The following is a 113,121-nucleotide window of genomic DNA, read 5'->3' as shown; positions in this document are numbered from 1 at the left end:
GAGTATCGTTGTTCAGGGCAAACAGGCCTTGAACCGCGTGCCCTGACCTCAGGCCAGCTGGTCTTTCACCATCGGGCCAACGGCGCCAAAATCCATCTGGCCGGTATACTTGCCCTTCAGCACCGCCATAACCTTGCCCATGTCGCGGATGCTGGTCGCCCCTGCCTCGGCCACGGCAGCGGCAATGGCAGCGGCAACCTCGGAAGCATCCAGCTGCTTGGGCAGGAATTCCGAAATTACCTTGACCTCGGCCAGTTCCTTTTCCGCCAGTTCCAGCCGACCGCCCTCTTCATAGGCGCGCGCGCTTTCCTGGCGCTGCTTCACCATCTTGCCCAGAATGGCGAGGATGGCCGCATCATCGACCTCGCCGCCCTCTTCACGCAGCGCAATCTCGCGGTCCTTGATCGCAGCGTTGATCAGGCGCAGCGTGGAAAGGCGATCCGCCTCCTTGGCCTTCATCGCCTCTTTCAGCGCGGTCTGCAATTGGTCACGCATCGTCATGGTGATCCTGTCCCCTCGGATGTAAGGGGTCATATTACCCGCTCACGCCCTGTAACACAATGGGGCGACAGGCAGCTAACATATTGACAAATAAGGGCAAGATAATTGAGGATTCTGCACCTGCAAAACCCTTGACCCCCCTGCCCGCTGCCCGTAGGTTCCGCCCGTTTACCCGGAGAGTCGCCATGCAAAGCCAGAACGCCCCCACCGCCTGCCTTGTCCTCGCAGACGGCACGATTTTCTACGGCAAGGGCTTCGGTGCAACCGGCGATACCGTGGCAGAGCTGGTCTTCAACACCTCGATGACCGGCTATCAGGAAATCATGACCGATCCCTCTTATGCGGGGCAGATCGTCACCTTCACCTTCCCCCATATCGGCAATACCGGCGTCACCCCCGAGGATGACGAAACCGGCGCGCCGGTCGCCGCCGGCATGGTGGTGAAATGGGATCCGACCGCGCCGTCGAACTGGCGTGCGACGCAGAACCTGCAAGACTGGATGAAGGCCAAAGGCCGCATCGGCATCGGCGGGATCGACACCCGTCGCCTGACCCGCGCGATCCGCCAGCAGGGCGCGCCGCATGTCGCGCTGTCCTTCAACCCCGAAGGCAAGTTCGACATCGAGGCGCTCATTGCCAAGGCGCGCGGCTGGCAGGGGCTTGTCGGCCTCGATCTGGCCAAGGACGTGACCTGCGCCCAATCCTATGCCTGGGACGAGCAACGCTGGGCCTGGCCCGAAGGCTATACCCGTCGCGAAGGCCCGGGCTTCAAGGTCGTGGCGGTGGATTACGGCGCCAAGCGCAATATCCTGCGCTGCCTTGCCTCCAGCGGCTGCGAAGTGATCGTGCTGCCCGCAACCGCCACAGCCGAAGAGGTGCTGGCGCATAATCCCGAAGGCGTGTTCCTGTCGAACGGCCCCGGCGATCCGGCGGCGACCGGCACTTATGCCGTGCCGATGATCCAGGATGTGCTGAAGCGCGATCTGCCGATCTTCGGCATCTGCCTTGGCCATCAGATGCTGGCGCTGGCGCTTGGCGCGCAAACCGTGAAGATGGGCCATGGCCACCACGGCGCGAACCACCCGGTCAAGGATGTGACCACCGGCAAGGTCGAGATCACCTCGATGAACCATGGGTTCACTGTCGATGCGCAGACCCTGCCCGAAGGGGTGATCGAGACCCATGTCTCGCTGTTTGACGGCACCAATTGCGGCATCGCGCTGGCCGACAAGCCGGTCTTCTCGGTGCAGCACCACCCCGAGGCCAGCCCCGGCCCGCAGGACAGCTTCTATCTGTTCGAGAAATTCGCCGAGGCCATGCGCGCCCGCCGCGCCGCCTGATCTGCGATCGTTTCGGATCAAGCCGCGCCCGGATTCCCGGCGCGGCTTAATCATTTGTTAACCCCGCTCTTGCAGGCTCGGTCGGGTTGATCCCCAGCCGGGCCTTGTTCGATGCACCTTGCCCCCCTGCCTCAGCCCGCTGCCGCGATGACCGCCGAAAGGTGCGGGCCGGTGCGGCAGGTCGAAACGGGCAGTATGGCAGGCAATTGCGAGCGCCTCGGGATCTCATTGCTACGCGAAGGGGTGATCGCACCCGAAGATCTGATGCAGGCGCTGACCCTGCGCGCCCGGCATGGCGGACGGCTGGCCGATATCCTGCTGTCGCGCGGGCTGATCGGCGAGGCGCGGCTATTGCAACAGGTCAGCCGCCATTGGGGGATCGAACTTGCCGATCTGGACCGCCTGCCCTCCGATCCGCGTCTGATTGATGTCTGGGGGGCAAAGGCCTGTCTGCGCGACGGGCTGCTGCCCTGGCGGCGGCTTGGCGATCTGACGGTGATCGCGACCCCCCATCCCGAGGCGTTCGCGCGCCACCGCCCTGCCCTGATCCAGCGTTTTGGCCGCGTTGCCATGGCGCTGACCACGGCGGACCGGCTGGAGGCCGAGATGCTGCATCAGCGCGGGCGGCAACTGGATCAGGCGGCACTGACGACGGTGACCGAGGGTGAAAGCTGCCGCAACTGGGGCGGCCGCGCGCAACTGTTCTGGATCCGCGCCGGGGCGGCCCTGATCATCGCCTGGGCGCTGATCGCGCCGGTCACGCTGATCTGGGTGCTCAGTCTCTGGGCCCTGGTCACCCTCGCTGCCGCCACGGCCCTGAAAACAGCCGCAATCCTTGCCATGCTGCGCCACCCGGCCAAAGCCGCACCGCTGCCGCCTGACGGGGCGGATATCCTGCCCACCGTCTCGGTCATGGTGGCGCTGTATAATGAGGGCGACATTGCCGGGCGGCTGGTGCAGCGGCTGTCAAAGCTCGATTACCCGCGCGAGCTTCTCGATATCCTGCTGGTGGTGGAGGAAGTCGATCAGGTGACGCGCGCCGCGCTGCGCCGGGCCGATCTGCCGAACTGGATGCGGGTCGTGGTGGTGCCGGACGGGGTGATCCGCACCAAGCCGCGCGCGCTGAACCACGCGCTTGGCCAGTGTCGCGGCACGATTATCGGCGTCTATGATGCCGAGGATGCGCCGGAGCCCGACCAGATCCGCAAGGTCGCCGCGCGCTTTGCGGTCTGCGATCCGCGCACCGCCTGCCTACAGGGGATGCTGGACTTCTACAACCCCGGCACCAACTGGCTCAGCCGCTGTTTCACCATGGAATATGCCAGCTGGTTCCGCATTTTCCTGCCCGGCATCGCGCGCCTTGGCCTCGCCGTGCCTTTGGGCGGCACCACCCTGTTCTTCCGCCGCGCCGCATTGGAGGATCTGGGGGCCTGGGACGCCTTCAACGTGACCGAAGACGCCGATCTTGGGATGCGACTGGCGCGCCATGGCTACCGGACAGAGCTGATCGCGACCACAACCTTTGAAGAGGCGAATTGCCGGGTGATCCCATGGGTCAAGCAGCGCTCGCGCTGGCTCAAGGGCTATATGATGACCTATGCCGTTCATATGCGGCAGCCGCGCCTCTTGCTGCGGCAACTGGGCTGGCGGCAGTTCCTGGGGTTTCAGGCGCTGTTCCTGTCATCGATCTCGCAATATATGCTGACGCCGGTGCTGTGGTCGTTCTGGATCGTGCCGCTGGGCCTGTCGCATCCGGTCGTGAATGCGTTGCCCGAACCGATGTATCAATTGATTGTCGGGGTTTTCCTGCTGACCGAAGCGCTGATGATCGCGGTCACACTGGTCGCGATGCGCCTGACGCCCAACCGCATGGGCTGGGGTTGGGCGCTGCTTTTGCACTTTTACTTCCCGCTTGGCGCGCTGTCTTCCTACAAGGCGGCGTGGGAACTGGTTCACAAGCCCTTCTGGTGGGACAAGACCAGCCATGGCCATTTCGATACGGCAGAGGCGGAGGTCTAAGGGGCCAACCGCGCCTCGGCCATGCCGATATACCACGCGGCCCCGAAGGGGAGCGCCGCATCGTTGAAGTCATACTCCGGATGATGCAACGCCGCGCTGTCGCCATTGCCGGTGAAGATATAGGCGCCGGGGCGGGCATTCAGCATGAAGCTGAAATCCTCGGCCCACATCTGCGGTACCGTCTCGGCATCGACCGGACCTGCGGCCACCCTGCGCGCGACATCAGCCGCGTAACCCGTCTGGGCCAAGGCATTCACCGTCACCGGATAGCCGCGCCTGTAGTCCAGCATCCCGGTCGCACCAAAGGCCTGCGCGGTGCCGGTGACGAGATCGTTCAGCCGGCGCTCCACCCGGTCCTGCACCGCCGGATCAAGACTGCGCACGGTGCCGCGCATCTTCACCACCTGCGGGATGACATTATGCGCGGTGGAATCGCCCGACATGGTGCAGATCGACAGCACCGCCTGTGCCATAGGGTCTGTGTTGCGGCTGATGATGCTTTGCGCGGCCACAACGATATGGGCCGCCACCAGCATCGTATCGACGCCGTCCTGCGGGCGCGCCGCATGGCCGCCCTTGCCGGTCACCGTGATCTCGAACTGATCCGCCGCTGCCATCATAGCGCCGGGCCGGATGCAGAACTGCCCCACCGGCAGGCCCGGCATATTATGCATCCCATAGACCTCCTGGATGGCGAAGCGGTCCATCAACCCATCCTGCACCATCTCGCGTCCGCCGCCGCCACCCTCTTCGGCGGGTTGGAAGATCACGACCACGGTCCCGTCGAAATCACGGGTTGCGGCAAGATACTTGGCAGCCGCCAGCAACATGGACATATGCCCGTCATGACCGCAGGCATGCATCTTGCCCGGCACCGTCGAGGTATATTCGCGCCCGGTTCGTTCCATGATCGGCAGCGCATCCATATCGGCGCGCAAGCCGATCACCCGGCCCGGACTTTGGCCCGAACTTTGGCCCGAGGCCTGGCGCGCGCCCTGGATCACCCCGACCACGCCGCTGCGCCCGATGCCCTCGACCACCGAGTCGCAACCAAAGCTGCGCAGCAACTGCGCCACCCGCCCGGCGGTGCGCGGCAGATCGAACAGTAATTCGGGATGGCGGTGAAAATCCTGTCGCCAGCCGATGATTTCGGGCAGCCAGTCGGTCAACCATGCGGTTGGGCGGTCAAAGGCGGTCATGGACGGATCCGGGGTTCAGGGTCAAAGCGAGGGGCCGGGGGTCAGGGTCGAGCCATCGGTAAAGCGCGACAGGCGAAAGCGCGACAGATCATGCCCCGGGTCGCGCCCAAGTGTCAGATCGGCCACCACACGGCCAATGCCCGGCCCGATGCCAAAACCATGGCCACACATCCCGGTCGCGATCACAAGGCCCGGCAACGCGGCTGCGCGGTCAATCACCGGCACGATATCGGGCATGGTGTCGATCATCCCCGCCCATGTGGCGCGCGGGATCACCGGACCGATGCCGGGAAAGGTTTTCTCAAACGCCGCCTGCATCCGCGCCAGCAATTTGTCCGATGGCGCGGGGTTCAGCACGCGGATCGCCTCGAAGGGGGACGGACGATCCGCCTGCCATTTGCGCGGCGTCATCCAGCCATCGGGATAGTGCCTCGGGGCCATTGGCTGAAACTGCGTGCTGCGAAAATCCCGTTTCAGCACAGGCAGATAGGGAATGAAGCTGCGAAAGGCGTCCGGCCCGATATAGAAATCATGCCCCGATCCCGCCGCCAGCGTATAGCCGCCATCGGCGCGGCGGCGGAAGGCGATCTCGGGGTCGGCGGCGGCACCGGCGAACACCTCTGGCATGGCTTCGGTCGCCATCACCGTGGCCCGCACCGACAGCTGCGGGAAATGGACGCCATGCGCCTGCGCCAGCAGCCGCGACCACGCGCCCCCCGCCAGCACGACCTGATCGCAGGCAATCCGGCCCTGTTCGGTGATCACGCCGGCGATGCGCCCAGCCGCCGTATCCAGCGCCCGCACCGCACAGCTCTCGATCAGAACCGCGCCGCGCCGCACGGCCCCTTCGGCCATGCGCGGCACGGCAAGCCATGGCTCTGCCCGCGCATCCGACGGAGTGAACAAAGCACCGGGCCAGCGACGCGACGCGCCGCTGATCTGCCCGGCCACCGCCCCTGCCCCCAGCATCTTGCTGTCGACGCCGTAACCCTGCGCCTCAAGCCGCCAGGCCTCGAACCCGGCCAGCTCGGCCTCTGACCCCGCCAGATACATCACCCCGGTCCGGCGAAAGCCGATATCCTCCCCCAGTTCCGGCACGATGGCACGCCAGATCCGCAGCGATTCCATCATGATCGGGAGTTCACCGAAATCGCGGCCCTGTTGGCGGATCCAGCCCCAGTTGCGGCTGGATTGCTCGCCCGCGATGCGGCCCTTTTCGCAGAGCACCACGCGCGCGCCGCGTTCGGCCAGATGCCAGGCCGTCATCACGCCGATGATGCCGCCGCCGATCACGACCACATCGGCGGATTTGGGCAAGGCGGGGGCAAAGCGGACCGGCGTTGCCTCGGAAATCGGGAAGGCCATCATCGCCGCAGATCCTCCACCAATGCCTGCATGAAGCGCCAACCGGCCTCGAACTGGTCCAGCGTCAGATACTCGTCCGGTTGATGCGCCTGCGCGATATCGCCCGGGCCACAGACCACCGCCGAATAACCGGCAATCTGGAACTGCCCGGCCTCGGTGCCGTAGCTCACGACCGAGGTCGCATTGTCGCCGGTCAGCCGCCGCACCAGCGCCTCGGCCGCACCCGCCTGTTCGGGCACAAGGGGCGGCACGAAGAACATATCCTCCAGCGTGATCCCGGTTTCGGGGCGCACCGCCTGCATCCCAGCCTCGATCCGCGCGGCCTCGGCCCGCAGACGGGCCAGCCAATCCTGCGGATCTTCGCCAGGCACCACCCGGAAGGCGAGGCCAAAGGTGCAATCCTTCGCGGTGATATTCTCGGCCGTGCCGCCCTGAATGGTGCCGACATGGGCGGTGGTCCATGGCGGATCGAACAGCGCAGCCAGCGCGGTGACCGGGGCCGCGCGGTTTTCCGCATTCACCCGGTTGACCCAATCGATCAGCCGCGCGCCCTCAAGGATCGCGCTGACGCCGGTATGCAGGATCGAGGAATGCACCTCATGGCCGCGCATATGCACGCGCAGGCCCCGGCTGCCCTTGTGGCCATTCACCATCCGCATCATCGAAGGCTCGCCGACCACCACGGCACTGGCGCGCGGCAGGCCCGCTTTCATCGCGGCGATCATGGCAGGCGCGCCGAGACAGCCCAGTTCCTCATCATAGGACAGCGCGATCTGCAGTGGTCGCGTGATGCCGGCCTCCAGCGCCAAAGGCACCGCGGCAAGCGCCAGCGCGTCAAATCCCTTCATGTCGCAGACACCGCGCCCGTAAAGGCGGCCATCGCGTTCGGTCACGGTCCAGGGATCAAGGCTCCAGTCCTGGCCATCGACCGGCACGACATCGGTGTGGCCTGACAGCACCACCCCGCCTTCGACCTGCGGTCCGATATGGGCGTAAAGCGCGGCCTTGCTGCCATCAGAATTATAGACCCGCTGCGCGGCAATACCCCAGCCCGCCAGATAATCCTCCACCCATTCAACCAGCGCCAGGTTGCTGTCGCGGCTGACCGTCGGAAAGCTGATCAGCTTTTCAAGGATCTGGCGGGGGGAAAGACGCTGGGGCATGATCGGGCTTGGCATCCGGTTTTGTGATCAAATCAATCGGAACCTGAACCCGCCTTCCGCAAAGTGCAAGCCTGTTCCGGCCAAGAATGCATCATCTTGCGGTCAGTGATCGCAAAGCCGCTTGCTCCAGCGGTCGAATTGGCTAACACTTAGGGGTCTGGATCCGAACCGGACCGCAACCTGCCCCTGAAGGGCCAACAAGAACAGAGACTTGGGGGTAAATGCCAATGCCCGTAGGGGCAATGCCCAACCATGATATCCGGCATCAGAGGACCGTGTTCCACAAGCCCGATGGCACCAAGCCCGCCATCCATCTTATCAGTTTCCATCCGCCTATCGGTGATCGCCCTGGCCTTGTGACCGCATATGGTTCCGTGACGCCTGTCATCCCGTTTCCGCCGCGTGACGATATGTCCGCGCGGCCTGTGCCCTGCCATGTAAACGATTTCATGAAAATCGGCGGATGGCCGGAGGCGGGCCGCAGCGGCAAACCCTGCACATATCGCGAAGGCCTGTCTCGCCAGACAGCCTGCCCCGCCTTGCCCTTCACCGCAGCCACGCATGCCCATGCGGTGCAATTCCTTTCAGGACGGGACGACCGGCCGCAGCGCCTGCGGCATCCGCCTGACCTGCCACAAGACAAGGAGTGATCCGACCATGTCTGCCAAATCGATCCTGCCCATGCTTTTGCGCGGCACAGCCGCAGCCCTGATCCTTGCCCCGACCGCCTTCGTTCCCGCAGCCCATGCCGCGCGCGGCAGCGATGGCGAATTGCGCCTGCTGTTCAATCAGGCGGTCTCCACGCTGAACGTCTATCTTTCCTCCGGCACAAAGGACATCACCGCGGCCTCGCTGGTGCTGGAGCCGCTGGCGGCCTATGATCCCGATGGTCAACTGGTGCCCCGCCTTGCGGCAGAAATCCCCAGTCAGAAGAATGGCGGCATCGCCACCGATCTGACCAGTATCACCTGGAAGCTGAAACCGGGGGTGCAATGGTCCGATGGCACGCCCCTCACATCCGAGGATGTGAAATTCACCTATGACTATTGCCGCAACCCGGAAACCGGCTGCGCCCATGCGGCAAAGCTGGACGGCGTCATCGCGGTGGAAACCCCGGATCCGCAGACGGTGACCTTCCGCTTTGCGGCCCCGATGCCCTACCCGTTCCAGCCCTTTACCGGCGCAACCGGCCCGGTGCTGCAAAAGGCGCAATTCGCGGCCTGTCTTGGCAAGCTGGCCGCGACCTGCACCGCGCAAAACGCGTCGCCCATTGGCACCGGCCCCTTCATGGTCACCGATTTCAAGGTGAATGACGTGGTGACCATGGCAGCCAACCCGCTCTATCGCGAGGCCGAGAAGCCCGCCTTTGCCACCGCGACCATCAAGGGCGGCGGTGACGCGCTGTCTTCCGCCTCGGCGGTGCTGGAGACGGGCGAGTTTGACTATGCCTGGAACACCCTGATCAACCCCGAGCAGCAATTGCAGATGGAGGCGGGGGGCAAGGGTCGTTTCGTCAGCGCCTTTGGCGCGTTGGTGGAGCGGATCGAGGTCAACCTGACCGACCCTGCCGCGACCCTGCCGGAAGGCGAGCGGTCCACGGTCAAGCACCCCCATCCGATCCTCAGCGATGTGCGGGTGCGCAAGGCGCTGTCCCTGGCGATTGCCCGCGATGTGCTGGTGGAGATCGGCTATGGCGCGGCAGGCAAGCCCACCTGCAACATGGTGGCAGGCCCGCCACATTATGTATCGGACAATACCGCCTGCCTGCACCAAGATCTGCCCGCCGCGCGCGCCCTGCTGGAAGCGGCGGGCTGGCAGGATACCGATGGCGATGGCATCCGCGAAAAGGACGGGCGCAAGCTCTCATTCCTGTTCCAGACCACGGTGAACCCGGTGCGGCAGGACTTTCAGGCCCTCATCAAAGGTTGGTGGAACGATATCGGGGTCGAGGTAGACCTGAAGGCGATCGATGGCAGCGTGTTCTTCAGTGGTGATGCCGGATCGCCCGACACAAATGAGAAATTCTACGCCGATTTCGAGATGTATGCGAACGAGTTCGACGGCACCGATCCGCAAGCCTATCTGGCGGCGCGCAGTTGCGACAAGATTCCCGCGCCGGACCGTCAGTGGCAGGGTGAGAATATCGGGCGCTTCTGCGACCCGGCCTATGATGCGATGGTGGCGGAGCTGGCCAAGACTGCGAACATGGCCGAACGGGCGCAGCTTGTGAAAGCCCTGAATGACCGGCTGACAGCAGGCGATCAGGTGGTGATCCCATTGATCCATCGCGGCCGCTTCTCCGCCATTTCCAACACCCTGGGCGGTGTTGCACTTTCGGCCTGGGACAGCGAATTGTGGAATGTGGCAGACTGGCACCGTCTGCCCCGATAGATTCCAGGCGCGCCCGCATGTCGCGGACGCGCCCTTCTCCTCTGATACCCGGCCATGCTCAGTTTCCTTTTGCGGCGCCTGCTTTTTGCGATCCCGACGCTGGCGCTGATTTCGGCGCTGGTCTTCTTCATGATCGATCTTGCGCCGGGCAGCCCGATGTCGGAGATCCCGCTGACCGTGCCACCCGAGGTGCGGGCGCAGATCCTTGCCGCGATGGGGGCGGACCAGCCTGCGCCGCTGCGCTATTTTCTATGGGTGCGGCAGATCGTCTGGTCAGAGCCGCTGCACGGGTTGGATGCCGCCCTTGGCACCAGCCTTGCCGGGGATGCGCCCCGGATGATCTCATGGCAATCCAAGGTGCCGGTCTTCGGCCTGATTGCCGAACGTCTGCCGCAAACCCTGACGGTGATCGGCGGCGGCTATCTGCTGGGCGTTCTGCTGGCGCTGCCCTTGGGGATGCGCGCAGCAGCGCGGCGCGGCGGCATTTTCGATCATGTCACAACCTTCCTTTCCGCGCTGGTGATCGCCATGCCCGGCTTCCTCATCGCGCAGGTGCTGATCCTGGTCTTCGCGGTAAAGCTGGGCTGGTTCCCCTCGGTCTATGACACAAATCTGCAGGTCCGTGACGGTGCCGGTCTTTACCGCATGGTGATGCAGATGGCGCTGCCGGTCATTGTATTGGCGTTGTTCAACTGCGCCGAAATCGGCCGCTATACCCGCGCGGCGGTGCTGGAACAGCTGGGCCAGGATTACACCCGCACCGCCCGCGCCAAGGGCCTGACCGACGGCCGCGTGTTGCGCGTCCATGTGCTGCGCAATGCCATGGCCCCGGTTGTCACCATCGTGGCGCTTGGCCTGCCTGCCATCTTTGGCGGTGCCATGGTGATCGAGCAGATCTTCCGCATCAACGGCATCGGGGCTGCGCTGATCGGTGCCATCCAGGTGGGAGACCTGCCGGTGATCCAGACCATCACCTTCCTTTACGCCGTGCTGATCGTGCTGAGCAACCTGCTCGCCGATCTGCTTTATGCCGTATTGGACCCGAGGGTCGTTCATGGCTGACCGCATCGTCGCAAACGGCCTTTGGCCGCGGTTCCGCCGCCAGGCTGCGGCGATGACGGCGCTCATGGTGCTGGCGCTGCTCATTTTGCTGGTGATCTGCGGCCCGTTGATCTGGCGGATTGATCCGCATTTCATCGACAGCGATCCGGTGCGGATGATCGGCCTGCGCAATCAGGCACCAAGCCTTGCGCATCCGCTCGGCACCGATCAATTGGGGCGCGACATGCTGGCGCGGTTGATGCTGGGCGGGCAGGTCTCGCTGGCGGTCGGGTTGGTCGCCATGCTGGTGGCGCTTGGCATCGGCACCGGGATCGGGTTGCTGGCGGGTTACTTCCGCCGCCTTGACGGCTGGCTGATGCGGCTGACCGATATCTTCCTGTCGCTGCCGGTTCTGCCCCTGATGCTGGTCATGATGTTCCTGTTCCGTGACGCGCTCGGGCGCTGGATCGGCCCCGGCGCGGGCAGTTTCGCGCTGATCGTGCTGGCCATTGGGCTGACGGGCTGGATGCCCGCAGCGCGTCTGGTCCGGGCCGAAGTGCTGTCGCTGCGCGAGCGTGACTTCATCCGCGCCGCCCGGGCCATCGGTGCCCCCGCCCCGCGCATCCTGCGCCACCACATCCTGCCCAATGTCTGGGCCCCGGTGCTGGTCGCGGCCAGCCTCGGCATATCCTCGGCGATCCTGACCGAAAGCATGTTGAGCTTTCTGGGCTTTGGCTTCCCCCCCGATATGCCGACATGGGGCCGCCTGCTGCATGAGGGTGTGGGGGCCATGCGCAGCCATCCCGACCGGCTGGTCTGGCCCGGTCTTGCGCTGACACTGACCCTGCTCTGCGTCACCTATATCGGCGAAGGCCTGCGCCGCGCGCTTGACCCGCGCCAGCACTGAGCCGCGGCATTTTCTGCCCCAAAATATCCCGCGGAGGGGCGCGAAGCCCCGCTGCCACCTCTCAACTCAGTGCATCGCCTTCCGAATGCGCCGGATCATCCACCAGACAGCGCCGATCACCGGCAAGACCAGCATCGCGGTCAGCATCTCTTTCGACAGCCCCGCCGCCTTCCCAAAGGGATAGGCCGCATAGCCGGCAAGGCTTACGGCATAATAGCTGATCGCCACCACCGACAGCCCCTCGACCGTGTGTTGCAAGCGCAACTGCAGATCGGCGCGGCGGTCCATGCTTTCCAGCAGACGCTGATTCTGCGCGCTACGTTCCACATCCACCCTTGTGCGCAGCAATTCCGCGGCCCGCGCGGCACGTTCTGCCATGGTGCGCAGCCGCGCCTCGGTGGATTTCACCGTGCGCATCGCCGGATCAAAGCGGCGCATCATGAACTCGCCAAAGGTCTGGCGCCCCGCCACCCGTTCCTCGCGCAAAACCGCGATACGCTGGTTCACGATGGCCTCATAGGCCGCCGTCGCGCCAAAGCGGAAGGAATAGCGCACGGCAAGGCTTTCCAGCTCGGCCGAGATGTCCAGCAGATCCTCCAGCAAGCCCTCAGCCGAATGCGCGCGGGTATCCAGCCCCGCCACCAGCGCCGACAACCGCGGGTCCAGCGCATTGAGGCGCGCCGAAAGCTCACGCGCCCGCGTCAGCCCCAGCATGGCCATGGCGCGATAGGTCTCGATCTCGCAAAGACGCTGGACGATACGGCCCATCCGCCGCTCGCCCACATCATCGCGCACGAAGACGGCAAAGCGCATGTGACCTGCCGCATCGATGCGGAAATCACCCGCAACAATTGCCGCCCCATCCACCACCGACGCCACGGCCAGGCTTTCGGCCACGAACCAGTCATCGATCCGCTTCAGCATGTCGGCGGCATCTGCAGGCATGGGCTCGACACGGATCAACAGCGACACCAGCCTCCGCCCCGGTGCATCAGCCAGCCATTCGGTGGGCAATGCCTCTGCCTCAGCCGGATCAAAGGGTCGGGCCGAGACGCCGGGCGAAAAGGCAGAATAGGTCACAAATTCCGTATGGCTTTCCCATTTCAGCTCCGCCCGCCCGATCGGGCCGGAAAAATGCGTGGCCCCCGGCTGCGGATGGGCAGATCCATAGCGGTCCAGCAGCGCCAGCAAATGGTTCCGATCGGCGATGCGGTCGCGGTTATGCGCCTCCAGCGGTTCCTTCACCGCGACATAGACCGCGCTGCACGGTGCCCATAGCACCGGAAAAGGGCGTGCGTGCAATTCATTCACCAGCGCGTAACGCTGGTCGTGATCGGGGATTTCAAGTGCCATGGTTTTTTCCGTGTCGCGCAGCAATCTTGCGCCATAAAAAAGCGAAGCCCCCGGCGGCATCACGGAAAAAACGCCCGGCAGGGGGGTATGCCGGGGCATACTTGTTTTTCTGTCACAACCCCACCCCGCAACCTGCAGGCGGTCATCGTTTCGGGGGCATCACAGGCAGAGGCCCCGGCTTTCACCGGGGCCACCATCGCATTATCGACGCAGGATCGTCACTCGATCATCGGCAGAAGCTGATCGATGCTCTTCTTCGCATCGCCATAGAACATCCGCGTATTCTCTTTGTAGAACAGCGGGTTCTCGATGCCCGAATAGCCGGTGCCCTGTCCGCGCTTGCTGACAAAAACCTGCTTGGCCTTCCAGCATTCCAAGACCGGCATCCCGGCGATGGGGCTGTTGGGGTCTTCCTGCGCGGCCGGGTTCACAATGTCATTGGAGCCAATGACGATGGCCACATCGGTCTCGGGGAAGTCCTCGTTGATCTCGTCCATTTCCAGCACGATATCGTAAGGCACCTTCGCCTCGGCCAAGAGCACGTTCATATGCCCGGGCAGACGGCCCGCCACCGGGTGAATGGCAAAGCGCACATTCTTGCCCTTGGCGCGCAGTTTGCGGGTCAGTTCGCTGACCGATTGCTGCGCCTGCGCCACCGCCATGCCGTAACCCGGAATGATGATGATGCTGTCGGCGTCGTTCAGCGCCGCCGCCACCCCATCGGCGTCGATCGCGATCTGCTCGCCCGTGACTTCCATCGCCGGGCCCGTGGTGCCGCCGAAGCCGCCCAGGATCACCGATACGAAGCTGCGGTTCATCGCCTTGCACATGATATAGCTCAGGATCGCGCCCGAAGAGCCCACCAGCGCACCGACCACAATCAGCAGGTCATTCGACAGCGAGAAGCCGATGGCCGCGGCCGCCCAGCCGGAATAGCTGTTCAGCATCGATACCACGACCGGCATGTCGGCACCGCCAATGCCCATGATCAGGTGATAGCCGATGAACAGCGCAGCCAGCGTCATCACCAGAAGCGCCAGCGTGGAACCCGACTGCAGATAGACCACCAGCAGCGCCAGCGAAATCAGCGCGGCACCCGCATTCAGCACATGGCCGCCCGGCAGCTTCTTGGCCTTGCCATCGACCTTGCCCGCCAGCTTGCCAAAGGCAATGACGGACCCGGTAAAGGTCACAGCCCCGATGAAGACACCCAGGAAGGTCTCCACCCGTAGGATCGCGATCTCCACCCCGGACTTATGCGCCACCACGGCGGCAAAGCCGTCAAGGGCGGCGCGTGCCGTCTCGTCCATCCCGGCCACGCGGACCAGTTCGATATGAGTGTTGAAGCCGATAAAGACCGCCGCAAGGCCGACAAGGCTGTGCATCGCCGCCACAAGCTGCGGCATCTCGGTCATCTGGACACGCTGCGCCACCACCCAGCCGATGGCACCACCGACGGCCACCATGACAAGGCTGATCAGCCAGTTGCCCGCGCCGGGGCCGTAAAGCGTGGCCGCCACCGCCAGCGCCATGCCGACAATGCCATACCACACCGCGCGCTTGGCGCTTTCCTGCCCCGACAGCCCGCCCAGCGACTGGATGAAGAGGACAGCCGCGACCACATAGGCCGCCGTCGTGAATCCGTATTCCATTGCTCGCGCCCTCCCTTACGACTTCTGGAACATGGCGAGCATCCGCCGGGTGACCATGAAGCCCCCGAAGATGTTGATCCCGGCCATGAAGACCGAAAGCGCCGCCAGAATGACCACCAGCCAATTGCCAGAGCCGATCTGCATCAGCGCGCCAAGGATGATGATCGAGGAGATCGCATTGGTCACCGCCATCAGCGGCGTGTGCAGGCTGTGCGAGACGTTCCAGATCACCTGGACGCCGACATAGACCGACAGCACGAACACGATGAAATGCGACATGAAGCTGGCCGGGGCGTAAAGGCCCGCCAGCAGGATCAGCGCGCCGCCGATGACCAGCATCCCCACCTGATTGCGGGTCTGGGCCTTGAAGGCGGCAACCTCTTTCGCGCGCTTTTCCTCAGGGGTCAGTTCCTTGACCTTTTCCTTCGGCTTTTGCGCGGCAATCGCCGCGATCTTCGGCGGCGGCGGCGGATAGGTGATCTCATGCGCCTTGGTGACGGTGGCACCACGGATCACGTCATCTTCCATGTTATGGTCGATGACGCCGTCTTTCTTCGGCGTGAGGTCGGTCAGCATATGCCGGATATTGGTGGCATAAAGCGTCGAGGCCTGCGCGGCCATGCGCGAGGGGAAATCGGTGTAACCGACGATGGTCACACCGTTCTCCGTCACGATCTTCTGGTCCGGCACCGTCAGGTCACAGTTGCCGCCGCGTTCGGCGGCAAGGTCCACGATGACCGAGCCGGGCTTCATCATCTGGACCATATCCTCGGTCCAGAGCTTCGGCGCGGGCCGGCCCGGGATCAGGGCGGTGGTGATGACGATATCCATCTCCGGCGCCAGTTCGCGGAACTTCTTCAGCTGCGCTTCACGGAACTCGGGGCTCGAGGGGGCGGCATAGCCACCCGTCGCCGCGCCATCGGTCTGGGCTTCAGAGAAATCGAGATAGACGAATTCAGCGCCCATCGATTCGATCTGTTCGGCCACTTCGGGACGCACGTCGAACGCATAGGTGATGGCGCCAAGGCTGGTCGAGGTGCCGATGGCGGCAAGACCCGCCACGCCTGCGCCCACGATCAGCACCTTTGCCGGGGGCACCTTGCCCGCCGCCGTCACCTGCCCGGTGAAGAAGCGGCCAAAGTTGTTGCCCGCCTCGATCACCGCGCGGTAGCCCGCGATATTGGCCATCGAGGACAGCGCATCCATCTTCTGGGCGCGCGAGATGCGCGGCACCATATCCATGGCGACCACGGTCGCGCCACGGGCCTTGGCCTGTTCCAGCAGTTCGGCATTCTGGGCAGGCCAGAAGAAGCTGATCAGAGTCTGGCCCTCGCGCAGCAGATCGACCTCCGCAGGCTCCGGCCCGCGCACCTTGACGACCACATCAGCCGCATCGAACACCGCCTTGGCCGTGGGCAGCACCTCGACCCCGGCCTTTTCATAGGCCGCGTCCGAGAACCCCGCCTTCGCGCCCGCGCCGCTTTCCACGACGCAAGTGTGACCAAGTTTCACCAGCTGCAGGGCCGAATCCGGCGTCAACGCGACCCGGTTCTCCCCCTCAAATATCTCTCTCGGTGCCCCGATCTTCACGGCTTCTCCCCCGTTCTGTGGCGCCTTGCGACGCGACCTCTTCCTGACTCGCTGCCGAGCGCGCAATTTTGTTTAGCCAGCGCGCAAGAAAATTTCAAAACCTGATTTCTGCTTTGCGGCAAGATTGCCGCAAAGCCTGTCTCAGTTTCGCGATGCTTTCGGCGATTCTCATGCCGGATGGCGGGCAAGGTCGCCGATGGCGCGCCAAATCGCGCCCTGCCCCGCCTATCAGGCAGGGCCCCGGCGCAATGGCCGTTCTGGGCAAAGGGGCGAAGCGTCATCCGATTCTCCGCGATTGCAGCCCGGCGCGCGCATATGGCAGATATCTGGCCCCGCACGTCTCGGGGTTGAGAATCTGTCGCATACGACCTGCAGGCGGTCGCCTCTGCACATATCAGCCCTGCGCCTTGACGCAAGGGCAACCGCCCCCCGTGCGCGCATGCCGGATGACATGGTGCTTGAAACCGCCGCGCGGCCCTGTTCCAATGCGCGCGGATCGGGCAGAGACCCGACCGGAGGAGGATATATGACGACCGATTTTGCTGTGACCCGTGCGCTGTTCGACCTGCCCGAAGGGGTGATTTATCTCGATGGCAATTCGCTGGGGCCCATGCCCAAGGCCGCGGCTGCCCGCGTGGCGCGCACCGTCACCGAGGAATGGGGGCAGATGCTCATCACCGGCTGGAACAAGGCCGGCTGGATGGAGCTGCCCTCCAAGATCGGGGATCGCATCGGCCGGCTGATCGGTGCGGAAAAGGGCAGTGTCGTGATGGGCGATACGCTGTCGATCAAGGTCTATCAGGCGCTGGCATCTGCCTTCGAGATGAACCCGACCCGCAAGGTTGTGCTGTCGGACACCGGCAACTTCCCCTCGGACCTTTACATCGCGCAGGGACTGTGCCGGACCCTGGGGCCGGATTACCAGCTGAAGACCGTGGCACCGGAAGACGTCATGGCGGCGCTGGATGACAGCGTGGCGGTGATGATGATCACCGAGGTCGATTACCGCACCGGCCGGCGTCATGACATGGCCGCGCTGACCAAGCGCGCGCATGAGGTGGGCGCGATTGCGATCTGGGATCTGGCGCATAGCGCGGGCGCGGTGCCGGTCGAGGTGGCCAAGGGTGGTGCCGATTTTGCGGTGGGTTGCAGCTACAAATACTTGAATTCCGGCCCCGGCGGCCCGGCCTTCATCTATGTCGCACCGCGCCATGCCGATATTGCGCGCCCGGCCCTTTCCGGCTGGCTGGGCCACGAAGCCCCCTTTGCCTTCGATCTCGATTATCGCCCCGGCAACGGGGTGGAGCGGATGCGCGTGGGCACGCCCCCGGTGATCCAGCTTGCGGCGCTGGAGGCCTCGCTCGATATCTGGGACAAGGTCGAGATGGCCGATATCCGCGCCGCATCGCTGGCGCTGACCGATCAGTTCATCGCCGGGGTGGAGGCCGCCTGCCCGGACCTCGACCTTGCAACCCCGCGCGATCATGCCAGCCGCGGCAGTCAGGTCAGCTTTCGCCACCCCGAGGGTTACGCCATCATGCAGGCCCTGATCGCGCGCGGTGTGATCGGTGATTTCCGCGCCCCCGACATCCTGCGTTTTGGCTTTACGCCGCTGTTCATCAATGCCGAGGACGTGGCGCAATCCATTGCGATCATTGCCGAGGTGATGGACCAGCGCCTGTGGGACCGCCCCGAATACAAGACCCGGGCCCGCGTGACCTGATGCAACCGGGGCACGCGATTTTTCGTCGAAAAATCGTTGCAGGATCTCTCGTCGAGAGGTCCTGCCCGCCGCTTTGCCGCCCCGCCGCATGGGTCTGTCTGTGGCGCAAGATGGGCAATTCTTCGGTGTTGAACCGGCGGGACGCGGCCTGAGGGCCGCCAATCCCCCTTTCAACATATCGGAGACATTCCATGACCCGACCTGATCCCGCCAAAGATGGCGCGCAGATGTCCTTTGACGGCCGCATGTCCTATGGCGACTATCTGCAGATTGACCGTATCCTGACCGCACAGGTGCCGCTGACCGGCGCGCATGACGAGTTGCTGTTCATCATCCAGCACCAGACATCCGAACTGTGGATGCGGCTTGCCTTGCACGAGATGGATGCGGCCCGCGCCGCGCTTGCCGGTGACCGCCCACGCGAGGCCTTCAAGATGCTGGCCCGGATCGCCCGGATCTTCGAGCAGTTGAATTCTGCATGGGACGTGCTGCGCACCATGACGCCCGCCGATTATTCGACCTTCCGTGACGGTCTTGGGCAAAGTTCTGGATTTCAGTCCTGGCAATACCGGCTGATCGAATATGCGGTCGGCAATCGCAATGCGGCGATGCTGAAACCCCATGCGCATCGCCCGGACCTGACCGCGATCCTGGAGGCAGAACTGGCCCGCCCCTCGCTTTATGACGAGGCGTTGCGCCTGCTGGCCCGGCAGGGCCTGCCGGTGCCCGCCGATGTGCTGAGCCGCGATCTGCGAGAGCCCTGGACCGTGCATGACGGCGTGGCCGCAGTCTGGGCGCAGGTCTACCGTGACCCGCAGGCGCATTGGGAAGCCTATGAATTGGCCGAGAAGCTGGTGGATTTCGAGGATTACTTCCGCCGCTGGCGTTTCAACCATGTGACCACCGTGGAACGGGTCATCGGCTTCAAACGCGGCACCGGCGGCACCTCTGGGATTCACTACCTGAAACGCATGTTGGAGGTCGAGTTGTTCCCGGAATTGTGGCACTTGCGCACGAGTCTGTGACTTTTCCGTGATGGACCCGAGGGGAACGCTTCGATAAAGCAGGAATTGTTATATCTGACGCAACAGTTCCCCAAGGGATTCTCAGGAGACGTTTGAGATGCTGCGCACTATGAGGGGTCTTGTGCTGGGGGGCGCGGTATTCGCCGCGCTCGCCGCCTGTGTGCCCACCGATCCTTCGTTGACCGAGGCGACCAAATCGCCCGAGGCTCCGGCCGGCCCGGTCATCAAACAGCCCGTGCCCGAGGATTTCGTGAATGCCTATGCCGCGCGGCAGGACGGCCAATTCGCGATTCCGGCGGTGCCCGAGGACAAGATCCCCGCGCATCTGCGCCGTCAGGTCGTCGATTACGCCTCCAATGATCCGGTCGGCACGATCATCATCGACCCGACCGCCAAGACCCTGCATCTGGTCACCGGGCCGGGCAAGGCGATGCGCTATGGCATCGCGGTCGGTGCTGATGGCTTCCAGTGGTCGGGTGAATCGCTGATCACCAATCGTCGCCACTGGCCGACCTGGACCCCCCCGAAAGAGATGATCGAGCGCAAGCCTTCGCTTGCCAAATGGGAAAAGGGCCAGCCCGGCGGGCCGACCAACCCGCTTGGGGCCCGCGCGCTGTATCTGACCACCAATGGTGTCGACCACGGATTCCGCATCCATGGCACGCCGGAATGGCAATCGATCGGGCGCAATGCCTCGTCGGGCTGTTTCCGCATGATCAACCAGGATGTGATGGACCTCTATGAGCGCGTGCCGAACGGCGTCAAGGTCATCGTGCTGAATGCCGATGGCAGCCGCCCGACCGGGTTGAAACTGCCGCCGCCCAAGCCCGCCAAGAAGAAAGCCGCACCAAAACCTGCGGCTGCGCCGACACCGGCGGTCAGTGCGACGAACCCCGGTGCCCCGGCACCCGGCTTCCCGACGATGACCGCGCCGGTGGTGACCCCGTCGCTGGGCGGTGCCCCGGCCGGCATCACCCCGACTGTGCCGACTGCGCCACAGCCGGTCGTAGCGCCCGCCACCCCGGTCGCCCCCGAAGCGCCCGCGACCCCTGCCCCGGTCGTGCCCGCGGCCCCTGCTGCGGTGACCCCGGTGGTGCCAGCAGCGCCCGCCGCTCCGGTTGCGCCTCTGGCCCCAGCAGCGCCTGCGGCCACCCCGGCGCCTGCGGTCACGCCTGCGGCCCCGGCGGCAACCTGCGTGCCGACCGCCGAAAAGCCCTGCCCGTAATCGCGACGCGCGTGCTAGGATCGATCAAGGGGTGGCCCCGCGCCGCCCCTTTTTCATTTCGCGAAAGGCCGGGCCCATGCTGACCACCACCCTCATTGCGCTGATTGCGGCGCTGCATCTGTGGATCATGGTGATGGAGATGTTTCTATGGACCACGCCGCGCGTGCGGCGCAGCTTTGGCACCACGGCCGAATTTGCCACAGCCACCAAGGTTCTGGCCGCCAATCAGGGGCTCTATAACGGCTTTCTGGCCGCAGGGCTGATCTGGGCCCTGATGGCGGGTCCGCAGGGTGCAGGTGCCGCCCCGGCAGGGTTCTTTCTGGGCTGCGTCTTGCTGGCCGGGATCTTCGGTGCGGCAACAGCCAGCCGCCGCATCCTCTATGTGCAGGCGTTGCCAGCCGCTATGGCATTGCTTGCGCTGGCCTTCCGCCTTTGATCCGGCGGTCGCTGATCTGGCCAAATCCGATCGGACAAGACCCGATCTGGCGGTGTCAGATCACGCAGCCTGACGGGTCATCCACTCGGCGCAGGCCTGGCCAAAGGCCTTGAACAAGGGCCGCGAGACCGGATCGCCTGCCGCATTCCATTCCGGGTGCCATTGCACCGACAGGGTAAAGCCCGGCGCATCCTTGACAAAGATCGCCTCGGGCGTGCCGTCAGGCGCCAGCCCATCGATCACCACACGCGCCCCGGGGCGGTTGATGCCCTGCCCGTGCAGCGTGTTGGTCATCACCTCATCGCTGCCCATCAGCCGGGCAAACACGCCGCCGGGGGTAAAGCGCACGGAATGGCGCAGCGCGAACTTTTCCTCGATCGATCCATCGGGCGGCATCCGATGGTTCATCCGCCCCGGCAGATCGCGGATCTCGGGGTAAAGCGTGCCACCCATGGCCACATTCACCTCCTGAAAACCGCGGCAGATGCCGAAAAACGGCTGGCCGCTTTCGACACAGGCACGGATCAGCGGCAGGGTCACCGCATCGCGCAGCCGGTCAAATGCACCATGGGCAGGGGTTTCCGCCTCGCCATATTCGCTGGGATGAACATTGGGCCGCCCGCCGGTCAGCAGGAACCCGTCGCAAAGGCGCATCAGTTCCTGCACGCAGACCAGCCGGGGGTCGGAGGGGATGATGATCGGCAAGCAGCCCGAGACCTCGGCCACCGCTTCGGAATTCATCGTGCCACCGACATGCACAGGGTAGCTGTCATTCAGCAGCCCCATGTTTCCAATGATGCCCACCACGGGGCGGCGAACCATTCTTGCCATCTGCGTCACCTGTTTGCGCGATAAGATTAACGCGAGGCCCGGCAGGGTTGAAGGGGAAAACCCGGAAACTTCGGTGCAGGGATGCAGGGTGATCCTGCGCCGATACGCCCATGGGCAAAACGGCCTCCTCACGCCGGTTTGATTACCCTTCCAGTAACCGTAAGCCTCTAGGGTGTCCGTTGTTCATGACAGGAGCCACGTTCATGCCCCAAAACCGTCTCGCAGCCCTTGCCCTGCTTCCCACCCTGCTGGTGGTGCCGATGCTGGCCCATGCCCAGGATCACACCGGCCACGCCGCGCCCGCCGCCAGCGCCGAAACGGCCTCCACCGAAGCCTACAAGGCCGCCAATGCCGCGATGCATGGCGCGATGGAGGTGCCGTTTACCGGCGATGCCGATATCGATTTTCTGCAAGGCATGATCCCGCATCATGAAGGCGCGGTGGCCATGGCGCGGATCGCGCTGGAACATGGCAAAGACCCGGAGGTGCGGGCGCTGGCCGAACAGGTCATCACCGCGCAAGAGGCCGAAATTGCCTGGATGCAGGCCAAGCTGAAGGCGTTGCAACCCTGAGCGCGTCAGCCCTGCGGCGCGGGGCCTTCCCGCGTCAGCAGGGCCTCGCCCGCCCGCAAGGGCCCATCCATCCGGTCAAAGCGCATATGCGCCAGGGCGCGCGCCCCCGATTGGGTGCCAAGCCGCCCGGCCTCGCGCCCGTCTTCCATCAGGATCGGGGTGCCGGGTTCGGCCGCGCCGGAAATCGCCAGCCGTGTCAGCCCCTTGCGCAGCTCGGTCTTGTGCTTCATCCGCGCCGTGACCTCCTGGCCCACATAGCATCCCTTGCGGAAATCGACGCCATGCAGCGCCTCGAACCCCGCCTCAAGGATGAAGGTCTCATCCGGGATCAGCTCGATCCCGATTTCGGGGATCAGATGCGCGACCCGGATCGCATCCCAATCGATCGCCTGTTCAGGCAGCGCCGCGCCGTAATGACGCCAGCCAAGTGCCGGATGACGCGGATCGGGCAGCGCGCCTTCGGGGGCGTCGCCGGTGCCGCGTGTCATCACCAGATCGCTGGGCGCGATCTGCACCTGCGCCCGCAGCCGATACATGTTCAGCCGCCGCAGCGTCGCATCAGCATAGGGGTCTGGCAGATCCAGCAGCAGGTCCGTCCCGTTCTCGGCCGTTCCGGTATTGGCGATAAAGAAATCGACCAGAAACTTGCCCTGCGGCGACAGCAAGGCGGCATAGACCAGCCCCGGCTCTTTCAGCCGCAGCACATCATTGGTGACAAGCCCTTGCAGGAAGCTCAGGCTGTCCGGCCCGGTCAGGCTGACCAATCGACGCATGGGGATATTCCTTCCGGCTCCGGCCTTGAAACTCTCAGACATCTCATCTCTCAGGCCTTGAACTTCTCAGTCCGTGAACTTCTCAGTCCTTGAATTGCAGACGATAGAGATCGGCATAAAGCCCGCCCTTTGCAAGCAGGCTGTCATGCGTGCCTTCCTCGACCACCCGTCCGCGATCCAGCACCACGATCTTGTCGGCCTCGCGCACGGTGGCCAGCCTATGGGCAATGACAAGCGTGGTGCGGCCCTGCCCCAGACGGGTCAGCGCCTCTGACACCACCGCCTCGGAGGCCGCATCAAGCGCCGATGTCGCCTCGTCCAGCAGCAGCACCGGCGCGCCCGCCACCAGCGCCCGCGCAATCGCCACGCGCTGCCGCTGCCCGCCCGACAGCGCCGATCCACGCGGGCCCGCGGGCGTATCAAGACCCTGCGGCAGCGCCTTCACGAAATCGCTGACATGGGCGGCCTGCAAGGCGGCCCCCAGCCGTTCGTCGGCCAGATCGCGCCCCAACGTCACATTCTCGCGTAGGGTCTCGTCGAACAGCATCGCGTCTTGCGAGACGACGGCAAATTCGGCGCGCAGATCCTCCAGCGTCAGATGGTCAATCGGCACACCGCCAAGGGTGATGCGGCCCGATGCCGGTTCCGCCATCCCGGTCAGCAACTGGAACACCGTCGATTTGCCCGCCCCCGATGCACCGACCAGCGCGGTCATCTTTCCGGCCTCGGCGGTGAAGCTCAGGCCTTCCAGCACGGGGCGGTCGCCATAGCCAAAGCGCACATCCTCCAGCGCAATCGTGGGCAGGCCGGGCGCGCGTGTGGCTTTGCCCGCATTGGGGCGCGCGGGCGGCACGGTGTCGAAGAGGCGGAAGATCCGCTCCAGCGAGGCGGAGGCGATCTGCCAGATCCCGGCCTGATCGCCCAGACGGCGGATCGGCTGGAAAGTCAGCGCCATGGCGGTGAAGAAGGCCATGAACTCACCCGTGGTGCGGCTGCCTTCGGCAATCTCGCGCCCGCCCAGCATCAGCACGGTGAAGAAGCCGATGCCGGTGATCACGTCAATCAGCGCCGGGATGGTGGCGCGGCCCAGCGTCGTGCGCACCTCGGCCCGCACGATGGTGTCGACGATGCGGCGGAAGCGGTCGGTCTGATAGCCCTCCATCTGGTTCAGCTTGATCGCCTGAATGCCGTGGAAGATCTCGTCCAGCCTGGTGGCGCGCAAACCCGCCTGATGGCGCATCTGCATGGTCTTGCGGCGGATATAGCGCTGGATCAGCGCGGCGGGCGCGATCAGCAGCGGCGCACCAATCAGTGCTGCCAGCGTCCAGTGCACATCGATCGACAGCGCAACCGCAAACAGCGACAGAAGCGCGATCATGTCGCGCCCAACCCCGGTGATGACCGAGGACCAGACGCCCTGCACGGCGGCGGTATCGCCCACCACCCGCTCCATCAGGGCACCGGGCGGGTTCTCCTGGAAAAACCTGTTGTCCAGCGTCAGCACATGCGCCAGCAGATCGACCTGCATCGCGGTGGACGACCGCTGCGCAATCGTGGTCAGCAGGGTTTTAGACCCGACCGAGGTGACGGCCCGCACGAGAAACAGCGCAAAGATCGCAGCCCCCACCAGCGGCAGTTCCGCGCTGCCCCCCGGGGCAAAGACCCGGTCAAACAGCGGCTCCAGCAGCCAGGACAGCGCACCAAGGGTGGACCCTTCGATCACCATCAGCAGGAAAGCCAGCACCATTTTCAGGCGGTGTTTGCCCAGATAGCCCCGCCAGAGCCGCCCGAACAGGCGACCAGAGGCATAGCGTGGATCGGTGGGGGCTTTCGGCAAGGGCGGGCTCCGGCAGGTTACCCCCTTGGCATAACCTTTGGGGCGGGGGGCGGCAAGCCGCGCGCCAAAGCCCCATATTTCCAGCCGGCATCCCATTTCCCTCAGCCACGCTGCCATACCTTGGAGCCACAGAGACAGGCACAGGCACAGGCACAATCCCTCAAGTCCCAAGCACCCTACCATTCTTCTTTTCTGAAATATTCCCAGGGGGGCAGGCCGCATAGGGGCCGTAGGGCGCGCGCGGCCTTCGTCATCCCCGGTTACTGCGACTCGCATGGCCATCGGCATCTTTGCCGTGAAGCTGGCGGCCACGTCACGCTCTTACTGCAAGCCCTCAGTGTCGGGATGGGACCACTCCACGTCGCGACGGGCTAGACCTAAACCCAAGCCGGGCGTAGCCATGTAGGATCGCATAGGAGAATTGTGAATGTCGCTTGCCCATGGTCGCCCCTATCTGGCCATTCCCGGCCCCTCGGTCATTCCCGATCGAGTATTGTCGGCCATGCACCGGGCCTCGCCCAATATCTATGCAGGCGCGTTGCCAGAGATGGTCGCGGGGCTTTGGCCGGATCTGAAACGGCTGGCGGGAACAACCGGCCATGTCGGCATCTGGCTCGCCAATGGCCATGGGGCCTGGGAGGCTGCGAATTCCAACCTGTTCTCGCGCGGGGAAAAAGCCTTGGTGCTTTCGACCGGAAGGTTCGGTCTTAGCTGGGCAGAAAGCGCATCAAAGGCCGGAATCGAGGTTGAATTGTTCGATTTTGGTAGGTCCACCCCGGCCGATCCGAACCGGCTGGAAAGCGCGCTGCGGGCCGATCCCCGGCATGAGATCAAGGCGGTTCTGGTGACCCAGACCGACACCTCCTCCAGTCTGCGCAATGACATTGCGGCGCTACGGGCGGCCATTGACGCGGCGGGCCATCCGGCCCTGTTGGCGGTGGATGGCATCGCCTCGATGGGTTGCGACGAAATGCGGATGGATGACTGGGGCGTCGATCTGATCGTCGGTGCCAGCCAGAAGGGGCTGATGGTGCCGCCCGGCCTTGGCCTGATCTGGGCATCGGAACGCGCGGTGGCACGGTGCAAGGGCGCAGATTTGCGCACGCCCTATTGGGACTGGACGCCGCGCTTCAACGCGACCGAGTTCTGGCAGCACTGGTATGGCACCGCGCCGACCCATCACCTGTTCGGGCTGCGCGAAAGCCTGGATATGATCTTTGAGGAAGGGCTGGAGGCGGTGTGGAAGCGTCACAAGGCCCTGGCCCGTGCGGTCTGGGCGGCGTTTGATGCCTGGGGCGCGGATCACCCGCATATCGCGCTGAACGTGGCAGATCCGGCGCAGCGCGGCCATGGCGTGACGGCGGCCCGCATTGGCCCGGCCCCCGCCGCAACCCGCCTGCGCGCATGGACCGAGACGCGCGCAGGCGTCACCCTTGGCATCGGGCTGGGGATGGACACCGCCGACGATCCGCGTTCGGACGGATCGCTCCGCGTCGCGCATATGGGCCATGTGAACGCGCATATGACGCTTGGCGCGCTGGCGGTGATGGAGGCCGGGATGCAGGCCCTGAACATCCCGCATGGTGCCGGCGCGGTCGAGGCAGCGGCGCGCGTCATCGCGCAATCGGCATGATCCGCCGCGCCACACTCCAGGATCTGGAGAACGCAAAGGCGGTGCTGGAGGCCGCCTTTAGCCCCTTCATCGCCCAGATCGGCCGCCGCCCTGCCCCGATGGAGCGCGACCTTGCCCCTGCGATCGCAGCGGGCCAGCTGACGCTTGCAGGCACCGCACCGGCAATGGGGCTTCTGTTCTGCTACGCCCAAGGCGATGCGCTGGAGATCGACATTCTGGCCGTGCACCCGGCGGCGCAGGGTCAGGGCCTTGGCCGCCGCCTGATGGCCGAGGCCGAGCGCATCGCCCGGGATCAGGGCGTGGGGGCCATCACGCTTTACACCAATGCGCTGATGACAGGGGCGCAGCGGCTTTATGACGGGCTCGGCTTCACCGTGACCGCACGCGCACGCCAAGACGGGTTTGACCGGCTGTTCTACCGCAAAGACCTGCCGCAAACCTTTTGAGACAAAAGAAAAAAGGGGCAGGTCTCCCTGCCCCGAGTTCACGATGAAAAGATCGGTGTCGGGGCTTAGAAGCCCATGACCAGCGACACGCCCAGCTTATTGTCTGTGCGGATCGCGCGGGCCTCGTTATACTCGGTCAGATAGCTGACGCGGGTGGCCATCCGGTCCGACATCTTGAAGTTCACGCCAAGATCGTTGTTCACCCGCAGCGCCGTGTCCGAATAGAGGACATCGGTGTCGTTGGTGGCAAAGATGTTCTCGTTGAACTTGTAGAAGAAGCGCGACGAGGCAATGTAGCCGGTCTCGGTCGTGCTCTGGTCAAGCCCGTCCTTCAGATAGCTGACCCCGATACCTGCCTGCACACGCCAGCTCATTTCGGGGGTGTTGATCACCCGGTAGCCCGGACCGAAGCCAAGGAAGGCGTCGGTCTTGGTATCGGTTGCAACATTTGCCAGACCATCGGTTTCAACGCGGCCCAATGCGAAAGCATAGAGGTTGTCGTTGAAGTAGTAGTTCGCATCATAGACGGCGAAGGTATCTTCCTTGGTCTTGGAATTGTCATCCTCGGCAAAGTCCAGCGCCACGCCGATGTTGTGAACCCACGGGCCCGAAGCATAGCGCATCCGAGCGCCGACGGTCAGTTCCTGGCTTTCGTTATTGCCGGTCTTGCCCGAATAGCCCAGCGAGGCCGAGCCGGTCAGACCCTGACGGAATTCAGGGTTGCCAAAGCGCGCAGCATCCTCGGCGCGGGCCAGATCATCATTCACCGCTTCCTCGACATCGTCGATACGGTCATTGAGCGCCTTGGTGCCGATAAGCTCGCCCTGCGCGAAAACTGGCGCGGCCAGCAGCATGGCGATAGCGGAGGCACCGGCGAGACGGAGGTTCTGGGTCATATCCCTTAATCCTTTCACTTGCATCTCCCGTCGCAACATCCAGCGGCGGGTTGTGGAGGACACATGACCATGCCGGGCGGCGCTTCAAGGCAGCAGCGTGACAGGGCGGAAAACCGCGCAGAAAGGTGCCAAAACCGAAGGGCTGAACGTGCGGTTCACAGCCCCGAAGGGGGGCGTTCCATTTCTTGACGCCACGTCAGAAATCCATCGTGCGAGGGCTGCAACAGGTGGAGCAAAAACAAAAAAGCCCGGGATCACCCCGGGCTTTGCGCAAGATCTGGCGGTGCGACTCGTCACCGCTTCAGATATTTGCGATCCAGCCTTGCGCCAGGCCCCTGGGTCGGTGTTGCAGCACGCATCCGAACCGGCACCAGAGCGGGCGATTTCAGGCCACCGCGCGGGCTGTCATCATGATCTGCCTGACGCATGACCGCGATGGCGAATTGCGCCCCCGCAAAGATCACCCCGTTGGACACGAACAGCATCAGCCCGCCGATCCAGCCATTGCTGGTCTCCAACACCAGATGACCAAGATTGCCGATGTTCAGCCCGACCAATGCCGCGACAAACAGCGCCGAAAGCGCAAAGCCTATGGCGACATTGACGATGTAGAGACGGACAAGTTTCGGCATGACGATTCCCCCTGCGCTCCCGTTCGGGCATCCCGGAATGCTAGCACCCTGCCCGCCATGTGCCAGAGGCAAAGCGTCGCAGCCGGGTCGCAATGTGCGGCAATCCGCTCGGTCTGCGCCACTTCGCCGAACGCGCCTTACGGAGCCTTGGCGGTGAATTCCATGCGAACCCCATCGCTGCCGGTCAGGATCAGCTTGTCGCCCTCTATCGCGGCGGTGCTGATCTGGCCAAGCGCGGTCAGGAAAGCCCCCTCTGCCTCCAGATCCGGGCAGGCCATACGGGTAGCCCCGGCTTGCCCAATGCGGAAATCAGGCAAGCTGCCCTCGACCGCGCCGAACCAGCGATTGCAGGGGGCCTGCCCGCTGGCCTTCCCCGCCTCGCGCAGATCCATCGTCACGCGGGGCGGCAGGCTGTCACCGGAGAAACCGACAAGCTGCCATTCCTTCGCCACAGCCTCGGACGAAGGCGTGGCCTCTGACGTGGGCTGGCAGGCCGCAAGGGAAAGCGTGGCCGCAAGAACAGTGGTGGTGGCAAGAACCGGGCGTTTCATCGGGGCAACCCTTTGTTTGGATACGGCGCAGGACGATCCTGCAGCTATATCATGGGACGCGGGCAAAGGCGCGATCCTTGGCGCTGCCCCGAAAAATTTTCACGAAAATCGCGCGATCAGGAAAACGCGGCCGGTTTCGCCTCGCGCGCCATATGGTCCAGCACGGCATTGACGAATTTGGGCTCTTTCCCCTCGTCGAAAAAGGCCTTGGCCACATCGACAAACTCGGTGATCACCACCTTGGGCGGCGTGTCCGTCGCGACCATCTCGCCGCCCGCCGCGCGGAACAGCGCGCGCAGGACCGGATCGATCCGGTCAATTGGCCATTTCGCCACCAGCGCCCGGTCGGTCATCTGGTCGACCCTGGCCTGCCAGTTCACCGCTGCATCGATCAGCGCGCGGAAATGGGTCACATCACCCTCCGCCATCTCGGACCCGTCATCCAGCACCTCGCCAAAGCGATGGGACTCGAATTCGCGCACGATGCGTTCCACCGTCTGGCCAGAGCTTTCCATCTGGAACAGCGCCTGCACGGCGAAGAACCGCGCGGCGGAACGCATCTGTTTCTTGTCAGGTTTGCTCATGCCCGTGTGCCCTCATCGGCGCGAAAGCCCATGCCCTTGCGGCTGCCCGACCAGCGACGCGCCAGCGCCACCAGATGCAGCGCGGCGGCAGCCGCACCGCCGCCCTTGTTTTGGCCGGCCACCTCGGCGCGGGCCTGCGCCTGCGGGCGGTTCTCGACGGTCAGGATGCCATTGCCGATGCAGGCACCTTGCAGACCCAGCAGGGTGATCGCGCGGCTCGAGTCATTGCAGACGGTGTCGTAATGCGTGGTTTCCCCCCGGATCACGCAGCCGAGCGCGACATAGCCGTCATAATTCGACATGCGTTCAGCCATGGCGATGGCGGTCGGGATCTCCAGCGCGCCGGGCACCTCGATCACTTCGCTTTCGCCGCCCACGGCGGCCACAGTGGCCTGTGCGCCCGCGACCAGCTGATCGGCAATGTCCTTGTAGTAAGGCGCGACGACGATCAGGACCTTCACCGGCTTGTCGAATTGCGGCAAAGGCAGCGTGTAATGCTGTTCATTGGCGGCCATGGCTTACTCCGAAATCGCTTTGGTGCCGGTGATCGTCAGGCCATAGGCATCAAGCCCCACAACCTTGGGCGCCTTGTGGTTGGTGACCAGCGTGATCTCGCTGAGACCAAGGGCCGCCAGGATCTGCGCCCCAAGCCCGTATTGGCGCAGCGTCTGCGGCGATACCTCGCCCGATTCCGCCAGCTTCATCGAAGTGTCGCGCAACAGCACGACCACGCCGCGCCCGGCCTCGGCGATGACATGCATCGCCCCTGCCAATTCGCCCGCGGCCTCCACATCGCCCACACCCAGCACATCGGCCAGCGGGTCAAGCGCGTGCATCCGCACCAGAACCGGCTCGGGCGATCCGATATCGCCCTTGGTCAGCACGACATGTTCCGCGCCTTGCGCCACATCCGAGAAAATCCGCATGATCCATTCGCCACCATGGATCGAGGTCACGCGCTTGACCGCGCGCTCCTTCACCAGATTGTCGTTGCGGCGGCGATAGGCGATCAGATCCGAAATGGTGCCGATCTTCAGCCCATGCTTTTGCGCAAAGCTGACCAGATCGGGCAGGCGCGCCATGGTGCCATCGTCATTCATGATTTCACAGATCACGCCGGCGGGCTTCAGCCCCGCCAGACGCGCCACATCGGTCGCGGCCTCGGTATGGCCTGCACGCACCAGCACGCCGCCATCGCGGGCGCGCAGCGGGAAGATATGGCCCGGCGTCGCGATATCCTGCGGCCCGGCCTTGTCATCGATCGCCACCGCGATGGTGCGGGCGCGATCCTTGGCGGAAATGCCGGTCTCCACCCCTTCACGCGCCTCGATGGAGACGGTGAAGGCGGTCTCATGCCGCGACGAGTTCTTGGAGGCCATCAGTGGCAGACCAAGCTGGTCGATGCGCTCGCCCGCCAATGTCAGGCAGATCAGCCCACGGCCATGGGTCGCCATGAAGTTCACCGCCGCCGCGTCACATTTTTCGGCGGGGATCACCAGATCGCCCTCATTCTCGCGGTCTTCATGGTCAACAAGAATGAACATACGCCCGTTGCGGGCGTCTTCGATGATTTCCTCGACCGAGGAGATCGCATCGCGGTAGTCGCTGGACATCTGGATCGTCTCTTGCAGGGGGCCTTTCCCGTGCATTACCGCGCGCCGCCCTTAAAGGCCAGTGCCGAAGCACATGTGGGGGCCGCGCAAGGGTTGTGCATATGTGCCGCAGATCGCGACAGGGGCCACAGCTTGGGGGCCGCGCCGATTACGTCGGCAGAACAAGGGGGCGCAACCGCGCCCCCAGACCCTGAAACCGCGATCAATCCCAATCCAGCACGACCTTGCCGGACAGACCCGAGCGCATCACCTCGAACCCTTCGGCAAAATCGCGAGCCTTGAAACGATGGGTGATGACGCGCCGGATATCGAGACCGTTTTCCAGCATGGCAATCATCTTGTACCAGGTCTCGAAGATCTCGCGGCCATAGACGCCCTTGATGGTGATTGCCTTGAAGACGATCCGCGACCAGTCAACCGGCGATTTGCCGGGCGGGATGCCCAGCATGGCGATGCGCCCGCCCATCACCAGCGCCTCGACCATCTGGTCCAGCGCGCGCTGGTTGCCGCTCATCTCCATGCCGACATCAAAGCCCTGCGTCATTTTCAGCCGGGCTTGCACTTCTTTCAGGTCCTCGGAGGCGACATTCACCGGCACCACATCCGCGACCTGCGCCGCCAGTTCCAGCCGTGCCGGGTTCACATCGGTGATGACCACATGCCGCGCGCCGACATGGCGCGCCACCGCCGCCGCCATGATGCCGATGGGGCCTGCGCCGGTGATCAGCACATCCTCGCCCACCAGATCGAAGGACAAGGCGGTATGGACCGCATTGCCCAGTGGATCCAGAATCGCCCCGATCTCGTCATCGATGACATCGGGCAGCGGCACCACGTTGAAGGCGGGCAGGCGCAGATATTCGGCAAAGGCACCTTGTTCATTCACCCCGATACCCCGGGTCTCCGGGTCCAGATGGAACTTGCCCGCGCGCGACTGCCGCGAATGTCGTCCGATCAGATGCCCCTCGCCCGAGCAGCGCTGACCAATCGCCAGATCGGTGACATTGCGCCCGATCTCCACAATCTCGCCCGCAAACTCATGCCCCGTGACAAGGCCCAACGGCACGGTCTTCGCCGCCCATTCATCCCAGTTCCAGATATGGATATCGGTGCCGCAGATCCCGGTCTTGCGGATGCGGATCAGCACATCATCCGGGCCGATTTCCGGCACCGGGCGATCCTCCTGCCACAGCCCGATCTCGGGTCTGCTCTTGGCGAGCGCTTTCATATCGTTGCGCATCAGATCGCCCCCACGGCTTTGCCCGCGGCGCGGAACGCCTCCAGCGCGACATCCAGATCCGCGCGGGTCAGCCGCGCATTCATCTGGGTGCGGATGCGGGCCTGCCCCTTCGGCACCACCGGGAAGAAGAACCCGGCGACATAGACGCCACGCGTATACAGCTCTGCCGCCATGGCCTGCGCGAGCTTGGCATCCCCCAGCATCACCGGGATGATCGGATGTTCCCCCGGCAGCAGGGTGAAACCTGCGTCCGCCAGGCCCGCCCGCCAATAACCCGCGTTTTCAAACAGCTGCGCGCGCAGATCATCCGCCGCCTCGATGATATCAAGCGCCGCCAGCGCAGCCCCCACCACCACCGGCGGCAAGGCGTTGGAGAACAGATAGGGCCGCGCGCGCTGGCGCAGCAGATCGACCACCGCCTGCGGCCCGGCAATATAGCCGCCAAGCGCACCACCAAGCGCCTTGCCCAAGGTGCCGGTCAGGATATCGACCTGGACCCCGGCATGGGCCGGCGTGCCGCGCCCCTGCGGCCCCATGAACCCGGTCGCGTGGCAGTCATCCACCATGACCATCGCACCATAGCGATCCGCCAGCGCCCGGATCTCGCCCAGTTTCGCCAGATAACCATCCATCGAGAACACGCCATCGGTGGCGATCAGGATGAAACGCGCCCCATCCGCCCGCGCCGCCTGCAACTGCGCCTCCAGATCCGTCATATCGGAATTGGCGTAGCGATAGCGCTTGGCCTTGCACAGCCGGATGCCATCGATGATCGAGGCATGGTTGAGACTGTCGGAAATCACCGCGTCTTCGGGGCCCAGCAGCGGCTCGAACAGCCCGCCATTGGCATCGAAACAGGCGGCGAACAGGATGCTGTCCTCCTGCCCCAGAAACTGCGCCAGCCGCGTCTCAAGCTGCCGATGCAGGCCTTGCGTGCCACAGATGAAGCGGACCGAGGCCATGCCATAGCCATCCGATGCCATCGCCGCCTGCCCCGCCGCGATCAGGCGCGGGTCATCGGCAAGGCCGAGATAGTTGTTGGCGCAAAGGTTCAGCAGCGGTCGCCCCGCCACCGTGACATGCGCACCTTGCGGCCCTTCGATCAGTCGCTCGCGCTTCAGCAGCCCTTCCGCCTCGATCCCCGTCAGCACCGCTGAAAGATGCGTCAGAAACGCCGCCCGCCCCGTATCCGTCATTCCACCCTCCAATTCCACTATATCGGAAATATGCCATAAAACCGGATATGCGTCAATATAACGGAAAACATCCATAAAGACGGATATCCGCTTGTCTTTCATCTGTTCACGAATATCCCGGGGGTCCGGGGGCTGGCCCCCGGTGCCGCCGGTCTCAGCTGTCCTGCACGATCAGAATGGCGCGGGCAGACCCGGCACCTGCGCGAATGGCATGGGTCCGGTCCGCGGCGTAGCGCGCGGTATCGCCCGGCCCCAGATCCTCTACCAGATCACCGCTCTCAATCCGCAAATGCCCCTCGATCACTGCCAGATGCTCACGGCAGCCGGGGCTGTGCGGATCGGATTCCAGCGCCGATCCCGGCACGAAGATCAGCTCATAAACCTCATGATCGCCCACCGCCTCGGGGGCTGACAGGATGCGGATGGTGACGCCGGTGCCGCGCCCGGCGATCACTGGCGCGGCCTCGGCGCGGATCACCTCGATTCCCGGCCGGGGCTTGCCTTCCAGCAGCCCGGCGAAATCCACCTGCAATGCCTGCGTCAGATTCCACAGCGTCGCAACCGTGGGAGAGCTTTCGCCGCGCTCGATCTGGCTCACCATAGAGCGGCTGACGCCCGAGAGCTTGGCCACCCCGTCAAGGCTGAGGCCCCGCGCGCGGCGGGCGTCACGCAGGCTGGCGGCCAGACGATCATGAATCTCGGATCTCGCGGTCATGGCCAATTCTTTCACAGCGCGCAGGCGACGGGAACCGCAAATTTTCGTCGAAAATTTGTGGCCCGGGCGGCAAGTCGCGCTCAGGTACCGCAGAAGGTGCGGAAGCTGTCGTTGAAACTTTCCGGCGCGGGCAAGGCATAGGCCTCCAGCCCCGGGCGGTCAGTATAGGGATCCGCCAGCACCGAAAGCAGACGCTCGAATGGCGCAAGATCCCCGGCTTCGGCCGCGGCCAGCGCCTCCTCCACCCGCGCATTGCGCGGAATATAGGCGGGGTTCGCGGCCTGCATCCGCGCGGGCGCATCCAGGGCGCGCCGTGCCTGCCATTGCGGCCACCAGGCCTCCAGCGCCGCCATATCCTTGAACAGCCCACGCAGATCGGCGGGCGCGGTCGCCCGCGCCAGGCGGCGAAACCCAAGCGTCCAGTCGGTGCCGCTCAACGCCGCCACAAAGCCCTCTGCGAGATCCGCATCACCCTCCTGCGCACCATCCAGCCCGAGCTTTGCGCGCATCACCTGCACCCATTCCGCACGGTAGATCCCGGCAATCGCGCCAAGCCGTTCATTGGCCAGATCAATCGCCCGCGCCTCATCGGCGTCAAACAGCGGCACCAGCGTTTCGGCCAGCCGCGCAAGGTTCCAGCCCAGGATCAGCGGCTGGTTGCCATAGGCATAGCGCCCTTGATGATCGATCGAGGAAAACACGGTGCCGGGGCTATAGGCCTCCATGAAGGCGCAAGGGCCATAATCGATGGTCTCGCCCGAAATGGTCATATTGTCGGTGTTCATCACGCCATGGATGAAGCCAAGCCCCATCCATTGCGCAATCAGCCGCGCCTGTGCGCGGGTCACCGCGTCGAAAAACGCCAGATAGCGCCCCTCGCCCTGCGGCAGATCGGGGTAATGGCGCGCCATCGCGTAATCGGCCAGCCGCTGCACCATGGCGCGGTCGCCGCGGGCCGCGAAGAACTCGAACGTGCCGATGCGCAGATGGCTCGCCGCCACACGGGTCAGCACCGCTCCGGGAAGACCGCGTTCACGCTGCACCCGCGCGCCGGTGGCTACCGCGGCCAAGGCCCTGCTGGTGGGAACACCAAGCGCCGCCATTGCCTCGCCCATCAGATATTCGCGCAAGACCGGCCCAAGCGCCGCCCTCCCGTCGCCCCGGCGCGAAAACGGCGTCCTGCCCGAGCCTTTCAGCGCGATGTCACGGCGCTGACCGTGAATGTCGATCACCTCGCCCAGCAGCAACGCCCGACCGTCGCCAAGTTGCGGGGAAAAGCCGCCAAACTGATGCCCGGCATAGGCCTGCGCGATGGGTTCTGCCCCTTCAGGCAGGGCATTGCCGGAAAACAGCGCCGCCGCGTCCGGCAGCAGCGCGGCCGGGTCAAGCCCCAGCTCTGCCGCAAGTGCCGTATTCAGCTTCACAAGGGTGGGCGCGGGCACGGGTTCGGGCTTTTGCACCACATAGGTGCCCGGCAAATCCCGCGCATAGCTGTTGTCGAACCGCCAATCCATCGCCCGTCCCCCGATTGCCCGATGCTGATATGGCGCGCCCGATGCCGGTCGGCAAGGCGGCGCGCGCGCCGGAAGCGATCAGGCGAAGATGCGCTCTGCCGGAAGATAGAAGCCCAGCTTGCCTGCCGCGCACCATTCGGCCTCGAAAGGGGCGGCCCCGACAAGGATCACCCCGTCGGGCTTATGGGCCCCGCGCGCCAGACGGATCGCCTCGCGCGCCTCGGCAAAGCTGCCAAAGGGGCGCGGCGCAGGTTGTGCCGCATCCAGCAGGCCCTGCCCCGCTGCCATCAAGGCCGCCGGTGCAAGCGGCGCAACCGCCAGCGCCAGCCGCCCACATTGCGCCATGGATTGCAGTCGCGCCACGCGATCCTCGGGCAGTTGCGGCAGCCTGGACGTAACCCGCAAGGCGTTGGAAGAAAACAGGAAGGCCACCACATCATGGCCCGATGCCGCGCGGACGCTGGCATAGGTCTTGTAATCCAGACCAAGCTCCTGCGCGCGCCGGACCCGGCCACGCAGCACCTCGATCGGCAGATGCGGCAACAGCGCCTCGCGCGCGGCCTGCCAGCAATGCTTGCGCCAGGCGGTGCCGGTCATGTCCGGGCCACCATTATGCCCGATCCCTGCAAATGGGGCCGCCATGATCAGCCCCATTCCCGCAGCCGCGCGACATAGCGCGCCATGGTATCGACCTCCAGATTGATCTTCTGGCCAAGCGCCACACCGCCCCAGGTGGTGACGGCCTGGGTATGGGGGATGAAATTCACCCCGAAATCGCAGCCATCGACCTCGTTCACCGTCAGCGAGGTGCCGTTCAGCGCGACCGAGCCTTTGGGGGCGATGAATTTGGCCAAAGCCTCCGGCGCGCGGAAGGTCACCCGAAGGCTATCGCCCTCGGGGCGCAGCGCCACGACCTCGGCCACGCCATCGACATGGCCCGAGACGATATGCCCTCCAAGCTCATCCCCCACCCGCAACGCGCGCTCGAGATTCACGGGCGTGCCAACGACCCAAGTGCCCAGGTTGGTCTTGCTGACCGATTCCGCGCTGATTTCCACGTCGAACCAGTTGCGCGGCACCTTGCCGAGTGCGACCACGGTCAGGCAGACCCCCTCGCAGGAAATCGAGGCACCGATATCGATGCCCGCCACATCATAGGCGGTGCCGATGCGGGCGCGCAGATCGCCGCGCTGCTCCAGCTCCAGCACTTCTCCAATATCGGTAACGATCCCGGTAAACATCGTGCCTCTCCTTGGCCGCTTCTGGCGGTTACAGACCTACGCCCGCGCGGCCTGTGCTTCAACCCCCGGATCATGGCGCGGCTAAGGACTGGATGCCTCCCCGAAGGGGCCATAGTTCCGCCGCGATTCTCGGTCAGGCAGGCAAAATCGCAACTTTTCCCCTTTCTCCGCAAGACGGCCATGCTAAGCGGAAGAAAAGACAGGTATTGCATGACGAGTAACGGCGGATTTCAGGTGAATGACAGTGCCCCGGGTGCCGCGCCTGGGCTGACAGGAACGGGGCGGCGCTTCCTGTTTCTGCAAGGCCCGCATGGTCCATGGTTTCACCGGCTGGGACGGATGCTGAAGGCAACCGGCGCCGAAGTGCGGCGCGTGGGCTTCAATCGCGGCGACCGCGCCTTCTGGCCCGAGACCCAAAGCTATGTCCCCTATCGCGGCAGTCCTGACCAATGGCCCGAGACCTGCGCGCGGCTGCTGGACGATCATGCGATCACCGATATCGTGCTTTATGGCGACACCCGCCCGATTCATGCCGAGGCGGTGAAGATCGCCAAGGCGCGCGGCATCTGCGTGCATGTCTTCGAGGAAGGCTATCTGCGCCCGCATTGGATCACCTATGAGCGCGGCGGCACCAATGGCCATTCCAAGCTGATGACGCTGACCCTGCCGCAGATGCAGGCGGCGCTGGCGCAGCTGGACATGGATCTGCCCGATGCCCCGGCGCGATGGGGCGATATGCGGCAACATATCTTCTATGGCGCACTCTATCACTGGTTCGTGCTGACCGGCCGTTGGGATTACCCGCGCTTCCGCCCGCATCGGGCGCTGACGGTGCGGCAGGAATTCACCTTGTATCTAAAGCGCCTTGCCGCCCTGCCCTTCCATGCGCTGGAGCGGATGGCCGCGACCTTCCGCATCCGCCATGGCGGCTTTCCCTATCATCTGGTGCTGCTGCAACTGGAACACGATAGCAGTTTCCAGATGCATTCGCCGTTTTCCACCATGACGGAATTTCTGTCGCTGGTGGTCGAGGGCTTTGCCAAAGGCGCCTCGCCGCATCACCATCTGGTCTTCAAGGCCCATCCGCTGGAGGATGGCCGCGTGCCGGTCGCCCGCGAAATCCGCAGACTGGCGCGAGAACACGGTGTGACCGGCCGGGTGCATTTCGTGCGCGGTGGCAAACTTGCGCAGCTTCTGAATGATGCGCGATCTGCCGTCACCGTCAATTCGACCGCCGGCCAGCAGGTGCTTTGGCGTGGTCTGCCGCTGAAAACCTTTGGTGCGGCGGTCTATGCCAAGCCGGAATTCGTCTCTACCCAAGGGTTGGCCGAATTTTTCCGCCTGCCCACACGCCCCGACAGCCGCGCCTATCGCGATTACCGGCACTATCTGCTGGAAACCAGTCAGGTGCCCGGCGGCTTCTATTCCTCGCGGGGGCGGCGCGCGCTGCTACGACAGGTAGTGGATATGATGCTGTCGCCCGAGGATCCCTATGATGCGCTGCAATCGGGCAACGCGGCACCACGGCAACACCTGCGCCTTGTCAATTAGCGCCAAAAGCCTTGCACAGAAACTCTGACTGGCAATTTCGCTCACGTTTCTGTAGCTTTGCATAAAAAACTTGAGGCAAAATCCAAATAAGGAGCCCGAGCAGTGAATTTGAACACGACCCGCGGGGCCAGAGCCGTGGTCCTTGTCGTGCTTGTCGCGACCGTTGCGGCCTGCGGCCTGCCCCGGTCCGGCCCGAACAAGCGCGAGATCTATGCCGGTTCCGTTCTCCGCCAGGGCGATGCCTTCGTGGTGACCGTCAATCCCCGTGTGACGCGCGCGACTTCGGTCATGCCCGCCCTCGGCTTTTCCGACAGCTTCCGCAAGGCGGGCAAGGTCGGGTCCGACACCATCAATCCCGGCGACGTGCTGGGCCTGACGGTGTTTGAAAACGTCAAGGACGACCCGCTTCTGGGCAATACCGGGCAGCGCGTCTCGGTTCTGGACGAGGTTCAGGTCGATGGCAGCGGCTTCATCTTCGTGCCCTATGCCGGCAAGATCAAAGCCGCCGGACAGACGCCGGACGGGCTGCGCCAGATCATCACCAAAAAGCTCGACAGCCAGACACCCGACCCACAGGTCACCGTGCAGCGGCTGGCGGGTGACGGGCAGACGGTCTCGGTCTCCGGGATGGTGGGCGGTCAGGGCGTCTTCCCGATCGAGCGCCCGACCCGGACCTTGTCTGCGATGATTGCCAAGGCGGGCGGTGTGGCCATTGAGCCTGCCGTTGCCGTGGTGCGGGTGACACGCGGCAGCGAGACCGGACAGGTCTGGATGCAGGATCTGTTCCAGAACCCGGCAATGGACATCGCGCTGCGCGGTGGCGACCGCATCGTGGTGGAACGCGACCAGCGCGCCTTCACCGCCCTGGGTGCCACCGGCGCGCAAAGCCTTGTGCCGTTTGAAAGCCAGACTCTGTCCGCCATCGAGGCAATTGCGCAGGTCGGGGGGCTGAACACCTCCATCGCGGATCCCAAGGGCGTCTTCGTCTTCCGCAACGAACCCGCCGAGATCGCCAATGCTGTCCTGGGCCGCAACGATCTGCGCGGCGATCAGCGCATGGTCTATGTGCTGGACCTGACCCAACCGACCGGCATGTTCGAGGCGCGCGATTTCCTCGTGCGCGACGGCGACACGCTCTATGTGACCGAAGCCCCCTTCACGCAGTGGAGCAAGACGATCAGCGCGATCACCGGCACCGCCGGCGCGGCGAATTCGCTGGCAAGCGTCAGCGGCTCCAACTGATCGGCAGGGTGATGACCCTGCCCACCGATGCCAACCAGACCGCCGGGGGCCTTCCCCGGCGGCTTTGTTATTTCAATGCGGGCTTTTTGCGGCAAAAACGCCTGCGCCGGATCCTGCAATTGGCCGGACACGAGCTGGTGCCGCTGCGCGCGACGGGTGCCGACGGCGTGCTGGTCTGGGGCCGCTCACCCTATGCCATCCGCGGCGAGGCGGTGGCGGAGGCGCGCGGCCTGCCGATCCTGCGGGTCGAGGACGCCTTTCTGCGCTCCATCCATCCCGGGCGGTCGGGTGCGCCGCCCATCGGGTTGATGCTGGATGCGACCGGCGTACATTTCGATGCGGCGAGCCCCTCACGGCTGGAAGGCATCCTTGCGCGTGATCCGCTCAGCGACAGCGATCTTCTGCGCCGCGCACGCGACGGGATCGGACGGATCCGGGCGCTGCATCTGTCGAAATACAATGCCCATGACCCGGATCTGGCACCGCCGCCTGCGGGCTATGTTCTGGTGATCGACCAGACGCGGGGCGATGCCGCGATCCACCATGGCGGGGCGACGGCTGCCAGTTTTGCCGAGATGTTGCTGGCCGCCAAGCTGGATCACCCGACCGCGCGCATCCTGATCAAGACCCATCCCGAAACCCAGGCGGGCCATCGTCCCGGCCATTTCGGCGCGGCAGATTGCGATGCGCGGGTAAGTCTTTACGCCGATCCGGTCTCGCCACAGGCGCTGCTGGAAGGTGCGATTGCGGTCTATACCGTGACATCGCAACTTGGGTTCGAGGCGATCCTTGCTGGCCACCGCCCGCATGTCTTTGGCCAGCCCTTCTATGCCGGCTGGGGCCTGACCCATGACCGCCAGCCGCTGCCTCGGCGCGGGCGCAAGCTGACACCGGCGCAGGTGTTTGCGGGCGCGATAATCCTGGCCCCGATCTGGTATGATCCCTGCCGCGACCGGCTGTGCAGCTTTGAAGCGGCGCTGGATCAACTTGAGGCCGAGACCCGCGCCTTTCGCGAGGATCGCCGGGGCCATGTCGCAAGCGGCATGAGGTTGTGGAAACGCGCGCCGTTGCAGGCGTTTTTCGGGCGCGAGGCCCGGCTGCGCTTTGTCGACCCGGTGCCAAAGGCCGCCCTGCGGGCAGAACGGATGCGCCGCCCGCTGCTGATCTGGGCCGGGAAAGAGCCGCCGGATTTCGCGCCGCCGGTCCCGGTGCGGCGGGTCGAAGACGGGTTTTTGCGCTCACGCGGGTTGGGGGCCGATCTGGTGCCGCCGCTCAGCCTTGTGACCGATGATCTGGGGATCTACTACGATCCAAGCCGCGAAAGCCGGCTGGAACGCCTGATCCGTGCGCCGCTCTCTGTTGCGGCCGCGCGGCGGGTGGAGGTGTTGCTGGAGAAATTGCTGGCGGCACGGCTGTCCAAATACAACCTTGCAGCCGCCACCCCCGATTTGCCCGATGCGCAGGGGCGGCGCATCGTGCTGGTGCCCGGACAGGTCGAGGATGACGCCTCGATCCGGCTGGGCTGTGGCGAGATCCGCAGCAACCTTGCGCTGTTGCAGGCCGCGCGCGCGGCCAATCCCGATGCGATGATCCTGTATAAGCCGCACCCGGATGTGGAGGCGGGCTTGCGCCCCGGCGCGGTGGCGGCGGCCGAGATGATCGGGCTGGCCGATTTCATTGCGCCGCATTCCGACCCGATCACACTGATCGGCTTTGCCGATGAGGTCTGGACCATGACCTCACTTCTGGGCTTCGAGGCGCTGTTGCGCGGCAAGCCGGTCACCTGCCTCGGTGCACCCTTCTATGCCGGTTGGGGCCTGACGACCGACCTTGGGCCTGTGCCGGAACGCCGCCGCCGTGCCCCTGACGGCCACCCGCTGCCGCATGTCACCCTGCACCAATTGGCCCATGCCGCGCTGATCGCCTATCCGCGCTACCACGATCCGGTCAGTGGCCTGCCCTGCCCGGCGGAGGTGGCAATCGACCGGCTGGCATCGGGCCAGATCCCGCCCGCGCGGCTGGCGAACCGCCTGTTGGCCAAGGCGCAAGGCTTGCTTGCCAGCCAAAGCTGGCTCTGGCGCCGATAGACCTTCAATAGATGTATCGGATCTGTTCGGTCCAATACCGTTCCATCCGTTTCAACTGCTGGTTCACATCCTCCATCCCCGCCGCATCGACGATCTGGCGTTTTTCCAGACCTTCGGCATGGCGGGTGAACAGATCGGCGATGATCGCCCGCACCCTGCGGCCCTTTTCCGTCAGCCGCACCCGGACCGACCTGCGATCGAGTTCCGAACGCTGATGGTGCATATAGCCCAACTCGACCAGCTTCTTCAGGTTGTAGCTGACATTGCTGCCCTGATAGTAGCCGCGCGACTTCAGTTCGCCCGCCGTCACCTCATTCTCGCCGATATTGAACAGCAAAAGCGCCTGCACCGGGTTGATCTCCAACAGGCCAAGCCGTTCAAATTCGTCTTTCACCACATCCAGCAACAGCCGGTGCAGCCGCTCGATCAGCGCCAGATTGTCGAGATAGCCCAGCATGAAGGCCCGGTGCGAGCCATCAAGCACTTGTTGATACAGCGTCATGCAATTCTCCGCCCGTCACGTCATCCCGGCCAGAATCGGCACAAAAGAAAAACATGACGTAAACGGATCAGGAAGATCGCGACGATTTTAGACAAATCGCCGGGCAAGGCACCTCAGCGGCTCGCCTCCAGACGCGCGCGGGCAAAGGCACCGATTTCGGCGATTAGGCCAGCCAGTGCCGCAGGCGCCGGACGCTGGCCCAGAACCCAGGGCAGCAGGTCCTGGTCATTTTCCTCCAGCAGCGCGTCATAGGTGACCAGCGTCGCCTCATCCATCTGCGCCAGCTGCGCATCGGCCCAGGGGCCCAGCACCAGATCCATCTCCTTGGTGCCCCGCCGCCAGCTGCGCATCCGCATCCGTTTCAGCCGTGCTTCCTGCGTTTCCATGGTTGCCCCCTCACCCGGCCCGGCCTAAGAAGTTTCGATATCTTTTGCCGGAGTGTTCCATGGCCTTCCTGTCCGATACCCTCGCCCGTGTCAAACCCTCGCCCACCATCGCGGTGACCACCAAGGCGCAGGAGTTGAAGGCGGCGGGGCGCGACGTGATCGCCCTTGGCGCGGGTGAGCCGGATTTCGACACGCCGCAGAACATCAAGGATGCCGCCAAGCGTGCCATTGACGAGGGCCGCACCAAATACACCGCCGTCGATGGCATCCCGGAATTGAAGAAGGCGATCTGCGCCAAGTTCCTGCGCGAGAACGGCCTGACCTATGCGCCGAACCAGATCAGCGTCGGCACGGGTGGCAAGCAGATCCTTTACAATGCGCTGATGGCCACCTGCAATCGGGGCGATGAGGTCATCATCCCCGCGCCCTATTGGGTGTCTTACCCCGATATGGTGGAGCTTGCGGGCGGCACGCCGGTCGCCATCGAGGGGCGGCTGGAAAACAGCTTCAAGATCACGCCGGAACAGCTTGAGGCGGCGATCACCCCCAAGACCAAATGGTTCATCTTCAACAGCCCCTCCAACCCGACCGGCGCGGGCTATAGTCATGCCGAGCTGAAGGCGCTGACCGATGTGCTGCTGCGCCATCCCCAGGTCTGGATCCTGTCGGATGACATGTATGAACATCTGGTCTTTGACGATTTCAAGTTCTGCACCCCCGCCGAGGTGGAGCCTGCCCTGTATGACCGCACGCTGACCACCAATGGCGTGTCCAAATCCTATGCGATGACCGGCTGGCGCATCGGCTATGCTGGCGGCCCTGTGCATCTGATCAAGGCCATGGGCACGATCCAGTCGCAATCGACCTCCAACCCCTGTTCGGTCAGCCAATATGCCGCCCTTGAAGGATTGACCGGCCCGCAGGACTTTCTGGAAACCAACAAGGCCCTGTTCCAGCGCCGCCGCGATCTGGTGGTGGCGGGCCTGAACGCCTGCCCTGGCATCACCTGCCCGGTGCCGGAAGGGGCGTTCTACGTTTATCCCGATATTGCGGGCTGCATCGGCAAGACCAGCGCGGGTGGCGCGAGGATCGAGAATGACGAGGCTTTTGCCACGGCGCTCCTGGAGGAAACCGGGGTTGCTGTGGTCTTTGGTGCGGCCTTCGGGCTTTCGCCGAACTTTCGCGTCAGCTACGCTACGTCAGATGCCGCATTGGCCGAGGCCTGCGCCCGCATCAAGACGTTCTGCGAAGGGCTGAGGTAAGGCGCATCATGGCCGACCGGATCACCGCAAACCTGCCCAGCCGCGATTTCGCGGCGACGGCTGCGTTTTACGGCGCGCTTGGTTTCACGACGGGCTTTCGTGATGACGGCTGGATGATCCTGAAGCGCGATGCGCTGGAGCTGGAGTTCTTCCCCCATCCCGACCTGGACCCGAAAACCAGCTGGTTCTCGGCCTGTATCCGCGTGGATGATGTGGAGGCGTTGCATGGGGCCTGGCAATCTGCGGGCCTGCCCGCCGACACAGAATCGATCCCGCGCCTGACCGGCTTTTTCCAGCCCGGCAATGCGCCACGGATGTTTGCGCTGATCGATGCCGATGGCTCGCTTTTGCGCTGCATGGGGAATTGAGGCGATATGGCGGGCGATCTTCCTGACTATTACTTTCGTATCCGCGAGAATGGCGCGGTCGTGTTCAAGGTCGATACCGAGAACCGCCAGCGCCGCATCGACATGGAAGAGATTGCCACCGTCAATGTGAAGAACGGCAATATCAAACCGCATGGCGACCGCGAGTTGACCGCCGAAGAGGCCGATCTGATCCGCAACTGGACGCGTGATCGGGTGGCGCTGCTGGCACAGCGCGATATCGACGATATCCACCGTTCGGTTGATTACCTCAACACCACGACGCAATGGGTGCAGTCGCGTGCCACGCCTGAGCAGCTGGATCAGGTGACCGACGCGCTGTTGATGGCGATGCATGATCTGCGCAGCGTCCTGGTGCGCAAGAAAGCCGAACGTCTGATGAAGGCGGCAGGCGGCGCATCTGACGATGATTGATGGGCGATGATTAATCTGCGCCCGGCGCGGGTGGCTGATGTTGCGGGCATATTCGAGGTTCGCCTTGCGGTCACCGAGAACGCGCTGACATTGCCTGAACTGACCGAAATGGGCATCACGCCCGAGGCGATCACCGCGATGATCGCAGAAGCCCCCTGCGCTTGGGTCGCTGAGGACACGGGGGGCGCCGAAGCGGTCGATCAGGGCAAGCCAGGCCAGATCGTCGGCTTTTCGATGATCGATATCGCAGAAGGCGCGCTGTTTGCGGCCTTTCTGCGCCCCAGCCATGAGGGGTGTGGGATCGGCACCGGCCTGGTTGCGCTGGCTGAGGCAGAGCTGTTTCGTCACCATGAGACGATCTGGCTGGAAACCGGAGCCACCACCCGCGCCGCAGGCTTTTACCGCCGTCTCGGCTGGCAGCAGGTCGAATATCTGGATGGTGGCGATATCAGGTTGAAGAAATCCCGGCGCTGATCGCCCTTTCTTCCCGCGTCTTGTCTTCCGCCGGGCCTTTGGGCACCCGGCTCCAGAACCGCCACATCAGCGCGGATGCGGCACAGGCAAGCCCGATCACCAGACCGATCCATAGCCCCACGCCGTTCAACCCCAGCGGGAAGGCCAGAATCCAGGCCGCCGGAATCCCGATCCCCCAATAGGACACGGCCGCCAGCCACATCGGCACCCGCGTATCCTGCACGCCGCGCAGCAGACCAAGCGCCAGAACCTGCCCCGCATCCATCATCTGGAAGGCGGCGGCAAGGGCCAGGAACAGCCCGCCAAAGGTCAGGATATGCACGGCTTCCACCGAGCTGCGGTCGATGAACAAGCCGATGATCTGCTCGGGCAGGGTCAGATAGAGCACCATCTGCAAGACGCCCACCACGGCGGAAATCGCAATCGCCATCACTCCGCCGCGCCGCAGGTTCGGCCAGTCGCCCGCACCGGCAAAGCGCCCGGTGCGCACGGTTGCCGCATTGGACAGACCGACATGCACCATGAAACCGATCGCTGTGACCTGCATGGCGATGCCATGCGCCGCCAGCTCCACCGTGCCGACCCACCCCATCATCAGGGCGGCAGCCTGAAACAGCCCGGCTTCGGCCAGCCCGGTCAGCCCGATAGGCATCCCCAGCCGGAACACCCGCACCAGCGCATGGGGATCGGCGCGCCAGAATCGCTGGAACAGATGGAAGTGTCGCAAGGATGGCAGCAGCCCCGCATAAAGCCCAAGGATCACCAGCGTCATGATCTGGATCAGCAGGGTTGCAAGGGCCGAGCCTTCCACCCCCAGCTCGGGCAGGCCCCAGCGGCCGAAGACCAAAGGATAGCACAGCACCGCATTGACGCCGACCGCCGCGACCGTGACCCAAAGCACGACCTGCGTGCGCTCCAGCGCGGCCAGATAGCTTTTCAGCGCCATGACCAGCAATGCCGGGATCATGCCAAGCCCCGCAATATGCAGAAAGTCGCCCGCAAGCGCCGCGACCTCGGGCTTTTGCCCGGCCAGCAGCAGCAGCCGGTCGGCATACCAGAACAGCGGGTAACACAGGATGCCGAACAGGATCGACCACCACATGCCCATACGGGCGGCGCGGCGCACCTCGGTCTCGTCGCCACGGCCAAGCGCCTGCGCCACCATCGGCATCACCGCCTGGGCAAAGCCCGAGCCCAGCACGAAGATCACAAAGAAGAAGGATGTGCCCAGAACGACCGCGGCCAGTTCCGGCACGCCATACCAGCCCATCACGATGGTATCGACCACATGCAAAGACATCTGCGCGACATGACTGCCCACCAGAGGCAGGCCAAGCGCCAGAAGCGCGCGTAAATGGGCGGGGCGGGAAAGCAGCGTCGACATGTCTGTCTATCTAGGCCTTGCCCAATGTTCGGGCATGTCTGACAGCGACAGGGAGTGTCGCGACAGGACATGTCGCTTTTGCGACATCCGGTCGGTTCGCGACAAGATCTGGCCAGGCACCGCAAGGGTCGGGCCGAGCTGGCCCCCGCCCGAGGTGACTCCGCCCAGACTGGATCAGTGAAGACAGGATCAGTGCAGACTGGATTCGGCCGGAACGGAGCGAGGCGGTTTGATCGGCAGCGTCTCGCCGGGCAGCATCCGGCCCGGCACAGGCATCGATGCCGCAGGCTGCATACCGGGCCGCGCCCCAAGCCCCGGCCCGGCCTCAAGGCTTGCCAGCAACAAGGGCAGCGTGATCGCAGTCAACAGCACGCCCACGCTCAGTTCCAGCAGCGGGGCAAGGCGCGCCAGACGGCGCGGCCAGGCGGCGCGCAGGCCTTCGCGCGACCAGACCGCAAGCCCCGCAACCAGCACCGTCACCAAGGCCGTGCCAAGCCCCATCGCATAGACCCCGGCAATGCCCGCCCCCGCGATACCCATCTGCCAACTGACGATCAGCAGGAACAGCGCACCGGAACAGGGCCGCAGCGCAATCGCCGCCACCAGCGCCGCCCCCGCGCGCCATGAGTTGACCGCTGCCGCCTGCTCCAGCGTCGGGCCATGTGCATGACCACAGCCGCAGATGGGGCCGCAATCCGCGCCGTGAACATGGCCACCCAGCATCACCGCGCCGCCGACACGGCTGCCGCCCAGTAACCCGGCGGGTTTCGCGCGCCGCAATCCCCTGATGCCCCGGATCAGCAGCCAGACCCCAATGCCGAGGATCGCCAGATGGCTCAGCGGCAGGAACAATGCGGTGCTCACGCCCTCCACCTGCCCCCGCGCCCAACCCAGACCAAAGATCAGTGCATAGACAAGACCGATGGCCACGGTGGATTGCGCCAGGCTGGAGATCAGCGCCAGCCCCGCCAGTCGCAAGAGCGGCACCCGCCGCGCCAGACCATAGCCGCCGATCAGCATCTTGCCATGCCCCGGCCCCGCCGCATGAAAGAACCCGTAGGCAAAACCCACGGCCAGCAGCCCCGTCAGGGCACCGGGCTGGCCGGTGGCAATGGCACGCACCGCCACCGCCATGTCGCGCTGCACCGCCCGCGCGCCCGCCTCGGCCCAGATCCGCAAGCCGGTGAACCCACCACCAAGCCAAAGCGCGGCCAGCAGCAAGGCCACTGCAAGCCCGGCCAGCACAAGCGCCTGGTTCAGCCGCATGTCAGAACCAGCGCCTCGGCGAACTCCCTGCCGATGGCGGGAAAATCTGCCTCCACATCCTGATCGGGGCTGTAACGCGACAGCAGATCCAGCAATTGCCGGTCCACCGTGGCGGGATCGGGCCTTTGCAGATCAAACCGGCATCCCGCAGGCAAGGCAGGTGTGAAGGTCGGATCGTAAGCGATGGAATAGGATGAATAATATCCCGGATCATAGACCTCGATCCGCAGCGGGTGATCCAGCGTGACGGGTGGGTCGATCCGGCGCAGATGGCTGGATGTGAGGCGTCCGTCCCGGTAATCCGCCGTCCAGCCCTCGGGCGCGGACAGGGTCAGTGGGCGTTCGCCAGACGCCGCATAGGTATCGCCCGCAAAGTCTTCCATCCACTGCATGTCAAAGCCCTGCAGCGCCGCGCGTTCCGCATCCGATGCGGTGCCATCGTGATCGGCATCAAGCCCGCGCTCCTCGATCAGCAGCAGGGAATAGAACTCATCATAGTCCCAGCGGATGCGCAGGGCGGTTGCCCGCCCCTCGGCATCAAAAATCACCTCGATCCCGGTATCGACCCAGATATGCGGATGCGCTGCCGCAGGTGCGGCCCAAAACAGGGCCAGTGCGGCAAGCGTCCAGGTCAGACTGAGATTCCGGTGATGTTTCATCGCGCCGACCCTAGTTTGCGGCGGGCCGGGGTCAAGCCGAAGGCAGCAGATCGCCCCCCCGATCGGCAAAGGTCTGCTGCGCCGCGTCCCGGCCGCCCACACCATCACAGAGGTCCGCGATCCATAATCCGCTGCGTCACTTCGAAAAGACCCGCATTCCTTGCCATGTTTTTCGCGCTAGACTGCGCGGCGATTCAAGCGGTTACGGGAGGGGCGTGATGCAATTGGCGGGCAAGGTGATGCTGGTTACCGGCGGGGCCTCGGGCCTTGGGGCGGCGGTGGTTCAGATGGCGCGGGCAGCAGGCGCGCGGGTGGTGATCGCCGATATTAACCCCGATGGCGAGCAGATTGCCAAAGGTCTCGGGCCGGATGTGCGGTTCTCACATTGCGATGTGACACAGGCCAGCGACGGTCAGGCGGCGGTTGATATCGCCCTCAACGCCTTTGGAAAGCTGGATATTCTGGCCAATTGCGCAGGCATCGCGCCGGGCGAAAAGGTTCTGGGCAAGGACGGCCCCCATGCGCTGGAAACCTTTGCCCGCGCGATCCAGATCAACCTGATCGGCAGTTTCAACATGCTGCGCCTGAGCGCCGAGGCCATGGCGCGCAACACCGCTGATGAAGGGGGCGAGCGCGGCGTGATCGTCAACACCGCCTCGATTGCGGCCTTTGACGGGCAGATCGGTCAGGCAGCCTATGCGGCCTCCAAGGGCGGGATCGCGGCGCTGACCCTGCCGGTCGCGCGCGAGCTGGCCCGGCAGGGCATCCGCTGCATGACCATCGCGCCGGGGATCTTTGCCACGCCGATGATGGCGGGGCTGCCACAGGCGGTGCAGGACAGTCTGGGGGCCAATGTCCCTTTTCCGTCGCGCCTTGGCCAGCCCGCGGAATATGCCGCCCTGCTGCGCCATATCGTTGAAAACCCGATGCTGAATGGCGAGGTCATCCGTCTGGATGGCGCGCTGCGCATGGCCCCGCGTTGAAAGGACCAACAATGGAAGAGATCGTGATCGTTTCGGCCTGCCGCACGCCCATGGGCGGCTTTCAGGGCGATTTTGCAAGCCTGACGGCCTCTGATCTCGGGGCCGCCGCCATCCGCTCGGCTGTGGCCCGCGCGGGCCTGCCACCTGAGGCAGTTGAGGAGGTCATCATGGGCTGCGTGCTGCCCGCAGGTCAGGGGCAGGCCCCGGCCCGGCAGGCGGCGCTTGGCGCGGGTCTGACCGACAGCGCCGGCGCGCTGACCGTGAACAAGATGTGCGGATCGGGGATGAAGGCGGTGATGCTGGCGCATGATCTGATCCGCGCCGGCAGCGCGCGGGCGATCATAGCGGGCGGGATGGAAAGCATGACCAATGCCCCCTACCTGCTGCCCAAAGCGCGCGGCGGGATGCGGCTTGGCCATGGCCAGGTGCTGGATCACATGTTCCTCGACGGGCTGGAGGATGCCTACGAGAAAGGCCGCCTGATGGGCAGCTATGCCGAGGATTGCGCCGAAAGCTATGGCTTCACCCGCGAGGAGCAGGACGCCTGGGCGCTGACCTCGCTGTCACGGGCGCTGCAATCGGTGCAGACCGGGCGCTTTGCGGCCGAGATCACGCCAGTGGGCAGCGGCGGGCGCAAGCCGCGCGAAGTGCGCGATGACGAACAGCCCGGCAAGGCCGATGCCGCCAAGATCCCGACCCTGAAACCCGCCTTTCGCAAGGATGGCACGGTGACGCCAGCCAATTCGTCATCCATTTCCGACGGGGCGGCGGCTTTGCTGGTGATGCGGCGGCGCGAGGCCGAGGCGCAGGGGTTGACCCCGATTGCCCGCATTGCGGGGCACGCCACCCATGCACAGGCACCGCAACTGTTTGCGACCGCCCCGGTCGGCGCATTGCGCAAGCTGTCCGCGGCCACGGGTTGGGCGCTTGGCGATGTCGACCTGTTCGAGATCAACGAGGCCTTTGCCGTGGTGACCATGGCGGCGATGCGCGATCTGGATCTTCCGGCAGACCGCGTGAACATCCATGGTGGGGCCTGCGCGCTTGGCCATCCGATCGGCGCATCGGGCGCGCGGATCCTGGTCACGCTGATCCATGCGCTGCGCCTGCACGGCCTCCGGCGCGGCATGGCCGGGATCTGTCTTGGCGGCGGCGAGGCGACCGCCATGGCGGTGGAGCTGATCTGAGGGGCGGATCTGGCCCCCATGGTCCTGGCCAGACCCTGCCCTTACCTGCGCGCCTTGCTGAAATCATGCGGCAAGGCGGCCTCCAGCAGATGGCGATCTCCGCCGATCACCTGATGCGCCCGCCCCACGATCAGCGGATCGGGTGCGCCGATCACATCCCAATCCTTGCCGGGATAATCGACGCTGGACAGGAAATGCCGCATACAGTTCAGCCGGGCGCGCTTCTTGTCATTGGATTTCACGATGGTCCAGGGCGCGTCGGCGGTGTCGGTATAAAAGAACATCGCCTCTTTCGCCTCGGTGTAATCCGCCCACTTGTCGAGGCTGGCCTTGTCGATGGGGCTGAGCTTCCACATTTTCAGGGGATCGGTTTCGCGCGCAGTAAAGCGTTTGCGCTGTTCCTCCTGCGTCACGGAGAACCAGTATTTGTAAAGCCGGATACCGGATCGCACCAGCATCCGTTCCAACTCTGGCACCTGGCGCATGAATTCCAGATATTCCGATGGCGTGCAGAAGCCCATCACCCGTTCAACACCCGCGCGATTATACCAGCTACGGTCATAGAAGACGATCTCGCCCGCTGTTGGCAGATGCTGGATGTATCGCTGAAAGAACCACTCGCCCTTTTCCTTCTCGGAAGGTTTGGTAAGCGCCACCACGCGGGCATAGCGCGGGTTCAGATGTTCCATGAAGCGCTTGATGGTGCCGCCCTTGCCTGCAGCGTCGCGCCCCTCCATCAGCACCACGAACTTCTGCCCGGTCTCCTGCGACCAGATCTGCACCTTCAGAAGCTCGGCCTGAAGCCGGGCCTTCTCGGCCTCATAGGGGACACGGCCCATCGCACGGGCATAGGGGTAACGTCCGGATTCAAAGGCCTCGCGGATCGTATCGGGGGTGGCGCGCGGAAATTCGCGCGGGCCTGCGGGCACCTGTCCAGGCTGCAACGGGGCCACTGCATCTGCCATGACGGGCTTGGGGAAGTCGGATTGGCGGGGTTCCGGGGTGGCGGCAACACTGTGGTCCATGGGCAGCACGTCTCCTGATACATCACTGTATCGGATTTCGCCCTGCCCCGCCCAAGACCACCTTGATCCGCGTCAAATCGGCGCAGGATTTGACGGATTGGTGGCAGTTTGGCGACAGGCGCATTTGGGCGATGTGCCGCCCCTGTCCCCGCCCGCAAGGAAAGCAGGGCGGCAGGCCCCAGTCCCGCCACCCTGCCCTGAGACGGGCGTGATCGAATGACGATCAAACCCGCTTGCCACACATAGGTGATCGGCGAGGCTTAGCCCGTCCCTCGCCTCGGAACGTGAAAAATTGCGCCCAAGCATGTCGTAATTTTCCGCCTATCCTAAAGATAGCGCCGGGCCCGCAATCCGCATTTCGGCATCGGCATTGCTCCGTCAGCCCCCCCCGATCGGTCCCCTTCCACCGTCGTGCCACATCCCCCGCGCCTCAGCCGGGTAGCAAGGGGATCAGCCGTTCCAGCACCAGCCGCCACTCCTTGAAGAACAGCAACTGCCCGGTTTCGGGCAGAAACTCCACCTCCAGGGCTGGATAGTCTGTCATCAGCTCGCGGATGGTCTGCACCGGGGTCTGCGGGTCCTGATCCCCCTGCAACAATTGCACCGGCACCGGGCAGCCATGGATCAGCGCCGACCAGTCGCGTTCGGAACTGATACATTCTCGGGTAAACCCTTCATGCGCCGAGACGCGCGCACCCAGACAGACCTCGGAACCCGCCAGAATGGCGGCGCGGATCTCGGGCCGGGCAAAGGTCGCCATATCAGCGGGTGAGCCGCCATTGACCTGGGCAAAGAACTTTTCCTTGCCCAGCTTGCGCGCGAGGCTGAAGCCTGCCTGCACCAGAAACGGCAGCACCTTCGGCGCATAGCGTGCGTTGGCCAGAATGAAACGCTGCCATTTGTCCATGCGCTCATATTGCGCGGCATTGCGCAGCGGCAATTGCGCCGCACAGCCCAGAATGCCGCTGACAAGCCCCGGCCTTGCCTGCGCCAAGGCGAGCGCAAAGCGCAGATCCGCACCAAGCGCGATGACCGCCACCTGCTTTACCCCCAGATGGGCCAGAACGGCCGCGTAATCGCTGGCCACACCCTGAATATGATCCTGTCCCTTGGGGTGCAATGCGCTCTGGCCATAGCCCGCGCGTACCGGCACGATCACCCGCAGACCGGCGCGCCGCGCCTGCGCCTCGGCCTCGGCGGGCCAGCGGATCAGCCCGTAATCCAGATGCATGAACAGCACAGGCCGCCCGCGCGGTGCCCCGAATTCGATATAGTCCAGCCGACGCCCATCCGGCGCACGCATTTCCTGAAAAGGCAGGGCGGCAAGCGCGCCATCGGGCAGCGCGGGTTCAGGTGCGATGGCCGGGATCAGGGCCACGTCCATCAAGCCCAGCACGACCCGGACCAGTTCTGACTGGCTATGCGTCTCGGTCTTGGCAAGGATGGATCGCGCCTGCGTGCGCACCGTCTCGATGGAACGACCGCGCTGCCCGGCAATATCCTTCAGCGGCAGGCCAAGGGTGATGCCACGCACGATCTCCACCTCGGCGGCGGTCAGGGCGAAGGCCTCTTGCACGATCTGGCTGAAATCCTCGGGCCAGAACAACTCGGTCGACAGGACCAGCGCCAGCCCTTTTTCCTCAAGGGCAGAGACCCGCAGGATCACCGGGCTGCCGGTCAGACCGGAACGGATGCGCAGCGTCGCCACCCGTTCTGCCCGGCCCGAGGCCACCTTGCGGATCACCCCGCGCAACGTCTCGATATCGGCGGGGTCAAAGGGCAGATCGGCCACGGGCCCGCCTTCGGCCAGACCAAAGGCACGCTGCGCCGCCCGGTTGCAGGCGGTGATACGGGCCCCCCCATCGCTGACAAAGGCTGCGGCGCGCGGGATGTCATCCAGCAACAGCCTGTATCCCGACTCGGGCCGCGCGGCCTCATAGCGGTCCAGAAACACCCGGGCGCGGCTGACATGGGCGTCGATCTCGGGATCATCCAGCGTCACCGCCCGGTCCAGCGGGCCCTGGCGCAGCGCGGTCACTCGCTCTTCCCAGACCTCCAGCAGATCTTCCAGCCGGATCGGATCCAGCGCGACCTCGTAAAGCCGATCCACGATCTCGGCCTTCTGGTCACGCGCGGCAAAGCGCGCCGAGTCGGGTCTAGGCGGGCGTTCGGTCATGGCGCACAGGTTGGCGCAAAACGGCAAGGCCCTGCAAGCCATCGTGCTCCGTCCTTCCGGCGTTTTTCCGCTGTGGTGCAATGCGTGATTGCGCTTTGCCGCCGGCGCGCCAGACTGCGGCCCAGAACAAGGAGGATTCCCGATGATCACCATCTATGGTTGCTACCGCTCGCGCGCCTCGCGCCCGCTCTGGCTGCTGGCAGAGACCGGCACCCCCTTCACCCATGTTCCGGTGATCCAGGCCTATCGCCTGCCCGATGCCGATGCGCCCGATGCGCCGGTCAATACCCGATCCCCGGCCTATCTCGCGGTGAACCCCATCGGCCAGATCCCTGCCATGGTCGAGGGCGATCTGATGCTGAGCGAAAGCCTTGCAATCTGCCTGCATATTGCGCGCGCGCATGGCGGCAGCCTTGGCGGCCAGACCCATGCCGAACAGGCCCTGCTGGAAAACTGGGCGCTGTTCGCCGCGACCTCGATCGAGCCGCATTCGCTGGCCATCATGCAGGGCAAGGATGCAGGCCTGATCGCGGTCGAAGCGGCCAAGCTGTCGCGCGGCTTTGCCCGCCTGGAGGCGCATCTGGCAGGGCGCGAATGGCTGCTCGACCGTTTCACCGTGGCCGATATCATGGTCGCCGAATGTGCCCGCTATGCGCAGGGCCATGCCGAACTGATGCAGACCTATCCCCTGCTGGCCGAATGGCTGAAACGGTGTCAGGCCCGCCCGGCCTTCCAGACCATGTGGGTCACCCGCAACGCCGAACCGGCCTGATTGCGCGCAAAGCGCCGCCGCAGGGATTGGCCTCTGAACGGTCAAGATGACGGGGGCCAGCACGGGCGGAGCGCAACACCTTGCGCCCCGTCCCTCCGAATGGTCTAATCCGGCCCTCAAACCGCCCATCAAGAGGACCCGAGCAGCCATGGCCAACGATATTTTCGCGGCACAGCCCGAAGAATACAACGCCTCCTCCATCGAGGTGCTGGAAGGGCTGGAGCCGGTGCGCAAGCGGCCGGGCATGTATATCGGCGGCACCGATGAACGCGCGCTGCATCATATGGTGGCCGAAATCCTCGACAACTCCATGGACGAGGCGGTGGCGGGCCATGCCAATCGCATCGAGGTGGAGCTGCATTCCGATCATTCGGTGACGATCCGCGACAACGGGCGCGGGATGCCGGTCGATCCGCATCCGAAATTCCCCGACAAAAGCGCGCTTGAGGTCATCCTGACCGTGCTGCACGCGGGCGGCAAGTTTTCCAACAAGGCCTATTCGACCTCGGGCGGGTTGAACGGCGTGGGCTCGTCGGTGGTCAATGCACTGTCCGATCATCTGCGGGTCGAGGTTGCGCGCAATCGCGAATTGTTCGTGCAGGAATTTTCGCGCGGCAAGCCCAAAGGGCCGATCGCCAAGGTCGGCCCGGCACCGAACCGGCGCGGCACCTCGGTCACCTTCCACGCCGACCCGGAAATCTTTGGCAGCCTGCATCTGAAACCCGCGCGCCTGTTCAAGATGGTGCGCTCCAAGGCCTATCTGTTCTCGGGCGTGGAAATCCGCTGGAAATCGGCCATTGATGACGGAGAAACCCCCACCGAGGCCACCTTCCACTTCCCCGGCGGCCTCGCGCAATATCTGGGCGATACGCTGTCGGATACCTCGACCTATTCCGACCGGCCCTTTGCGGGTAAAATCTCGTTCGAGGAAAAATACGGCGTCCCCGGATCGGTGGAATGGGCGATCCATTGGACAGCGGCGCGCGATGGCTTCATCCACAGCTATTGCAACACGGTGCCGACCCCCGAAGGTGGCACACATGAAGCCGGTTTCTGGGCTGCGATCCTGAAGGGCATCCGCGCTTACGGCGATCTGGTGAAGAACCGCAAGGCCGACCAGATCAGCCGCGACGATCTGCTGGCGGGGGGCTGCGCGCTGGTGTCCTGCTTCATCCGTGAGCCGCAATTCGTGGGCCAGACCAAGGACCGGCTGTCGACCGAAGAGGCCGCAAGATGGGTCGAGGGGGCGGTGCGCGACCATTTCGACAACTGGCTGGCCTCTGACACCAAATCGGCGGGGGCGATCCTTGATTTCCTTGTGCTGCGCGCCGAAGAACGGCTGCGCCGCCGTCAGGAAAAGGAAACCGCCCGCAAATCCGCCACCAAACGGCTGCGCCTGCCCGGGAAACTGACCGACTGCACCGCGAAGAACCGCGAGGGGACCGAGCTGTTCATCGTCGAGGGCGACTCGGCCGGGGGATCGGCCAAGGGTGCCCGTTCGCGCGAGACCCAGGCGCTGCTGCCGCTGAAGGGCAAGATCCTGAACGTGCTCGGGGCGGCGTCGAACAAATTGGGCGACAATGCCGAGATCCGCGATATCTGCGAGGCGCTTGGTGTCGGCATGGGCACCAAATTCAAGGTTGATGACCTGCGCTATGACAAGATCATCATCATGACCGATGCCGATGTCGATGGCGCGCATATCGCAAGCCTGCTGATGACCTTCTTCTTCACCCAGATGCGGCCGCTGATCGACAAGGGCCATCTCTATCTGGCCTGCCCGCCGCTTTATCGTCTGACGCAAGGCGCGAAGCGCATCTATGTCGCCAATGACGCCGAGAAGGAGCATTGGTTGGCCAAGGGTCTGGGCGGCAAGGGCAAGATCGACGTGCAGCGTTTCAAGGGCCTGGGCGAGATGGATGCCAAGGATCTGAAGGACACCACGATGGATCCGAAATCCCGCACCCTGATCCGCGTCAGCATCGACGAGGATGAGCCGGGCGAAACCGGCGATCTGGTGGAACGCCTGATGGGCAAGAAGCCGGAACTGCGCTTCCAGTATATTCAGGAAAATGCACGGTTTGTCGAAGAGCTGGACGTGTAAGGGCGGCCCGCTGATTTGATTTTTGAACGATAAGAGGTGTTTTTACATGGCGAATATTCGCGCCTATGACCGGCTCGGAACCGGCATCAATATCGGCTTTGGCAGCCCACAACTGTTTCGCGGCGACACTTTGCCGACGATGGGTAAGGTCACGGAAACCTACCTGGGCAGCGACCGCTATCTGATAGAGGCGCGCGTGAAAGGCGTCAGCGTCTATGACCATATTTCGATGGTCGGCTACATGCCTTGGGACACCGTTTACGTTCGCGCATTCACGTTGAGGAAAAACGGTGGGGTTGTGCTCGACGTCAAGGATATCAACATCGCCGATTACGAACTTTATGAGACCGCGGATGTTGCTGGCCTGGAGGAAAGTGATCGTATTCTCGGGAATAGATATGCCGACAAGATCAATGGTCACGAAGGAAATGACACAATCAAGGGCTTTGGCGGCAATGACCGGATCGCAGGTGGTATGGAAAATGACCAGTTGCACGGTGGGGACGGGCGAGACACCCTTCATGGTGGCAGCGGCAATGACCGCCTCAGCGGCGGCGCGGGCAACGACCTGCTAACTGGAGGCTCCGGTGCGGATCGTTTCGTCTTCGGCAGAAATGAGGGGCGCGACACCATAACCGATTTTCGCGATGATCTGGACCGCATCGTGGTGACCGGCCCGACGCAGAGCTTCGGCAAGATCCGCGTTATCGACCGCGGGGCCGATGCGGAACTGCGCTTTGACGGGAATGTGGTGGTGCTGAAGCAATTCGACCATCGCCTGATCGACGCAAGCGATTTCATCTTCGCATAAGCAATGTGAATAGTTGCACACAGATCGGATAGCTTGAACTTATGGCGGCGAACCTACTGCAACGATCCGTCTTGCAAACCGCGCCGGGGAAGCACTTCTCCGGCGCAGTTACTTTTTGCCTGCCGCTTCGACGCGAGGCGGAGCATGGCCGCAGATCACATCGATCTGGCTGACCAGCGCGTTCAGGCTGGTGATGCCGCGGATGGTGACGGAATCGCCGCTGTCAAATTCCAGCATCACGCCGCCTTTCACGACCTCACCAAAGGTCTGCACCACCTGTTTCGCGGTCATCTTGCCATTCCACAGGTCGTCGGACAGCAACAGGCGATCCTTCTGGCCCTTGTTTAAATCGGTGATGAGGTCATCGCCTGCCGCAAAGACAAACTGATCCGCCCCGGCCCTGCCGGTCAGCGTGTCATTGCCGCCGCCAGTCACCGCAGCCAAGACCACACACGCGGTGGCTGCGCTGACCAGCGTCTCACGCGTGCCAAGACCGTCGGCATAGCTGATCCGCACCGCAATTCCGGCCCCGACATCGGCTTTGATCAGACGATAGCTGGAACTGCTTGCCCTACCGGTCACCGCTCCGGCGTGCAGCCATTGATAGGGCGTTGTTGCGTAACTCACGCCTGAGGCATGATTGCCCCTTTTCCCTTCGAGATCAGGCCGTGCGGACGATTTCGGCCGTTCCAAGGGCTGAGAAGCGGTTCATGAGCGCGATGCGTACCTGGATTTCGGCGGTCTGGCAGTCGGGGTCTCTTGCGGCGATGCGTTCGCCGAAGGCTTTGAGGCACCGCATTTTCGCTTCGATCCGGCTGTGGACGTGGTATCCGGTTCATCGCTTCCAGAATGCCCCGGCCTGAGTGCCGCGTGGCACGCAGGGTTTCATTTCTGGCGATTGCAGCCGGGCAATCCTCCTTCCAGGCCCGCCCGCTCTTGCGGATCGGGATGATTGCGATGGCCTGCCGGTCGATGATGGCCGTGTGGCAACGTCGGGTGTCATAGGCTCCATCAGCGGTCACGGTGCCGATCTCCTCGCCGTCCGGTATCTGGTCGAGCAACTCCGGCAGAATAGGGCTGTCGCCATCGCTGCGATGGGAAAATTCCACCGCCCGAATGTCCGAAGTGGTAGTGTCCTTGGCCGGATGGACCTTGCGCCGCGAGCCTTGTCGCGCCGTGGGTCCGAGCGACAATGGCGCGCGCGTCGACCTTGAACGCCAGGCTTTCTGGCCTGCCATTCACCATCGCCGAGGAACTTTATCCCCTTCGGCATGGTCACTCTGACCAGTGGCGTTCCCATGGCTCGATGTCTACCAGCAGGTTCAGGCGGCCATCGGCGCTCCGGCAGGGAATCTGGACGGCCAATGTTTTCTGACACCTGCACAGAGTGGTGTGGGCGGGCACTGCCCAGTCCAGCTCCGCCATCTTGAGAAGGCTGAACACCATCACGGTCGTTTGCCGAAGCGGCAGCTTGAACAGCACCTTGATGGTCAGACAGAGTTGGATCGCCGCATCCGAGAAGACCGCCGGGCAACCGGGCTTGCCATCGCGCTGATGTCATTGGCATCCAGATCGCCGGAGACCCAACTGAGCCGCGGCACAAAGACCGCATCCGACCCGCACTTATGCTGCGCGCCGGGCCGCAGAAAATTGTCAAAGCGATAGATCTGACGCTGGGTCGCCAGATACATCTGCCGCAGATCGGCGCTGAAGCCGAAGCCCATGGCGCGGGCAAAGGCCCGTTCCTGCCCGGTGGCCGCCCCACCATCCGGCGGGCTGCCCACAAAGACCAGCCGCCCGGTCGGATAGGAGGTGAACGCAATCGCGCCGCCGCTGGCCGCCAGCCATTCGGAATATCACGGCTGAACGACGCCACGCCTATGAATGCCTGCCCCGGGCGCAGCGTGATCGGCGGCTCATCCTTTGCCATGTCGCCTTGTGCCACCTCGCCCCTCCTGAAACCCGTCCCCGTCGAAATTCGTCCCCGTCAAAATTCGCCCGGGCAATTCAGCAGTCTTGCAAGATGACGGGCCCCGCTGGCGAGCGCGGTCCGTGACGTGCAGAGACGCCGCGCCAAACCCTGACGATTGCGCCGGACAGGTCCGCCACCAGACTTGCCGCAACGCGGTGCCTCGTCTAATCAGGGATCATCACGGAAAGGGGCGATATGCGTATTCTCATCACCAATGACGACGGGATCAACGCCCCCGGCCTTGAGGTTCTGCACGCGATCGCAACCGAGATCGCAGGCCCCGCAGGCGAGGTCTGGACGGTGGCCCCGGCCTTCGAACAATCCGGTGTCGGCCATTGCATCAGCTATTCCCGCCCGATGATGATCGCGAAACTGGGGCCGCGCCGCTATGCCGCCGAGGGCAGCCCCGCCGATTGCGTGCTGGCGGGCATCTATGACGTGTTGCAGGGGGCCAAGCCCGATCTGGTGCTGTCAGGCGTCAATCGCGGCAACAACTCTGCCGAGAACACGCTTTACTCCGGCACGATCGGCGGCGCGATGGAGGCGGCGCTGCAAGGGGTGCCCGCGATTGCCCTGTCGCAATATATGGGACCGCAAACCAGCGAGCTGGATGACCCGTTCGAAGCCGCGCGCCTGCATGGCACAGCCTGCATCCAGGCCTTGCTGGATCATGGGCTCTGGCAGGCCGAAGCCGATTACCGGCTGTTCTACAACGTGAATTTTCCGCCCGTCCCCGCCGCTGCGGTCAAGGGGCGCAAGGTCGCGCCGCAGGGCTTCCGCCGCGATACCGCCTTTTCAGCAGAACCGCAGATCTCGCCTTCGGGGCGGCGCTTCCTGTGGATCAAGGGCGGCCCGCAGCACAGGCCGACCGAGCCCGGCACCGATGCCGCCGTCAATCTGGAAGGCTGGATCTCGGTCACACCGATGCGCGCCGATCTGACCGCCCATGACCAGCTGGCCGATCTGGCGGCGCGGCTGGCATGAGCGAGGCGCCGGATCACCCCCAGGACGACCCGGCCGAACGCAAGATGCGCTTTCTGTTTGCCCTGCGCTCGCGCGGTGTCACCGATGCCCGCGTGCTGACCGCGATGGAACGGGTGGGTCGCGGTGCCTTCGTGCGCGGCATCTTTGCCGAACGCGCCTATGAGGACATGCCGCTGCCGATCTCCTGCGGGCAGACCATCTCGCAGCCTTCGGTCGTGGGCCTGATGACGCAAGCCCTGAACGTGCAGCCCCGCGATGTGGTGCTGGAGGTGGGCACCGGATCTGGCTATCAGGCCGCGATCCTCAGCCACCTTGCGCGCCGCGTCTATACCATCGACCGCCACCGCCGCCTTGTGCGCGAGGCGATCGACCTGTTCCGCGCGATGGATCTGACCAATATCACCGCGGTGGCCCGCGATGGCAGCTTTGGCTGGCCGGAACAGGCCCCCTTTGACCGCATCATCGTGACCGCCGCCGCCGAAGACCCGCCAGGGCCTTTGATGGCGCAGCTGAAACCCGGCGGCATCATGGTGGTGCCGGTTGGTCAATCGGATGCGGTGCAGAGCCTGATCAAGGTCACGCGCGGTCCAAACGGCTTTGAATATGACGAACTTCGGCCTGTTCGTTTCGTGCCCCTCGTCGAAGGGCTTGCGTCGGAATAGCGGGACCGGCACAATATGCGCGATGATTTGAACGACCCGGGCAAACCGGGCACGCATGAGGCCGAGCCATGTCTGAACACGCGATCCCGCTTTCCCCACCGCGCCCGCGCGCGGCAACCGCCCTGCATCTGGCCGGAATGGGCACGGCGCTGCTCCTGCTTGGGGCCTGCTCGATGGGCGGCGGCAAGCCGTTTGACTGGGATTTCCGCCCCAAGGGCGTCTCCACCGCCGATGCGGCACGCACGGCCTCCGAAAGCCGCCCCACGCCCGACGGGCGCGGGGTGATCTCCTATCCCGGCTATCAGGTCGCGGTGGCGCAGCGCGGCGATACAGTGGCAAGTCTCGCTGCCCGCGTCGGCGTCGATGCCGCCGAACTTGCCCGCTACAACGCGGTCCAGCCGAACAACACGCTCCGCGAGGGCGAGATCATGGCCCTGCCGCGCCGCGTCGCCGAAAGCAGCCCAGCGGCCTCGGGCGGCATCGTCGGCGGGCCGATCAAATCCGGCCCGGTCGATGTGACCAGCATCGCGGGCAATGCGATCAACAAGGCCGGGGCGACCGGCAGCAGCCCAGCAGGCTGGCAGGCGGGGGCGGCCTCCACCTCGCAGGCCGCAGGGGTCGAACCCGCGCGCCACCAGGTGGCGCGGGGCGAAACCGCCTATACAATTGCGCGCACCTATAATGTCACCGCCAAGGATCTGGCGAGCTGGAACAGCCTGGATGCCAATCTGACCGTGCGCGAAGGCCAGTATCTGCTGATCCCGGTGACCGCAGCTGCCACCGCCGCCGTGACCGGCGCGCCGATTGCGGCCACCCCGGTCACCGTTCCGGGTGCCGGCACCCCGACCCCGGTGCCGCCCTCGGCCGCGAAACCGCTGCCTGCGCAAGATGAGCCCCCGGTCGCAACTGCCGCGAAACCGGCTGCGGGCGCCAATCCGACCGGCACCGCTATCGCTGCCCCGGCCGCCAAACCGGCAGAAAAGCCGGTGGCCGATCTGGGTGCCAGCCGCACCGCCGCCTCTGGCTCCAAATTCGGGATGCCGGTCTCGGGCCAGATCATCCGGGGCTACTCAAAAGGCAAGAATGACGGGATCGATATCGGGGCGGCTGCGGGCACCCCGGTTGCCGCCGCAGGCGATGGCACTGTTGCCGCCATCACCAAGAACACCGAAGGCGTGCCGATCGTGGTGATCCGCCATGCCGATAACATGCTCACGGTCTATGGCGGGATCGACGCGGTGACCGTGGCCAAGGGTGCCACGGTGAAACGCGGCCAAAGCATCGCCAAGGTGCGCGCAGGCAACCCGGCCTTCGTGCATTTCGAGGTCCGCAAGGGCTTCGACTCGGTCGATCCCTCCGGCTACCTGCAATAAGCCAGCCGACAACCACAAAACCCAAGAAAGGCCGGGGATCCCCTCCCCGGCCTTTTCCATTTCCCCGCAACCGCCGCGCACCCGCCTGATCATGCTCTCGCGCCCGGCCATCCCGCCCAGCCGAACATCACGCTCGCCGAACATCACGCCGCAAGACAAGCCCTGCCATTTGCTGCTTGCCCAAATACTCCCGCCGGAGGCACCTTTAACCCCGCGCGAGGCCTCAAACCCCGCGCGCGGCAGCCGCTTTGTTGGGGGGTCGATCCCCCCGACAAAGCGCGCCCGTTTCAGGAAATCCGCACGCCTTCACGCGCGGCCAGATCGGTGAAGAACTGCCAGGCGACACGGCCAGACCGCGCTCCGCGCGTGGCCTGCCATTCGATGGCCTCGGCGCGCAACCGCTCGGGCGCGACCTTCACCCCCCATTGGGCGCAATAGCCATCGATCATTGCCAGATATTCGTCCTGACTGCAGGGATGGAAGCCCAGCCACAGCCCGAAGCGATCCGACAGCGACACCTTCTCCTCCACCGCCTCCGACGGGCTGATGGCCGAGGACCGTTCATTCTCGATCATGTCGCGCGGCATCAGGTGGCGGCGGTTCGAGGTGGCGTAAAGGATCACATTCTCGGGCCGCCCCTCTAGCCCGCCATCCAGCACCGCCTTCAGGCTTTTGTAATGCTGGTCATCATGGCTGAAGGACAGATCGTCGCAGAACAGCACGAAGCGCGCATCGGCCGCGCGCAGCACGTTCAGCAGCCGCCCCACCGAAGGCAGGTCCTCGCGCGCCAGTTCCACCAGCTTCAGATCATGCCCCTCGGCCCGGACCACGGCATGAACCGCCTTGACGATGCTGGATTTCCCCATGCCGCGCGCCCCCCAGAGCAGCGCGTTATTGGCAGGCAGGCCGCGCGCGAAATGCAGGGTATTCTCGTAAAGCGTGTCGCGCGCCCGGTTCACACCGACCAACAGATCCAGCGCGATGCGCGAGACCTTCGCCACCGGCTCCAGCCGGTCGGGGCCGGTATGCCAGACAAAGGCCTCGGCCCCGGTCACATCCGGGGCGGGCGGCGCGGGCGGCGAGATCCGCTCCAGCGCCTCGGCGATGCGGGCCAGCGCCGCCACCGACAGATCGGTCATTCCTCGTCTTCCTCTTCCCACAGGCCTTCGGCCCGCAACTTCGCCTCGCGTTTCTTCTCGATCATGCGGATCAGAACCACGGCCACCTCGTAAAGCGGGTAAACGGCGCTGAACAGGATGATCTGGCTGATCACATCCGGGGGTGTGGCGATGGCCGCCAGGATCAGAATGGCGACAAAGGCGTATTTGCGGAAGCCCGCAAGCCCCTTGGAGGTCACGATCCCCGCCTTGCCCAGCAGCACCAGCAGCACCGGCAATTGGAAACACAGGCCAAAGGACAGCACGAATTTCATCGTAAGGCCCAGATATTCCTGTGCCGACCCCTGGAACACGATCCCCGGAAGTGGCGCATCGCCTGCCGTTGCAGCCGCACCCGCCACCGCGTCCCCCGCGCCGGATGCGACCGCGCCCGCACTTTCCTGTCCGATCTGCTGGAAGGTCAGGAAGAAGCCGAACGCCATTGGCAGCACGACGTAATAGGCAAACAGCGCGCCCATGAAGAACATCACCGGCGAGGCGATCAGGAAAGGCAGCAGCGCATTCTTTTCGGATTTGTAAAGGCCGGGCGCGACGAAACGCCAAAGCTGGAACCCGATGACCGGGAAGGACAGCACCAACGCCCCGAACAGCGAGATGTTGATCGCGACGAAAAAGCCCTCCTGCGGCGAAATCAACTGCAACAGGCAATCCTGCCCACCATCCGCCAGCGCCTGACAGATCGGCTTGGCCAGAAAGTTGAAGACATTCATCGCGAAGGGATAGACCGCAAACATCGCCACGATGAAGGCCAGAACCGCCCAGATCAGCCGCTTGCGCAGCTCGGCCAGATGCTCAACCAGCGGGGCTGCGGAATCGTCAAGCGTGTCGTCGGACATGGATCAGTCTTTCACTCGGTCTTGGGGGCAGACTTGGCAGTCTTGGTGCGCGGTTTCGGCGCAGCTTTCGGGTCGGCCTTTTTCGCTGCGGCCTTCGGGGCAGCCGCAGCCGTGGTCTTTTTCACGGGTTTGGCAGCGGGCGCGGCACCCGTCTTCACCGCGGTTTTCGCGGCTTTGGCCGCCCCCTTGGTCGGGGCCTCAGACGGAACTTCAGAGGGTGCCTTCTTGGCCGCTGCGCGTTTCGGCGCGGGCTTGGCCGCAGGCTCAGCCGGCGTCACCGGAGCAGGTGTCAGCGCCACCGGCGTGGCGGGCGCAGGCGAGACCTGGGCAGGTATCACCGGCGGTGTCATCGGTTTCGGGCTGCCCTGAACAGGCGATGCCACCTGCGCGGCGCTGTCCGCCAGTTCCGCGATCAGATCGGCATCGGCCTCCGCCTCATCCGTCGTGTCAGCGGCGGCAGCCGCAGCAACGGCCGGGGGGGCCGGGCTGCGCGGCTTCGTCGGGTCCCATTGCTCGAACTTGCTGGCCGCCGATTCGAGCGCATCAAGGCCCAGACTTTTCTTCGAGACCAGATCGCCCATATCCCGGCGCATCTCGTCAAAGCCGGTCTCGCGCGCGGCATCGTTCATCGCCGACTGGAACTCGCGGGCCATGCCGCGCAGCTTGCCGGTGAAGCGCCCCAAAGTGTGGAACATCCGCGGCAGGTCCTTCGGGCCCACCACGATCAAGGCGACGATCCCGATCAGGACCAGCTCGCTCCAGCCGATATCCAGCATGGTTCAGCCCTTCCGCGCGCCGCAGTTCACACCTTGTCCTTGGCCTCTGCAGCCTTGGCCTCGGGCGTCACATCGCGCGCGGCATCCGCTGCGGCAGTGTCAATCTCCTGCGCGCTGTCCTTCACCCCTTTCTTGAAGGCGGTGATGCCCTTGCCGACCTCGCCCATCAGGTTCGAGATCTTGCCGCGCCCAAACAGGACCAGCAGCACGATGGCGATGATGATGATTTCCAACGGTCCGAAACGTCCCATGACGGTCTCCTTGAAAGGCGGTGTCCCCGCCTGAAACGATGTGTCAAGCCTGCGGCCTGTTCTGGCTCATGAACCTGACGCCGCCCGGATGCTTGCGCAATGCACAAGGCAGGGATCGCAGGCAGCTTGCTGACAGCTATATGTCAGTTGCCCTATCAGTGAAAGTCTGGCGAGAAGGCAGATAGCCAATGCGACGCGACGCATTTCTTACCGAGATCGGGGCCGCCAACCCTCGCACGAAGGCCTGATTTTCATAATATATAACAATCAGATAATCACAGAAGATGTGATGATTCAGGGCGGCACCGTAACCTCCAGGTTCAGCGGCAACGTCCATTGCGATCACAGATCATCGTCAAGCCGAGAAATCCGCGCACTCCGCTTGCACGGCAGTTGACCTGCGCCGCCGCCCGCGTCAGGTTTGCCCCATGCGCCGCAATGACCGCCTGTTCGAACTGATCCAGATCCTGCGCGACGGGCGGCTGCATCGCGCGGCAGAACTGGCGGATCGGCTGGGGGTCTCGGTCCGCACGATCTGGCGGGACACCGGGGCGCTGATGGCCTCGGGCCTGCCGCTCGAGGGCGAGCGCGGCGTTGGCTACATCCTGCGCGCGCCCACCACCCTGCCGCCGATGATCCTGACCAGTGCCGAAATGGATGCGTTGCGCCTTGGGATGCGCATGGTGGCGCGCGGCGAGGATGCGGCGATGGCGCGCGCGGCCCGCAGTCTGGCCGCCAAGATCGCCGCCGTCCTGCCCGCCGCCCCAGAGGCCGAGGCGGATGACATCTTTGTCTTCACCGGCGATCAGGCGACGCGGGCCATGCCGCATATGCCGCTGTTACGCCACGCGATCCGTGCCCGGGCGCGGCTGTCGATCACCTATATCGACGTCACGGGCCAGGAAAGCCATCGCGAAATCCGGCCATTGCTGCTGGATCTGGCCGGGCGGGTCTGGACATTGGCGGCCTGGTGCGAAACGCGCGGCGGCTTTCGCAGCTTCCGGCTGGACCGGATCGTGGCGATTCAGGAAACCGGGGAACATTTCGCGCCAGAACCGGGGCGCGAACTTGCCGATTTTCGCGCAGCCCAGCAGGCGGGCATATAACGCTGGTCCGGCTGGCAGGGCTTTCCGCATCTGGGTCTTGCGCCCTCAGGCCGCAAAGACGAAGCAGCGATCGCGCCGGATCATCAGCCACAGCACCGTGCCGGGCTTGGGCAGGAAGACGCCCGGCACCGCAGCGGTCAGCCGCGCGCCCTGAAAGTCCATCGCGAATTCGACAAGGCTTTCGCGCCCCAGAAAGCGCGCGCGCAAAACGGTGCCACGCGCGGGCGTGCCCTCCAGTTCGGTCGGATGCGGCCCACGCCCTGCGCGGTCGAAATCGATCTTCAGATGCTGCGGGCGGATCACGATCTCCACCTTCGCACCATCAGCATGGCCCGGCGTCAGGAAGCGTCCAAAGGGCGTCTCGGTCAAGGCCCCGCGCGACACACCTTCGATCACATTGATATCGCTGAAAAAGGCCGCGGCTGCGCGATCCGTCGGGCTGTTGTACAGGTTATAGGGCGCGCCGCGCTGCACGATGCGCCCATCCCGCATCAGCGCGATCTCATCGGCCATGCGCAGCGCCTCGTCGGGTTCATGCGTGACCAGCAACACCGCCGCGCCTTCAGCCTTCAACACCTCCAAGGTGCTGTCGCGGATACCATCGCGCAGACGGTTATCGAGGCCGGAAAATGGCTCGTCCATCAACATGAGGCGCGGGCGGGGTGCCAAGGCACGGGCCAGCGCCACGCGCTGTTGCTCGCCCCCCGACAGCTCGTGCGGGTGCTTTTGGCCATAGCCCGCAAGATTGACCTTCTCCAGCAGTTCATCAACCCGGGCCTGCCGGGCCTGTGCGTCGCCCTTCAAGCCGAAGCCCACATTGCGCGCCACGCTCAGATGCGGGAACAGCGCGAAATCCTGAAACATCAGTCCGATGCCGCGCGCCTCGGGCGGCACATGCACGCCCGGCCCCACCACCGTGTCACCATCGATCACCACCCGGCCTTGATCGGCGGTTTCCACCCCGGCAATCATCCGCAAGGTGGTGGATTTGCCACAACCGGACGGCCCGAGCAGGCAGGTCACCTGCCCCGGCGCGATGGTGAGCGAGACATCCTCGACCACGCGGCGCCCCCCGAAGCTGCGGCTCAGGGCGTCAACGACAAGGCGGGGCGGTTGCTGCATCTTGGTATCCGCTAAAGATCACAGGCCGGCCATGGGTTGCCGACCGGGGAACGTGCTCTGGCCCGGCAAAAGCTGGCCATGGACGGGGCCTGAAGGCCGGAAAGCGCCCGAAGGTCGGGCAGACCGATGGCCGAGTGAAACCATCGGATATCCCGCCTAACAAACCGCGCCCACCTGCGCAAGCCCCGCCCGCCAGCCGCAACGGCAAGCAGGCCGATCCCAGCAGCTTCGATGCGCCGCCCTATACGGTTGCGTTGAAGGCTCCGCCATCCAGCAAGATGTTCTGCCCCACCATGAAGCCCGCATGTTGCGAGGCCAGAAAGGCGCAAGCCGCGCCAAATTCTGCCGCCGTGCCATAGCGACGCGCCGGAATCCCCGCCATGCGTTGCGCCCGCGCCGTCTCGCGGTCGATACCCTGCGCCTGCATGACACCGCTGTCGAGAGCGGTCGCCCGGTCGGTATCATGGATGCCGGGCAGCAGGTTGTTGATGGTCACCCCATGCGGTGCCACCTGCCGCGAAGTGCCCGCGACATAGCCGGTCAGGCCCGCCCGCGCGCTGTTCGACAGGCCCAGCACGCCGATGGGCGAGCGAACAGAGGCGGAGGTGATGTTGATCACCCGGCCCCAGCCTTGGGCAATCATCCCCGGCAGCAGCGCCTTCATCAAGGCAATCGGCGTCAGCATATTGGCGTCCAGCGCGCGGATGAAATCCTCGCGATCCCAATCGCTCCACATCCCCGGCGGCGGGCCGCCCGCATTGGTGACAAGGATATCCACCGCGCCTGCGGCCGCCAGCACCTCGGCCCGGCCCGGTTCCGTGGTGATATCACCCGCAACCGTGGTCACGGCGACATTGAAACGGTCTCGGATCGCCTGCGCCGTGGTCTCCAGCGCCTCGGCCCCGCGGGCGTTCAGCACCAGATCCACCCCGGCCTCTGCCAGCGCCTCGGCGCAGCCGCGCCCCAGGCCCTTGGACCCCGCACACACCAGCGCCCGCTTGCCCCGAATTCCCAGATCCATTTCGCATCTCCTGTGCCCATGTCCCCGCGATGCTAGCCGAGGCAAAGAGCGGGCGAAAGTGCCACCCTGCCCGTGGCTTGGCACGGGACTGCCGGATTTTTGCTGTATTCTTGTGCGAATTCAGGGGATAGAACCCCGGCATCCCGAACGGAGACGATCAAGATGAGCCCGCAGACCGATCAGCCATCCCCCGGACAGGCCTGTATGGTCTTTCCGGCGGATCTGATCTTTGTCGCGCATGGCGTGAATATGGGTGAGGCGCTGTCGGGCCCGGATGAGGCCTGCCCCGGCGATGTCTATGAGTTGGAACGTGGCGCCACTGCCTTGCGCCTGACGGTTGCGGGCGGTGCTGTGGCACCCAGCTCGCATCTGGGCGAGACCGGCGACGCGGTCACGATCCTGTGCCGCTATACGCTGATGGGCGATGATGGCAACCGGGTGGAACTGCTGGTTCTGGCGCTGGAGGGCGATGATGCCGGGCTTTACGCCCTGCCCCTTTCCCCAATGGGTGAAGGCATCGGCTATCAGCTGGTGAAGATCGAGGACGCACCCGACGAGATCGCGCTGTCGGATCTGCTTTGCGTCAGCTTCGCGCGTGGCACGCTGATCACCATGGCGGACGGATCGCAGCGCAGCATTGAAAGCCTTGCACCGGGCGACCGGGTGCTGACCCGCGACCACGGCCCGCAAGAGGTGCGATGGGTCGGCCACGCCACGCTGCGCGCGGTGGGGGCCTTTGCGCCGGTGGTCATCACCGCAGGGGCCATGGGCAATGCGGGCGATCTGATCATCAGCCAACAACACCGCATGTTCCTCTATCAGCGCCAGCGTGTCGCGGGCACCCGGACCTCGGAATTGCTGGTGCAGTCACGCCATCTTGTGGATGATGAACATGTTTTCATCCGCGAAGGCGGGTTTCTGGACTATTTCAGCCTCGTCTTTGATCATCACGAGATCATCTATGCCGAGGGCATCCCCGCCGAAAGCCTGATGGTATCGGAGGCCGTGCTGAACCGCCTGCCGCCGGAACTGTCCGCTGAGGTGAAGGCGCGTTTCCCCGGCCTCAGCCAGAACCAGCATTTCGGCACCGAGGCCGGGCGTCAGGTGCTGGATGCGCTGGATCCGGTGCGCAAGCGCGGCTCTGGCGGGCGCTGATCGCAGCCTTGAAAGGGCCAGGCAGCAACGGGTCAGACTTCCGAGGGTCAGACCGCGGGCCGGATTGCGCGTGAAGGGGGCGTTGACCTCCCCTGTCGCGCAGGCCACGATCCCGGCACTTGCCGCCTCGGAACCAGAGAAACCCATGCGCCTGATCGCCCCGCTTTGCCTCGCCCTGCTGCTGCCGCCCGTCGCCGCAGCACAGGAACTGGTCGAGGTCACGCCCAGTGACGCATTGGCGCAGGTGCTGCCGCCACTTCTGGACACGCCACTGCTGTTCGATATGGCGCAGGTCTGGCAGGGAGAGCTGACCGATGACGGCCTGCCCGATCTGCTGATCCAGGCCTCGTTCAGCTTTCCCGAAGGCGGCAATGCCTGGGTGCTCTATCACTGGGTCTTTGCGGGCCAGCCCGGCGGCGGCCACCTGCCCTGGCGCAAGCTGGATCTGCCCGGCGGCATCACGGCGGCCCGTCGCGAGGGCCAGCAACTGGTGCTGACGCTGCAAACCTACGGGCCGGATGATGCGCGCTGCTGCCCCTCGGTCATTCAGGACATGCGCTTCGGCCTGCGCTGAGATCTGCGGCCACCTCCCCCCTCTCTCAGCGCATCCTTCCACCGCCTGATCCATTGCGCAAAACGCCCGCGCGCGGTATTGCGCGCATCATGCTGGACAATCGCCCCACCCTCCCGCCTGAAATCGCCCGCCGCCGGACGTTTGCGATCATCGCACACCCCGACGCCGGCAAGACCACGCTGACCGAAAAGTTCCTGCTGTTCGGCGGCGCGATCCAGATGGCGGGCCAGGTCCGCGCCAAGGGCGAGGCGCGGCGCACGCGGTCGGACTTCATCAAGATGGAACAGGATCGCGGCATCTCGGTCTCGGCCTCGGCCATGTCCTTTGATTTCCGGGAATACCGCTTCAATCTGGTCGACACCCCCGGCCACAGCGACTTTTCCGAAGACACCTACCGCACGCTGACGGCGGTGGATGCGGCGATCATGGTGATCGACGGGGCCAAGGGCGTGGAAAGCCAGACCCGCAAACTGTTCGAGGTTTGCCGGCTGCGCGATCTGCCGATCCTGACCTTCTGTAACAAGATGGACCGCGAGGCGCGCGACACCTTCGAAATCATCGACGAGATTCAGGAGAACCTCGCCATTGATGTCTCGCCCGCTAGCTGGCCCATCGGGTCGGGGCGTGATTTCCTCGGCTGCTATGACATCCTGAATGACCGGCTGGAACTGATGGACCGCGCCGACCGCAACCGGGTGGCCGAGACGATCCAGATCAACGGCTTGGACGACCCGCTGCTGGAACAGCATGTGCCCGCCGATCTGCTGGCCAAACTGCGCGAAGAGCTGGAGATGGCGCGCGAGCTGCTGCCCGCCCTTAACCGCGGGGCGCTGCTCAATGGCTCCATGACGCCGATCTGGTTCGGCTCTGCCATCAACTCCTTCGGGGTAAAAGAATTGATGGACGGTATCGGCACCTATGGCCCCGAGCCGCAGCCGCAACCGACCGCTGGCCGCAAGGTCGCGCCCGAGGAAAGCGCCGTGACTGGCGTGGTTTTCAAGGTGCAGGCCAATATGGACCCCAAGCACCGCGACCGCGTGGCCTTTGTGCGTCTGGCCTCGGGCCATTTCGAGCGCGGCATGAAGCTGACCCATGTGCGGTCGGGCAAGCCGATGGCGATCACCAATCCGGTGCTGTTTCTGGCCGCCGACCGCGAACTGGCCGAAGAGGCCTGGGCGGGCGATATCATCGGCATCCCGAACCACGGGCAGTTGCGCATCGGTGACGCGCTGACCGAGGGCGAGAAGCTGCGTTTCACCGGCATCCCTTCTTTCGCGCCGGAACTGCTGCAAGGCGTGCGCGCGGGCGATCCGATGAAGGCCAAGCATCTTGAAAAGGCGCTGATGCAATTCGCCGAGGAAGGCGCTGCCAAGGTCTTCAAGCCGATGATCGGGTCGGGCTTCATCGTGGGTGTCGTAGGCGCGCTGCAATTCGACGTGCTGGCCAGCCGCATTGAACAGGAATACGGGTTGCCGGTGCGGTTTGAACCCAGCCAGTTCAAATCCGCGCGCTGGATTTCCGGCCCAAAGGCGGAACTCGACAAGCTGATCAATGTGAACAAGGGCCATATGGCCGAAGATCACGATGGCGATGCGGTCTTCCTGACGCGCCTGCAATGGGACATTGACCGGGTGGAACGCGACTACCCGCAGGTCAAGCTGACCGCCACCAAGGAAATGATGGCGTGAGCCTGCAAAACCGCGTCCAGCCCGATGGCGAGATCGTCGCGGCGGGCTGGCGCGGCGAATGGATGGGCAATCGCGGCATCCTACATGACGGCCAGCGCCAGCTTGGATCTGCGCGCTGGCGGCATCAGAACTGGATCTGCTGCAAACTGGACTTCAAAGGGCGCAAACGTCCCCTGATGGCGCCGGGCAACTATACCGAGCTGTTCTTTTACGACGAGGCGCAGGCACTTGCCGCCGGTCACCGCCCCTGCGCCGAATGCCGCCGCGCGGATTATCTGCACTTCAAATCAATCTGGGAAAGCCTGTTTGGCCCGGCGGATGCCAAGGGCATCGACCGCGCCCTGCACGCCGCCCGGATCGACCCCGGCAGCAAACGCCAGACCGCCCACCGCGTCCATGGCCACCGCGCCCGCCTCCATTGCGCCAATGCCGCGCAGCTTCCGCAAGGCACGATGATCCTTGTCGATGAACAGCCCGCACTGGTTTGGCAAACCGGGATCCATCTCTGGTCGCCGTTGGGCTATGCGGCAGCGCAGCCCCTGCCTGCGGCCGATGTCACCGTGCTGACGCCTGCACCGATTGTCGCGGTGCTGACTGCGGGCTATCGCCCGCAACCGCATATCAGCCTGCGCTGAGTTGGATTCGCGCTTGCGGTCCAGTCGCGTTATCTGACGGCTGCTTTGCCTGGCGGTGCCTGCAAAGTCTGGCGGTGCCTGCAAACCACGCTCTGTGCCACGCAATCCCTGCGACGTGCCACCAAACCCTTGCACCGAACCTGCCGGGCAAAGTTCCATATGCCTTGCTATTCTGGACCTTGCCATTCTGGGCTTGGCCCAAGCGGACCAAGCCCTTTGCAGGCGCTGCTCTCAATGGCGTCAGCCCTTGCGGGCCTCCATGCTGATTTCGGCATTCAGCAGCTTGGAGATCGGGCAATTGGCCTTGGCCACCGCCGCAGCCTCCAGCAGCACCGCCTCATCGGCATCGGCATGGATCACCACCTCCAGTGCCGATTTGGTCACCACGAAACCGCCATCGCGGTTTTCCAGCGTGATGAAGACCTGGGTGTCGATCTCCTCGGGCACGATATCTTTCTGGCCAAGGATGTTTGACAGCGCCATGGAAAAGCAGCTGGCATGGGCGGCGGCGATCAATTCTTCGGGGTTGGTGCCCGCCTTGCCTTCAAACCTTGTGGCAAAGCCATAAGGCTGATCGATCAGCGCCCCACTTTGCGTGCTGACGCTGCCGCTGCCATCCTTGAGACCACCACGCCAGACGGCGGAACCGGATTTCACGATCATCTCTCACGCTCCTTCATGCTTCTTGGCCTTCATGCTTCCAGGCCTTCATGCCTCTTGATGCGATGCCCGCGCGCCTGCGGCTGCTTCCGCGACGGCCCATATCCTGACACGGGTCGCACCAAAGGCCAAACGGCAAAGCAGCGCCGGGGTTCCCTGTCACGCCTTTTCAAAACCGCATTTTCCGTCCAGAACAGCGCAGATAGTTCCGCCATGTAACGATTGCGCAGACCGATAGCAGGATAGTCCCCATGACCGCGCCCCGCGCATTTCTTTGCGGCACAGCCAAGAATGAAGGCCCCTATATCCTGGAATGGGTGGCCCATCACCTTGAGCTCGGCTTTACCGATATCGCGCTTTATCAGAACGATTCCGACGATCTGACGCATGAGATCATGAAGACGCTCGAGCAGGTCGGCGCGATCCGGTATTTCCCCAACCCCGCCCGGCGCGGCGCGCATCAGGTCAAGGCCTATGGCCGCGCGGCGGAACTGGACAGCTACAAACAGGCCGATTACGCCATGGCGCTCGATCTCGATGAGATGCTGGTGGTGAAGGTGGGCGACGGGCGGCTGGCAGATCTGATTGCCGCCGCGCCAGCCTTTGACCTGATGATGGCGAATTGGCGGTTGTTCGGCTCCAGCGGCAAGAAGCAGCAAGGCTTCGCGCTGCAGGCCGAACGCTTTACCATGGCCGATTACGTCATGGCCGATAATGAACATTTCAACGCCTACAAGGCACTGTTCCGACCCAGCCTGTTCAGCCGTCCGGGCATCCACAAGCCGCCGGAGGCCGAAGCAGAGATTGGCCACCTGCGCATCGTCAATGGCTCAGGCCTCGCCGCCGGCAGCTTTCAGGTGAAGAATTACAACTCCACCGATCCGGGGGGCCAAAGTCTTGTGCAGATCAACCACTATATCGTGCGCGATCTGGCCAGCTTTCTGGTGAAAACCAAGCGTGGCTCCGCGCATCAGGATGATCGCACGGTGGGGGTGAAATACTGGGCCTTCCGCAACCGCAACTTTGTCGAGGATCTGTCGATCCAGCCCTATCTGCCACGCATCCATGCGCGGATGCAGGCGCTGGATGCTGCAGCCAATGGCAAGCTGATGCGGCTGCGCCGTCAGTCCATCGCGCTGCATCGCGAAAAGGCGGTGGAGTTGCTGGAGGAGCCCGACATGCAACAGATGCGCCGCGATTGCCTGAAGTTTGAGGGCCATGTGCCGGTCTGGGGTGCCTATCACGACCATCTTTGACCGGACATCTTTGACCGGGCATCTGTGAGCGCGATTGCAATCAGCAGGCCAATCTCGAACGATGGCGCCAAAATTCGCCCAATCCGTTCAATTTGCATCACAATGATGCAGCAGCCACGGCTGCGGGCACGGCCTGCACCTTGACGCAGCCTCCCGGATCAGATAACGGCCAATCAGGGCCCTTATGGCCTGTTGACGCCGGGACGCCCGGATGACTTGCGTCCCCTTCTCGATCTCTGCGGGCCGATCCCGCCGACACAGGACGCTGATGACCAAATTCTCCGACCTCGCGCTTGACCCGCGCGTATTGCAAGCCGTCGCCGAAACCGGCTACGAGACCCCGACCCCGATCCAGGCGCAAGCCATTCCCTTCGCGCTGGAAGGCCGGGATGTTCTCGGCATCGCGCAGACCGGCACCGGCAAGACCGCGAGCTTCTCGTTGCCGATGATCACGCTGCTGGGCAAGGGCCGCGCCCGCGCCCGGATGCCGCGCAGCCTTGTTCTGTGCCCGACGCGCGAACTGGCCGCGCAAGTTGCCGAAAACTTCGACACCTATGCCAAGCACACCAAGCTGACCAAGGCGCTGCTGATTGGCGGCGTGGCCTTTGGCGAACAGGACAAGCTGATCGACCGCGGCGTCGATGTGCTGATCGCGACCCCGGGCCGCCTGCTCGATCATTTCGAACGCGGCAAGCTGCTGCTGACCGGGGTGCAGATCATGGTGGTCGATGAGGCCGACCGGATGCTCGACATGGGGTTCATCCCCGATATCGAACGCATCTTCAGCCTGACCCCCTTCACCCGGCAGACCTTCTTCTTTTCGGCCACCATGGCCCCCGAGATCGAGCGGATCACCAAGACCTTCCTGTCGAACCCGGCCAAGATCGAGGTGGCACGCCAATCCACCACCTCCGAGACCATCGAACAGGCGCTGATCCAGTTCACCCCTTCGCGCAAGGACCGCTCCTTCGCGGAAAAGCGTGCCGTGTTGCGCGCGCTGATCCGCGCCGAGGGCGAGACCTGCACCAATGCCATCATCTTCTGCAATCGCAAGATGGATGTGGATGTGGTGGCCAAATCGCTGAAATCGCATGGTTTCAACGCAGCCCCGATCCATGGCGATCTGGATCAGTCGCAGCGGATGAAGACGCTGGATGGCTTCCGCGATGGATCGCTGCAACTTCTGGTGGCGTCTGACGTGGCGGCGCGCGGGCTTGATATCCCAAGCGTGAGCCATGTGTTCAATTTCGATCTGCCCTCGCATCCCGAGGATTACGTTCACCGCATCGGCCGCACCGGCCGGGCCGGGCGCAAGGGCAAGGCCTTCTCGATCGCGACGCCGTTTGACGAGAAATACCTGACCAATATCGAAAATCTGGTGAAACAGACCATTCCGCGCGGCACGCTGCCGGAAGGTTTCGCCATGCCCGAAGCCCGTGAGCCGCGCGAACGCCGCGATGAGCGTGGCCCGAAAGGCAAGGGCGGCAAGCCGCAGCGCGACAATCGCGATACCGTGCCGCGCGAGGCCGTGGCCGAGACCCCGAAGGACGAACGCCGCGAGGACAACCGGCGCGAGGATCGCAGCTCGGATCGGCGCGAGGATCGTGGCCCGAAGCCGCAGGTCCATCACCATGGCTCCGCCCCGCATAGCCATCACCATCGCGACGAGACCCGCCGCGAAGATGGGCGGCGCGATGATCGCCAGAACGACCGCCAGCATGACCGCAACAATGATCGCCGCCGTAATGAGCGTGACGACCGCGTTGTGGGCATGGGCGATCATGTCCCGGATTTCATCCTGCGCAGCTTCAAGCTGAAAGAGCGCCCTGCCCCGGTCACCGAGGCCGAAGTCGACGCGCCGGAGCCGCAACTGGCCGACAGCCAGGCGGAGTAATCCGCCCGGCGCTTGCGCCATGATAGATGCGAAAAAGGGGCGCGTGATCCGCGCCCCTTTTTCATGTCTGCGATCGATTGGCATGTGGCGCTGTGAAAAATCAGGGCCTGCCGGATCTTGCGGCAGGGTTTGTGAACCAGCACAGCCCTGCCAAAGCCGGCCCGCGCCGGGTTTCCCCGGCGCGGCGCGTGTCACTCCACCGCGAGGCGGCTGACAACAACGGTCACTTCGGGTTTCTTGCCGATCTCCTCGACCGAGACTTGCCGGATGATCCGGCGCAGCGCCTCGTCCAGCTTGTCGTCATCACGCATGATCTTGGCCGATGCGGTCTCCAGGAAACCGCTCACCTCGGTTTCCATCATTTCGGCCAGACCCTGACCATGCTTGCCGACCTCGGGCAGCCCCATCAGTTCCACCCAGGCCTCGCCAAGCGCGCTGTCATCTTCATCCAGAATGACATTGACCATGGCATGGCCATTCAGCGCCATGCGGATCCGATCGCGGATCACCCCATCCATCGCGCCGATCAACACCGACCCGTCAAGGTAAAGCCTTGCGGTGTCGATATATTCGACGATCTCGGGCTTGTCGCCCGACAGATCGACCATCATGCCATTGGTCGCGATCTCGCCGGGAATGCCGCGCGTCTCGCCCAGTTTCACATGTTCGCGCAAATGCCGATGCTCACCGTGCATCGGGATCAGCATCTGCGGCTTCAGGGTCTGGTGCATCACTTCCAGATCCGGGCGGTTGGCATGGCCGGAAACGTGATAACGGCCATTGCTGTCATCGACGATATCGACACCCATCTCCGAGAGGGCATTCATGATGCGCAGCACATCGCGCTCATTGCCGGGGATGGTTTTCGATGAAAATAGGAACATGTCGCCCTCTTTCATCTCCAGCCCCAGATATTTGCCGCGCGATAATTGCGCGGTGGCCGCGCGCCGCTCACCCTGGCTGCCGGTCACGATCAGCATCAGGTTCTGGCGCGGCACTTCGGTCGCCTGTTCCGACGGGATCGTCGGGGGGAATCCGGTCAGCACGCCAGTTTCCTGCGCGACCTTGACCATGCGCTGCATCGCCCGGCCCAGAAGACAGACCGACCGGCCCGCTGCACGGCCCGCTTCAGCCAGCGTTTTCAGGCGCGCCACGTTGGAGGCAAAGGTGGTGGCCACCACCATACCGCCCGCCCCCGCAATCAGGCCGTGGATCGGATCGGCCAAGGTGGCCTCGGACCGCCCCGGCAGCGGCGAGAAGATATTGGTGCTGTCGCACATCAGCGCCTTCACCGGACGCTCGGCCGCGATGGCGGCAAAGGTAGCCTCATCCCAGCCCTCGCCGACAATCGGGGTCGGGTCCAGCTTGAAATCGCCCGAATGCACGATCCGACCCGCAGGGGTGTCGATGATCAGGGCCGAGCTTTCGGGGATCGAATGCGCCAGCGGCACGAATTGCACGCTGAATGGCCCGGCCTCGATCACCGCAGGGCGCGGCTCAACGGTATGGATCACATCCAGCGGGTGGCCCTGCTCCTCGAATTTCAGACGTCCGATGGCGGCGGTAAAGCGGCGGGCATAGACCCGCTTCTTCAGACGCGGCCACAGATGCCCAAGCGCGCCGATATGATCCTCATGCGCATGGGTGATGAAGATGGCCTCGATGCGCTCGGCGCGTTCTTCCAGCCATTTTACATCCGCCATGATCAGATCGACCCCGGGCGTGGTGTCCATGTCGGGAAAGGTCACCCCCAGATCGACAACGATCAGACGTTCGCGATCCTCGGGGCCATAGCCGTAGACATAGCAGTTCATCCCGATTTCGCCGGCCCCGCCAAGGGGCAGATAGATCAGGCGGTTCTTCACGCTCATGCGGTTTCCAGTTCCTTGTTGTAGCGGTGGATCAGGACAAGACCATGCATGGTCAGATCGTCCTCCACGAAATCAAATATCTCTGTGTCCTGCGCAAAGAGCGGCGCGAGCCCCCCCGTGGCAATAACCTTCATCGAGCGATCACGCTCCGCGCGGATCTGGCGGATGATGCCTTCGACAAGACCGATATATCCCCAATACACGCCCGCCTGCATACAGGCCACTGTATTCGTGCCAATGGCCATTGCAGGCCGGGCGATGTCGATATGCGGCAAGGCCGCTGCCGCCATATGCAGCGCCTCCAGCGACAGGTTCACCCCCGGCGCGATAACGCCGCCAATATAGGCACCATCAGTATCGACCACGTCAAAGGTGGTGGCGGTGCCGAAATCCACCACGACCAGATTGCCGCCATGGCGGTTGAACCCCGCGACGGTGTTCACCAGACGGTCAGGGCCGACCGTGGTGCCCTGATCGACACGCGGGGCCACGGGCAGTTCGCAACCGGGTTTGCCCACCACATAGGGGCGACAATCGAAATAGCGGTTGCACAGGACACGCAGGTTGAACACCACGCGCGGCACGGTGGAGCTGATGATCGCCTCGCGGATCGTCACATCCAGCTTTTTCAGCGTCATCAAAGTCTGGAACCAGACGTAATATTCATCCGCCGTGCGCTTGTGATCGGTAGCGATCCGCATGGTGGCGAGGAATTCCGATCCGTTCCAGATCGAGAAGACGGTGTTGGTATTGCCGCAATCGATGGCGAGCAGCATGAGGGCACCCTTTTCAGAAGAAGACCTCGGCGGCGGGGATGACCTCCCGCCGCCCGTCGATGTTCAGGATCAGGGCACCGCCCGCGTCGATGGTCTCGAAGATACCGCGCCGCTCGATCCTGCCGGTGCGGGCGCGGATCACCTCGCCCAGTCGGGCGGCACGCGACAGCCAGGCCTCGCGGATCGGCGTGAAGCCCTCATTGGCAAAAACCGCTTCCCACCGTGCAAAGCCTGCGGCCAGGTGGGTCAGGAACTGCTCGGGGGGCACGCGACAGCCGGTCTCGCCCAGAAGGCTGACCGGCGGAACCGCGCCCGCCTCAACCGCCTCGACTGGCGGGGCACCGATCAGGTTCACGCCGATGCCGATCACCAGATGGCTGACGCCTGCCCCGGCGCTGCTGCTTTCCAGCAGGATGCCCGCAAGCTTGCCACCATTCAGCAGCACGTCATTGGGCCATTTCAGGCTGAAGGCCTGTGGTAGCCCGGTCAGCTCAGAACAGGCATCATAAAGCGCCAGGGCCGCGATGAAGCTGCGCAGCGCCGCGCGATCCGCCGTGCCCTCGGGACGAAAGATCAGCGATCCGTAGAAATTTCCGCGCGGGCTGGTCCAGACCCGGCCACGCCGGCCGCGTCCGGCGGTTTGCTCCCCCGCAATGACCCACGCCGGACCTGTCAGGCCCGGCGCGAGGGAAATGGCATAGGCATTGGTGCTGTCGACCGTGTCGAGGGCGTGGCGCGCCACGCCCTCGGGCCAGACGGCCCCCCCTGTCACATCACCGGACAAGGGCCAGATCACTGCACAAGAGACTGGGCCGCCACAGCCGCAGGCGGATCGATGCCGAACAGGTTCACCGCACCGACCAGCATCATGGCCGCAACCACGATCAGCGCCAACCATTGCACCGTGCCCATACGGCTTTCCACGCCCTCGGTCTCGGTGCCGAAATACATGAAATAGACGATGCGCAGATAGTAGAACGCCCCGATGACCGAAGCCACCGCACCGGCAATCGCCAGCCAGGTCAGGCCGGCATCAAGGGCCGCTTTCAGCACATAGAACTTGCCGAAGAAGCCAACCATCGGCGGCACACCGGCAAGGCTGAACATCAGGATCAGCACGGCCAGCGCCTTTAGCGGTTCACGCTTGGAGAACATGTTGAGCGCGCTGATATCCGAGACCGGCTGCCCGTCGCGTTCCAGCGACAGGATGAAGGCGAAGGTGCCGATATTCATGGTGACGTAGATCGCCATATAGACCAGCATCGCCTGCACACCCAATGCCGTGCCCGCAGCGAGACCCAGCAGCGCATAGCCCATATGCGCGATCGAGGAATAGGCCATCAGACGCTTGATGTCCTTCTGCCCGATGGCGGCAATTGCGCCGACGAACATCGACAGCACCGCCATCACCGCGATCACCTGCTGCCAGTCGCCCGGGATGGTGCCGAAGGCGTCATGGGCGAGACGGGCCAGCAGTGCCATGGCGGCAACCTTGGGCGCGGTCGCGAAGAAGGCGGTGACCGGCGTGGGCGAGCCTTCATAGACATCCGGCGTCCACATGTGGAAGGGGGCGGCAGACACTTTGAAGGCCAGACCCGACAGCATGAAGACCAGGCCGAACAGCAGACCGACTGGCGCGCCATGTTCCAGCGTGGTGATGATGCCGGAGAACAGTGTGGTGCCCGCATAACCATAGGTGAGCGAGGCGCCATAAAGCAGCAGCCCCGAGGACATGGAGCCGAGGACAAAGTATTTCAGGCCGGCCTCGGTCGATTTCGCGCTGTCACGACGGAACGCCGCCACGACATAAAGCGCCAGCGATTGCAGCTCCAGCCCGACATACAGCGCCATCAGATCACCTGCGGACACCATCATCATCATGCCGACAGTCGCCAGCGCGATCAGCACCGGATATTCAAACCGGGCCAGCCCGCGACGGTTCATGTAATCATAGCTCATGACCAGAACGGCAGCCCCGGCCAGCAGCACGGTGACCTTGGCGAAACGGGCAAAGGCATCATCGATGAACAATCCGCCAAAGGCGCTTTGCGCCCCCTCGCCATTCACCCCGATGAGCAGGGCAAGCACCACGAAGACGCCTGCCGTGGCCCAGGTGATCAGGCCGGTGGTCTTGTCCTTGCCGGTATAGACCCCGAACAGCAGCGCCGCCATCGCATAGACCGCGAGCAGGACTTCGGGCAGGACAGTGTGGAAATCAGTGACAGTCATGCTTCAGCCCTCAATGCGTTGCCGCTTCGGCCACGTCGGCGATGACGGGCAGCGCAGCCTTGTAATTGGTCAGCAGCGCCTCCACCGAGGGGCCGATGATATCGGTCACAAGCACCGGGTAGATGCCCAGCAGCAGGGTCATCACCACCAGCGGTGCAAAGATCGCCCGCTCGCGCAGGGTCATGTCGGTGATGGATTTCAGCGCCTCTTTCACCAGATCGCCCAGGACGACCTTGCGGTAAAGGTAAAGCCCATAGGCCGCCGAGAAGATCACGCCCGAAGTCGCGACCACCGCGACCCAGGTATTCACCTGGAAGATGCCGACCAGCGTCAGGAACTCGCCGATGAAGCCCGAGGTGCCGGGAAGACCCACGTTCGACATGGTGAAGAACAGGAAGATCAGCGCATAGGCGGGCATCCGAATGACCAGGCCACCAAAGGCGTCAATGTCACGCGTATGCATCCGGTCATAGATCACGCCGACGCAGAGGAACAGCGCCCCCGAGATGAAGCCGTGGCTGATCATCTGGAACATCGCGCCATCGACGCCCTGCTGGTTGGCGGTAAAGATGCCCATCGTCACATAGCCCATATGGGCAACCGAGGAATAAGCGATCAGCTTTTTCATATCCTGCTGCGCAAGCGCCACCAGCGAGGCATAGACGATGGCGATGGCCGACATCCACAGCACCAGCGGTGCCAGCACGTCCGAGCCCACCGGGAACATCGGCAGCGAGAAGCGCAGGAAGCCATAGCCGCCCATCTTCAGCAGCACCGCGGCCAGGATGACCGAACCTGCAGTCGGGGCCTGAACGTGTGCATCAGGCAGCCAAGTATGCACCGGCCACATCGGCATCTTCACCGCGAAACTTGCAAAGAACGCGAGGAACAGCAGCGTCTGCACGCCCCCCAGGATATGGAAGCCGCCAATCGCCAAGGTCTCCGACGCAAAGGTATGCTTCATCAACGTCGGGATGTCGGTCGTGCCGGCATCGACATACATGTAGATCATCGCCACCAGCATCAGCACCGAGCCGAGGAAGGTGTAGAGGAAGAACTTGAATGCCGCGTAGATGCGTTCCTTGCCGCCCCAGATGCCGATGATCAGGAACATCGGGATCAGCCCTGCCTCGAAGAACAGGTAGAACAGCACGAGGTCCAGCGCGCAGAACACGCCGAGCATCAGCGTCTCCAGCAGCAGGAAGGCGATCATGTATTCCTTGGTGCGATGCTGGACATCCCAGCAGGCCGCGATGGTGATCGGCATGAGGAAGGTGGTCAGCATGACGAACATCACCGAAATGCCGTCAACGCCCATCTTGTAGTTCAGGCCAAGGATCCAGCCATATTGCTCGACGAATTGCATGTCGGTATTGGCCGGATCGAACCCGATCAGCACCGTCAGCGACAGCAGGAAAGTGGCCGAGGTGGCAAGCAGTGCCACCCATTTCGCATTGCGCTGCGCGGCAGCATCCTCGCCCCGCAGGAACAGCGCAAGGATCAGCGCCGCAACCGCAGGCAGGAAGGTGATGATGGAAAGGACGTTTTCCATTAGTGCGCGCCCCCCGAGAGCGACATCCAGGTGACAAGGGCAGCGATGCCCAGCACCATGGCGAAAGCGTAGTGGAAGATATAGCCGGACTGTGCCCGGTTCACGAGGCGGGTCACCAGCGGGATGAAGCCCATGGCCAGGCCATTGATCGAACCATCAATCACCTTGCCATCGCCCTTCTGCCACAGGAAGCGGCCGAGCCATTTCGTCGGGATGACGAAGATCGCGTTATACAGCTCGTCGAAATACCATTTGTTCAGCAGGAACTGGTAAAGCGGGCGCTGTGCAGCAGCCAGACGTTTGGGCAGGCTCGGGTTCTTGATATAGAACAGCCAGGCTGTGGCAAAGCCGATCAGCATCGCGATGAAGGGCGAGACCTTGACCCATTTCGGCACGTTATGCGCCTCGTGGATCATGTGGTTGTCCGCCCCCAGATAGATCGCGCCTTTCGGGGCGACCGCTGCCACATGGGCCGCAGTTGCATCGCCGGCGGGCGCTGCATGGGCATCAGCCTCGGCGGCATGGCCTTCCGTCGCCGCAACCGCCGCGTGATCGCCCTCGGCTGCGACAGCCGCATTCTCTGCGGAGGCCGGGGCGGCAGCATGTCCGTCCTCAGCCGGAGCAGCGGCGTGATCGCCCTCGGCACCATGGCCACCGGCTGCCTGTTCCATGCCGAACCATTCGCGGACCTTGGTCTCATCGCCAAAGAAGACGTTGTACCACAGCATTCCCGAGAACATCGCACCAAGCGCCAGAACCCCAAGCGGGATCAGCATGACAGCCGGGCTTTCATGTGGCTCGTGATGGCCGTGGTCATCGTGGCCGTGATCCGCATGGGCGTGATCTGCATGGCCATGCGCCGCAGCTGCGTGCCCGTGATCGTGGCCGTGGCCGTGGCCGTGGCCGTGGCCGTGGCCGTGGCCATGATCGTCATGCCCATGCCCCTGCGCACGGCTTTCGCCATAGAAGGTCAGGAACATCAGACGCCAGGAATAGAAGCTGGTAAAGCAGGCCGCGACCACCAGCAGCCAGAACGCATATTGCGAACCGACATAGGCGCTTTCGATCACAGCGTCTTTCGACAGGAAGCCGGCAAAGCCGTAATGCGTCAGCGGGATGCCCACGCCGGTAATGGCCAGCGTGCCGATCATCATCGCCCAGAAGGTCACGGGGATCTTCTTCCGCAACCCGCCATAGTTGCGCATATCCTGCTCATGATGCGTCGCATGGATTACCGAGCCGGCACCAAGGAACAGCATCGCCTTGAAGAAGGCGTGGGTAAACAGGTGGAACATGGCGACCGAATAGACGCCCGTCCCTGCCGCCACGAACATGTAGCCCAGTTGCGAACAGGTCGAATAGGCGATGACGCGCTTGATATCGTTCTGCACCAGACCGACGGTCGCAGCGAAGAAGGCGGTCGTTGCCCCCAGAACCACGATCAGGGTCTTGGCATCAGGCGCATATTCATAGATCGGCGACATGCGGCAAACCAGGAACACCCCGGCGGTCACCATGGTTGCGGCATGGATCAGCGCCGACACCGGGGTCGGGCCTTCCATCGCGTCGGGCAGCCAGGTGTGCAGACCCAGCTGCGCCGATTTGCCCATGGCCCCGATGAACAGCAACACGCCGATCAGGTTGGCTGCATTCCATTCCGTCCAGAGGAAGGTCACGCTGGTTTCCGCAAGCTGCGGGCCAGCGGCGAAGATATCGTCGAAGCGGATCGAGTCTGTCAGGAAGAACAGCCCGCAAATCCCGAGCGCAAAGCCGAAATCACCGACACGGTTGACCACAAAGGCCTTCATTGCAGCGGCATTGGCCGAGGGCTTGCGATAGTAGAAGCCGATCAGCAGGTAGGAGGCCACGCCCACGCCTTCCCAGCCGAAGAACATCTGCACCAGGTTGTCGCTGGTGATCAGGGTCAGCATGGCGAAGGTGAAGAACGAGAGATAGGCGAAGAAGCGCGCCTTGTAATGCTCGCCCTCATGCCAGTTCTCGTCATGCGCCATATAGCCGAAGCTATAAAGATGCACGAGCGCCGAGACCGAGTTCACCACGACCAGCATGATCGCGGTCAGACGGTCCAGCCGGATCGCCCATTCGGTATCAAGGCTGCCGGACTGGATCCAGGTCAGCAGGTGGATATGCTGCGTCTCGCCGTCGAAGGTGACGAAGATCACCCAGGACAGCGCAGCGGCCAGGAAGATCATCGAGGTGGTAAAGACCTGCGCGGCCTTTTCCCCGATGAAACGCCAGCCGAAGCCGCAGATCAGGGCACCGACCAGCGGCGCAAGAAGAATGATCGTGGCCATTCGGTCAGCCTTTCATCACGTTGGCGTCTTCGACGTCGATGGTGCCGCGGGTGCGGAAGAAGCTCACCAGGATCGCGAGACCGATGGCAGCCTCGGCGGCAGCCACGGTCAGCACGAACATGGTGAAGACCTGCCCCACCAGATCGCCGAGGAACGACGAGAAGGCGACGAGGTTGATATTCACCGAAAGAAGCATCAGTTCGATCGACATGAGGATGACGATCACGTTCTTCCGGTTGAGGAAGATGCCGAAGATGCCGATGACAAAAAGCGCCGCCGCCACCGTGAGGTAATGTTCCAGTCCTACCATTCTCGTCCCTCCGGGTGTTTGCCCGTTATTTCCAACGACCGCATGAAGATGTGAATACGTGCCGTCATTTTAGTGCTCGGAGCGCGCTCATCCGCGCCTCCAATTCTCTCAGGGTCCTGGGGTAGCTCCCCAATGCCTCGGGATAACCGGGGCCAACCCTTTCACTGTCAAACCAATACCGCGGGGTGCCCGGATAATAGAGGTCGCAGGCGCAGGCTTGGGGATTGCCGAAAGCAGAGTCGCTTCCCTTATCGGGCGCCCACTCCATACTGGGTTCCGCTGAAATCCCTTCCGACTTGGCAAAACGGCTAATGCTACGGAGGCTATCGTTCCGACCCGATGCCGCAAGGCCATGCAGAAACGTCTCGAGCGGGGATTTGAACGCGCGATCATCACTGAAGGTTTGGACCCGCCCTGCCGCATCGCCAGCACCAACCAAAGGCTCCCGGTAATTCAGGCTCAGCCCCGTTTCGCAATCCAAGACTTCGGCATAACGGTTGCTAGTCCCATGAGCATGGCTCTCATCTATGGCGACAACCATCCCGTTTCCGACATCAACAGCAGGCTTAACGAAGCTCGTGGCTTCAATGTCTTGATAGAAAGCGCTGCATTTCGGATACCGCGCCTTACCAAAGGCGCCAGTCCTGTCGTTGGCTTCAGACATGGTCTGCGGCGGGGCCACGCAGGATGCGAGCACCATTGTGCATGACCCGACAGCCAGCACAAAGGCTGCGCCGCGCGCGCCCCTTGCCTTCTGCCTTGTCCTGTCAATCGCCCGTTTCATCTGCTGTCCCTGAGCCCTTGCTCGTCTTTCCTTCGCCATCGGGCTTTAGCCCGGTCGTTATCACTGCGCCAGTCAGCGCTGTGCACCCGGGCTGTCCGGGTAGAAGATCCTGCATCCCTGATAGGGGTTGTAGCGCATCTTCTTTGCCATGGTTTCGTAGTGATCATAGAGATTGCGGGTGAAGCGGATTTTGTGCTTGCTGGCGACCGCCGCAACACGTTCCACCGTGTAGCCCTTGCCAAAACGGATCGGCCCTTTGGGATACTGGATCTCTGCAATGGAGTTGGCAGACATTCCGCCGATCTTGCTATCAATGGATTGCCCATCAAGCATGAGGCCTTCCAAGGCGTTGCAATCCACGAAGAGGAGTTCCTCGCTGTAACTGCATCCATCATAATTTTCACTCAGCTTCTGACCGACCCGGCCCTCGCCAAGATCTTTGACGGCACCGCCAGAAACTCGCGACGCATAATATTTACCGGCCTCGCCTTTCACCCGATCACCAGATGTTTCAAGAGCTACGAAACTGCCATCGGGCCGGACTTCCAGTGCGGCCGAAAGTTCTGCCTTGGTTGCAGTTTGGGGAAGGCCCTCACAGGCAACACTCGGAACGCTCAGCGCCAGCACCGCACATGCAGCAACAGCAAACGCCAGCAGCGGTCTGCCGACCGCCCTGCCCGTCACTCTGTTCGTCGCCTGCTTGCGCATTGCCATCTTGTCCATCTGGGCCAGCGGGGCCCTGGGGTTCACATTCAAGGGTCACCAGCGGGCCAACCCGGCCCGCCTTTCGTCTTTACTTCTTCTTACGGCTCAGCAGCGTCGCGATCACCACGACCACGACGACGCCGAGGATCGCCAGCCAGCCGATCCCGCCCATGCCTGCCGGATCAACCGCTTCCATCTTACAGCCCCTGCCCCGGTTTCACGTCCTTCAGCTCCATCGCTTTGGCCGGGTCGCGCCACATCTGCTTCAGCACGTTCTGACGCTTCACATCCTTGCGGTGGCGCAGCGTCAGCACGATGGCACCGATCATCGCGACCAGCAGCACAAGGCCGGAGGCCTGGAAGATGTAGAGGTATTTGTCATAGATCAGCAGGCCGAGCGCCTTGGTGTTGTGCACCTGGTCGATGGCCGGCGTCACCGCCTGACGCAGACCATGTGCGCCATCGGCTTGCGTCCAGGCGGCATAGGCCATGCCGAATTGCACCAGCAGGATTACCCCGATCAGAAGCGCCAGCGGCATGGTGCGGGCCATCTCGCCCTTCAGTTCGGCAAAGTCGACATCCAGCATCATGACGACGAACAGGAACAGCACTGCCACCGCGCCGACATAGACGATGATCAGCAGCATGGCGACAAATTCGGCCCCCAGCAGCACGAAGATCCCCGCCGCTGACAGGAAGGTCAGGATCAGCCACAGCACCGAATGCACGGGGTTGCGCGACACGGTGACCATCAGGCCCGCCGACACCGTCACCACGGCGAAGCAATAGAAGGCAATATCCGCAACGCTCATGCGTCTTTCTCCTCGGTTTCCGCAAAAACCGCCTGAGCCACCTCAAGCGCCTTCTGCATGGCGGGCACCCCGCCGAACATGCTCATCTGCCAGATCACTTCCGCGATCTCGCGTTGGGTCGCCCCCGAGGCCAGCGCATGGCGCACCGACAGCTTCAACTGCGGCTCGGCATGGGCACCCAGAACGGTCAGGGCGGCGATGGTAACCAGAAGCCGTGTCTTGGCATCCAGCCCCTCGCGGTTGAAGGTCTTGCCGAACCACATCTCCATCATGTCTTTCGTCATGGTGGGGAAGAAGGCATCGAGGCCCTTCACCGGCAGACTTTCCAATGCAGGATTGAAGGCGCGAACCATTTCCTGGCTCTGCTCCATCATCGTGTTGAAAAGTTTGGTGAATTCCTCGTTCATTGGGGGGCCTTACCGATAGGGGGCGTCAAGCTCAAGGTTGCGGGCGATCTCGGCTTCCCAACGGGCGCCGTTCGCAAGCAGTTTTTCCTTGGTGTAGTAAAGCTCTTCGCGGGTTTCGGTGGAAAACTCGAAATTCGGGCCTTCGACGATGGCATCCACCGGGCAGGCTTCCTGGCAGAAGCCGCAATAGATGCATTTCGTCATGTCGATGTCATAGCGCGTGGTGCGGCGCGAACCATCCTCGCGCGGCTCGGCGTCGATGGTGATCGCCTGTGCCGGACAGACCGCCTCGCAGAGTTTGCAGGCGATGCAGCGCTCTTCCCCATTGGGATAGCGGCGCAGCGCGTGTTCGCCCCGGAAACGCGGCGACAGCGGTCCCTTTTCATGCGGATAGTTGATCGTCGCCTTGGGGGCGAAGAAATATTTCAGACCCAGGCCGAAGCCTTTGATGAAATCCACCAGCAAGAAGTATTTGGTGGCCCGGTTCAGGTCAATCGCGCCCATCTGCCGCTTCCTTTGTCTTGTCTTGCAGGTCGCCCGCATTGTTGTGCGGGGTCCATTTGGTCACATAGTCGCTTTGCAGCACGGTCTGGCCGAGCTGGCTTTCAGGCAGACGTTCGACCTCGTAATAGAGATAAACGCGCCCGGTGGGGAAGCCCCTGCCCTTGCCCAGCTTCAGGCGGTTGCCGCGCAGGGCCGGATCGGGGAAGTCATATATCTTGCGGTCGGCCTCGGCCAGTGTCGGCACGCCACGGCACAGATGCACCTTGCAGCCGGCACCGCGGGTCCAGAAGGTCCAGACCAGCTCGGGATTGAACTGGTAAAGCCCGTGCGCGATCCAGCCATTCATCCCGTTGGCCGAGACGAACCGCCCGCCCGGCTTCAGCAGATTGAAGGCGTTGCGCATGGCCTGCGGCGCATCGAACACATGTTCGATGGTGCCGCCGTCAAAGATGAAGTCGAACTGGCCATGCAGTTCGTCCGGGATCGGCTTGTTGAGATCGTGCAGGATGGTGGCCCCCTCGTAATCCGAGAAGTCCATCGCCTCCATCTCGCCAAAGCCCAGACGACGCATCAACGTTTCGCAATAGCCGTCTTCCTGGATGGTCTCGGCATAAGACCCTTCCAGCCCGGCGCGACGCCAGGTGCGTTCAAACACACGGGCGAAACGGCCCTGCGGATTGAAGCTATGCCGGCCCAGCATGAGCGTGCGGGCACCCGGCGCGGGCTGCCAGCGCCGCGACAGTTCTACCAGCTGCTCATACAGTGCGAAATCGACACCCATCCTGCGTTCCTTAGCCCCCGATCATCCAGCGGGCCCAGAAGCCGCCCAGAACCTCGAACTTGGCAAGGAAGGCGATCAGCACGACCCAGCCCAGCGACAGCGGCAGGAACACCTTCCAGCCGATCCGCATCAGCTGGTCGTAGCGGTAGCGCGGCACGATGGCTTTCACCATGGCGAAGCAGAAGAAGAAGAAGGCAATCTTCGCAATCAGCCAGTGCAGACCATCCGGCAGACCCGGGATCGGCGACAGCCAGCCCCCGAAGAACAGGAGCGAGATCAGCGTGCACATCAGCACCACGGCCATCAGCTCTCCGATCATGAACAGCAGGAACGGGGTGGAGCTGTATTCGACCTGATAGCCCGCCACCAGTTCGGATTCAGCCTCAGGCAGATCGAAGGGCGGGCGGTTGGTCTCGGCCAAGGCCGAGATGAAGAACAGGAAGACCATCGGGAAATGCGGCAGCCAATACCAGCCCAGGAGGCCCCAGCCGGTATCCTGAGCCGCAACGATATCACCGAAATTCATCGAGCCGGTCGAGATGATGACCCCGATGATGATCAGACCGATCGACACCTCATAGGAGATCATCTGCGCGGCAGAGCGCAGCGAGCCGAGGAACGGGTATTTGGAGTTCGACGCCCAGCCCCCCATGATGACTCCGTAGACCTCAAGCGAGGAGACCGCGAAGATATAGAGGATCGCGACGTTGAGGTCCGAGATCACCCAGCCATCATTGAACGGTATCACCGCCCAGGCGATCACCGGCAGGATGAAGGACAGCATAGGTGCCAGGAAGAACACCGTGCGGTCGGCCCCGGCCGGCACGACGATTTCCTTGATGATGTATTTCAGGAAGTCGGCAAAACTTTGCAGCAGGCCCCAGGGGCCCACCACGTTCGGGCCACGGCGCATCTGCACCGCCGCCCAGACCTTGCGGTCGGCATACATCAGGAAGGCGAGCGCCACCAGAATACAAACCGTAACGAGAAGACATTGCGCCAGTATCAGCAGCGCCGTCCCCAGACCCGTTTGCAGAAATTCAGCCATTTTGCCTCTGGTCCCTCAACCGAAAGTCATATCGTCGGAATCCCGAGCGAAGCGCAGTCACGCACCGTCACTTCGGCGTCGATCGTGCGGATTCCCTCGGGAAGCGACGCGGAAATCACATAGACCGCATCGCCCCGCCATTGATTGCCGTTCTGTGCCACCGTGGTGCGCACATGTCGCGCAAATCCGAAACCCCGGATCAGCGCATATTGGGCCGCTGCGCAACGTGCATAGGCCTCCACATCGGTTTTGGCGCGCGCATTCCGCATCGAGACACGGAAATTCACCATCTCGCCATCCAGCAGGATCGTCTCGATCCCCTCATAGCGGGCGGCGGCGGGTGCGCCTTTGTCGTTGCCCGCCGCGCAGGCGACCAGCACCGCTGACGCGGTGACAAGGCCAGCCATTTGCGCGGCTTTCAGCATGTGATCTTACTCCGCCGCCAGCGGGGCTTGTGCCCGCGCGGCCGCCATCGCCGCCAGTTCGCCCATCAGGCCAGAGGCGCGGGCGATCGGGTTGGACAGGTAGAAATCGGTCACCACGGCGCGGAACGGGGCATTGCCCAGCGTGACGCGCGGCAGGGCGGTGCCCTCATTCACCGGAACCTCGTCGATCAGGCCCAGATGCGGATGCGCGGCCACGACACGGCGACGCAGCTCGCCGAGGCTGTCCCAGGCCAGGGTCGAGCCGATCTCGGCCGACAGCGCCCGCAGGATCGCCCAGTTTTCCTTGGCTTCGCCGGGCGGGAAGCCCGCGCGCATCGCCAGTTGCGGACGGCCTTCAGTGTTGACAAACAGGCCGTTCTCTTCGGTATAGGCGGCCCCCGGCAGGATCAGGTCGGCACGATGCGCGCCCCGATCGCCATGGCTGCCCTGATAGATCACAAAGGCACCGGCATCGATATCGACCTCATCGGCACCCAGATTGTAGATCACCTCGGCCCCATCGGTTGCAGGCTTCAACCCGCCCTCGGTCACGCAACCGATATCCATCGCGCCGACGCGCGCAGCCGCCGTGTGCAGGACCAGCAAGCCCGCGCCCATGGCAGCCGCCAGCGCCTGTGCCTCGGCCAGAATCGCGCCGCCATCGGCCTCGACCAATGCGCCCTGCCCGATGATGACCAGGGCAGGCTTGCCCTCTTGCGCCTCGGCCCCTGCAACCAGCTTGGTCAGCGCGGCACGGTCGGCCCCGAGGTGATCGTAATCATAGGTCAGATCCACCGGCTGACCGATCAGCGCGACCTGTGCGCCGCGCGCCCAGGCCTTGCGGATACGGGCGTTCAGCACCGGGGCTTCCAGACGCGGATTGGTGCCGACCAGCACGATCCGGGCGGCGGTATCAATGTCTTCAATGGCGGCGGTGCCGACATAGGCCGCACGGTTGCCCGCCGGAAGTTTTGCACCATCAACCCGGCATTCCACCGTGCCGCCCAGCGATTCCACCAGCGTTTTCAAGCTGTAAGCCGCCTCGACCGGAACCAGATCACCAACCAGGCCGGTGATCTTCTTGCCCTTCATGGCACTCGCGGCGACGGCCAGCGCCTCGCCCCAGCCTGCGCGACGCAGACGGCCGTTTTCACGGATGTAGGGCGTGTCCAGCCGCTGGCGGCGCAGACCGTCCCAGACGAAACGCGATTTGTCCGACAGCCATTCCTCGTTCACGCCATCATGGTTGCGCGGCACGATGCGCATCACTTCGCGGCCCTTGCTGTCAACGCGGATGTTGGAGCCAAGCGCATCCATCACGTCGATGGATTCGGTCTTGGTCAGCTCCCACGGACGGGCGGTGAAGGCATAGGGTTTCGAGGTCAGCGCGCCAACCGGGCAAAGGTCGATGATGTTGCCCTGCAGATTGCTGTCCAGCGTCAGGTTCAGATAGGAGGTGATCTCGCTGTCTTCGCCGCGCCCGGTCTGGCCCATCTGGGTGATGCCCGCGACCTCGGTGGTGAAGCGCACGCAACGGGTGCAGCTGATGCAGCGGGTCATCTCGGTCTTGACCAGCGGGCCAAGGTTCAGGTTTTCCGAGGCGCGCTTGGGCTCGCGGTAGCGCGAGAAATCCACGCCGTAAGCCATGGCCTGATCCTGAAGGTCGCACTCGCCACCCTGATCGCAGATCGGGCAATCCAGCGGGTGGTTGATCAGCAGGAATTCCATCACGCCCTCGCGGGCCTTCTTCACCATCGGCGAATTGGTCTTCACCACCGGCGGCTGGCCTTCCGGGCCGGGCCGCAGGTCGCGGACCTGCATCGCGCAAGAGGCGGCGGGTTTGGGCGGGCCACCCACGACTTCCACAAGGCACATCCGGCAATTGCCCGCAATCGACAGACGCTCGTGGTAGCAGAAACGCGGGATCTCGATCCCGGCGACTTCGGCGGCCTGGATGATCGTCATCGCGCCATCGACTTCGACCTCGATACCGTCAATGATGATTTTCTTGAGGTTGCTCATCGCTTGCCCCGTCCTACTTGCGTTTCAGCAACCGGCCAATGGCCGTGCCGGATTTGATTTCCGCCTCGCCCGCTTTACACAGGCTGGCCTTGGATCGCCGCAACGCGACGCCATGGGTTTTCTCGAAAGCTGCCGCCGCCTTGTCGGTTGCTGCCGCCATATCCGCCAGTGAGGTCTTGCCGCCCTGCAGGGCCGAGACGCCCACGCGGGCATTCTGCGCCTTCTCGACGCCCGGTTGCAGCACAAGCGTCTTGCAACGGGTCGTGATGACCTTGGCAATGCGGAAATTGGCCGCAAGCTCCGCATCCGTCGGTGCCGCAAGGGCGGGCGCGGGCAGAAGAGCAAGGATCAGGGCAAGACGTTTCATGTGAACAGATCCTCCGGACGGGACACCGCAATCACGGGCCATTTTGCGATGGCCAGAACCAGCAGCGGCCCCATGTAGCACAGCGCGCCCAGCACGGTGTTGACCACAAGGAAGGTAAGATAGCTGTCTTCGCCGCCCGCAAGCATCATCGGCGTGACCATATTGCCAAGCAACGCCACGATCGGCAGCACGCAGACAACCATCAGCCCGCCGCGCAGACCCGACTTGTAGAACAGGACGAACAGCAAGGCGATATAGGACACGGCCTGCACGAGACCGATCACACCGGCCACAAGGGCGTAGCTGCTCATCATCATGCGCAAGCCCCCTCAAATATCCAGGCACCAGCCTCGAACCGGCTCACGGCCTGCGGCTGGAAGCGGCCCTTGGCCTGCGCACAGGCACCCGCCGCCACATCCTTGGCCAGACGCCCCTGATCGAAGCGCAACGCGCCCACGCGCACCGTCTGACCCATCACAGGAGCAGCCCCTGCCCGCGTCAGCGCATGGCCCGCAGGGCCCGGCATGACCTGCGCCGGATAGTCCGCCCCCGCATGGGTCAGGGTGAAGCTGCCGCTTTGCGCGGAAGCCCCTGCCCCCGGACCAACCGGCCCGGAGGGTTGCGTGGCGACACAGGCCGAAAGGCCCGCCGCCATCACACCCAGACTGATGAGCGGACGCGCGTTCATCTCATTCGGCCGCCATCGCGCCCATGCGCCCGGTGCGCTTGGCCTTGATACGGTCCTCGATCTCGTCGCGGTAGTGACGGATCAACCCCTGAATCGGCCAGGCCGCCGCATCGCCAAGCGCGCAGATCGTGTGGCCTTCCACCTGTTTGGTGACCGACAGCAGCATGTCGATTTCCTCGACCTCTGCATCGCCGCGCACCAGACGTTCCATCACGCGCATCATCCAGCCGGTGCCTTCGCGGCAGGGCGTGCACTGGCCGCAGCTTTCATGCTTGAAGAACTTGGCCAGACGCCAGATCGCCTTGATGATATCGGTGTTCTGATCCATCACGATCATGCAGGCGGTGCCGAACGAGGATTGCAGCGCGCGCATCCCGTCATAATCCATGATGGCATCTTCGCATTTGTCGGCCGGGATCACCGGGCAGGATGCACCGCCGGGGATGACCGCCTTCAGGTTCTTCCAGCCACCGCGCACGCCGCCGCCATGCTTTTCGATCAGTTCACGCATCGGGATCGACATCGATTCCTCGATCACGCAGGGTGTGTTCACATGGCCCGACATCGCGAACAGCTTGACGCCGGCATTGTTCGGCCGCCCGAAGGACGAGAACCAGGCCGCGCCCCGGCGCAAGATGGTCGGCGCCACCGCGATGGATTCCACGTTGTTCACCGTGGTCGGGCAGCCATAAAGCCCCGAGCCCGCCGGGAATGGCGGCTTCATCCGCGGCATACCCTTCTTGCCTTCAAGGCTTTCCAGCAGCGCGGTTTCCTCGCCGCAGATATAGGCGCCAGCCCCGTGATGCAGGAAGACATCGAAATCATAGCCGGTCTTGCAGGCATTGCGTCCGATCAGGCCCGCATCATAGGCCTCGTCGATGGCGGCCTGCAGGGCCTCTTTCTCGCGGACATATTCGCCACGGATATAGATATAGGCCGCCACCGCATTCATCGCGAAACCGGCCACCAGCGCCCCTTCGATCAGCGTATGCGGATCGTGGCGCATGATCTCGCGGTCCTTGCAGGTCGCGGGCTCGGATTCGTCGGCATTGATGACCAGATAGGAGGGGCGGCCATCCGATTGCTTGGGCATGAAGGACCATTTCATGCCGGTCGGGAAGCCCGCCCCACCCCGGCCACGCAGGCCGCTATCTTTCATGATCTGGATGATGCCATCCCGGCCAAGCGCCAGCAGATCGGCGGTCTTGTCCCAGTGGCCGCGCGCCATTGCCCCTTTCAGGGAACGGTCGTGCATCCCGTAGAGGTTGGTGAAGATCCGGTCCTGATCCTTCAGCATGTTCTGCCCTCAATTGCCCCGGTGGACGGATTTGTTCCGCCGCCAGATCTGATATGTGACAACCAGCGCCCAGAAGAACGCGGCCAATGCGGCCAGGTCGATCAGAAAGACGAACCGGGCCTCAAGCCCCATCTTCCCGCCCAGCCATTGCCCCCCCATCCACAGGATCATGGTGCCCGCGATGACAAAGGCAACCATGCGCGCGTCGCGCTTCAGTCGCTCGGTCTCGGGGGAAGGGGCGCTCATTCCCAGACCCTCAGTAATCGTTGGTCTTCGCGCGCTCGAGGAAGATATCGATCCCCTCGGTCACGATGATCTTCGCCTGACTGACCCATTTGTCACGGGTCACCCGGCCACGGAAGCCTTTCAGATTGCTGTCCATCCAGGCGATTTCATCCGCACCCCAGCCGGCGATCTGGTCAAAGTGGAAAATGCCCAGCTCATGGCACAGCTTTTCCAGAACCGGGCCGATGCCCTCGATCAGCTTCAGGTCATCGCCCTTGCCGTCACGCGCTGCCGCCAGCCCTTCGGGCTTGGTGCCCTCGGATTCCGGCAGGGCGGCCACAGCAGCGGGGGCCGCAACCTTGGCCTTGGCCTTGGCCTCGCCTTCCGGCAGGCTGTCCACCAGACGCGCACCTGCGGGCTTGTCGCCGGAGGCGGTATTCTGGCCCGCAACATTCTGGCCCGGTGCAGCGGTCGCCACACCTGCGGGGGCCTCCACCTTCACTTCGGGCTTGCCTGTGGCCAATGCCTCGGCCTTTTCCGGTGCGATGCCCTTGGCGGCCGCAGCAGGCGCTTCTTCGGCGGCTGCCGGGGCCTCGATCTCGGATGCGCGCTTCCACGGCGTCAGGATCGGAACTTCGGTGCCGTCGATGCGGCGGATGGTGTCGCCGATATCCATCGCGCGCTGCACCGAGCCATTATACTGGGTGCGGCCGCTGTCGAATTCCTTCAGCGCGGTCAGGCCGTTCAGCGGCTCCGACGAATAGCGCCCGATCTGCGAGCCGGGAACTGGCACCTCGCCCGAACCAAAGCGCGCGATCATGTCGCGCAGACGCTCGGGGCTCAGATCCTCATAGTAATCCTTGCCGATATTGATCGCCGGGGCATTGGCGCAGGCACCAAGGCATTCGACCTCTTCCCAGCTGAACTTGCCATCGGCAGACAGCGTGTAGGGGGTCGGCGCAATCAGCTCCTTGCAGACCGCGATCAGATCTTCGGCACCGCAGATCATGCAGGAGGTGGTGCCGCAGATCTGGATATGGGCCACCGTTCCAACGGGTTGCAGCTGGAACATGAAGTAGAAGGTCGCAACCTCCAGCACGCGGATACGCGCCATGCCCAGCATATCGGCAACATATTCGATGGCCGGGCGGGTCAGCCAGCCTTCCTGTTCCTGGGCGCGGAACAGCAGCGGGATCACCGCCGAGGCCTGCCGACCTTCGGGATATTTGGAAATCTGGCCATGCGCCCATTCCAGATTTTTCGGCGTGAAGGCGAAGCTGGCTGGCTGTTCTTTATGCAGGCGGCGAAGCATTAGCGGTCGACCTCTCCGAACACGATATCAAGCGTGGCGATAATCGCCGAGACATCCGCAAGCTGATGCCCTTTGGCAAGGTAATCCATTGATTGAAGGTGCAGATAGCCCGGGGCGCGCAGCTTGGCGCGATAGGGCTTGTTGGTGCCATCGGCCACCATATAGACGCCGAATTCCCCCTTCGGGGCCTCCACGGCGGCATAGACCTCGCCGGCAGGAACGTGGAAGCCTTCGGTGTAAAGCTTGAAGTGGTGAATGAGCGCCTCCATCGAGGTTTTCATATCGCCACGCTTTGGCGGGGTCAGTTTGCCGCGCGCCAGAATGTCGGTCTTGCCCGCAGGTTCGCGCAGCTTGGCGATGGCCTGTTTCATGATCGACAGCGATTCCGTCATCTCGGCCATGCGGCAGAGGAAGCGGTCATAGCAATCGCCATTGGTTCCGACCGGGATCTTGAAGTCAAATTCGTCATAGCATTCATAGGGCTGTGCGCGGCGCAGATCCCAGGCCATGCCCGAGCCCCGCACCATCACGCCGGAAAAGCCCCAATCCAGCGCGTCTTGCTGGCTGACCACAGCGATATCGACGGTGCGCTGCTTGAAGATGCGGTTCTCCAACAGCAGTTCCGACAGATCGGCGATCATCTTGGGGAACCGATCACACCAGGCCTCGATATCATTCAGCAGATCGGGCGGCAGATCCTGATGCACGCCGCCGGGACGGAAGTAGGCTGCGTGCAGGCGGGCACCACAGGCGCGCTCATAAAAGATCATCAGTTCTTCACGGGCGGTAAAGCCCCAAAGCGGTGGGGTCAGCGCACCCACGTCCATCGCGCCGGTGGTCAGGTTCATCAGGTGGTTCAGGATGCGGCCGATTTCCGAATACAGCACCCGGATCAACTGCGCCCGGCGCGGCACCACGGTGCCGGTCAGCTTTTCGATCGCCAGACACCAGGCATGTTCCTGGTTCATCGGTGCCACATAATCCAGACGGTCCAGATAGGGCAGGTTCTGCAGATAGGTGCGGCTTTCCATCAGCTTTTCGGTGCCGCGATGCAGCAGGCCGATATGCGGATCGGCGCGTTCGACGATCTCGCCATCCAGTTCCAACACCATGCGCAGCACGCCGTGCGCTGCCGGGTGCTGCGGACCGAAGTTGATGTTGAAATTGCGGATCTGCTGTTCGCCAGCGGCCGCGTCACGGCTGCCGTCGTCATAGGTGTTCACGCGGATGTCGCCGTCCATCTCAGCCCTCCAGCCCCGCACTGGCGCGTTTGGCAGCCAGCCGGTGTGCGAATTTTTCCGTCTTGATCAGCGCGCGCTGGTGGCGCCCCTCGCCGATCAGGTCAATCCCGTCATGAGCCTGCACGCGGAACCAGATGAACCGCCCGTCAAACTCCGTCACTTCCGCCGTGACCGTGACCACCTGCCCCGGCAGGGTGGGTGCCAGATGGCTGAAATCGACATGGGTGCCGAGACTGTCATCGTCATTTTCATAGAACGGTTTGACGATCTCGACGCAGGCCCATTCCATCAGCCCGGTCATATAGGCGGTGGCGAAGACCGCAGGCATGGTCGGAAACGCGCCTTCCTCGGAGAAGAGCGCACGCACGGTGTGGCGCTCTTCCACGGTGAAGCGGTGTTCCGCCTTGGCCCCGATCTTCAGCCCGTCTTTCACTTGGCCGCCCCTTTCTCATCCCCGGGCAGCACGTATTGTGCGCCTTCCCAGGGGCTGAGGAAGTCGAACTGGCGGTATTCCTGCACCAGCTTCACCGGCTCGTAGACGACGCGCTTCAGCGCCTCGTTGTAACGCACTTCCGTGTAGCCGGTGGTGGGGAAATCCTTGCGCAGCGGATGGCCGCGGAAGCCGTAATCGGTCAGGATGCGGCGCAGGTCCGGGTGGCCCGAAAACAGGATGCCGAACATGTCGAACACTTCGCGCTCGAACCAGTTGGCACTCGGATGCAGGCTGATGATCGAAGGGACCATCTCATCCTCGCGGGTCGGCACTTTCACCCGGATGCGGTGGTTCTGATACATCGACAGGAAGTGATAGACCACGTCAAAGCGCGCCGGGCGCTCGGGGTGATCCACCGCCGTGATATCGACCAGGCTGGAGAAGCGGCAGGTCGGATCGGTTTTCAGGAAATCGACAAAACCGAGGATCTGCGCAGGCTGCACCTCAACGGTCAGCTCGCCAAAGGCGATCTGGCAGCCGACCACGGCATCGGGGCGCTTCAGCTGGATATGCTCGGCCAGTTGTTGCAGGGCTTCAGACATAGGCATCCCTCCTCAGCGGACCAGCGTGCCGGTGCGGCGGATCTTGCGCTGAAGCTGCAGCAGACCATAAAGCAGCGCCTCGGCCGTGGGCGGGCAGCCGGGAACATAGATGTCCACCGGAACCACACGGTCGCAGCCGCGCACCACCGAATAGCTGTAATGGTAATAGCCGCCGCCGTTTGCGCAGGAGCCCATCGAGATGACGTAGCGCGGCTCGGGCATCTGGTCATAGACCTTGCGCAGCGCGGGGGCCATCTTGTTGGTCAGGGTGCCGGCCACGATCATGCAGTCAGACTGGCGCGGGCTGGCGCGCGGGGCGATGCCGAAGCGCTCGGCGTCGTAATGCGGCATCGAAGTGTGCATCATCTCCACCGCGCAGCAGGCCAGACCAAAGGTCATCCAGTGCAGCGAGCCAGTGCGCGCCCAGTTGATGATGTCTTCGGTCGTGGTCAGCAGGAAACCCTTGTCCTGCAGATCGCGGTTGAGGGCTGCGGTTGCGGCATCCAGATCGTTCGCCGCATGATTGAGAGAAGTGCTCACGCCCATTCCAGCGCCCCTTTCTTCCATTCATAGGCAAAGCCCACGGTCAGCACGCCCAGGAACACGATCATCGACCAGAAGCCCACCATCGACATCTCGCCAAAGGCCACGGCCCAGGGGAACAGGAAGGCGACCTCAAGGTCGAAAATGATGAACAGGATCGACACCAGGTAGAAGCGCACGTCGAATTTCATCCGCGCGTCATCGAAGGCATTGAAGCCGCATTCATAAGCCGAGACCTTTTCGGGGTCCGGGTTGCGCACGGCAAGCACAACAGCGGCGAGGATCAGCACCAGCCCGAGGACAACCGCGAGCGCAAGAAAGATGAGAATGGGGAGGTATTCTCGGAGAAGTCCGTCCACGAGTGGCTCCTTCGGCTGACGGGCATGGGAGGACATCCCCCGGCGCGCGCGGATCGTTGCTGGGTTTCCGTTTACTCCTGCCCCGTAGCGGGGTCAACTGAAGCGACAGCGAAAATCCCGCGCCGTTGCCTTGATTTCGTTGACTGTATACCGCGGCACACCAACAAAATGGCCGCAGCTTCTGCGCCATGCTGCGGCGCGGAATATCCTAGGGAATCTCTCGGATTAACCGACTGAATCTGTCGGGCTTGACGGCGATGGTGTCGCCATCGATCACGCCGATGGTTCTCGCCGTGACCTAGCAGGCGCATCGTCTGGCCGTCAGGCCGTGCCGAAATCCGGCCGCCGCACATCAGGGATGCCCGCCCCGGCAACCGGGGCCAGCCAGAAAAAGCCCTGGCTGGCCCCGGTTTCGAAGGCTCGAGGCACCGCAGAGGGCCCCTCGCGCGCCGGGCTATCGCGAGCTTCTGCGGCCCGCATCGGTGGTGACGACCCAAGTCCCCCCCGCGCGACGGGCTATCGCAGGGCGTGGCAGAGCGACGACTTTCTGCCGTTTTCTGCGGGTCAGTCGGACGAGGCCTGCGCCCAATTCGGCTTGCGTTTGCCGAAGAATGCCGCGATCCCCTCAGCCGTTTCGGGATCTTCCCAGCGGGCGATCAGCAGATCCGCCGTCTCCGCGATCAAGGCCGCATCAATCGGGGCCGACAGCCGTGCCACCAGCGCCTTGGAGGCGGCAACCGCGCGCGGCGCACAGGCCAGGATGGCGCGCAACTCGGCTTCGATGGCCGCATCCAGATCCTCCGGCGCGGTGATCTCGGCCAAAAGCCCGATGCGATGCGCCTCCGCCGCGCTGAACAGCCGGGCCGACAGGAAGTGCCGCCGGGCTGCCGCCGCCCCGATCCGCGCCACCACATAGGGCGAGATCGTGGCCGGGATCAGCCCAAGCCGCGTTTCGGTCAACCCGAACCTTGCGCCGGTGACGCCATAGCAGGTGTCGCAGACCGACATCATGCCAAGACCACCGCCATAGGCTTGCCCCTGCACCCGGCCGATCAGCGGCATCGGCAGGCTGTTCAGCGCCTGCAACATCGCCGCCAATGCCGAAGCCCCGGCGCGGCGGGCCTCCTCGCCGCCCTCGATCTGCGCCCGCATCCAGGCCAGATCGCCGCCGGCACAGAAACTTTCGCCTTGCGCGGCCAGCACCACCGCCCGCACGCCGCCATCTGCGGCCAGACGCGCCGCCGCATCGCGCAGATCGGCGATCATCTGCGCCGAAAGCGTGTTGTGCTTTTCAGGCCGGTTCAATGTCAGCCGCGCAACGCCGCGTGCATCAAGATCCAGCGTGATCGTGTCATACATTGCCCTGCCTCCCGTTCAGATGCTGCCACGATTTTTCGACGAAAAATCGGGTGCCCGTCGTAGCCCGCGCGCCAGGGCGGCGGCTTTGGCCAGCCGGTCCGGGTCGATGCCGGTCACAAGGCCCAGATCCGCCAGCCTTGCCACCACAGCCTCGGTCGCGACATTGCCCGCAGCCCCCGGCGCATAGGGGCAACCGCCAAGCCCCCCCACCGCCGCATCGAAACTGCGCAGCCCCAGTTCAAGCGAGGCTTCGATATTTGCCAAGGCCCGCCCCCTGGTGTCGTGATAATGCCCGGCCAGCCGGTCTGCCGGAATATCGGCAAGCGCGGTCTCCAGCATCGCGCGGATGCGGGCCGGCGTGCCATGGCCGATGGTCTCGCCCAGCGCGACCTCATAACAGCCCATATCCAGCAGCGCGGATGCCACCCGCGCCACCTGCGCAGGCGGGGTCGGCCCGTCAAAGGGGCAATCGGTCACCATCGAGACATAGCCGCGCAATCTTATGCCATCGGCGCGCGCAGCCTCGGCCAGCGGCGCGAAGCGGTCCAGACTTTCGGCGATGGAGCAATTGAGATTGGCCTGACTGAACCCCTCGGAGGCCGAGGCGAAGATCGCGACCTCATCCGCCCGTGCCGCCCGCGCGCCCTGATACCCCTTCAGGTTCGGCGTCAGTGCCGCGTAGGATATACCTGGCGCACGCGTGATCCCGGCCAGCACTTCGGCCGCATCGGCCATTTGCGGCACCCATTTCGGGCTGACAAAACTGGTGACCTCGATCCGGCGAAAGCCTGCCCCGCTCAACAGATCGACCAGCGCGATCTTGTCGGCGGTCGCGATCAGCCGCGCCTCGTTCTGCAACCCGTCGCGCGGGCCAACCTCGAAGATATCGACCTTATCCATGCGGGATCTCATAAAAATCCTTGGCGTAAAGCGCCTGTGGGCCAGACCGTTCCATGGCGCGAAGATAGGCCGGACGCGAAGCCATCGCCGCGCCATATGCGGCAAGCGCCGGGTAATCGCTTGCAGACAAGAAGCGGAACACCGCCGGGATGTTGAAGCCCAACATGATATCGGCGGCAGAGAAGCCGCCCTCCAGCAGACTGTCCTGCCGGGTCAGCCTGGCCTCCATCGCCTGCAGGGTCACAGCAAGACGGCGGGTGAGCAGCTTCATCAGGACCGGCGATCGCGCCTCAACGGGACGCAGGAAGATATGCTGGATATTCAGCTGTTCCAGCAGCGCCCCCTGGGTCTCCGCGAAATGCAGCCATTCCAGAAACCGCGCGCGGGCTGCGCTGCCCGGTGCAGGCGCAAGCCCCGCCTCGGGGTGACGCTCCAGCAGATATTGCGCGATGGCACCGCTTTCAAAGATCGACAGCCCGTCGACCTCCAGCGCCGGCACCCGGCCCAGGGGCGACAACGCAAGGAAATCCGCCTGCCGGGTGGAGCCGTCATCCAGACGATACGGGATGATCTGGTAATCCAGCCCCAGTTCCTCCAGCAGCCACAGGATGCGGAAGCTGCGCGAACCCGCAACGTGATGCAGGCGGATGGTCATGCCGGCACCTGTTCTTCTTCCAGCAGGATCAGCGCGGCCCCGGCCTCGACCTGCGCCCCGCTTTGCACCAGCACCTCGGCCACCATGCCATCGCGGGCGGCGGTCAGGGTGTGTTCCATCTTCATCGCCTCAAGGATCGCCAACCGGTCGCCGGCCTGCACCGCCTGCCCCGGCTGCACGAAGACCGCCTTCACCAGCCCCGGCATGGGCGACAGCGTTGCATTGCCCGCAGGCCCTGTGCTGGATGTGCGTGCCAGCGGATCGACCTGTGTGAAGGTGAAACACTGGCCCTGATCGAAGACATGGATCTGCGCGTCTGTTCGGATCACCGCCAGCCGGGGCGCAGAATGGCTTTCGCCATCCAGCAGGATGCGCGGCCCCTCTGTGCCGATGCGCAGGCGGCCCACCGTCACCGCATCACCGCGCTGGATGGCCAGCGGGCGTTCAAGCGGTGCCCAGAGGCTGAAGCCTTCAAGCGGGCGGCCCTGCAAATCCGCCGCCGCAAAGAGTGCCGCCGCAAGCACCTGTTGCGCGGGCGCGGGGGGGGCCACCAGCTGCGCCAGATCCCGCTCGATCAGCCCGGTATCGACATCGCCTGCCGCAAAGCCCGGATGCCGGGCCAGCGCGCCAAGGAAGGCAAGGTTCGTGGTGGTGCCTGCCACCTGCGTCTCGGCCAGGGCGCGCGACAGCTGTTGCAAGGCGGCCGCCCTTGTCGGGCCATGCACGATGATCTTGGCAATCATCGGATCATACCACGGGCTGATCGCATCGCCGCTGCGCACGCCGGTATCGGCGCGCACCCCCGGCGGAAAGGCCAGATGCGCCAGCCGCCCCGTGGCGGGCAGAAAGCCTGCGGGCACGTCCTCGGCGTAAAGCCGCGCCTCGAAGGCATGGCCATGGATCGCCAATTGATCCTGCCTGCGTGGCAAAGCCTCGCCCGCGGCGACACGCAATTGCCACTCCACCAGATCGACCCCGGTGATTGCTTCGGTCACCGGATGCTCGACCTGCAATCGGGTATTCATCTCCATGAACCAGAAGCGGTCCGCACGCAGCCCGTCCGAGGCATCGACGATGAACTCGATAGTGCCTGCCCCCTTATAGCCAATGGCGCGGGCCGCGCGCACCGCAGCCTCGCCCATGGCCGCACGCATCTCGGGCGGCATGTCGGGCGCCGGGGCTTCCTCGATCACCTTCTGATGGCGGCGCTGGAGCGAGCAGTCGCGTTCGAAGAGATGCACCGCATCCTGGCCATCGCCAAACACCTGCAGCTCGATATGGCGGGGTTTTTCGATATATTTCTCGATCAACACCGCATCATTGCCAAAAGCTGTCGCAGCCTCGCCCTTGGCCGAGGCCAGCGCATCGGCGAAATCGCCGGGCTGTGTGACCTTGCGCATCCCCTTGCCGCCCCCGCCCGCCACCGCCTTGATGAGCACCGGATAGCCGATGGTTTCGGCCGCAGCCGCCAGATGCGCAGGGTCCTGATTGTCGCCAAGATAGCCCGGCACCACCGGCACACCTGCCGCATCCATCAGGCGCTTGGCGGCATCCTTCAGCCCCATGGCGCGGATCGCATCCGCCGAGGGGCCAATGAAGACCAGACCCGCCGCCGTCACCGCATCGACGAAATCGGGATTTTCCGACAGGAAGCCATAGCCGGGATGGATGGCCTGCGCGCCCGTGTGCCGCGCCGCCGCGATGATCGCATCGCCCCGCAGGTAACTGTCACGCGGGGCCGGGCCACCAATGGCCACGGCCTCATCCGCCAGCGCGACATGCGCAGAATCTGCATCCGCCTCGGAATAGACCGCAACACTTGCCACACCCAGCTTGCGGGCGGTGGCGATGATGCGGCAGGCGATCTCGCCACGATTGGCGATCAGGATCTTCTGGAACATGTCAGATCTCCGATGGGATGGGGTCTTGGCCGAGGTCACGGCGGGGGCCAGCCCCCGCACCCCCGGGATATTTGGGGGCAGAAAATGACTGGAGCCGGGATAGCGCATCGGCGGTCATGCGGGTCAGGATCTCGGCGGCGGGGGCAATCTGCTGGATCAGCCCCACAGCCTCGCCCACCACCGGGGTGCCGTTGCGCGCGTCGCCCGCGGCCTGGGCATTGCTCCAGGCGGTGCGGATCGGCCCTGCTTCGGGCGCGCGCAGTGCTTGCGGATCAGACTGCCAGCGGTCGCTGAAAGCCGAGCGCATCGTGCGGATGGTGAAGGGGGCAGGCCAATCCAGCCCGCGCACCGCATCCGGCACCGAGGAACGCAGCGTCGCATCACCGTCGGACGCACAGGCGGCGGCGTGAAAGCCCTGCGGCACCAGCGCCTCGGATGCAGCCCAGAACCGGCTGCCGATCAGCGCCCCATCGGCGCCGAGCATCAGGCTGGCGGCGAGGCTGCGGCCATCGGCAATGCCCCCCGCGGCCAGCAGGATCGTCTGCGGGGCGCGGGCGGCGATCAGATCGGCCAGTTCCGGCACAAGGGTCATGGTGCCGCGCGTTGCGCCATGGCCGCCGGCCTCGGCCCCTTGCGCCACAAGGATCTGCGCGCCTGCCTCCAAGGCGGCGCGGGCATGGGCCACGGTCTGGCACTGGCAGATCAGCGGCACGCCTGCGGCATGGATCGCGGGCGCGAACGGCGCGGGATCCCCGAAAGACAGCATGACTGCGCGGGGGGCGCGATCCAGGCATTGTGCCAGCAACGAAGGCGTCAGCCGCCAGGTGATGAAGCCGATGCCGATCCGCGCGCCCGCCCCTTCGGCCAGCGCCCATTCCCGGGCGATCCAATCGGCCTCGCCATAGCCGCCGCCCAGCAGGCCAAGCCCCCCCGCCTGCGCGACCGCCGCCGCCAGCCGCCCGCCTGCCGCCCCCGCCATGGGGGCCAGCGCCACCGGATGGCGCAAACCAAAGGCTGTGGTGAAGCCTGTCTCGATCCCCGCATCCGTCATCGTATGGTCCCCGCCTTCAGCCGCGCGCACCAATCGATGCGCGCGGCACCCGTATAGGGCACGGCCAGCCCCTGCCCGATCATCCGCGCCGCCACATCCTGCCCGTCAAGCCGCAAGCGGATCAGGCGGCGGCGATACTTGTCATGGCCCTGATCGGAAATGCCGGGCTGCGCCCGCCGCACCCAGTCGCGCAGATAGGCCGCCGCCTGTTTGCCCAAGGCACGCTCGGCCTCGCAGCGGGCATCACGGGTTTCGGGGGTGTCAAAGCCGGTCAGCCGGGCGGTCTCGGCGGTGCCATTGCAGATCAGGCGCAGGGTGTCGCCATCCAGCACCGCATCGATGCGGCACCCCGCATCGCTCAGGCCTTCATAGGGCGCGTAGCGGTCGGCGATGGTCCAAAGCGCCATCAGGGTTGCGGTGATGTAAAGGAACAGGTCAGGGGTCATGCGCATCCCCCCATCCTAGGGCCGGTGGCGGCAAGGTGACAGGGGGCGACAAAGAGATGGGGGGCGACAAAGCAAATACGGTCAGGTCCCATCGCGATCACATCCGGAAGACGCCAAAGCGCGTGGGGTCAATGGGCGCATTCAGCGCCGCAGACAGCGACAGGAACAGCGTGGCCCGCGTCTTGCGCGGATCGATGATGCCATCATCCCAGAGCCGGGCGGAGGCATAGAGTGGATGGCTTTGCCGTTCAAACATCTCGATCGTCGGGCGCTTGAATTCGGCCTCCTCTGCCGCGCTCCAGCTGCCGCCCGCGCGCTCGATCCCCTCGCGCTTGACGGTGGCCAGCACCCCCGCCGCCTGCTCGCCCCCCATGACAGAGATGCGGCTGTTCGGCCATGTCCACAGGAAGCGCGGCTGATAGGCGCGCCCCGCCATGCCGTAATTCCCCGCCCCGAAGCTGCCGCCGACCAGCATGGTCACCTTTGGCACATTGGTGGCGGCCACAGCCGTCACCATCTTGGCACCGTGGCGTGCGATGCCCTCGTTTTCATATTTCCGGCCCACCATGAAGCCGGTGATGTTTTGCAGGAAGACCAAGGGGATGTTGCGCTGACTGCACAGCTCGACGAAATGCGCGCCCTTGATCGCGGCCTCGGAAAACAGCACGCCATTATTGGCGATGATGCCGACGGGGCAGCCCATGACATGGGCAAAGCCGGTCACCAGCGTCTCGCCGAAGCGCGGCTTGAATTCATCGAAGCGCGAGCCGTCGACCACACGGGCGATCACCTCGCGGATGTCATAGGGCGTGCGCAGATCGCCGGGCACCACGCCAAGGATTTCTTCCGGGTCAAAGGCCGGATCTTCCACCGATTGCCATTGCACGGTCGCAGGCCGCGCCCGGTTCAGATGGCTGATCGCGCGGCGGGCAAGGGCCAGGGCATGGGCGTCATCCTCGGCCAGATAATCCGCCACACCGGACAGCCGCGTATGCACATCGCCGCCACCAAGATCTTCGGCCGTGACCACCTCGCCCGTGGCCGCGCGCACAAGGGGCGGCCCCGCCAGAAAGATCGTGCCCTGTTCCTTCACGATGATCGTCACATCCGACATCGCCGGCACATAAGCCCCGCCCGCGGTGCAGGATCCCATGACGACCGCAATCTGCGGGATGCCCTTGGCCGACATGCGGGCCTGATTGTAGAAGATCCGCCCGAAATGATCGCGATCCGGAAAGACCTCATCCTGATTGGGCAGATTCGCGCCGCCGCTATCAACCAGATAGACGCAAGGCAGATGGCATTCCTCGGCGATCTCCTGCGCGCGCAGGTGTTTCTTCACCGTCATAGGGTAATAGGTGCCACCCTTCACGGTGGCATCATTGCAGACCACCATGACATCCTGGCCCTGCACCCGGCCAATGCCCGCGATCACGCCCGCACAAGGGGCCGCACCGTCATAAAGCCCATGCGCCGCCGTGGCACCGATTTCCAGAAACGGCGATCCGGGATCAAGCAGCCCCGCCACCCGGTCACGCGGGGCCATCTTGCCGCGCGCCACATGCCGCGCCATGGCCTTTTCGCCACCGCCCGCGGCGGCAAGACCTGCGGCCTCGGCCACCGTCTCCAGCATCGCCAGATGGGCTGCGCGATTGGCTTTGAATGCGTCCGATCCGGTGAGGATGCGGGAGGTGAGTTTCATGGCATCAATCCTTCGATATGGCGCGGGCCAAGGACGTCGTTTCGATATGGCGGGTGTGGCGCGCGCCGACGGGCAGGGATGAAAGGTGATATCTGAAAATCACCTTATCCTTATCAATCAAAGGCTTCTGTGCCAGAATGTCGCGGCATCCCGGCACCTGACCTTGATCCACATCAAGGCCCGCCTGCCCCGGATCACGCCAATCTCGGCCCGCAAACACCCTGTTGACCAACCTGCGAGAAGTCCGATGAAAATCCTTGCTACTGCCCTTCTGGCCTCTGCCGCACTGAGCGCCCCCGCCTTCGCCCAATCGGCGGGCGAGATGAGCCTTGGCCTTGGCTTTGGCTATGTCAGCCCGAAATCCGACAATGGCATTGTGGCCGGTGGCAAGACCGAGATCGATGGCAATGCGCGCCCGACCTTCACCTTTGAATATTTCATCCGCGACAATCTCGGGATCGAGCTGTTGGCGGCCCTGCCCTTCAAGCATGACATCAATATCGGCGGATCGAAGATCGGCACCACCAAGCACCTGCCGCCCACCCTGTCGCTGAACTACCACTTCGCCAATCAGAGCGCGCTGACCCCCTTTGTCGGCATCGGCCTGAACTACACCACCTTCTTCGAGGACCGCTCGCCGCTTGGCGATCTGAAGATCGATGATAGCTGGGGCCTCGCCGCGCATCTGGGCGTCGATTATGCGCTGTCCGAGAAAAGCGCCCTGCGGATGGATCTGCGCTACATCGACATCAATGCCGATGTGAAGCTGGACGGCAAGAAGATCGGAAAGGTGGAGGTCGACCCGCTGGTGGCGGGCGTGTCCTATATTATCAAATTCTGACCCGCTGTCCCGCGTGACGGATCCGAAAGGGTGTGGGCCTTGCCCGCACCCTTTTTCTATGGCCCCCGGGAATGTCACAGGCCCCGGCATGGCTCAGCCCGCGGCCATCAGCTCACGCCCGATCAGCATCCGGCGGATCTCGGATGTGCCTGCGCCGATCTCCATCAGCTTGGCATCGCGGAACAACCGACTGACCACCGAGTCATTCAGGAACCCTGCCCCGCCAAGCGCCTGCACAGCCTGATGCGCCTGCACCATGGCCTGTTCGCTGGCATAAAGCACGCAGCCCGCCGCATCGGCCCGTGTCACCGTGCCCCGGTCACAGGCGCGCGCCGCCTCATAGACATAGGCACGGGCGGAATTCATCGCGACATACATATCGGCGATCTTGCCCTGCATCAGCTGGAAATTCCCGATGGGCTGGCCGAATTGCTGGCGGTCGCGCGCATAGGGGATCACCTCGTCCAGACAGGCGGCCATGATGCCAGTGCCAATGCCGGACAGCACGACGCGCTCGTAATCAAGGCCCGACATCAAGACCCGGACGCCTTTCCCCTCGGTGCCAAGCACATTCTCGGTGGGCACTTCGCAATTCTCGAAGATCAGCTCGCCGGTGTTCGACCCACGCATCCCCAGCTTGTCAAAATGCGCGCTGGTCGAAAAGCCCTTGAAGCCGCGCTCAATGATAAAGGCGGTGATGCCCTTGGCACCGGCCTCGGGATCGGTCTTGGCATAGACGATCAGCGTATCGGCATCAGGGGCATTGGTGATCCAGTATTTGGACCCGTTCAGGACGTAATATCCATCGCGCTTTTCGGCCCGCAGCTTCATCGACACCACATCCGAGCCCGCCCCCGGCTCGCTCATCGCAAGCGCCCCGACATGTTCGCCAGAAACCAGCTTGGGCAGATACTTGGCCTTTTGCGCCGCATTGCCGTTCAGCTTCATCTGGTTCAGGCAGAGGTTGGAATGCGCGCCATAAGACAGGCTGACCGAGGCCGAGGCGCGCGCGATCTCTTCGGTCGCAATGACATGCGCGAGATAGCCCATGCCCGATCCGCCATATTCCTCGGGCACGGTGATGCCCAAAAGGCCAAGCGCCCCCATCTCGCGCCAGAGATCGGCCGGGAAGATATTGTCGCGATCCACCTGTGCCGCCATCGGTTTCACCCGGGTCTGTGCCCAGTCATGCACCATGTCGCGCATGGCACCGATATCCTCGCCCAGATCGAAGCGCATGGGTGATGCGAACATTTTCCCCTCCCACGGAAATGAACATACGTTCAATTAATGACAGGTTTCGAGTCGCGTCAAGCCTTTCCTGCTGCGCCCGCCCACCCCAATTGGTCCATCGATCCACCTTGGCACGGCGGGGCCTGTCCCGCCCGTCTCACCATCTGCCCCATCCGCTGATCGGTGCTTGCAGAACGGGCGGGCCGGACCCAGATGTCACAGGAACACCCGTTTTCACGCAACCAGATGAGAGGATGCGCCATGCGAAAGACCATTGCCCTGATCGCCACGCTGCTGGCCGCCCCTGCCATGGCCCCCGCCGAAGAGGTGGGGCAGGTCGGTGTCGACTGGGTCGGCAATGATATCGTGATCGAGGCCTTTCAGGATCCGAAAGTCGCAGGCGTGACCTGCCATCTGGCCTATTTCGACCGCTCGCTGATCGATCGTGTCAGCAATGGCAATTGGTTCGAGGATCCGAGCTATTCGGCCGTGGATTGCACGCAGACCGGCGCGATCACGCTTGGCGACATCGATCGCGGCAAGGATGGCGAGGAAGTATTTAGCGAGGGCCGCTCGCTGATCCTGAAATCGCTGAAGGTGACGCGGATCTATGACGAAAAGAACAATGCGCTGATCTATCTCGGCCATGCCAGCGAACTGACGCAAGGCTCGGGCAAGATGTCGCTCTCGGTCGTGCCGCTCAGCGCGCCCTGAACCCTGGTGACATCGGGGCTTGGACGAAACGCACCGTCCAAAGATCAGCCGGTGCCCGCGCCCCTGGCCGCATCGGGGGGCTGTCTGCCCCCCACGGCCTTCGGCCTCCCCCGAGGATATGAAGACAGAAAATAAACCGCTGGATCCCTATTTTCTGTCTTCAAATATCCCCGATGGAGGGGGTGGAAGACAGGCTGTAAGACCTTGAAATCACTTATCCCGGTTCCGCGAGTGCAGCCCGCTGTGTTACAGCTTTGTGCGACAAGTGATACACAAGAATTATCACTGAAGTTAGGTTCCGCAGCAAGAGGATATCCTGGCTGACCCGGCCGGCTCCAATGTTCTCGACTAGTGGCACAAAGGGCGGGAAGCTGACTGACGGCAGTGCGGCGTGGCAGCCGCCGAAATCTTGATGAAGCAGCCGTTCAGGAAGGCCGTGGCGAATAGTCTGCCGAAAGAGCCCGCAGGGCGGAAAACTGCCTGTGAGGCTGCCGCATCACCTCTACAGCAACAGTACAAAAGGACCGTACGCCGTTCCACCCTGGTCAAGAGCTATGGTTGGATTTCGAACATTCATGAGATCCCGATTCAAGCCCCGAACAACTCATAACAAAACGAGATATCGAGGGGAGTGGCTAAGTCATAGGAATACTGAGCGACTTCGGCAAACCTGAGAGTTGACGTTCGATTGCTGCCATGGAACTGATACCCAAACATCTAGGAAAATTCATGGCACGAGAAGCCGATTTCACGCGTAGCACCGTACTTGCCCTCGAACGGCGTGCTGGAGGACAGTGCTCATTCCCGGATTGTCCCAAAAAAACGTCTGGTCCTAGTGCCGAAGGCGATGCAGCCGTGGCCAATACCGGTATGGCTTGTCACATATATGCGGCGAGTGATGGCCCTTCGGCACGCAGAGTCGGGACAAAAGATGTAAAGCAACTTAAAAAAATAGAAAATGGCATCTGGATGTGTTATTCGCATGGAAAACTGATTGATTCAGATGAATGCACTTATACGCCAGAAACACTGTTGGATTGGCGCAGAATTGCAGAAAGAAAGGCATCGCTTCAGCAAGCATATAATTCAGATGATGCGAAGGCCAAGCTGCGGACTGAAAGCCTAGCTAAATTATCATGCAGCATTAACTTCCTAGAAATAGCTAGTGCAGTTAGAAAGTTCACTATTGAAAGCTGTCTACAAATGTTGTGGGGAGAGGAGGCATCTCTTGAACTGAGAAACTTCGTTATAGAAATTGCTCGCAACTCGCTATCTCACGGAGGCGCAACTAACTTTGAGATTTTTTCATCCGGGTACTCTGTTCAGCTCCGAAGCGATGGATTGAACTTTTCGCTATCCGATCTTGCGGAACACAAGAATGGCAGGGGCAGCCAAAGGGCACTAAGTGAACTGAGACAGCGCCACAGTAACTTGGCAGTTTCTCATCAGCGGAGAAAAAATCACAATGAGGTAGTAATCACGTTAGCACATAGCTCGGGCATCTCCCTAATGGGGAATCCTTGCTCAGTTTCATTTACAGAAAGTGTTAGGGGCAAGGAAGAAGCCATTATCAAAATTGATGAACTTAACACATGCGATCCCACATTTCCCAAGTAAGGCGCTGATTTCGCTGTCCTGACCATTATATTTCCTATATAAAACATGGTGTTGAAGGCTGCGAGGGGCGCGTTTC

110 protein-coding genes and 1 pseudogene are annotated in these 113,121 nt (G+C 63.8%); 37 read left to right on the top strand and 74 right to left on the bottom strand.

Going from position 1 to position 113,121, the window contains the following annotated elements:
- Nucleotides 1-48: 48 nt before the first annotated feature.
- Entirely contained in the window at nt 49-501 is a 453-nt protein-coding gene (locus tag GBJ34_RS04575; RefSeq protein WP_151718092.1) for a GatB/YqeY domain-containing protein, read from the bottom strand.
- 185 nt (nt 502-686) lie between these two features.
- Between GBJ34_RS04575 and carA the strand changes: the two genes are divergently transcribed.
- Together carA and GBJ34_RS04565 are read left to right on the top strand one after the other, a co-directional pair.
- Complete coding sequence (gene carA / locus GBJ34_RS04570; protein WP_151718091.1) at nt 687-1,841, top strand: glutamine-hydrolyzing carbamoyl-phosphate synthase small subunit; 1,155 nt, start codon at nt 687-689, stop codon at nt 1,839-1,841.
- A 147-nt stretch (nt 1,842-1,988) separates the two neighbouring features.
- On the top strand, nt 1,989-3,860 hold the full coding sequence (locus tag GBJ34_RS04565) for a glycosyltransferase (RefSeq protein ID WP_449727757.1): 1,872 nt from the start codon (nt 1,989-1,991) through the stop codon (nt 3,858-3,860).
- On the opposite strand, the gene GBJ34_RS04560 is transcribed toward GBJ34_RS04565, so the two are convergent.
- Genes GBJ34_RS04560 through argE form a run of 3 tightly spaced genes read right to left on the bottom strand, consistent with a single transcriptional unit; the run spans nt 3,857 to nt 7,587 of the window.
- The gene (locus GBJ34_RS04560) at nt 3,857-5,059 is read right to left on the bottom strand and encodes an amidohydrolase (protein WP_151718090.1); all 1,203 of its coding nucleotides are present in this window, start codon (nt 5,057-5,059) and stop codon (nt 3,857-3,859) included. The genes GBJ34_RS04565 and GBJ34_RS04560 overlap by 4 nt on opposite strands.
- 21 nt (nt 5,060-5,080) lie before the next feature.
- The gene (locus GBJ34_RS04555; protein ID WP_192931112.1) at nt 5,081-6,424 is read right to left on the bottom strand and encodes an NAD(P)/FAD-dependent oxidoreductase; all 1,344 of its coding nucleotides are present in this window, start codon (nt 6,422-6,424) and stop codon (nt 5,081-5,083) included.
- Nucleotides 6,424-7,587, bottom strand: coding sequence for an acetylornithine deacetylase (argE, locus tag GBJ34_RS04550; protein ID WP_151718088.1), 1,164 nt, complete (start codon nt 7,585-7,587; stop codon nt 6,424-6,426). The genes GBJ34_RS04555 and argE overlap by 1 nt, the downstream gene beginning before the upstream one ends.
- A gap of 657 nt (nt 7,588-8,244) precedes the next feature.
- Here argE and GBJ34_RS04545 point away from each other — a divergent pair.
- From GBJ34_RS04545 to GBJ34_RS04535, 3 genes are read left to right on the top strand one after another with little or no spacing between them, the layout of a single operon-like run.
- Nucleotides 8,245-9,978, top strand: a complete 1,734-nt coding sequence (locus GBJ34_RS04545) for a peptide ABC transporter substrate-binding protein (RefSeq protein ID WP_151718087.1) — start codon at nt 8,245-8,247, stop codon at nt 9,976-9,978.
- Nucleotides 9,979-10,032: 54 nt separating this feature from the next.
- Nucleotides 10,033-11,040, top strand: a complete 1,008-nt coding sequence (locus GBJ34_RS04540) for an ABC transporter permease (RefSeq protein WP_151718086.1) — start codon at nt 10,033-10,035, stop codon at nt 11,038-11,040.
- Entirely contained in the window at nt 11,033-11,926 is an 894-nt protein-coding gene (locus GBJ34_RS04535) for an ABC transporter permease (RefSeq protein ID WP_226341040.1), read from the top strand. Before GBJ34_RS04540 ends, GBJ34_RS04535 begins: the two co-directional genes overlap by 8 nt.
- Before the next feature lie 66 nt (nt 11,927-11,992).
- On the opposite strand, the gene GBJ34_RS04530 is transcribed toward GBJ34_RS04535, so the two are convergent.
- The 3 genes from GBJ34_RS04530 to GBJ34_RS04520 form a co-directional block, all read right to left on the bottom strand.
- Nucleotides 11,993-13,279 carry a DUF3422 family protein gene (locus GBJ34_RS04530; protein WP_151718084.1) on the bottom strand — a complete coding sequence of 429 codons (1,287 nt, stop codon included), beginning with the start codon at nt 13,277-13,279 and terminating at the stop codon, nt 11,993-11,995.
- 218 nt (nt 13,280-13,497) lie between these two features.
- Nucleotides 13,498-14,931 (bottom strand): NAD(P)(+) transhydrogenase (Re/Si-specific) subunit beta, encoded by a 1,434-nt coding sequence (locus tag GBJ34_RS04525; RefSeq protein ID WP_151718083.1) that lies wholly within the window; start codon nt 14,929-14,931, stop codon nt 13,498-13,500.
- Between the two features lie 15 nt (nt 14,932-14,946).
- Nucleotides 14,947-16,521 (bottom strand): Re/Si-specific NAD(P)(+) transhydrogenase subunit alpha, encoded by a 1,575-nt coding sequence (locus GBJ34_RS04520; protein ID WP_151718082.1) that lies wholly within the window; start codon nt 16,519-16,521, stop codon nt 14,947-14,949.
- Between the two features lie 526 nt (nt 16,522-17,047).
- Here GBJ34_RS04520 and kynU point away from each other — a divergent pair.
- The 4 genes from kynU to GBJ34_RS04500 all read left to right on the top strand — a co-directional run bounded on the left by kynU (nt 17,048) and on the right by GBJ34_RS04500 (nt 20,930).
- A complete protein-coding gene (gene kynU / locus GBJ34_RS04515; protein WP_151718081.1) occupies nt 17,048-18,244 on the top strand; it encodes a kynureninase in 1,197 nt (398 codons plus the stop codon).
- A 191-nt stretch (nt 18,245-18,435) separates the two neighbouring features.
- Nucleotides 18,436-19,269 carry a tryptophan 2,3-dioxygenase gene (gene kynA / locus GBJ34_RS04510; protein ID WP_151718080.1) on the top strand — a complete coding sequence of 278 codons (834 nt, stop codon included), beginning with the start codon at nt 18,436-18,438 and terminating at the stop codon, nt 19,267-19,269.
- A 97-nt stretch (nt 19,270-19,366) separates the two neighbouring features.
- Nucleotides 19,367-20,494, top strand: coding sequence for a L,D-transpeptidase (locus GBJ34_RS21025; protein WP_151718079.1), 1,128 nt, complete (start codon nt 19,367-19,369; stop codon nt 20,492-20,494).
- A 76-nt stretch (nt 20,495-20,570) separates the two neighbouring features.
- Nucleotides 20,571-20,930 (top strand): DUF1304 domain-containing protein, encoded by a 360-nt coding sequence (locus GBJ34_RS04500; RefSeq protein WP_151718078.1) that lies wholly within the window; start codon nt 20,571-20,573, stop codon nt 20,928-20,930.
- Nucleotides 20,931-20,990: 60 nt separating this feature from the next.
- On the opposite strand, the gene GBJ34_RS04495 is transcribed toward GBJ34_RS04500, so the two are convergent.
- A complete protein-coding gene (locus GBJ34_RS04495; protein ID WP_151718077.1) occupies nt 20,991-21,761 on the bottom strand; it encodes a gamma-glutamyl-gamma-aminobutyrate hydrolase family protein in 771 nt (256 codons plus the stop codon).
- 203 nt (nt 21,762-21,964) lie between these two features.
- On the opposite strand from GBJ34_RS04495, the gene copM reads away from it, so the two are divergent.
- Nucleotides 21,965-22,333: a CopM family metallochaperone gene (gene copM / locus GBJ34_RS04490; RefSeq protein WP_151718076.1), complete on the top strand. Its 369-nt coding sequence runs from the start codon at nt 21,965-21,967 to the stop codon at nt 22,331-22,333.
- Nucleotides 22,334-22,338: 5 nt separating this feature from the next.
- Here copM and ygfZ read toward each other — a convergent pair whose 3' ends face one another.
- Together ygfZ and GBJ34_RS04480 are read right to left on the bottom strand one after the other, a co-directional pair.
- Complete coding sequence (gene ygfZ / locus GBJ34_RS04485; RefSeq protein WP_151718075.1) at nt 22,339-23,106, bottom strand: CAF17-like 4Fe-4S cluster assembly/insertion protein YgfZ; 768 nt, start codon at nt 23,104-23,106, stop codon at nt 22,339-22,341.
- Nucleotides 23,107-23,188: 82 nt separating this feature from the next.
- Entirely contained in the window at nt 23,189-24,943 is a 1,755-nt protein-coding gene (locus tag GBJ34_RS04480) for an ABC transporter ATP-binding protein (RefSeq protein ID WP_151718074.1), read from the bottom strand.
- A gap of 427 nt (nt 24,944-25,370) precedes the next feature.
- Here GBJ34_RS04480 and GBJ34_RS04475 point away from each other — a divergent pair, with 427 nt between their 5' ends.
- Together GBJ34_RS04475 and GBJ34_RS04470 are read left to right on the top strand one after the other, a co-directional pair.
- Nucleotides 25,371-26,576 (top strand): pyridoxal-phosphate-dependent aminotransferase family protein, encoded by a 1,206-nt coding sequence (locus tag GBJ34_RS04475; RefSeq protein ID WP_151718073.1) that lies wholly within the window; start codon nt 25,371-25,373, stop codon nt 26,574-26,576.
- Nucleotides 26,573-27,022, top strand: coding sequence for a GNAT family N-acetyltransferase (locus GBJ34_RS04470; protein ID WP_151718072.1), 450 nt, complete (start codon nt 26,573-26,575; stop codon nt 27,020-27,022). Before GBJ34_RS04475 ends, GBJ34_RS04470 begins: the two co-directional genes overlap by 4 nt.
- 65 nt (nt 27,023-27,087) lie before the next feature.
- Here the strand turns inward: GBJ34_RS04470 and GBJ34_RS04465 are convergent, their stop codons facing one another.
- From GBJ34_RS04465 to GBJ34_RS04410, 12 genes are all read right to left on the bottom strand, one after another.
- Nucleotides 27,088-27,918: a DUF481 domain-containing protein gene (locus GBJ34_RS04465; RefSeq protein WP_151718071.1), complete on the bottom strand. Its 831-nt coding sequence runs from the start codon at nt 27,916-27,918 to the stop codon at nt 27,088-27,090.
- 293 nt (nt 27,919-28,211) lie between these two features.
- Nucleotides 28,212-28,550 (bottom strand): hypothetical protein, encoded by a 339-nt coding sequence (locus GBJ34_RS04460; protein WP_151718070.1) that lies wholly within the window; start codon nt 28,548-28,550, stop codon nt 28,212-28,214.
- A gap of 137 nt (nt 28,551-28,687) precedes the next feature.
- Nucleotides 28,688-29,101 (bottom strand): META domain-containing protein, encoded by a 414-nt coding sequence (locus tag GBJ34_RS04455; protein ID WP_151718069.1) that lies wholly within the window; start codon nt 29,099-29,101, stop codon nt 28,688-28,690.
- 116 nt (nt 29,102-29,217) lie between these two features.
- On the bottom strand, nt 29,218-29,685 hold the full coding sequence (gene nusB, locus GBJ34_RS04450; protein ID WP_151718068.1) for a transcription antitermination factor NusB: 468 nt from the start codon (nt 29,683-29,685) through the stop codon (nt 29,218-29,220).
- Nucleotides 29,682-30,200, bottom strand: a complete 519-nt coding sequence (locus tag GBJ34_RS04445; RefSeq protein ID WP_151718067.1) for a 6,7-dimethyl-8-ribityllumazine synthase — start codon at nt 30,198-30,200, stop codon at nt 29,682-29,684. Before GBJ34_RS04445 ends, nusB begins: the two co-directional genes overlap by 4 nt.
- 3 nt (nt 30,201-30,203) lie before the next feature.
- Nucleotides 30,204-31,298, bottom strand: a complete 1,095-nt coding sequence (gene ribB, locus GBJ34_RS04440; RefSeq protein ID WP_151718066.1) for a 3,4-dihydroxy-2-butanone-4-phosphate synthase — start codon at nt 31,296-31,298, stop codon at nt 30,204-30,206.
- A gap of 202 nt (nt 31,299-31,500) precedes the next feature.
- Complete coding sequence (gene tdh, locus GBJ34_RS04435) at nt 31,501-32,538, bottom strand: L-threonine 3-dehydrogenase (RefSeq protein ID WP_226341039.1); 1,038 nt, start codon at nt 32,536-32,538, stop codon at nt 31,501-31,503.
- Complete coding sequence (locus GBJ34_RS04430) at nt 32,538-33,734, bottom strand: glycine C-acetyltransferase (protein WP_151718065.1); 1,197 nt, start codon at nt 33,732-33,734, stop codon at nt 32,538-32,540. The genes tdh and GBJ34_RS04430 overlap by 1 nt, the downstream gene beginning before the upstream one ends.
- Nucleotides 33,735-33,888: 154 nt before the next feature.
- Complete coding sequence (locus GBJ34_RS04425) at nt 33,889-34,449, bottom strand: helix-turn-helix domain-containing protein (RefSeq protein WP_151718064.1); 561 nt, start codon at nt 34,447-34,449, stop codon at nt 33,889-33,891.
- Nucleotides 34,450-34,529: 80 nt separating this feature from the next.
- On the bottom strand, nt 34,530-35,963 hold the full coding sequence (locus tag GBJ34_RS04420; RefSeq protein WP_151718063.1) for a protein adenylyltransferase SelO: 1,434 nt from the start codon (nt 35,961-35,963) through the stop codon (nt 34,530-34,532).
- 78 nt (nt 35,964-36,041) lie between these two features.
- Nucleotides 36,042-36,605: a hypothetical protein gene (locus GBJ34_RS04415; protein ID WP_151718062.1), complete on the bottom strand. Its 564-nt coding sequence runs from the start codon at nt 36,603-36,605 to the stop codon at nt 36,042-36,044.
- A gap of 2 nt (nt 36,606-36,607) precedes the next feature.
- Complete coding sequence (locus tag GBJ34_RS04410) at nt 36,608-37,204, bottom strand: riboflavin synthase (RefSeq protein ID WP_151718061.1); 597 nt, start codon at nt 37,202-37,204, stop codon at nt 36,608-36,610.
- A 210-nt stretch (nt 37,205-37,414) separates the two neighbouring features.
- On the opposite strand from GBJ34_RS04410, the gene GBJ34_RS04405 reads away from it, so the two are divergent.
- The 3 genes from GBJ34_RS04405 (at nt 37,415) to GBJ34_RS04395 (ending at nt 42,084) form a co-directional block, all read left to right on the top strand.
- Nucleotides 37,415-38,755, top strand: a complete 1,341-nt coding sequence (locus tag GBJ34_RS04405; RefSeq protein ID WP_151718060.1) for a capsule biosynthesis protein — start codon at nt 37,415-37,417, stop codon at nt 38,753-38,755.
- Nucleotides 38,756-38,857: 102 nt separating this feature from the next.
- Nucleotides 38,858-39,997, top strand: coding sequence for a polysaccharide biosynthesis/export family protein (locus tag GBJ34_RS04400; RefSeq protein WP_151718059.1), 1,140 nt, complete (start codon nt 38,858-38,860; stop codon nt 39,995-39,997).
- An 11-nt stretch (nt 39,998-40,008) separates the two neighbouring features.
- Entirely contained in the window at nt 40,009-42,084 is a 2,076-nt protein-coding gene (locus GBJ34_RS04395; RefSeq protein ID WP_151718058.1) for a capsular polysaccharide biosynthesis protein, read from the top strand.
- A gap of 4 nt (nt 42,085-42,088) precedes the next feature.
- Here GBJ34_RS04395 and GBJ34_RS04390 read toward each other — a convergent pair whose 3' ends face one another.
- Both GBJ34_RS04390 and GBJ34_RS04385 read right to left on the bottom strand, forming a co-directional pair.
- Entirely contained in the window at nt 42,089-42,586 is a 498-nt protein-coding gene (locus GBJ34_RS04390; protein WP_151718057.1) for a MarR family winged helix-turn-helix transcriptional regulator, read from the bottom strand.
- A gap of 113 nt (nt 42,587-42,699) precedes the next feature.
- Nucleotides 42,700-42,972, bottom strand: a complete 273-nt coding sequence (locus tag GBJ34_RS04385) for a succinate dehydrogenase assembly factor 2 (RefSeq protein ID WP_151718056.1) — start codon at nt 42,970-42,972, stop codon at nt 42,700-42,702.
- A gap of 59 nt (nt 42,973-43,031) precedes the next feature.
- Between GBJ34_RS04385 and GBJ34_RS04380 the strand changes: the two genes are divergently transcribed.
- From GBJ34_RS04380 to GBJ34_RS04365, 4 genes are read left to right on the top strand one after another with little or no spacing between them, the layout of a single operon-like run.
- Nucleotides 43,032-44,234, top strand: coding sequence for a pyridoxal phosphate-dependent aminotransferase (locus GBJ34_RS04380; protein ID WP_151718055.1), 1,203 nt, complete (start codon nt 43,032-43,034; stop codon nt 44,232-44,234).
- Nucleotides 44,235-44,242: 8 nt separating this feature from the next.
- Nucleotides 44,243-44,602 carry a bleomycin resistance protein gene (locus tag GBJ34_RS04375; RefSeq protein WP_151718054.1) on the top strand — a complete coding sequence of 120 codons (360 nt, stop codon included), beginning with the start codon at nt 44,243-44,245 and terminating at the stop codon, nt 44,600-44,602.
- A gap of 6 nt (nt 44,603-44,608) precedes the next feature.
- Nucleotides 44,609-45,034: a hypothetical protein gene (locus GBJ34_RS04370; RefSeq protein WP_151718053.1), complete on the top strand. Its 426-nt coding sequence runs from the start codon at nt 44,609-44,611 to the stop codon at nt 45,032-45,034.
- A gap of 6 nt (nt 45,035-45,040) precedes the next feature.
- Nucleotides 45,041-45,508 (top strand): GNAT family N-acetyltransferase, encoded by a 468-nt coding sequence (locus tag GBJ34_RS04365; protein ID WP_151718052.1) that lies wholly within the window; start codon nt 45,041-45,043, stop codon nt 45,506-45,508.
- Here the strand turns inward: GBJ34_RS04365 and GBJ34_RS04360 are convergent.
- The 3 genes from GBJ34_RS04360 to GBJ34_RS04350 all read right to left on the bottom strand — a co-directional run bounded on the left by GBJ34_RS04360 (nt 45,483) and on the right by GBJ34_RS04350 (nt 48,817).
- Nucleotides 45,483-46,892 carry an MATE family efflux transporter gene (locus tag GBJ34_RS04360; protein WP_151718051.1) on the bottom strand — a complete coding sequence of 470 codons (1,410 nt, stop codon included), beginning with the start codon at nt 46,890-46,892 and terminating at the stop codon, nt 45,483-45,485. The two genes, GBJ34_RS04365 and GBJ34_RS04360, sit on opposite strands and share 26 nt — an antisense overlap.
- 189 nt (nt 46,893-47,081) lie before the next feature.
- Complete coding sequence (locus tag GBJ34_RS04355) at nt 47,082-48,158, bottom strand: nickel/cobalt transporter (RefSeq protein ID WP_151718050.1); 1,077 nt, start codon at nt 48,156-48,158, stop codon at nt 47,082-47,084.
- Nucleotides 48,149-48,817 carry a DUF1007 family protein gene (locus tag GBJ34_RS04350; RefSeq protein WP_192931108.1) on the bottom strand — a complete coding sequence of 223 codons (669 nt, stop codon included), beginning with the start codon at nt 48,815-48,817 and terminating at the stop codon, nt 48,149-48,151. Before GBJ34_RS04350 ends, GBJ34_RS04355 begins: the two co-directional genes overlap by 10 nt.
- Before the next feature lie 218 nt (nt 48,818-49,035).
- On the opposite strand from GBJ34_RS04350, the gene GBJ34_RS04345 reads away from it, so the two are divergent.
- Both GBJ34_RS04345 and GBJ34_RS04340 read left to right on the top strand, forming a co-directional pair.
- Entirely contained in the window at nt 49,036-49,800 is a 765-nt protein-coding gene (locus tag GBJ34_RS04345; protein ID WP_151718048.1) for a 3-hydroxyacyl-CoA dehydrogenase, read from the top strand.
- Nucleotides 49,801-49,811: 11 nt separating this feature from the next.
- Complete coding sequence (locus tag GBJ34_RS04340; protein WP_151718047.1) at nt 49,812-50,987, top strand: acetyl-CoA C-acyltransferase; 1,176 nt, start codon at nt 49,812-49,814, stop codon at nt 50,985-50,987.
- A gap of 41 nt (nt 50,988-51,028) precedes the next feature.
- Here the strand turns inward: GBJ34_RS04340 and ppk2 are convergent, their stop codons facing one another.
- Together ppk2 and GBJ34_RS04330 are read right to left on the bottom strand one after the other, a co-directional pair.
- Nucleotides 51,029-51,952, bottom strand: coding sequence for a polyphosphate kinase 2 (gene ppk2, locus GBJ34_RS04335; RefSeq protein WP_226341044.1), 924 nt, complete (start codon nt 51,950-51,952; stop codon nt 51,029-51,031).
- 490 nt (nt 51,953-52,442) lie between these two features.
- The gene (locus GBJ34_RS04330) at nt 52,443-54,188 is read right to left on the bottom strand and encodes a LuxR C-terminal-related transcriptional regulator (protein ID WP_192931107.1); all 1,746 of its coding nucleotides are present in this window, start codon (nt 54,186-54,188) and stop codon (nt 52,443-52,445) included.
- 142 nt (nt 54,189-54,330) lie between these two features.
- On the opposite strand from GBJ34_RS04330, the gene GBJ34_RS04325 reads away from it, so the two are divergent.
- From GBJ34_RS04325 to GBJ34_RS04315, 3 genes are all read left to right on the top strand, one after another.
- The gene (locus GBJ34_RS04325) at nt 54,331-54,960 is read left to right on the top strand and encodes a glutathione S-transferase family protein (RefSeq protein WP_151718044.1); all 630 of its coding nucleotides are present in this window, start codon (nt 54,331-54,333) and stop codon (nt 54,958-54,960) included.
- Nucleotides 54,961-55,108: 148 nt separating this feature from the next.
- Nucleotides 55,109-57,064: a DNA topoisomerase IV subunit B gene (parE, locus tag GBJ34_RS04320; RefSeq protein ID WP_151718043.1), complete on the top strand. Its 1,956-nt coding sequence runs from the start codon at nt 55,109-55,111 to the stop codon at nt 57,062-57,064.
- 46 nt (nt 57,065-57,110) lie between these two features.
- Nucleotides 57,111-57,875, top strand: a complete 765-nt coding sequence (locus tag GBJ34_RS04315) for a calcium-binding protein (RefSeq protein ID WP_151718042.1) — start codon at nt 57,111-57,113, stop codon at nt 57,873-57,875.
- 108 nt (nt 57,876-57,983) lie between these two features.
- Here the strand turns inward: GBJ34_RS04315 and GBJ34_RS04310 are convergent, their stop codons facing one another.
- From GBJ34_RS04310 to GBJ34_RS04300, 3 genes and pseudogenes are all read right to left on the bottom strand, one after another.
- Nucleotides 57,984-58,502 carry a M10 family metallopeptidase C-terminal domain-containing protein gene (locus GBJ34_RS04310; protein ID WP_151718041.1) on the bottom strand — a complete coding sequence of 173 codons (519 nt, stop codon included), beginning with the start codon at nt 58,500-58,502 and terminating at the stop codon, nt 57,984-57,986.
- 34 nt (nt 58,503-58,536) lie between these two features.
- Nucleotides 58,537-59,423 (bottom strand): annotated as a pseudogene (locus GBJ34_RS04305) (IS5 family transposase); the annotation flags it as partial.
- Nucleotides 59,366-59,668 (bottom strand): TIGR03032 family protein, encoded by a 303-nt coding sequence (locus GBJ34_RS04300; RefSeq protein WP_264177058.1) that lies wholly within the window; start codon nt 59,666-59,668, stop codon nt 59,366-59,368. The pseudogene GBJ34_RS04305 and the gene GBJ34_RS04300, both read right to left, overlap by 58 nt.
- A gap of 374 nt (nt 59,669-60,042) precedes the next feature.
- Between GBJ34_RS04300 and surE the strand changes: the two genes are divergently transcribed.
- From surE to GBJ34_RS04285, 3 genes are all read left to right on the top strand, one after another.
- Nucleotides 60,043-60,831: a 5'/3'-nucleotidase SurE gene (surE, locus tag GBJ34_RS04295; protein WP_151718039.1), complete on the top strand. Its 789-nt coding sequence runs from the start codon at nt 60,043-60,045 to the stop codon at nt 60,829-60,831.
- The gene (locus GBJ34_RS04290; protein WP_151718038.1) at nt 60,828-61,493 is read left to right on the top strand and encodes a protein-L-isoaspartate(D-aspartate) O-methyltransferase; all 666 of its coding nucleotides are present in this window, start codon (nt 60,828-60,830) and stop codon (nt 61,491-61,493) included. Before surE ends, GBJ34_RS04290 begins: the two co-directional genes overlap by 4 nt.
- Before the next feature lie 68 nt (nt 61,494-61,561).
- The gene (locus GBJ34_RS04285; RefSeq protein WP_151718037.1) at nt 61,562-62,866 is read left to right on the top strand and encodes a peptidoglycan DD-metalloendopeptidase family protein; all 1,305 of its coding nucleotides are present in this window, start codon (nt 61,562-61,564) and stop codon (nt 62,864-62,866) included.
- Between the two features lie 287 nt (nt 62,867-63,153).
- Here the strand turns inward: GBJ34_RS04285 and GBJ34_RS04280 are convergent, their stop codons facing one another.
- From GBJ34_RS04280 to tatA, 4 genes are read right to left on the bottom strand one after another with little or no spacing between them, the layout of a single operon-like run.
- A complete protein-coding gene (locus tag GBJ34_RS04280) occupies nt 63,154-64,005 on the bottom strand; it encodes an ATP-binding protein (RefSeq protein WP_192931106.1) in 852 nt (283 codons plus the stop codon).
- A complete protein-coding gene (gene tatC / locus GBJ34_RS04275) occupies nt 64,002-64,880 on the bottom strand; it encodes a twin-arginine translocase subunit TatC (RefSeq protein WP_151718036.1) in 879 nt (292 codons plus the stop codon). Before tatC ends, GBJ34_RS04280 begins: the two co-directional genes overlap by 4 nt.
- An 11-nt stretch (nt 64,881-64,891) precedes the next feature.
- Nucleotides 64,892-65,656, bottom strand: a complete 765-nt coding sequence (gene tatB / locus GBJ34_RS04270; RefSeq protein WP_151718035.1) for a Sec-independent protein translocase protein TatB — start codon at nt 65,654-65,656, stop codon at nt 64,892-64,894.
- A gap of 26 nt (nt 65,657-65,682) precedes the next feature.
- Complete coding sequence (tatA, locus tag GBJ34_RS04265) at nt 65,683-65,907, bottom strand: twin-arginine translocase TatA/TatE family subunit (protein ID WP_151718034.1); 225 nt, start codon at nt 65,905-65,907, stop codon at nt 65,683-65,685.
- Nucleotides 65,908-66,335: 428 nt separating this feature from the next.
- Here tatA and GBJ34_RS04260 point away from each other — a divergent pair, with 428 nt between their 5' ends.
- On the top strand, nt 66,336-67,013 hold the full coding sequence (locus GBJ34_RS04260; RefSeq protein WP_151718033.1) for a helix-turn-helix transcriptional regulator: 678 nt from the start codon (nt 66,336-66,338) through the stop codon (nt 67,011-67,013).
- Between the two features lie 45 nt (nt 67,014-67,058).
- Here GBJ34_RS04260 and GBJ34_RS04255 read toward each other — a convergent pair whose 3' ends face one another.
- On the bottom strand, nt 67,059-68,135 hold the full coding sequence (locus GBJ34_RS04255; protein ID WP_151718032.1) for an ABC transporter ATP-binding protein: 1,077 nt from the start codon (nt 68,133-68,135) through the stop codon (nt 67,059-67,061).
- A 241-nt stretch (nt 68,136-68,376) separates the two neighbouring features.
- The gene (locus tag GBJ34_RS04250) at nt 68,377-69,156 is read right to left on the bottom strand and encodes an SDR family oxidoreductase (protein WP_151718031.1); all 780 of its coding nucleotides are present in this window, start codon (nt 69,154-69,156) and stop codon (nt 68,377-68,379) included.
- 162 nt (nt 69,157-69,318) lie between these two features.
- On the opposite strand from GBJ34_RS04250, the gene GBJ34_RS04245 reads away from it, so the two are divergent.
- From GBJ34_RS04245 to GBJ34_RS04230, 4 genes are all read left to right on the top strand, one after another.
- On the top strand, nt 69,319-70,311 hold the full coding sequence (locus tag GBJ34_RS04245; RefSeq protein WP_226341038.1) for a Hint domain-containing protein: 993 nt from the start codon (nt 69,319-69,321) through the stop codon (nt 70,309-70,311).
- Nucleotides 70,312-70,393: 82 nt separating this feature from the next.
- Nucleotides 70,394-70,885: a hypothetical protein gene (locus GBJ34_RS04240; RefSeq protein ID WP_151718030.1), complete on the top strand. Its 492-nt coding sequence runs from the start codon at nt 70,394-70,396 to the stop codon at nt 70,883-70,885.
- 89 nt (nt 70,886-70,974) lie between these two features.
- On the top strand, nt 70,975-72,573 hold the full coding sequence (locus GBJ34_RS04235; RefSeq protein WP_151718029.1) for a peptide chain release factor 3: 1,599 nt from the start codon (nt 70,975-70,977) through the stop codon (nt 72,571-72,573).
- On the top strand, nt 72,570-73,208 hold the full coding sequence (locus GBJ34_RS04230) for a hypothetical protein (protein ID WP_151718028.1): 639 nt from the start codon (nt 72,570-72,572) through the stop codon (nt 73,206-73,208). Before GBJ34_RS04235 ends, GBJ34_RS04230 begins: the two co-directional genes overlap by 4 nt.
- Nucleotides 73,209-73,448: 240 nt before the next feature.
- Here the strand turns inward: GBJ34_RS04230 and GBJ34_RS04225 are convergent, their stop codons facing one another.
- A complete protein-coding gene (locus GBJ34_RS04225; protein WP_151718027.1) occupies nt 73,449-73,871 on the bottom strand; it encodes an OsmC family protein in 423 nt (140 codons plus the stop codon).
- 248 nt (nt 73,872-74,119) lie between these two features.
- On the opposite strand from GBJ34_RS04225, the gene GBJ34_RS04220 reads away from it, so the two are divergent.
- Both GBJ34_RS04220 and GBJ34_RS04215 read left to right on the top strand, forming a co-directional pair.
- Nucleotides 74,120-75,124, top strand: a complete 1,005-nt coding sequence (locus GBJ34_RS04220; protein WP_151718026.1) for a glycosyltransferase family 2 protein — start codon at nt 74,120-74,122, stop codon at nt 75,122-75,124.
- Nucleotides 75,125-75,392: 268 nt separating this feature from the next.
- Complete coding sequence (locus GBJ34_RS04215; RefSeq protein ID WP_151718025.1) at nt 75,393-77,018, top strand: DEAD/DEAH box helicase; 1,626 nt, start codon at nt 75,393-75,395, stop codon at nt 77,016-77,018.
- Between the two features lie 191 nt (nt 77,019-77,209).
- Here GBJ34_RS04215 and GBJ34_RS04210 read toward each other — a convergent pair whose 3' ends face one another.
- From GBJ34_RS04210 to GBJ34_RS04045, 34 genes are all read right to left on the bottom strand, one after another.
- On the bottom strand, nt 77,210-78,889 hold the full coding sequence (locus GBJ34_RS04210) for a ribonuclease J (protein ID WP_151718024.1): 1,680 nt from the start codon (nt 78,887-78,889) through the stop codon (nt 77,210-77,212).
- Nucleotides 78,886-79,665: a type III pantothenate kinase gene (locus GBJ34_RS04205; protein ID WP_151718023.1), complete on the bottom strand. Its 780-nt coding sequence runs from the start codon at nt 79,663-79,665 to the stop codon at nt 78,886-78,888. Before GBJ34_RS04205 ends, GBJ34_RS04210 begins: the two co-directional genes overlap by 4 nt.
- Nucleotides 79,666-79,678: 13 nt before the next feature.
- Nucleotides 79,679-80,449, bottom strand: a complete 771-nt coding sequence (locus tag GBJ34_RS04200; RefSeq protein ID WP_404811398.1) for a biotin--[acetyl-CoA-carboxylase] ligase — start codon at nt 80,447-80,449, stop codon at nt 79,679-79,681.
- Between the two features lie 8 nt (nt 80,450-80,457).
- Nucleotides 80,458-81,894 carry an NADH-quinone oxidoreductase subunit NuoN gene (gene nuoN / locus GBJ34_RS04195; RefSeq protein WP_151718021.1) on the bottom strand — a complete coding sequence of 479 codons (1,437 nt, stop codon included), beginning with the start codon at nt 81,892-81,894 and terminating at the stop codon, nt 80,458-80,460.
- A gap of 10 nt (nt 81,895-81,904) precedes the next feature.
- Nucleotides 81,905-83,446 carry an NADH-quinone oxidoreductase subunit M gene (locus GBJ34_RS04190; protein ID WP_151718020.1) on the bottom strand — a complete coding sequence of 514 codons (1,542 nt, stop codon included), beginning with the start codon at nt 83,444-83,446 and terminating at the stop codon, nt 81,905-81,907.
- On the bottom strand, nt 83,446-85,761 hold the full coding sequence (nuoL, locus tag GBJ34_RS04185) for an NADH-quinone oxidoreductase subunit L (protein ID WP_151718019.1): 2,316 nt from the start codon (nt 85,759-85,761) through the stop codon (nt 83,446-83,448). Before nuoL ends, GBJ34_RS04190 begins: the two co-directional genes overlap by 1 nt.
- A 4-nt stretch (nt 85,762-85,765) precedes the next feature.
- Nucleotides 85,766-86,071, bottom strand: coding sequence for an NADH-quinone oxidoreductase subunit NuoK (gene nuoK, locus GBJ34_RS04180; protein ID WP_054302297.1), 306 nt, complete (start codon nt 86,069-86,071; stop codon nt 85,766-85,768).
- A 64-nt stretch (nt 86,072-86,135) separates the two neighbouring features.
- The gene (locus GBJ34_RS04175) at nt 86,136-86,855 is read right to left on the bottom strand and encodes a hypothetical protein (protein WP_151718018.1); all 720 of its coding nucleotides are present in this window, start codon (nt 86,853-86,855) and stop codon (nt 86,136-86,138) included.
- Nucleotides 86,856-86,927: 72 nt separating this feature from the next.
- Nucleotides 86,928-87,569 carry a hypothetical protein gene (locus tag GBJ34_RS04170; protein ID WP_151718017.1) on the bottom strand — a complete coding sequence of 214 codons (642 nt, stop codon included), beginning with the start codon at nt 87,567-87,569 and terminating at the stop codon, nt 86,928-86,930.
- A 188-nt stretch (nt 87,570-87,757) separates the two neighbouring features.
- Nucleotides 87,758-88,372, bottom strand: a complete 615-nt coding sequence (locus GBJ34_RS04165; RefSeq protein ID WP_151718016.1) for an NADH-quinone oxidoreductase subunit J — start codon at nt 88,370-88,372, stop codon at nt 87,758-87,760.
- Nucleotides 88,369-88,779, bottom strand: coding sequence for a carboxymuconolactone decarboxylase family protein (locus GBJ34_RS04160; RefSeq protein WP_151718015.1), 411 nt, complete (start codon nt 88,777-88,779; stop codon nt 88,369-88,371). Before GBJ34_RS04160 ends, GBJ34_RS04165 begins: the two co-directional genes overlap by 4 nt.
- A gap of 9 nt (nt 88,780-88,788) precedes the next feature.
- Nucleotides 88,789-89,283, bottom strand: a complete 495-nt coding sequence (nuoI, locus tag GBJ34_RS04155; RefSeq protein WP_151718014.1) for an NADH-quinone oxidoreductase subunit NuoI — start codon at nt 89,281-89,283, stop codon at nt 88,789-88,791.
- Nucleotides 89,270-90,064, bottom strand: coding sequence for a methyltransferase domain-containing protein (locus GBJ34_RS04150; RefSeq protein WP_151718013.1), 795 nt, complete (start codon nt 90,062-90,064; stop codon nt 89,270-89,272). Before GBJ34_RS04150 ends, nuoI begins: the two co-directional genes overlap by 14 nt.
- Before the next feature lie 10 nt (nt 90,065-90,074).
- Complete coding sequence (gene nuoH, locus GBJ34_RS04145; RefSeq protein WP_151718012.1) at nt 90,075-91,112, bottom strand: NADH-quinone oxidoreductase subunit NuoH; 1,038 nt, start codon at nt 91,110-91,112, stop codon at nt 90,075-90,077.
- Nucleotides 91,113-91,138: 26 nt separating this feature from the next.
- A complete protein-coding gene (locus GBJ34_RS04140) occupies nt 91,139-91,537 on the bottom strand; it encodes a hypothetical protein (protein ID WP_151718011.1) in 399 nt (132 codons plus the stop codon).
- A gap of 6 nt (nt 91,538-91,543) precedes the next feature.
- Entirely contained in the window at nt 91,544-93,559 is a 2,016-nt protein-coding gene (gene nuoG / locus GBJ34_RS04135) for an NADH-quinone oxidoreductase subunit NuoG (RefSeq protein ID WP_151718010.1), read from the bottom strand.
- A gap of 13 nt (nt 93,560-93,572) precedes the next feature.
- Entirely contained in the window at nt 93,573-93,926 is a 354-nt protein-coding gene (locus GBJ34_RS04130; protein ID WP_151718009.1) for a DUF5333 family protein, read from the bottom strand.
- Nucleotides 93,923-94,243, bottom strand: coding sequence for a hypothetical protein (locus GBJ34_RS04125; protein WP_151718008.1), 321 nt, complete (start codon nt 94,241-94,243; stop codon nt 93,923-93,925). The genes GBJ34_RS04130 and GBJ34_RS04125 overlap by 4 nt, the downstream gene beginning before the upstream one ends.
- Entirely contained in the window at nt 94,240-94,614 is a 375-nt protein-coding gene (locus GBJ34_RS04120) for a hypothetical protein (protein ID WP_151718007.1), read from the bottom strand. Before GBJ34_RS04120 ends, GBJ34_RS04125 begins: the two co-directional genes overlap by 4 nt.
- 1 nt (nt 94,615) lies before the next feature.
- A complete protein-coding gene (gene nuoF, locus GBJ34_RS04115; protein ID WP_151718006.1) occupies nt 94,616-95,911 on the bottom strand; it encodes an NADH-quinone oxidoreductase subunit NuoF in 1,296 nt (431 codons plus the stop codon).
- A 9-nt stretch (nt 95,912-95,920) separates the two neighbouring features.
- A complete protein-coding gene (locus GBJ34_RS04110; protein ID WP_151718005.1) occupies nt 95,921-96,157 on the bottom strand; it encodes a DUF5337 domain-containing protein in 237 nt (78 codons plus the stop codon).
- A gap of 10 nt (nt 96,158-96,167) precedes the next feature.
- Nucleotides 96,168-97,448 (bottom strand): NADH-quinone oxidoreductase subunit E, encoded by a 1,281-nt coding sequence (locus tag GBJ34_RS04105; protein ID WP_151718004.1) that lies wholly within the window; start codon nt 97,446-97,448, stop codon nt 96,168-96,170.
- Nucleotides 97,448-98,689 carry an NADH-quinone oxidoreductase subunit D gene (locus GBJ34_RS04100; RefSeq protein WP_151718003.1) on the bottom strand — a complete coding sequence of 414 codons (1,242 nt, stop codon included), beginning with the start codon at nt 98,687-98,689 and terminating at the stop codon, nt 97,448-97,450. The genes GBJ34_RS04105 and GBJ34_RS04100 overlap by 1 nt, the downstream gene beginning before the upstream one ends.
- A 1-nt stretch (nt 98,690) precedes the next feature.
- Nucleotides 98,691-99,122, bottom strand: a complete 432-nt coding sequence (locus GBJ34_RS04095) for a thioesterase family protein (RefSeq protein ID WP_151718002.1) — start codon at nt 99,120-99,122, stop codon at nt 98,691-98,693.
- Nucleotides 99,119-99,724 carry an NADH-quinone oxidoreductase subunit C gene (locus tag GBJ34_RS04090; RefSeq protein ID WP_151718001.1) on the bottom strand — a complete coding sequence of 202 codons (606 nt, stop codon included), beginning with the start codon at nt 99,722-99,724 and terminating at the stop codon, nt 99,119-99,121. Before GBJ34_RS04090 ends, GBJ34_RS04095 begins: the two co-directional genes overlap by 4 nt.
- Before the next feature lie 12 nt (nt 99,725-99,736).
- On the bottom strand, nt 99,737-100,270 hold the full coding sequence (locus GBJ34_RS04085; RefSeq protein WP_151718000.1) for a NuoB/complex I 20 kDa subunit family protein: 534 nt from the start codon (nt 100,268-100,270) through the stop codon (nt 99,737-99,739).
- Nucleotides 100,261-100,626 (bottom strand): NADH-quinone oxidoreductase subunit A, encoded by a 366-nt coding sequence (locus GBJ34_RS04080; RefSeq protein ID WP_151717999.1) that lies wholly within the window; start codon nt 100,624-100,626, stop codon nt 100,261-100,263. Before GBJ34_RS04080 ends, GBJ34_RS04085 begins: the two co-directional genes overlap by 10 nt.
- Nucleotides 100,627-101,190: 564 nt before the next feature.
- The gene (locus GBJ34_RS04075) at nt 101,191-101,985 is read right to left on the bottom strand and encodes a crotonase/enoyl-CoA hydratase family protein (RefSeq protein ID WP_151717998.1); all 795 of its coding nucleotides are present in this window, start codon (nt 101,983-101,985) and stop codon (nt 101,191-101,193) included.
- A gap of 15 nt (nt 101,986-102,000) precedes the next feature.
- Complete coding sequence (locus GBJ34_RS04070; RefSeq protein WP_151717997.1) at nt 102,001-102,885, bottom strand: hydroxymethylglutaryl-CoA lyase; 885 nt, start codon at nt 102,883-102,885, stop codon at nt 102,001-102,003.
- Nucleotides 102,878-103,540 (bottom strand): glutathione S-transferase family protein, encoded by a 663-nt coding sequence (locus GBJ34_RS04065; protein ID WP_151717996.1) that lies wholly within the window; start codon nt 103,538-103,540, stop codon nt 102,878-102,880. Before GBJ34_RS04065 ends, GBJ34_RS04070 begins: the two co-directional genes overlap by 8 nt.
- Nucleotides 103,537-105,441 carry an acetyl/propionyl/methylcrotonyl-CoA carboxylase subunit alpha gene (locus tag GBJ34_RS04060; protein ID WP_151717995.1) on the bottom strand — a complete coding sequence of 635 codons (1,905 nt, stop codon included), beginning with the start codon at nt 105,439-105,441 and terminating at the stop codon, nt 103,537-103,539. Before GBJ34_RS04060 ends, GBJ34_RS04065 begins: the two co-directional genes overlap by 4 nt.
- Nucleotide 105,442: 1 nt before the next feature.
- The gene (locus GBJ34_RS04055; protein WP_151717994.1) at nt 105,443-106,492 is read right to left on the bottom strand and encodes an NAD(P)H-dependent flavin oxidoreductase; all 1,050 of its coding nucleotides are present in this window, start codon (nt 106,490-106,492) and stop codon (nt 105,443-105,445) included.
- Complete coding sequence (locus GBJ34_RS04050; protein ID WP_151717993.1) at nt 106,489-106,944, bottom strand: thermonuclease family protein; 456 nt, start codon at nt 106,942-106,944, stop codon at nt 106,489-106,491. The genes GBJ34_RS04055 and GBJ34_RS04050 overlap by 4 nt, the downstream gene beginning before the upstream one ends.
- A gap of 91 nt (nt 106,945-107,035) precedes the next feature.
- A complete protein-coding gene (locus GBJ34_RS04045) occupies nt 107,036-108,640 on the bottom strand; it encodes a carboxyl transferase domain-containing protein (protein ID WP_151717992.1) in 1,605 nt (534 codons plus the stop codon).
- A gap of 247 nt (nt 108,641-108,887) precedes the next feature.
- Here GBJ34_RS04045 and GBJ34_RS04040 point away from each other — a divergent pair, with 247 nt between their 5' ends.
- Nucleotides 108,888-109,481, top strand: a complete 594-nt coding sequence (locus GBJ34_RS04040; protein WP_151717991.1) for an OmpW/AlkL family protein — start codon at nt 108,888-108,890, stop codon at nt 109,479-109,481.
- Between the two features lie 93 nt (nt 109,482-109,574).
- On the opposite strand, the gene GBJ34_RS04035 is transcribed toward GBJ34_RS04040, so the two are convergent.
- The gene (locus GBJ34_RS04035; protein WP_151717990.1) at nt 109,575-110,735 is read right to left on the bottom strand and encodes an isovaleryl-CoA dehydrogenase; all 1,161 of its coding nucleotides are present in this window, start codon (nt 110,733-110,735) and stop codon (nt 109,575-109,577) included.
- A gap of 240 nt (nt 110,736-110,975) precedes the next feature.
- On the opposite strand from GBJ34_RS04035, the gene GBJ34_RS04030 reads away from it, so the two are divergent.
- Together GBJ34_RS04030 and GBJ34_RS04025 are read left to right on the top strand one after the other, a co-directional pair.
- On the top strand, nt 110,976-111,428 hold the full coding sequence (locus GBJ34_RS04030; RefSeq protein WP_151717989.1) for a CreA family protein: 453 nt from the start codon (nt 110,976-110,978) through the stop codon (nt 111,426-111,428).
- 729 nt (nt 111,429-112,157) lie between these two features.
- A complete protein-coding gene (locus GBJ34_RS04025) occupies nt 112,158-113,045 on the top strand; it encodes a hypothetical protein (RefSeq protein WP_151717988.1) in 888 nt (295 codons plus the stop codon).
- Nucleotides 113,046-113,121: the final 76 nt, after the last annotated feature.

The sequence above is a fragment of the Gemmobacter serpentinus genome, assembly GCF_008973825.1.
In the GTDB taxonomy this organism is placed as follows: Bacteria; Pseudomonadota; Alphaproteobacteria; order Rhodobacterales; family Rhodobacteraceae; genus Gemmobacter; species Gemmobacter serpentinus.
Note: the sequence above shows the minus strand (reverse complement) of the source record. Positions and strands in the feature narration are given on the sequence as shown.

Coding starts and splice junctions, on each gene's coding strand:
- GBJ34_RS04575 (WP_151718092.1), bottom strand. CDS start 501: ATGACGATGCGTGACCAATTGCAGACCGCGCTGAAAGAGGCGATGAAG.
- carA (WP_151718091.1), top strand. CDS start 687: ATGCAAAGCCAGAACGCCCCCACCGCCTGCCTTGTCCTCGCAGACGGC.
- GBJ34_RS04565 (WP_449727757.1), top strand. CDS start 1,989: ATGACCGCCGAAAGGTGCGGGCCGGTGCGGCAGGTCGAAACGGGCAGT.
- GBJ34_RS04560 (WP_151718090.1), bottom strand. CDS start 5,059: ATGACCGCCTTTGACCGCCCAACCGCATGGTTGACCGACTGGCTGCCC.
- GBJ34_RS04555 (WP_192931112.1), bottom strand. CDS start 6,424: ATGGCCTTCCCGATTTCCGAGGCAACGCCGGTCCGCTTTGCCCCCGCC.
- argE (WP_151718088.1), bottom strand. CDS start 7,587: ATGCCCCAGCGTCTTTCCCCCCGCCAGATCCTTGAAAAGCTGATCAGC.
- GBJ34_RS04545 (WP_151718087.1), top strand. CDS start 8,245: ATGTCTGCCAAATCGATCCTGCCCATGCTTTTGCGCGGCACAGCCGCA.
- GBJ34_RS04540 (WP_151718086.1), top strand. CDS start 10,033: ATGCTCAGTTTCCTTTTGCGGCGCCTGCTTTTTGCGATCCCGACGCTG.
- GBJ34_RS04535 (WP_226341040.1), top strand. CDS start 11,033: ATGGCTGACCGCATCGTCGCAAACGGCCTTTGGCCGCGGTTCCGCCGC.
- GBJ34_RS04530 (WP_151718084.1), bottom strand. CDS start 13,279: ATGGCACTTGAAATCCCCGATCACGACCAGCGTTACGCGCTGGTGAAT.
- GBJ34_RS04525 (WP_151718083.1), bottom strand. CDS start 14,931: ATGGAATACGGATTCACGACGGCGGCCTATGTGGTCGCGGCTGTCCTC.
- kynU (WP_151718081.1), top strand. CDS start 17,048: ATGACGACCGATTTTGCTGTGACCCGTGCGCTGTTCGACCTGCCCGAA.
- kynA (WP_151718080.1), top strand. CDS start 18,436: ATGACCCGACCTGATCCCGCCAAAGATGGCGCGCAGATGTCCTTTGAC.
- GBJ34_RS21025 (WP_151718079.1), top strand. CDS start 19,367: ATGCTGCGCACTATGAGGGGTCTTGTGCTGGGGGGCGCGGTATTCGCC.
- GBJ34_RS04500 (WP_151718078.1), top strand. CDS start 20,571: ATGCTGACCACCACCCTCATTGCGCTGATTGCGGCGCTGCATCTGTGG.
- GBJ34_RS04495 (WP_151718077.1), bottom strand. CDS start 21,761: ATGGCAAGAATGGTTCGCCGCCCCGTGGTGGGCATCATTGGAAACATG.
- copM (WP_151718076.1), top strand. CDS start 21,965: ATGCCCCAAAACCGTCTCGCAGCCCTTGCCCTGCTTCCCACCCTGCTG.
- ygfZ (WP_151718075.1), bottom strand. CDS start 23,106: ATGCGTCGATTGGTCAGCCTGACCGGGCCGGACAGCCTGAGCTTCCTG.
- GBJ34_RS04475 (WP_151718073.1), top strand. CDS start 25,371: ATGTCGCTTGCCCATGGTCGCCCCTATCTGGCCATTCCCGGCCCCTCG.
- GBJ34_RS04470 (WP_151718072.1), top strand. CDS start 26,573: ATGATCCGCCGCGCCACACTCCAGGATCTGGAGAACGCAAAGGCGGTG.
- GBJ34_RS04465 (WP_151718071.1), bottom strand. CDS start 27,918: ATGACCCAGAACCTCCGTCTCGCCGGTGCCTCCGCTATCGCCATGCTG.
- GBJ34_RS04460 (WP_151718070.1), bottom strand. CDS start 28,550: ATGCCGAAACTTGTCCGTCTCTACATCGTCAATGTCGCCATAGGCTTT.
- GBJ34_RS04455 (WP_151718069.1), bottom strand. CDS start 29,101: ATGAAACGCCCGGTTCTTGCCACCACCACTGTTCTTGCGGCCACGCTT.
- nusB (WP_151718068.1), bottom strand. CDS start 29,685: ATGAGCAAACCTGACAAGAAACAGATGCGTTCCGCCGCGCGGTTCTTC.
- GBJ34_RS04445 (WP_151718067.1), bottom strand. CDS start 30,200: ATGGCCGCCAATGAACAGCATTACACGCTGCCTTTGCCGCAATTCGAC.
- ribB (WP_151718066.1), bottom strand. CDS start 31,298: ATGTCCAGCGACTACCGCGATGCGATCTCCTCGGTCGAGGAAATCATC.
- tdh (WP_226341039.1), bottom strand. CDS start 32,538: ATGCGCAACGATATGAAAGCGCTCGCCAAGAGCAGACCCGAGATCGGG.
- GBJ34_RS04430 (WP_151718065.1), bottom strand. CDS start 33,734: ATGACGGATACGGGGCGGGCGGCGTTTCTGACGCATCTTTCAGCGGTG.
- GBJ34_RS04425 (WP_151718064.1), bottom strand. CDS start 34,449: ATGACCGCGAGATCCGAGATTCATGATCGTCTGGCCGCCAGCCTGCGT.
- GBJ34_RS04420 (WP_151718063.1), bottom strand. CDS start 35,963: ATGGATTGGCGGTTCGACAACAGCTATGCGCGGGATTTGCCGGGCACC.
- GBJ34_RS04415 (WP_151718062.1), bottom strand. CDS start 36,605: ATGGCGGCCCCATTTGCAGGGATCGGGCATAATGGTGGCCCGGACATG.
- GBJ34_RS04410 (WP_151718061.1), bottom strand. CDS start 37,204: ATGTTTACCGGGATCGTTACCGATATTGGAGAAGTGCTGGAGCTGGAG.
- GBJ34_RS04405 (WP_151718060.1), top strand. CDS start 37,415: ATGACGAGTAACGGCGGATTTCAGGTGAATGACAGTGCCCCGGGTGCC.
- GBJ34_RS04395 (WP_151718058.1), top strand. CDS start 40,009: ATGACCCTGCCCACCGATGCCAACCAGACCGCCGGGGGCCTTCCCCGG.
- GBJ34_RS04390 (WP_151718057.1), bottom strand. CDS start 42,586: ATGACGCTGTATCAACAAGTGCTTGATGGCTCGCACCGGGCCTTCATG.
- GBJ34_RS04385 (WP_151718056.1), bottom strand. CDS start 42,972: ATGGAAACGCAGGAAGCACGGCTGAAACGGATGCGGATGCGCAGCTGG.
- GBJ34_RS04380 (WP_151718055.1), top strand. CDS start 43,032: ATGGCCTTCCTGTCCGATACCCTCGCCCGTGTCAAACCCTCGCCCACC.
- GBJ34_RS04375 (WP_151718054.1), top strand. CDS start 44,243: ATGGCCGACCGGATCACCGCAAACCTGCCCAGCCGCGATTTCGCGGCG.
- GBJ34_RS04370 (WP_151718053.1), top strand. CDS start 44,609: ATGGCGGGCGATCTTCCTGACTATTACTTTCGTATCCGCGAGAATGGC.
- GBJ34_RS04365 (WP_151718052.1), top strand. CDS start 45,041: ATGATTAATCTGCGCCCGGCGCGGGTGGCTGATGTTGCGGGCATATTC.
- GBJ34_RS04360 (WP_151718051.1), bottom strand. CDS start 46,892: ATGTCGACGCTGCTTTCCCGCCCCGCCCATTTACGCGCGCTTCTGGCG.
- GBJ34_RS04355 (WP_151718050.1), bottom strand. CDS start 48,158: ATGCGGCTGAACCAGGCGCTTGTGCTGGCCGGGCTTGCAGTGGCCTTG.
- GBJ34_RS04350 (WP_192931108.1), bottom strand. CDS start 48,817: ATGAAACATCACCGGAATCTCAGTCTGACCTGGACGCTTGCCGCACTG.
- GBJ34_RS04345 (WP_151718048.1), top strand. CDS start 49,036: ATGCAATTGGCGGGCAAGGTGATGCTGGTTACCGGCGGGGCCTCGGGC.
- GBJ34_RS04340 (WP_151718047.1), top strand. CDS start 49,812: ATGGAAGAGATCGTGATCGTTTCGGCCTGCCGCACGCCCATGGGCGGC.
- ppk2 (WP_226341044.1), bottom strand. CDS start 51,952: ATGGCAGATGCAGTGGCCCCGTTGCAGCCTGGACAGGTGCCCGCAGGC.
- GBJ34_RS04330 (WP_192931107.1), bottom strand. CDS start 54,188: ATGACCGAACGCCCGCCTAGACCCGACTCGGCGCGCTTTGCCGCGCGT.
- GBJ34_RS04325 (WP_151718044.1), top strand. CDS start 54,331: ATGATCACCATCTATGGTTGCTACCGCTCGCGCGCCTCGCGCCCGCTC.
- parE (WP_151718043.1), top strand. CDS start 55,109: ATGGCCAACGATATTTTCGCGGCACAGCCCGAAGAATACAACGCCTCC.
- GBJ34_RS04315 (WP_151718042.1), top strand. CDS start 57,111: ATGGCGAATATTCGCGCCTATGACCGGCTCGGAACCGGCATCAATATC.
- surE (WP_151718039.1), top strand. CDS start 60,043: ATGCGTATTCTCATCACCAATGACGACGGGATCAACGCCCCCGGCCTT.
- GBJ34_RS04290 (WP_151718038.1), top strand. CDS start 60,828: ATGAGCGAGGCGCCGGATCACCCCCAGGACGACCCGGCCGAACGCAAG.
- GBJ34_RS04285 (WP_151718037.1), top strand. CDS start 61,562: ATGTCTGAACACGCGATCCCGCTTTCCCCACCGCGCCCGCGCGCGGCA.
- GBJ34_RS04280 (WP_192931106.1), bottom strand. CDS start 64,005: ATGACCGATCTGTCGGTGGCGGCGCTGGCCCGCATCGCCGAGGCGCTG.
- tatC (WP_151718036.1), bottom strand. CDS start 64,880: ATGTCCGACGACACGCTTGACGATTCCGCAGCCCCGCTGGTTGAGCAT.
- tatB (WP_151718035.1), bottom strand. CDS start 65,656: ATGCTGGATATCGGCTGGAGCGAGCTGGTCCTGATCGGGATCGTCGCC.
- tatA (WP_151718034.1), bottom strand. CDS start 65,907: ATGGGACGTTTCGGACCGTTGGAAATCATCATCATCGCCATCGTGCTG.
- GBJ34_RS04260 (WP_151718033.1), top strand. CDS start 66,336: ATGCGCCGCAATGACCGCCTGTTCGAACTGATCCAGATCCTGCGCGAC.
- GBJ34_RS04255 (WP_151718032.1), bottom strand. CDS start 68,135: ATGCAGCAACCGCCCCGCCTTGTCGTTGACGCCCTGAGCCGCAGCTTC.
- GBJ34_RS04250 (WP_151718031.1), bottom strand. CDS start 69,156: ATGGATCTGGGAATTCGGGGCAAGCGGGCGCTGGTGTGTGCGGGGTCC.
- GBJ34_RS04245 (WP_226341038.1), top strand. CDS start 69,319: ATGAGCCCGCAGACCGATCAGCCATCCCCCGGACAGGCCTGTATGGTC.
- GBJ34_RS04235 (WP_151718029.1), top strand. CDS start 70,975: ATGCTGGACAATCGCCCCACCCTCCCGCCTGAAATCGCCCGCCGCCGG.
- GBJ34_RS04225 (WP_151718027.1), bottom strand. CDS start 73,871: ATGATCGTGAAATCCGGTTCCGCCGTCTGGCGTGGTGGTCTCAAGGAT.
- GBJ34_RS04220 (WP_151718026.1), top strand. CDS start 74,120: ATGACCGCGCCCCGCGCATTTCTTTGCGGCACAGCCAAGAATGAAGGC.
- GBJ34_RS04215 (WP_151718025.1), top strand. CDS start 75,393: ATGACCAAATTCTCCGACCTCGCGCTTGACCCGCGCGTATTGCAAGCC.
- GBJ34_RS04210 (WP_151718024.1), bottom strand. CDS start 78,889: ATGAGCGTGAAGAACCGCCTGATCTATCTGCCCCTTGGCGGGGCCGGC.
- GBJ34_RS04205 (WP_151718023.1), bottom strand. CDS start 79,665: ATGCTGCTCGCCATCGATTGCGGCAATACCAACACCGTCTTCTCGATC.
- nuoN (WP_151718021.1), bottom strand. CDS start 81,894: ATGACTGTCACTGATTTCCACACTGTCCTGCCCGAAGTCCTGCTCGCG.
- GBJ34_RS04190 (WP_151718020.1), bottom strand. CDS start 83,446: ATGGAAAACGTCCTTTCCATCATCACCTTCCTGCCTGCGGTTGCGGCG.
- nuoL (WP_151718019.1), bottom strand. CDS start 85,761: ATGGCCACGATCATTCTTCTTGCGCCGCTGGTCGGTGCCCTGATCTGC.
- nuoK (WP_054302297.1), bottom strand. CDS start 86,071: ATGGTAGGACTGGAACATTACCTCACGGTGGCGGCGGCGCTTTTTGTC.
- GBJ34_RS04175 (WP_151718018.1), bottom strand. CDS start 86,855: ATGAAACGGGCGATTGACAGGACAAGGCAGAAGGCAAGGGGCGCGCGC.
- GBJ34_RS04170 (WP_151718017.1), bottom strand. CDS start 87,569: ATGGCAATGCGCAAGCAGGCGACGAACAGAGTGACGGGCAGGGCGGTC.
- GBJ34_RS04165 (WP_151718016.1), bottom strand. CDS start 88,372: ATGAGCGTTGCGGATATTGCCTTCTATTGCTTCGCCGTGGTGACGGTG.
- GBJ34_RS04160 (WP_151718015.1), bottom strand. CDS start 88,779: ATGAACGAGGAATTCACCAAACTTTTCAACACGATGATGGAGCAGAGC.
- nuoI (WP_151718014.1), bottom strand. CDS start 89,283: ATGGGCGCGATTGACCTGAACCGGGCCACCAAATACTTCTTGCTGGTG.
- GBJ34_RS04150 (WP_151718013.1), bottom strand. CDS start 90,064: ATGGGTGTCGATTTCGCACTGTATGAGCAGCTGGTAGAACTGTCGCGG.
- nuoH (WP_151718012.1), bottom strand. CDS start 91,112: ATGGCTGAATTTCTGCAAACGGGTCTGGGGACGGCGCTGCTGATACTG.
- GBJ34_RS04140 (WP_151718011.1), bottom strand. CDS start 91,537: ATGCTGAAAGCCGCGCAAATGGCTGGCCTTGTCACCGCGTCAGCGGTG.
- nuoG (WP_151718010.1), bottom strand. CDS start 93,559: ATGAGCAACCTCAAGAAAATCATCATTGACGGTATCGAGGTCGAAGTC.
- GBJ34_RS04130 (WP_151718009.1), bottom strand. CDS start 93,926: ATGAAACGTCTTGCCCTGATCCTTGCTCTTCTGCCCGCGCCCGCCCTT.
- GBJ34_RS04125 (WP_151718008.1), bottom strand. CDS start 94,243: ATGATGATGAGCAGCTACGCCCTTGTGGCCGGTGTGATCGGTCTCGTG.
- GBJ34_RS04120 (WP_151718007.1), bottom strand. CDS start 94,614: ATGAACGCGCGTCCGCTCATCAGTCTGGGTGTGATGGCGGCGGGCCTT.
- nuoF (WP_151718006.1), bottom strand. CDS start 95,911: ATGCTGAAGGATCAGGACCGGATCTTCACCAACCTCTACGGGATGCAC.
- GBJ34_RS04110 (WP_151718005.1), bottom strand. CDS start 96,157: ATGAGCGCCCCTTCCCCCGAGACCGAGCGACTGAAGCGCGACGCGCGC.
- GBJ34_RS04105 (WP_151718004.1), bottom strand. CDS start 97,448: ATGCTTCGCCGCCTGCATAAAGAACAGCCAGCCAGCTTCGCCTTCACG.
- GBJ34_RS04100 (WP_151718003.1), bottom strand. CDS start 98,689: ATGGACGGCGACATCCGCGTGAACACCTATGACGACGGCAGCCGTGAC.
- GBJ34_RS04090 (WP_151718001.1), bottom strand. CDS start 99,724: ATGTCTGAAGCCCTGCAACAACTGGCCGAGCATATCCAGCTGAAGCGC.
- GBJ34_RS04085 (WP_151718000.1), bottom strand. CDS start 100,270: ATGGGCGTGAGCACTTCTCTCAATCATGCGGCGAACGATCTGGATGCC.
- GBJ34_RS04075 (WP_151717998.1), bottom strand. CDS start 101,985: ATGTATGACACGATCACGCTGGATCTTGATGCACGCGGCGTTGCGCGG.
- GBJ34_RS04070 (WP_151717997.1), bottom strand. CDS start 102,885: ATGGATAAGGTCGATATCTTCGAGGTTGGCCCGCGCGACGGGTTGCAG.
- GBJ34_RS04065 (WP_151717996.1), bottom strand. CDS start 103,540: ATGACCATCCGCCTGCATCACGTTGCGGGTTCGCGCAGCTTCCGCATC.
- GBJ34_RS04060 (WP_151717995.1), bottom strand. CDS start 105,441: ATGTTCCAGAAGATCCTGATCGCCAATCGTGGCGAGATCGCCTGCCGC.
- GBJ34_RS04055 (WP_151717994.1), bottom strand. CDS start 106,492: ATGACGGATGCGGGGATCGAGACAGGCTTCACCACAGCCTTTGGTTTG.
- GBJ34_RS04050 (WP_151717993.1), bottom strand. CDS start 106,944: ATGCGCATGACCCCTGACCTGTTCCTTTACATCACCGCAACCCTGATG.
- GBJ34_RS04045 (WP_151717992.1), bottom strand. CDS start 108,640: ATGAAACTCACCTCCCGCATCCTCACCGGATCGGACGCATTCAAAGCC.
- GBJ34_RS04040 (WP_151717991.1), top strand. CDS start 108,888: ATGAAAATCCTTGCTACTGCCCTTCTGGCCTCTGCCGCACTGAGCGCC.
- GBJ34_RS04035 (WP_151717990.1), bottom strand. CDS start 110,735: ATGTTCGCATCACCCATGCGCTTCGATCTGGGCGAGGATATCGGTGCC.
- GBJ34_RS04030 (WP_151717989.1), top strand. CDS start 110,976: ATGCGAAAGACCATTGCCCTGATCGCCACGCTGCTGGCCGCCCCTGCC.
- GBJ34_RS04025 (WP_151717988.1), top strand. CDS start 112,158: ATGGCACGAGAAGCCGATTTCACGCGTAGCACCGTACTTGCCCTCGAA.